Origin of the sequence: Vibrio harveyi NBRC 15634 = ATCC 14126 = KCTC 12724, from assembly GCF_001591145.1 — a bacterium.
In the GTDB taxonomy this organism is placed as follows: domain Bacteria; phylum Pseudomonadota; class Gammaproteobacteria; order Enterobacterales; family Vibrionaceae; genus Vibrio; species Vibrio harveyi.
The window spans coordinates 115,344-230,686 of sequence record NZ_BCUF01000001.1 but is presented as its reverse complement, the minus strand read 5'-3'; the positions used below and the strand labels follow the sequence as shown (position 1 = coordinate 230,686).

Annotated in this window: 98 protein-coding genes, 2 pseudogenes and 1 riboswitch (2 of these 101 cut by a window edge); of the genes and pseudogenes, 40 read left to right on the top strand and 60 right to left on the bottom strand. The window is 45.0% G+C overall.

The window, feature by feature from the left end; all coding sequences use genetic code 11:
- The 8 genes from VHA02S_RS00965 to bolA form a co-directional block, all read right to left on the bottom strand.
- Positions 1-407, bottom strand: partial view of an FAD:protein FMN transferase gene (locus VHA02S_RS00965; protein ID WP_017817737.1) — the start only. Its footprint begins 598 nt before the window's first position; only the first 407 of its 1,005 coding nucleotides appear in the window; the start codon lies at positions 405-407; its stop codon lies off the left edge, out of view.
- Between the two features lie 155 nt (positions 408-562).
- A complete protein-coding gene (gene nqrF, locus VHA02S_RS00960; RefSeq protein WP_009698660.1) occupies positions 563-1,786 on the bottom strand; it encodes an NADH:ubiquinone reductase (Na(+)-transporting) subunit F in 1,224 nt (407 codons plus the stop codon).
- 33 nt (positions 1,787-1,819) lie between these two features.
- Positions 1,820-2,416: an NADH:ubiquinone reductase (Na(+)-transporting) subunit E gene (nqrE, locus tag VHA02S_RS00955; protein WP_005436652.1), complete on the bottom strand. Its 597-nt coding sequence runs from the start codon at positions 2,414-2,416 to the stop codon at positions 1,820-1,822.
- A 7-nt stretch (positions 2,417-2,423) separates the two neighbouring features.
- Entirely contained in the window at positions 2,424-3,056 is a 633-nt protein-coding gene (locus tag VHA02S_RS00950; protein WP_005450954.1) for an NADH:ubiquinone reductase (Na(+)-transporting) subunit D, read from the bottom strand.
- The gene (locus tag VHA02S_RS00945) at positions 3,056-3,841 is read right to left on the bottom strand and encodes a Na(+)-translocating NADH-quinone reductase subunit C (RefSeq protein WP_005450952.1); all 786 of its coding nucleotides are present in this window, start codon (positions 3,839-3,841) and stop codon (positions 3,056-3,058) included. The genes VHA02S_RS00950 and VHA02S_RS00945 overlap by 1 nt, the downstream gene beginning before the upstream one ends.
- Entirely contained in the window at positions 3,831-5,072 is a 1,242-nt protein-coding gene (locus VHA02S_RS00940; protein ID WP_005427308.1) for an NADH:ubiquinone reductase (Na(+)-transporting) subunit B, read from the bottom strand. The genes VHA02S_RS00945 and VHA02S_RS00940 overlap by 11 nt, the downstream gene beginning before the upstream one ends.
- 3 nt (positions 5,073-5,075) lie before the next feature.
- Complete coding sequence (locus VHA02S_RS00935; RefSeq protein ID WP_038898375.1) at positions 5,076-6,416, bottom strand: Na(+)-translocating NADH-quinone reductase subunit A; 1,341 nt, start codon at positions 6,414-6,416, stop codon at positions 5,076-5,078.
- Between the two features lie 471 nt (positions 6,417-6,887).
- Positions 6,888-7,196 carry a transcriptional regulator BolA gene (gene bolA / locus VHA02S_RS00930; RefSeq protein ID WP_005436644.1) on the bottom strand — a complete coding sequence of 103 codons (309 nt, stop codon included), beginning with the start codon at positions 7,194-7,196 and terminating at the stop codon, positions 6,888-6,890.
- A 205-nt stretch (positions 7,197-7,401) separates the two neighbouring features.
- On the opposite strand from bolA, the gene VHA02S_RS00925 reads away from it, so the two are divergent.
- The 4 genes from VHA02S_RS00925 (at position 7,402) to VHA02S_RS00910 (ending at position 11,137) form a co-directional block, all read left to right on the top strand.
- The gene (locus tag VHA02S_RS00925; RefSeq protein WP_038898373.1) at positions 7,402-8,559 is read left to right on the top strand and encodes a methyltransferase; all 1,158 of its coding nucleotides are present in this window, start codon (positions 7,402-7,404) and stop codon (positions 8,557-8,559) included.
- A gap of 39 nt (positions 8,560-8,598) precedes the next feature.
- Positions 8,599-9,168 carry a YajG family lipoprotein gene (locus VHA02S_RS00920; RefSeq protein ID WP_009698663.1) on the top strand — a complete coding sequence of 190 codons (570 nt, stop codon included), beginning with the start codon at positions 8,599-8,601 and terminating at the stop codon, positions 9,166-9,168.
- Positions 9,168-9,713, top strand: coding sequence for a peptidylprolyl isomerase (locus VHA02S_RS00915; RefSeq protein WP_005450945.1), 546 nt, complete (start codon positions 9,168-9,170; stop codon positions 9,711-9,713). The genes VHA02S_RS00920 and VHA02S_RS00915 overlap by 1 nt, the downstream gene beginning before the upstream one ends.
- A 71-nt stretch (positions 9,714-9,784) precedes the next feature.
- Entirely contained in the window at positions 9,785-11,137 is a 1,353-nt protein-coding gene (locus VHA02S_RS00910; protein WP_009698664.1) for an AmpG family muropeptide MFS transporter, read from the top strand.
- Between the two features lie 58 nt (positions 11,138-11,195).
- Here VHA02S_RS00910 and VHA02S_RS00905 read toward each other — a convergent pair whose 3' ends face one another.
- Genes VHA02S_RS00905 through VHA02S_RS00890 form a run of 4 tightly spaced genes read right to left on the bottom strand, consistent with a single transcriptional unit; the run spans position 11,196 to position 14,415 of the window.
- Positions 11,196-11,858 (bottom strand): ChrR family anti-sigma-E factor, encoded by a 663-nt coding sequence (locus VHA02S_RS00905; protein WP_038898372.1) that lies wholly within the window; start codon positions 11,856-11,858, stop codon positions 11,196-11,198.
- On the bottom strand, positions 11,855-12,439 hold the full coding sequence (locus VHA02S_RS00900; protein ID WP_005450938.1) for an RNA polymerase sigma factor: 585 nt from the start codon (positions 12,437-12,439) through the stop codon (positions 11,855-11,857). Before VHA02S_RS00900 ends, VHA02S_RS00905 begins: the two co-directional genes overlap by 4 nt.
- A 45-nt stretch (positions 12,440-12,484) precedes the next feature.
- Entirely contained in the window at positions 12,485-13,822 is a 1,338-nt protein-coding gene (locus tag VHA02S_RS00895; RefSeq protein WP_038898371.1) for a DUF4397 domain-containing protein, read from the bottom strand.
- On the bottom strand, positions 13,819-14,415 hold the full coding sequence (locus VHA02S_RS00890; protein ID WP_005450933.1) for an LON peptidase substrate-binding domain-containing protein: 597 nt from the start codon (positions 14,413-14,415) through the stop codon (positions 13,819-13,821). The genes VHA02S_RS00895 and VHA02S_RS00890 overlap by 4 nt, the downstream gene beginning before the upstream one ends.
- A 323-nt stretch (positions 14,416-14,738) precedes the next feature.
- Between VHA02S_RS00890 and VHA02S_RS00885 the strand changes: the two genes are divergently transcribed.
- The 4 genes from VHA02S_RS00885 to csdA all read left to right on the top strand — a co-directional run bounded on the left by VHA02S_RS00885 (position 14,739) and on the right by csdA (position 18,344).
- Complete coding sequence (locus VHA02S_RS00885; protein WP_015297182.1) at positions 14,739-15,539, top strand: nucleoside-specific channel-forming Tsx family protein; 801 nt, start codon at positions 14,739-14,741, stop codon at positions 15,537-15,539.
- 107 nt (positions 15,540-15,646) lie between these two features.
- Positions 15,647-16,537, top strand: a complete 891-nt coding sequence (panE, locus tag VHA02S_RS00880) for a 2-dehydropantoate 2-reductase (protein ID WP_038898370.1) — start codon at positions 15,647-15,649, stop codon at positions 16,535-16,537.
- The gene (locus VHA02S_RS00875; RefSeq protein WP_038898369.1) at positions 16,534-17,133 is read left to right on the top strand and encodes a DJ-1 family glyoxalase III; all 600 of its coding nucleotides are present in this window, start codon (positions 16,534-16,536) and stop codon (positions 17,131-17,133) included. The genes panE and VHA02S_RS00875 overlap by 4 nt, the downstream gene beginning before the upstream one ends.
- Positions 17,133-18,344: a cysteine desulfurase CsdA gene (gene csdA, locus VHA02S_RS00870; protein ID WP_017189206.1), complete on the top strand. Its 1,212-nt coding sequence runs from the start codon at positions 17,133-17,135 to the stop codon at positions 18,342-18,344. Before VHA02S_RS00875 ends, csdA begins: the two co-directional genes overlap by 1 nt.
- Positions 18,345-18,445: 101 nt before the next feature.
- On the opposite strand, the gene csdE is transcribed toward csdA, so the two are convergent.
- From csdE to VHA02S_RS00850, 4 genes are all read right to left on the bottom strand, one after another.
- Complete coding sequence (gene csdE / locus VHA02S_RS00865) at positions 18,446-18,874, bottom strand: cysteine desulfurase sulfur acceptor subunit CsdE (protein WP_038864626.1); 429 nt, start codon at positions 18,872-18,874, stop codon at positions 18,446-18,448.
- 20 nt (positions 18,875-18,894) lie between these two features.
- Entirely contained in the window at positions 18,895-19,704 is an 810-nt protein-coding gene (gene tcdA / locus VHA02S_RS00860) for a tRNA cyclic N6-threonylcarbamoyladenosine(37) synthase TcdA (RefSeq protein WP_005427322.1), read from the bottom strand.
- Positions 19,705-19,806: 102 nt separating this feature from the next.
- Positions 19,807-20,913: a murein transglycosylase A gene (gene mltA / locus VHA02S_RS00855; RefSeq protein ID WP_038898368.1), complete on the bottom strand. Its 1,107-nt coding sequence runs from the start codon at positions 20,911-20,913 to the stop codon at positions 19,807-19,809.
- Between the two features lie 265 nt (positions 20,914-21,178).
- Positions 21,179-21,634, bottom strand: coding sequence for a DUF2850 domain-containing protein (locus tag VHA02S_RS00850; RefSeq protein WP_005450924.1), 456 nt, complete (start codon positions 21,632-21,634; stop codon positions 21,179-21,181).
- Positions 21,635-21,798: 164 nt separating this feature from the next.
- Here VHA02S_RS00850 and argA point away from each other — a divergent pair, with 164 nt between their 5' ends.
- Complete coding sequence (gene argA / locus VHA02S_RS00845) at positions 21,799-23,136, top strand: amino-acid N-acetyltransferase (protein WP_009698671.1); 1,338 nt, start codon at positions 21,799-21,801, stop codon at positions 23,134-23,136.
- A 252-nt stretch (positions 23,137-23,388) separates the two neighbouring features.
- A complete protein-coding gene (locus VHA02S_RS00840) occupies positions 23,389-23,574 on the top strand; it encodes a hypothetical protein (RefSeq protein ID WP_005450921.1) in 186 nt (61 codons plus the stop codon).
- A 33-nt stretch (positions 23,575-23,607) separates the two neighbouring features.
- Here the strand turns inward: VHA02S_RS00840 and recD are convergent, their stop codons facing one another.
- The 3 genes from recD to recC all read right to left on the bottom strand — a co-directional run bounded on the left by recD (position 23,608) and on the right by recC (position 33,512).
- Positions 23,608-25,785: an exodeoxyribonuclease V subunit alpha gene (recD, locus tag VHA02S_RS00835; RefSeq protein WP_038898367.1), complete on the bottom strand. Its 2,178-nt coding sequence runs from the start codon at positions 25,783-25,785 to the stop codon at positions 23,608-23,610.
- Positions 25,785-29,423 (bottom strand): exodeoxyribonuclease V subunit beta, encoded by a 3,639-nt coding sequence (gene recB / locus VHA02S_RS00830; protein ID WP_038898365.1) that lies wholly within the window; start codon positions 29,421-29,423, stop codon positions 25,785-25,787. The genes recD and recB overlap by 1 nt, the downstream gene beginning before the upstream one ends.
- 612 nt (positions 29,424-30,035) lie before the next feature.
- Entirely contained in the window at positions 30,036-33,512 is a 3,477-nt protein-coding gene (recC, locus tag VHA02S_RS00825; RefSeq protein WP_038898389.1) for an exodeoxyribonuclease V subunit gamma, read from the bottom strand.
- A gap of 359 nt (positions 33,513-33,871) precedes the next feature.
- On the opposite strand from recC, the gene VHA02S_RS00820 reads away from it, so the two are divergent.
- Complete coding sequence (locus VHA02S_RS00820; RefSeq protein ID WP_038898364.1) at positions 33,872-35,695, top strand: DUF3413 domain-containing protein; 1,824 nt, start codon at positions 33,872-33,874, stop codon at positions 35,693-35,695.
- 183 nt (positions 35,696-35,878) lie between these two features.
- Here the strand turns inward: VHA02S_RS00820 and VHA02S_RS00815 are convergent, their stop codons facing one another.
- Complete coding sequence (locus tag VHA02S_RS00815; protein WP_005450908.1) at positions 35,879-36,853, bottom strand: TDT family transporter; 975 nt, start codon at positions 36,851-36,853, stop codon at positions 35,879-35,881.
- Between the two features lie 112 nt (positions 36,854-36,965).
- Between VHA02S_RS00815 and VHA02S_RS00810 the strand changes: the two genes are divergently transcribed.
- From VHA02S_RS00810 to dapD, 5 genes are all read left to right on the top strand, one after another.
- A complete protein-coding gene (locus tag VHA02S_RS00810; protein ID WP_009699616.1) occupies positions 36,966-37,883 on the top strand; it encodes a LysR substrate-binding domain-containing protein in 918 nt (305 codons plus the stop codon).
- Between the two features lie 159 nt (positions 37,884-38,042).
- Positions 38,043-38,342: a YebG family protein gene (locus tag VHA02S_RS00805; protein WP_005380208.1), complete on the top strand. Its 300-nt coding sequence runs from the start codon at positions 38,043-38,045 to the stop codon at positions 38,340-38,342.
- A 155-nt stretch (positions 38,343-38,497) separates the two neighbouring features.
- Positions 38,498-38,573: riboswitch (Fluoride riboswitch) on the top strand.
- Positions 38,574-38,833: 260 nt separating this feature from the next.
- Positions 38,834-39,526, top strand: coding sequence for an iron-sulfur cluster assembly scaffold protein (locus VHA02S_RS00800; protein WP_038898388.1), 693 nt, complete (start codon positions 38,834-38,836; stop codon positions 39,524-39,526).
- 23 nt (positions 39,527-39,549) lie between these two features.
- Positions 39,550-40,533 (top strand): GGGtGRT protein, encoded by a 984-nt coding sequence (locus VHA02S_RS00795; RefSeq protein WP_038898363.1) that lies wholly within the window; start codon positions 39,550-39,552, stop codon positions 40,531-40,533.
- Between the two features lie 323 nt (positions 40,534-40,856).
- On the top strand, positions 40,857-41,888 hold the full coding sequence (dapD, locus tag VHA02S_RS00790; protein ID WP_005391708.1) for a 2,3,4,5-tetrahydropyridine-2,6-dicarboxylate N-succinyltransferase: 1,032 nt from the start codon (positions 40,857-40,859) through the stop codon (positions 41,886-41,888).
- A 394-nt stretch (positions 41,889-42,282) separates the two neighbouring features.
- On the opposite strand, the gene glpQ is transcribed toward dapD, so the two are convergent.
- Together glpQ and glpT are read right to left on the bottom strand one after the other, a co-directional pair.
- Positions 42,283-43,338 (bottom strand): glycerophosphodiester phosphodiesterase, encoded by a 1,056-nt coding sequence (glpQ, locus tag VHA02S_RS00785; RefSeq protein WP_038898362.1) that lies wholly within the window; start codon positions 43,336-43,338, stop codon positions 42,283-42,285.
- Between the two features lie 53 nt (positions 43,339-43,391).
- Positions 43,392-43,640 (bottom strand): annotated as a pseudogene (gene glpT, locus VHA02S_RS00780) (glycerol-3-phosphate transporter); the annotation flags it as partial.
- On the opposite strand from glpT, the pseudogene glpD reads away from it, so the two are divergent.
- Positions 43,615-45,021, top strand: a pseudogene (glpD, locus tag VHA02S_RS00775) (glycerol-3-phosphate dehydrogenase); the annotation flags it as partial. The pseudogenes glpT and glpD sit on opposite strands and share 26 nt — an antisense overlap.
- 175 nt (positions 45,022-45,196) lie before the next feature.
- Positions 45,197-46,309 (top strand): membrane-bound lytic murein transglycosylase MltC, encoded by a 1,113-nt coding sequence (gene mltC / locus VHA02S_RS00770; RefSeq protein WP_017189193.1) that lies wholly within the window; start codon positions 45,197-45,199, stop codon positions 46,307-46,309.
- Positions 46,310-46,627: 318 nt separating this feature from the next.
- Here the strand turns inward: mltC and VHA02S_RS00765 are convergent, their stop codons facing one another.
- Positions 46,628-47,812, bottom strand: coding sequence for an NnrS family protein (locus tag VHA02S_RS00765; RefSeq protein WP_038898360.1), 1,185 nt, complete (start codon positions 47,810-47,812; stop codon positions 46,628-46,630).
- A gap of 249 nt (positions 47,813-48,061) precedes the next feature.
- Here VHA02S_RS00765 and VHA02S_RS00760 point away from each other — a divergent pair, with 249 nt between their 5' ends.
- Positions 48,062-48,613: a gamma-glutamylcyclotransferase family protein gene (locus VHA02S_RS00760; RefSeq protein ID WP_038898359.1), complete on the top strand. Its 552-nt coding sequence runs from the start codon at positions 48,062-48,064 to the stop codon at positions 48,611-48,613.
- 38 nt (positions 48,614-48,651) lie between these two features.
- Here the strand turns inward: VHA02S_RS00760 and VHA02S_RS00755 are convergent, their stop codons facing one another.
- Positions 48,652-49,266 (bottom strand): outer membrane beta-barrel protein, encoded by a 615-nt coding sequence (locus VHA02S_RS00755; RefSeq protein WP_005450882.1) that lies wholly within the window; start codon positions 49,264-49,266, stop codon positions 48,652-48,654.
- Between the two features lie 143 nt (positions 49,267-49,409).
- A complete protein-coding gene (locus tag VHA02S_RS00750; RefSeq protein ID WP_009698684.1) occupies positions 49,410-49,742 on the bottom strand; it encodes a tRNA-binding protein in 333 nt (110 codons plus the stop codon).
- Between the two features lie 176 nt (positions 49,743-49,918).
- Between VHA02S_RS00750 and VHA02S_RS00745 the strand changes: the two genes are divergently transcribed.
- Positions 49,919-50,917, top strand: coding sequence for a substrate-binding domain-containing protein (locus tag VHA02S_RS00745; RefSeq protein WP_009698687.1), 999 nt, complete (start codon positions 49,919-49,921; stop codon positions 50,915-50,917).
- Between the two features lie 144 nt (positions 50,918-51,061).
- Here the strand turns inward: VHA02S_RS00745 and galM are convergent, their stop codons facing one another.
- The 4 genes from galM to galE all read right to left on the bottom strand — a co-directional run bounded on the left by galM (position 51,062) and on the right by galE (position 55,799).
- The gene (gene galM, locus VHA02S_RS00740; RefSeq protein ID WP_038898358.1) at positions 51,062-52,120 is read right to left on the bottom strand and encodes a galactose-1-epimerase; all 1,059 of its coding nucleotides are present in this window, start codon (positions 52,118-52,120) and stop codon (positions 51,062-51,064) included.
- Positions 52,121-52,149: 29 nt separating this feature from the next.
- Positions 52,150-53,310 (bottom strand): galactokinase, encoded by a 1,161-nt coding sequence (gene galK / locus VHA02S_RS00735; RefSeq protein ID WP_038898357.1) that lies wholly within the window; start codon positions 53,308-53,310, stop codon positions 52,150-52,152.
- Between the two features lie 266 nt (positions 53,311-53,576).
- Positions 53,577-54,629, bottom strand: coding sequence for a UDP-glucose--hexose-1-phosphate uridylyltransferase (locus VHA02S_RS00730; RefSeq protein WP_005449058.1), 1,053 nt, complete (start codon positions 54,627-54,629; stop codon positions 53,577-53,579).
- Between the two features lie 150 nt (positions 54,630-54,779).
- A complete protein-coding gene (gene galE / locus VHA02S_RS00725; protein ID WP_038898386.1) occupies positions 54,780-55,799 on the bottom strand; it encodes a UDP-glucose 4-epimerase GalE in 1,020 nt (339 codons plus the stop codon).
- A 456-nt stretch (positions 55,800-56,255) separates the two neighbouring features.
- Between galE and mrdA the strand changes: the two genes are divergently transcribed.
- The 6 genes from mrdA to VHA02S_RS00695 all read left to right on the top strand — a co-directional run bounded on the left by mrdA (position 56,256) and on the right by VHA02S_RS00695 (position 67,062).
- Positions 56,256-58,160, top strand: coding sequence for a penicillin-binding protein 2 (gene mrdA, locus VHA02S_RS00720; RefSeq protein ID WP_017817717.1), 1,905 nt, complete (start codon positions 56,256-56,258; stop codon positions 58,158-58,160).
- A gap of 370 nt (positions 58,161-58,530) precedes the next feature.
- The gene (locus VHA02S_RS00715; protein WP_038898356.1) at positions 58,531-60,423 is read left to right on the top strand and encodes an alpha-amylase family protein; all 1,893 of its coding nucleotides are present in this window, start codon (positions 58,531-58,533) and stop codon (positions 60,421-60,423) included.
- Between the two features lie 234 nt (positions 60,424-60,657).
- The gene (gene ebgR / locus VHA02S_RS00710; protein ID WP_005449063.1) at positions 60,658-61,644 is read left to right on the top strand and encodes a transcriptional regulator EbgR; all 987 of its coding nucleotides are present in this window, start codon (positions 60,658-60,660) and stop codon (positions 61,642-61,644) included.
- A 343-nt stretch (positions 61,645-61,987) separates the two neighbouring features.
- Complete coding sequence (gene ebgA, locus VHA02S_RS00705) at positions 61,988-65,086, top strand: beta-galactosidase subunit alpha (protein ID WP_038898355.1); 3,099 nt, start codon at positions 61,988-61,990, stop codon at positions 65,084-65,086.
- Positions 65,087-65,089: 3 nt separating this feature from the next.
- Positions 65,090-65,539, top strand: coding sequence for a beta-galactosidase subunit beta (locus VHA02S_RS00700; RefSeq protein ID WP_038898354.1), 450 nt, complete (start codon positions 65,090-65,092; stop codon positions 65,537-65,539).
- An 89-nt stretch (positions 65,540-65,628) separates the two neighbouring features.
- Positions 65,629-67,062, top strand: coding sequence for an amino acid permease (locus tag VHA02S_RS00695; protein WP_005449069.1), 1,434 nt, complete (start codon positions 65,629-65,631; stop codon positions 67,060-67,062).
- Positions 67,063-67,162: 100 nt separating this feature from the next.
- Here VHA02S_RS00695 and VHA02S_RS00690 read toward each other — a convergent pair whose 3' ends face one another.
- Entirely contained in the window at positions 67,163-68,089 is a 927-nt protein-coding gene (locus tag VHA02S_RS00690) for a LysR family transcriptional regulator (protein ID WP_005449072.1), read from the bottom strand.
- Between the two features lie 112 nt (positions 68,090-68,201).
- Between VHA02S_RS00690 and chrA the strand changes: the two genes are divergently transcribed.
- From chrA to VHA02S_RS00665, 5 genes are all read left to right on the top strand, one after another.
- Complete coding sequence (chrA, locus tag VHA02S_RS00685; protein ID WP_038898352.1) at positions 68,202-69,341, top strand: chromate efflux transporter; 1,140 nt, start codon at positions 68,202-68,204, stop codon at positions 69,339-69,341.
- Between the two features lie 209 nt (positions 69,342-69,550).
- Entirely contained in the window at positions 69,551-70,642 is a 1,092-nt protein-coding gene (locus VHA02S_RS00680; RefSeq protein WP_038898351.1) for a phosphatase PAP2 family protein, read from the top strand.
- A gap of 241 nt (positions 70,643-70,883) precedes the next feature.
- The gene (locus tag VHA02S_RS00675; RefSeq protein WP_033001634.1) at positions 70,884-71,339 is read left to right on the top strand and encodes a TadE family protein; all 456 of its coding nucleotides are present in this window, start codon (positions 70,884-70,886) and stop codon (positions 71,337-71,339) included.
- A gap of 49 nt (positions 71,340-71,388) precedes the next feature.
- Positions 71,389-71,934: a TadE/TadG family type IV pilus assembly protein gene (locus VHA02S_RS00670; RefSeq protein ID WP_038898350.1), complete on the top strand. Its 546-nt coding sequence runs from the start codon at positions 71,389-71,391 to the stop codon at positions 71,932-71,934.
- A gap of 10 nt (positions 71,935-71,944) precedes the next feature.
- Positions 71,945-73,333 carry a vWA domain-containing protein gene (locus tag VHA02S_RS00665; protein ID WP_050567805.1) on the top strand — a complete coding sequence of 463 codons (1,389 nt, stop codon included), beginning with the start codon at positions 71,945-71,947 and terminating at the stop codon, positions 73,331-73,333.
- Between the two features lie 160 nt (positions 73,334-73,493).
- Here the strand turns inward: VHA02S_RS00665 and VHA02S_RS00660 are convergent, their stop codons facing one another.
- The 11 genes from VHA02S_RS00660 to VHA02S_RS00610 form a co-directional block, all read right to left on the bottom strand.
- The gene (locus VHA02S_RS00660) at positions 73,494-74,507 is read right to left on the bottom strand and encodes a tetratricopeptide repeat protein (RefSeq protein ID WP_050567804.1); all 1,014 of its coding nucleotides are present in this window, start codon (positions 74,505-74,507) and stop codon (positions 73,494-73,496) included.
- Positions 74,504-75,478, bottom strand: a complete 975-nt coding sequence (locus VHA02S_RS00655; protein ID WP_029790394.1) for a type II secretion system F family protein — start codon at positions 75,476-75,478, stop codon at positions 74,504-74,506. Before VHA02S_RS00655 ends, VHA02S_RS00660 begins: the two co-directional genes overlap by 4 nt.
- A 3-nt stretch (positions 75,479-75,481) precedes the next feature.
- The gene (locus VHA02S_RS00650; RefSeq protein WP_029790393.1) at positions 75,482-76,444 is read right to left on the bottom strand and encodes a type II secretion system F family protein; all 963 of its coding nucleotides are present in this window, start codon (positions 76,442-76,444) and stop codon (positions 75,482-75,484) included.
- A gap of 12 nt (positions 76,445-76,456) precedes the next feature.
- A complete protein-coding gene (locus tag VHA02S_RS00645; protein WP_029790392.1) occupies positions 76,457-77,902 on the bottom strand; it encodes a TadA family conjugal transfer-associated ATPase in 1,446 nt (481 codons plus the stop codon).
- An 18-nt stretch (positions 77,903-77,920) separates the two neighbouring features.
- Entirely contained in the window at positions 77,921-79,138 is a 1,218-nt protein-coding gene (locus VHA02S_RS00640; protein ID WP_029790391.1) for a nucleotide-binding protein, read from the bottom strand.
- A gap of 96 nt (positions 79,139-79,234) precedes the next feature.
- A complete protein-coding gene (locus tag VHA02S_RS00635) occupies positions 79,235-79,504 on the bottom strand; it encodes a hypothetical protein (RefSeq protein ID WP_038898349.1) in 270 nt (89 codons plus the stop codon).
- Positions 79,494-80,948: a type II and III secretion system protein family protein gene (locus VHA02S_RS00630; protein ID WP_029790389.1), complete on the bottom strand. Its 1,455-nt coding sequence runs from the start codon at positions 80,946-80,948 to the stop codon at positions 79,494-79,496. The genes VHA02S_RS00635 and VHA02S_RS00630 overlap by 11 nt, the downstream gene beginning before the upstream one ends.
- Positions 80,949-80,955: 7 nt before the next feature.
- On the bottom strand, positions 80,956-81,702 hold the full coding sequence (gene cpaB / locus VHA02S_RS00625) for a Flp pilus assembly protein CpaB (protein WP_029790388.1): 747 nt from the start codon (positions 81,700-81,702) through the stop codon (positions 80,956-80,958).
- A gap of 15 nt (positions 81,703-81,717) precedes the next feature.
- Complete coding sequence (locus tag VHA02S_RS00620; protein ID WP_038898348.1) at positions 81,718-83,043, bottom strand: DUF8689 domain-containing protein; 1,326 nt, start codon at positions 83,041-83,043, stop codon at positions 81,718-81,720.
- Positions 83,044-83,086: 43 nt separating this feature from the next.
- Positions 83,087-83,629: an A24 family peptidase gene (locus VHA02S_RS00615; protein WP_038898347.1), complete on the bottom strand. Its 543-nt coding sequence runs from the start codon at positions 83,627-83,629 to the stop codon at positions 83,087-83,089.
- 204 nt (positions 83,630-83,833) lie between these two features.
- Positions 83,834-84,022 (bottom strand): Flp family type IVb pilin, encoded by a 189-nt coding sequence (locus tag VHA02S_RS00610; RefSeq protein ID WP_038898346.1) that lies wholly within the window; start codon positions 84,020-84,022, stop codon positions 83,834-83,836.
- Positions 84,023-84,336: 314 nt separating this feature from the next.
- Between VHA02S_RS00610 and VHA02S_RS00605 the strand changes: the two genes are divergently transcribed.
- Both VHA02S_RS00605 and VHA02S_RS00600 read left to right on the top strand, forming a co-directional pair.
- Positions 84,337-85,062, top strand: a complete 726-nt coding sequence (locus VHA02S_RS00605; RefSeq protein ID WP_038898345.1) for a helix-turn-helix domain-containing protein — start codon at positions 84,337-84,339, stop codon at positions 85,060-85,062.
- 153 nt (positions 85,063-85,215) lie between these two features.
- A complete protein-coding gene (locus VHA02S_RS00600) occupies positions 85,216-86,907 on the top strand; it encodes an AMP-binding protein (RefSeq protein ID WP_005449101.1) in 1,692 nt (563 codons plus the stop codon).
- A gap of 74 nt (positions 86,908-86,981) precedes the next feature.
- On the opposite strand, the gene VHA02S_RS00595 is transcribed toward VHA02S_RS00600, so the two are convergent.
- Complete coding sequence (locus VHA02S_RS00595) at positions 86,982-87,191, bottom strand: DUF1127 domain-containing protein (protein WP_009698710.1); 210 nt, start codon at positions 87,189-87,191, stop codon at positions 86,982-86,984.
- Between the two features lie 99 nt (positions 87,192-87,290).
- Between VHA02S_RS00595 and VHA02S_RS00590 the strand changes: the two genes are divergently transcribed.
- Entirely contained in the window at positions 87,291-88,220 is a 930-nt protein-coding gene (locus VHA02S_RS00590; protein ID WP_038898344.1) for a LysR substrate-binding domain-containing protein, read from the top strand.
- A gap of 120 nt (positions 88,221-88,340) precedes the next feature.
- Here the strand turns inward: VHA02S_RS00590 and fusA are convergent, their stop codons facing one another.
- Complete coding sequence (fusA, locus tag VHA02S_RS00585; protein ID WP_005449112.1) at positions 88,341-90,431, bottom strand: elongation factor G; 2,091 nt, start codon at positions 90,429-90,431, stop codon at positions 88,341-88,343.
- Between the two features lie 217 nt (positions 90,432-90,648).
- Positions 90,649-92,028, bottom strand: coding sequence for a DNA repair protein RadA (radA, locus tag VHA02S_RS00580; RefSeq protein ID WP_005439523.1), 1,380 nt, complete (start codon positions 92,026-92,028; stop codon positions 90,649-90,651).
- Between the two features lie 151 nt (positions 92,029-92,179).
- Here radA and VHA02S_RS00575 point away from each other — a divergent pair, with 151 nt between their 5' ends.
- Complete coding sequence (locus VHA02S_RS00575) at positions 92,180-94,528, top strand: PilZ domain-containing protein (RefSeq protein WP_005449113.1); 2,349 nt, start codon at positions 92,180-92,182, stop codon at positions 94,526-94,528.
- Positions 94,529-94,585: 57 nt separating this feature from the next.
- On the opposite strand, the gene serB is transcribed toward VHA02S_RS00575, so the two are convergent.
- Positions 94,586-95,566, bottom strand: a complete 981-nt coding sequence (gene serB / locus VHA02S_RS00570; RefSeq protein ID WP_038898342.1) for a phosphoserine phosphatase — start codon at positions 95,564-95,566, stop codon at positions 94,586-94,588.
- A gap of 91 nt (positions 95,567-95,657) precedes the next feature.
- Between serB and VHA02S_RS00565 the strand changes: the two genes are divergently transcribed.
- Complete coding sequence (locus VHA02S_RS00565; protein WP_009698713.1) at positions 95,658-96,263, top strand: YtjB family periplasmic protein; 606 nt, start codon at positions 95,658-95,660, stop codon at positions 96,261-96,263.
- A 90-nt stretch (positions 96,264-96,353) separates the two neighbouring features.
- Here the strand turns inward: VHA02S_RS00565 and deoD are convergent, their stop codons facing one another.
- From deoD to VHA02S_RS00515, 11 genes are all read right to left on the bottom strand, one after another.
- Complete coding sequence (gene deoD / locus VHA02S_RS00560; RefSeq protein WP_005449118.1) at positions 96,354-97,073, bottom strand: purine-nucleoside phosphorylase; 720 nt, start codon at positions 97,071-97,073, stop codon at positions 96,354-96,356.
- Positions 97,074-97,219: 146 nt separating this feature from the next.
- Positions 97,220-98,440, bottom strand: a complete 1,221-nt coding sequence (locus tag VHA02S_RS00555) for a phosphopentomutase (RefSeq protein ID WP_038898341.1) — start codon at positions 98,438-98,440, stop codon at positions 97,220-97,222.
- Between the two features lie 68 nt (positions 98,441-98,508).
- Entirely contained in the window at positions 98,509-99,837 is a 1,329-nt protein-coding gene (deoA, locus tag VHA02S_RS00550) for a thymidine phosphorylase (protein ID WP_005449121.1), read from the bottom strand.
- 98 nt (positions 99,838-99,935) lie between these two features.
- Positions 99,936-100,712 (bottom strand): deoxyribose-phosphate aldolase, encoded by a 777-nt coding sequence (gene deoC, locus VHA02S_RS00545; protein ID WP_005449122.1) that lies wholly within the window; start codon positions 100,710-100,712, stop codon positions 99,936-99,938.
- A 580-nt stretch (positions 100,713-101,292) separates the two neighbouring features.
- Positions 101,293-102,576, bottom strand: a complete 1,284-nt coding sequence (locus VHA02S_RS00540) for a NupC/NupG family nucleoside CNT transporter (protein ID WP_005449124.1) — start codon at positions 102,574-102,576, stop codon at positions 101,293-101,295.
- Between the two features lie 204 nt (positions 102,577-102,780).
- Positions 102,781-103,554: a TatD family hydrolase gene (locus VHA02S_RS00535; protein ID WP_038898005.1), complete on the bottom strand. Its 774-nt coding sequence runs from the start codon at positions 103,552-103,554 to the stop codon at positions 102,781-102,783.
- Positions 103,541-103,708, bottom strand: coding sequence for a DUF5363 family protein (locus VHA02S_RS26045; protein ID WP_160167726.1), 168 nt, complete (start codon positions 103,706-103,708; stop codon positions 103,541-103,543). The genes VHA02S_RS00535 and VHA02S_RS26045 overlap by 14 nt, the downstream gene beginning before the upstream one ends.
- 123 nt (positions 103,709-103,831) lie before the next feature.
- Positions 103,832-105,421, bottom strand: a complete 1,590-nt coding sequence (gene prfC / locus VHA02S_RS00530) for a peptide chain release factor 3 (protein WP_005449129.1) — start codon at positions 105,419-105,421, stop codon at positions 103,832-103,834.
- A gap of 132 nt (positions 105,422-105,553) precedes the next feature.
- On the bottom strand, positions 105,554-106,621 hold the full coding sequence (locus tag VHA02S_RS00525) for a GGDEF domain-containing protein (RefSeq protein ID WP_009698716.1): 1,068 nt from the start codon (positions 106,619-106,621) through the stop codon (positions 105,554-105,556).
- Positions 106,622-106,829: 208 nt separating this feature from the next.
- Positions 106,830-107,288, bottom strand: a complete 459-nt coding sequence (rimI, locus tag VHA02S_RS00520) for a ribosomal protein S18-alanine N-acetyltransferase (RefSeq protein ID WP_038898004.1) — start codon at positions 107,286-107,288, stop codon at positions 106,830-106,832.
- Between the two features lie 12 nt (positions 107,289-107,300).
- Positions 107,301-107,699, bottom strand: coding sequence for a DNA polymerase III subunit psi (locus tag VHA02S_RS00515; RefSeq protein ID WP_005449132.1), 399 nt, complete (start codon positions 107,697-107,699; stop codon positions 107,301-107,303).
- 63 nt (positions 107,700-107,762) lie between these two features.
- Between VHA02S_RS00515 and VHA02S_RS00510 the strand changes: the two genes are divergently transcribed.
- Positions 107,763-108,215, top strand: a complete 453-nt coding sequence (locus tag VHA02S_RS00510) for a DUF2541 family protein (protein WP_038898003.1) — start codon at positions 107,763-107,765, stop codon at positions 108,213-108,215.
- A gap of 87 nt (positions 108,216-108,302) precedes the next feature.
- On the opposite strand, the gene VHA02S_RS00505 is transcribed toward VHA02S_RS00510, so the two are convergent.
- Positions 108,303-108,806, bottom strand: coding sequence for a GNAT family N-acetyltransferase (locus VHA02S_RS00505; RefSeq protein WP_038898002.1), 504 nt, complete (start codon positions 108,804-108,806; stop codon positions 108,303-108,305).
- Positions 108,790-109,317, bottom strand: a complete 528-nt coding sequence (ubiT, locus tag VHA02S_RS00500) for a ubiquinone anaerobic biosynthesis accessory factor UbiT (protein WP_005431915.1) — start codon at positions 109,315-109,317, stop codon at positions 108,790-108,792. Before ubiT ends, VHA02S_RS00505 begins: the two co-directional genes overlap by 17 nt.
- Positions 109,318-109,583: 266 nt before the next feature.
- Here ubiT and VHA02S_RS00495 point away from each other — a divergent pair, with 266 nt between their 5' ends.
- The 3 genes from VHA02S_RS00495 to VHA02S_RS00485 all read left to right on the top strand — a co-directional run bounded on the left by VHA02S_RS00495 (position 109,584) and on the right by VHA02S_RS00485 (position 113,685).
- Positions 109,584-111,623, top strand: a complete 2,040-nt coding sequence (locus VHA02S_RS00495) for a sensor domain-containing protein (protein WP_005449136.1) — start codon at positions 109,584-109,586, stop codon at positions 111,621-111,623.
- Positions 111,624-111,772: 149 nt separating this feature from the next.
- Positions 111,773-112,786, top strand: a complete 1,014-nt coding sequence (gene ubiU, locus VHA02S_RS00490; protein WP_005431919.1) for a ubiquinone anaerobic biosynthesis protein UbiU — start codon at positions 111,773-111,775, stop codon at positions 112,784-112,786.
- A gap of 20 nt (positions 112,787-112,806) precedes the next feature.
- Entirely contained in the window at positions 112,807-113,685 is an 879-nt protein-coding gene (locus tag VHA02S_RS00485; protein ID WP_005449138.1) for a U32 family peptidase, read from the top strand.
- Between the two features lie 70 nt (positions 113,686-113,755).
- Here the strand turns inward: VHA02S_RS00485 and vmrA are convergent, their stop codons facing one another.
- Entirely contained in the window at positions 113,756-115,102 is a 1,347-nt protein-coding gene (gene vmrA / locus VHA02S_RS00480) for a sodium-coupled multidrug efflux MATE transporter VmrA (protein ID WP_009698720.1), read from the bottom strand.
- 57 nt (positions 115,103-115,159) lie between these two features.
- Positions 115,160-115,343, bottom strand: partial view of a MarR family winged helix-turn-helix transcriptional regulator gene (locus VHA02S_RS00475; protein WP_038898001.1) — the 3' end only. 230 nt of this gene lie beyond the right edge of the window; 184 of the gene's 414 nt are visible here — the last part of the coding sequence; the start codon falls outside the window, past its right edge; it ends in the stop codon at positions 115,160-115,162.

Genomic DNA, 115,343 nt, shown 5'->3' with positions numbered 1-115,343 from the left:
TCTGTTGGAACCACATCCGGGCGCGCTTCTGGACCAAAGCCCCATAGGTTCACTAGTGGACCTACGGTTACGTCTAGTGCTCCTAGAGTAAGACCGTTCAAGCGAATCGCTTCTTTCACTACCGTTGCTGTTTGTGGCGATACTTCAAATGGCTCGCTAGTTTTATGTTGATTAAAACGGCTAAGCTCTGAATCTTCACGGTAAGTCGACATTTGATCGTTCACTTCTTCTAGTAATCGATCGATTTCAGTCTGAAGCGCTTCTGGTGAAGGTAAACCATCTTGCTCGATGTATTTAATGTTGTAAGTAGTCCCCATCGTTGGACCACTTAAATGAATTTGATCCGCAGGCTGCTCACAGCCAGCCAAAACCAATAGAGAAGCGAATGCAACAAGCCACTTTTTCACTTGTTTACTCCTATTATCGTTAAATTGATATGGAAAATGGGTTCTCTTGAGATAAACCGATTTCCTATATCAACTGTTGAATATCATTTTGTTTTTTACAAAAAATAATGGCTAGCCCTTATAGAGCTAGCCATAGATTCAATCACTTGGGAGGATTAACCACCGAAGTCATCTAGAAGGATGTTCTCATCCTCTACACCTAGATCTTTTAGCATACCAATTACAGCAGCGTTCATCATAGGTGGACCACACATGTAGTATTCACAGTCTTCTGGCGCTTCATGATCACGTAGGTAGTTCTCGTAAAGAACATTGTGAATGAAGCCAGTGTAACCATCCCAGTTATCTTCTGGCATAGGGTCAGACAGTGCACAGTGCCATACGAAGTTATCGTTCTCAGCCGCTAGGCCATCGAAGTCTTCTACGTAGAACATCTCACGCTTAGAACGTGCACCGTACCAGAATGACATCTTACGCTTAGAGTGCAGACGTTTTAGCTGGTCGAAGATATGAGAACGCATTGGAGCCATACCTGCACCACCACCAACGAATACCATTTCAGCATCAGTGTCTTTCGCGAAGAACTCACCGAATGGACCTGAAATCGTACACTTGTCGCCTTCTTTTAGAGACCAGATGAACGATGACATGATACCAGGTGGTACATCAGGATTATTAGGCGGCGGCGTAGCGATACGCACGTTCAGCATAATAATACCTTCTTCTTCTGGGTAGTTAGCCATTGAGTAAGCACGGATCGTTTCTTCGTTTACCTTAGACTCGTAACGGAACAAGTTAAATTTGTCCCAATCTTCACGGTACTCTTCAGGTACATCGAAGTCAGCATACTTAACGTGGTGAGCTGGTGCTTCAATCTGGATGTAACCACCAGCACGGAAAGGTACTGATTCGCCATCTGGAATTTGTAGCTTAAGCTCTTTGATGAATGTCGCTTTGTTATCGTTAGAGATAACTGTACATTCCCACTTCTTAACGCCGAAGATCTCTTCAGGAAGCTCGATATCCATGTCAGTTTTCATTGCAACCTGACACGCTAGACGCTCACCTTCACGTGCTTCACCTTTAGTAATATGGTCAAGCTCGGTAGGTAGGATGTCACCACCACCTGATTTAACTTTTACGCGACACTGACCACAAGAGCCACCGCCACCACAAGCAGAAGATACGAATACGCCAGCACCAGCTAACGCAGATAGTAGCTTACCACCTGGTTGTGTAACGATCGCCAGTGAAGGGTCATCGTTCACAGAAATTGTAATGTCACCTGTTGGTACAAGCTTAGACTTAGCGAAAAGAATCACTAGTACTAGCGCAAGTACGATCAGAGTAAACATCACTACACCAAGAATAATGTCCATTGACTATTCCTTAATTGTTGCGGTTTACCCGACTTACAGTTGAACACCAGAGAAAGACATAAAGCCTAACGCCATAAGACCTACAGTGATAAACGTGATGCCTAGACCACGTAGACCTGGAGGTACATCTGAGTACTTCATCTTCTCACGGATACCTGCAAGAGCGACGATCGCTAGCATCCAGCCCACACCAGAGCCGAAACCGTAAACAACAGATTCAGCAAAGTTGTAGTCACGTTGTACCATGAAAGATACACCACCGAAGATCGCACAGTTTACTGTGATCAGCGGTAGGAAGATGCCTAGCGCGTTGTACAAAGGTGGGAAGAAACGGTCAAGAACCATCTCTAGGATCTGTACAAGTGCTGCGATTACACCGATGAAGGTGATGAAGTTTAGGAAGCTAAGGTCTACGCCCTCAACTAACGCGTTCTCTTTCAGAACTAGGTTGTAAACTAGGTTGTTCACAGGAACCGCGATAGTTAGTACTACCACTACTGCAACACCTAGACCGAAAGAGGTCTTAACTTTCTTAGATACGGCAAGGAAAGTACACATACCTAGGAAGAAAGACAGTGCCATGTTTTCGATGAAAATCGATTTAACTAGCAGACTGATGTAATGTTCCATGACGCCCTTACTCCTTCGCTTCTACTTGTTCTGGTTTCAGAATACGGATTACCCAGATTAGGAAGCCGATTAGGAAGAATGCAGATGGTGCTAGTAGCATCAGACCGTTTGGCTGGTACCAACCACCGTTGCTCACTAGAGGTAGAACTTCCATGCCGAATAGCTTGCCTGAACCGAATAGTTCACGGAAGAAACCTACGGTGATAAGAACGAAGCCGTAACCTAGACCGTTACCGATACCATCAATTAGCGATGGGATTGGCGCAGATTTCATTGCGAATGCTTCAGCACGACCCATTACGATACAGTTCGTGATGATAAGACCTACGAATACAGATAGCTGTTTAGAGATATCGTATAGGTAAGCTTTAAGCACTTGGTCTACCACGATTACTAGCGATGCGATGATTGCCATCTGAACGATGATACGCACACTGTTAGGAATGTGGTTACGGATCAGAGAAACAGAGAAGTTAGACAATGCAGTTACGAAAGTTACCGCTAGTGTCATTACAAATGCTGTTTCTAGTTTAGTTGTTACTGCAAGAGCAGAACATACACCAAGAACCTGCAGCGCGATCGGGTTGTTGTCCAACACCGGCGCCATAATGCTCTTTTTAATGTTTTGTGCGCTAGACATTAGTTCAGACCTCCGTCACGAACTTTTGCTAGGAAAGGACCAAAGCCCATGTCACCTAACCAGAAGTCAAATGTACCTTGAACACCGTTACCAGTTAGTGTCGCACCAGATAGGCCATCAACGCCGTGTTCAGAACCTTCTGGAGCACCACCTTTAACAATCTTGATTGCTGGTTTGTGGTTCTCGTCGAATAGTTTCTTACCAACGAATTGAGCACGCCATGCTGGGTTTTCTACTTCACCACCAAGTCCAGGAGTTTCACCTTGCTCGTAGTAAGTAATACCAGACACAGTGTTACCGTCAGTTTCAACCGCAACGAATGCGTACATCATAGACCATAGACCGTTACCGTGAACTGGAATGATAACTTTAGAAATGTCATCACCACTTTTCACTAGGTAAACGATACCTGTGTTAGCACGACGTAGGATCTTAGCTTTGTCTTCATCAGCCGTTAGCTTGATAGACTCAGCAGGATCTTTAGCTGCTTTACGTTGGTCGTAGTTAGCTGCTGTAGAGCCGTCTTCAGCTTTCTCTACAAAATCACCAGTTTTGAAGTCAACTAGACGAGGTTCGATGTACTCAGCAAATAGCTCAGGAACTTTCTTACCTTCAGCGTCGATACCCGCAACTTCGATGATCTTAGATTGCTTATCTAGTACAGCGTTAGCTTTTTGCTGGTCACGCAGACCCACTGCTGCTGTTGATACGATGATTGAACAAACAAGGCTCAACCCGACAACAACACCCAGCGTCTTTTTAATGCTGTCGTTATTACTTGCCATAGCGTGCTAGTCTCCGCTTGATGTTCTTCTCGATAACTACATGGTCGAACAGAGGTGCGAACAGGTTCGCGAATAGAATCGCCAGCATCATACCCTCTGGGTAAGCCGGGTTAACTACACGGATCATCACACACATTGCACCGATTAGGATGCCGTACCACCATTTACCGCCATTGGTAAATGAAGCTGATACTGGGTCAGTTGCCATGAAGAACATACCGAATGCAAAACCACCTAGAACTAGGTGCCAGTGCCATGGCATGTTGAACATTGGGTTGGTGTCAGAACCGATCACATTGAATAGTGTCGATACTGCGATCATACCGATCATTACACCTGCGATGATGCGCCATGAAGCGATTCGCATGTAAACGATCATCGCTGCACCGATCATTAGAGCAAGCGTTGATACTTCACCAATTGAGCCTGGGATGTTACCGATGAATGCATCCATCCAAGTGATAGGAGCGCCAGTGATGTTGTTGATCAATGCGCCGCTACCGCCGTGAGCCCATTGGCTAAGAGCAGTTGCACCAGAGAAGCCGTCAGCCGCAGTCCATACTACGTCACCCGAGATTTGCGCTGGGTAAGCGAAGAATAGGAAAGCACGACCTGCAAGAGCAGGGTTCAGGAAGTTACGACCTGTACCACCGAAGATCTCTTTAGCAACAACAACACCAAATGTGATACCTAGTGCCGCTTGCCATAAAGGTAGCGTTGGTGGAACGATAAGTGCGAACAGGATAGAAGTTACAAAGAAACCTTCGTTAACTTCGTGCTTACGCACCATACAGAAAAGCACTTCCCAGAAACCACCAACAATAAATACTGTTGCGTAGATTGGTAGGAAGTAAGTCGCACCTAATAGCATCTTACTGCCAACGCCAGCTTCCGCACCGATGGTGCCACCAAGCATTTCTGTTAGCCAGTAGTGCCAGTTACCTGCGATAACTGTCGCTAGTTGGTCACCAGCGTACATGTGGTTAAGTGCTGCGATAGCTTGGCCACCCGCATTGTACATACCCCAGAACATTGCTGGGAATACTGCGAACCAAACCATGATCATGATACGTTTTAAGTCAACGCTATCACGAACGTGCGAGCTACGTTTTGTTACTAGACCTGGCGTGTAGAATAGTGTTGCTGCTGCTTCGTACAGTGCAAACCACTTTTCGTGCTTACCGCCTGGTTCAAAATGATGCTCGATATCCTCAATGAATTTCTTAAGCATGGATTACCCTTCCTTCACGATGGTATCTAGGCATTCACGAAGTAACAGACCGTACTCGTATTTACCAGGACATACAAAGGTACACAATGCTAGATCTTCTTCATCCAGTTCAAGCGCACCAAGTGCTTGAGCACTATCAGTATCGCCTGCACATAGATCACGAAGTAGCAGTGTCGGTTCCATATCAAGCGGCATTACGCGCTCGTAGTTGCCGATTGGAACCATTGCACGGTCACTACCGTTAGTCGTTGTTGTCATGTTGAACAACTGACCTTTGAAGATGTGACCAAGGAAAGATTTCGTGATTGAGAACTTGTTTTTACCAGGTACAGCCCAGCCAAACAGTTCTTTGTCACGACCTTCGCGTAACACAGAAACTTGTTGGTGGTAACGACCTAGGTAGGCATGTGGACCAGACGCTTGAGTACCAGAAAGTACCGAGCCTGAAATCACACGAACTTCACCAGGCATCAACTCGCTGTCAGTTAGGTCTTCAAGAGAAGCACCAACAACTGTACGAAGAAGACGTGGGTTGTTCACAACAGGACCAGCTAGAGACACAACACGATCAGTGTAAAGCTCACCCGTTAGGAAAAGCTGACCGAACGCGATAACGTCTTGGTAGTTGATGCTCCATGCCACATTTTCTGCATTCACTGGGTATAGGAAATGCATGTGGGTGCCAGCAAGACCTGCTGGGTGAGGGCCATCGAAGACGTGTTCTTCTACGTTTGACTGAGAAGAGCGTGGCAAGCTAGTGCCAGACTTACATACGTAAACCTTGCCTTCTGTCAGGGCTGAAAGAATGTCTAGACCGGCAACGAATGCTTCTTGTTGTTCATTGATGATCAACTCAGGCTGTGCTGCTAGTGGATTAGTATCCATTGCAGTTACGAAAATAGCCTTAGTAGCAGACTCGATTGCTGGAACCTTGCTAAACGGACGAGTACGTAAAGCGGTCCAAAGACCAGATTCAACCAATTGAGTCTTGATCACTTCGCGATCTAGACTTGCTAGTTGAGCTGCTTCGAACTTATCAAATGTAACCTGCTCTTCGCCTGCTACTTCAATCACTACTGATTGAAGTACACGCTTAGCGCCACGGTTAATTTCGATCACTTTACCGGCTGCTGGAGCAGTGAACTTCACGCCAGGGTTCTTTTTGTCTTCAAAAAGAACTTGCGCTTTTTTCACTTCATCGCCAACGCGGACATGCATGGTAGGACGCATGCCAACGTACTCTTCGCCAAGCAAGGCGACTTTTTTGATGGTCTTACCATCATTAATCACCTGGGATGGAGCTCCTGCGATAGGAAGATCCAAGCCCTTCTTTATTGTAATCATACGCACTTGCACTACTTTTATCGGGAAAAAGATTCTTTTGATTGCGTAACTTTTAGACACGACATCAGTGTCCGGTTTTGATGTTGTTTAAAACATCAAAATCGCAACATCCTATTAATTATCTCGTCACAAATATTAGGCGAGATTTATCAGGTGCCGTAGTCTAGCATTTTTTAGGAACTTGATGCCATGACCAATCTTAGGAAAGGAGGGTTTATTTCGGTAGAACAAGGTCTAAAAGGTTAAAGAATAGTCATAAGTTTGACCGAACGCACAAATGCCAATTCCCATATATTTGATATGGAATAAAAACATTCACGCTTTGAAACATGCATTAATTTTCATTCATTTGTTGAAACACTGTTAACACTTTTTATAACCTTTATTTGTGCCACATTTTTGTCCCGAAAAGATGTAAAACAAAAAAAGATGACCGAAACCATCTTTTTAAATCAGTGTTTTAATCGCGCTCTAGCGACCGCCACCCATACACATAGGACTATCTGGTGCCCCATCTTGTTCAAGCTTCCACTCTTCGTTGGTGTAAGTGTGGATTGCTAATGCATGAATGTGATTATCGAGCTCATCAGCCAATACAGTATGTACCTGACGGTGACGTCCAATAAGGCGCTGACCCGCAAATGCATCACTCACCACAATCACTTTGAAGTGACTTTCAGAACCCGGCGGAACGTTATGCATATAGCTCTCATTGATCACTTTCAAATAATTAGGTTGCAGCTCACTGTGCAGTTTCTTTTCTATGATTTCTTGGATCATATTCAGTCCTCATTGATGCCAATTCGGTAAGTATATACTCTAGTTTACTAAATGAAATCAACGAAACGCCCCGCTGCGAGTTCTTCAACGCCAGGTAGTTCGCTAAAAGCCTGTGAAAATCAGTAAATTTGACAGCTTTTTGTATCTTGAATCTTCATCATTTGCGACAATAATCACTAATTTCCGAATCTACTTACGTTTAGTTATGAAAACCGAATTGAATCTTCATGATCGTAGCCTGACCCTACATCGTTTCCCAATGCGCTCTAATGAGACTCTTCAAGCATGGGACGCAGGTGATGAATACCTCATCAATCACGTGGAAGAACTTGCACTGCCTGACAATCAAAATATCGTGGTTATTAACGATAACTTTGGTGCGTTGGCTTGCTGGTTTTCAGACAAACACAATGTCACTTTAGTCAGTGATTCTTTTATCTCCCACAAGGGAGCACAACAAAACCTAGAGCAAAATGGTGGCAACAAGGTCGCATTTCTCACCACCATGGATGAGATTCCTGCGAATGCAGACTTGGTTTTGTTACAGCTACCTAAAAGCAACCGACATCTTGTTTGGCTGTTGAGTCAATTGCGTAAAACGTTGCCCGCGACCTGCCCTATTATTGCGGTCAATAAAGCGAAAGAGATCCATACTTCGACACTGAAATTATTCGAAAAATACTTAGGCGAGACAAAAACCTCTCTAGCATGGAAAAAACACCGTCTAGTCTTCTCACACGCAAATGCGCAACCTGTTGTGGAAGTAGACCCAATGACAGTATGGGGAGTTGACGGCGAAAACATCGAACTCAAAAACCTGCCAAATGTTTACTCTGGTGAAAGCCTGGATTTGGGGGCACGCTTTATGCTTCAACACCTCCCTCAAGATTCGGAGCTAAAACACGTCATCGATCTTGGTTGTGGTAATGGTGTTCTATCCGTAAAGATGGGGCAATTGAATCCCCAAGCACGCCTGACTTGTGTCGATGAGAGCTTTATGGCTGTCGAGTCTGCGAAACAAAACTTATTGGCGAATTTAGGAGAAGAGCGTGATATTCAGTGCATTGCCAACAACTGTTTGGATGGATTTAAATCAAGCAGTACTTGTATGGTGATGTGTAACCCGCCTTTCCACCAGCAGCAAGCGATTACTGATCACATTGCATGGCAAATGTTCTGCGATGCCAAACAAATACTGAACCAAGATGGCAAACTATTGGTCATAGGAAACCGTCACCTTGGTTACGATGCGAAGCTAAAACGTCTATTTGGCGACAAAAATGTGAAATTAGTCGCTTCTAACAATAAGTTCGTGATTTTACAGGCAACGAAAAATCCTGCTAAATTAGGCGCAAAGCAATAAAGTCCTGACTTTAGCAAAATGTTTAAAAGGAATAATAAGATGAAAAAACTGGTACTCGCGGCTTCGGTTGCTTTGCTTGCTGCATGTTCAGCGCCACAACAACCTCAACTGAATCTGATGCCTGAAACGACATTAAGCACAAACCCTATCGTACAAGGTAAGAGCTATAGCCTAACCAGTAAAGATGTACGCGCAGCACAATACGTTGCACTTGTTGACAACGGTCGTTCAAACATTTTGCCTCTTCATGCAAAGCAAAACCTACGCATTTCTCTTGAAGAAGCGCTAGAGAAGCAGTTCTCTTCTCAGGGCTTCCACTCTGATCTAAACAGTGACAATTCGATTGAGCTGCAAGTTCAAGAAGCGTTGGTGAACGTGAAGCATTCAGTGATGGAAAATCATATGGATGCAAAAGTGGTACTAGAGATCACGGCGGAAACTCCGCAAGGCAAGCTTGTTAAGACCTATACTGGTACAGCTAAACGTTCGGGAACATTAAGCGCTTCAGATTCAGATATTGAGCAAACATTAAATGATGTTGTTGCTTTAACATTGAAAGAAATCGCGAATGACCCTGAGCTTCGTCAATACATGCAGGAGCGATTCTAATGCTACGCAAAGTTATTCTTTCTCTCGCGCTATTGAGCTGCAGTGTTTTCGCCGGTCCGAAAGTTGCGTTTGAAACAACACTGGGTAACTTCACCGTTGAGTTAAATGAGGAAAAAGCGCCAATTACTGTCGCTAATTTCCTTAAATATGTCGAAGACGGTAGCTACGAGGGCACCATTTTCCATCGAGTGATCCCTGGCTTTATGGCACAAGGCGGCGGCTTCAACCAAGATATGCAAATGGTGAAGACATACGCACCAATTAAAAACGAAGGTAACAATGGTTTAAACAATGACCGTGCTACTATCGCGATGGCTCGTACCAACGCTCCAGACTCTGCTACTCGCCAGTTTTTCATTAACCTAGTAGATAACGACTTCTTGAACTATGGCGCTCGCCCACCGGGTTACGCTGTGTTTGGCGAAGTCACTGAAGGCTTTGACGTCATTCAAAAGATGGCACAACAGCCAACCAAATCTGTCGGTCGCATGCGCGATGTCCCTGATACGCAAATCGTCATCACCAAAGCAACACTGCTCAAATAGCCAAACTCATAAGCCCTTTGAATATTCGAAGGGCTTTCTCTTTTAGTGGCTCAATTTTAACGGATTGATTTATGTCTTCATTGCCTTCCATCACTTGGTTGGAAACGGTAAAAAGTTACCTTGATAAACGCCTGCTTTGGGTTTTCATGTTGGGTTGCTCCAGTGGCTTCCCATGGGTACTTATTGGTTCAAATATGTCGGGTTGGCTGAAAGATGCAGGTCTCACTCTGTCTGCTATTGGCTACTTCGGCAGTGTATTTGCGGTGTACGCAATCAACTTTATGTGGGCTCCTTTGGTCGATCGCGTCAAGCTGCCTGTATTACATCGCTTGCTAGGGCAGCGTCGTAGCTGGATCTTTCTATGCCAAAGTGTCGTGCTGGTCGCGACTCTATTTATTGCAGGTGTAAATCCAGCGGAAAACCTAGTTTTCACCTCACTGCTCGCATTGTGTATTGCCACCGCGTCAGCAACACAAGACATTGCGATTGATGCATTCCGTATTGATAGCTTTCCAAAATCAGAAGATTCGAAATTACCGCAAGCCTCCGCAATGGCAGTAATTGGTTGGTGGACTGGCTACTCTTTACCTGGTTACTTGGCATTCATCAATGCAGACAGTGTCGGTTGGAATGGCGTGTATTACGGCATGGCTTTTATTGTCATCATTTTGATGCTCTTCACTTTGCTGGTAGGTGAACCGAAAACACAGCGTGAACAACTTCAATCGGAAGCAGAGCAGCGCCATAAAGAAGTAGTTGGCTCTAAATTAGTCGCTTGGTTTACCGTTACCGTTGTAGAACCTTTCTTAGATTTCTTCAATCGAAATGGTGTTCGTGTTGCCATCACGCTTTTATTGTTTGTTTTCCTATTCAAGATTGGGGAAGCATTCTTAGGTCGTATGTCCATCGCTTTCTATAAAGAGATAGGTTTTAGCAACGAGCAAATCGGTTACTACTCGAAACTCATTGGCTGGGGCGCGACCATGCTGTTCACCTTTGTCGGCAGTATGTTCAACGTTAAGTTTGGTATTGTACGTGGCTTGATGATTGGTGGTATTGCAATGGCAGCAAGCAACCTGATGTTTGCTTGGATCGCGAAAGTCGGACCAAATGAACACTTGTTCTTGGCGACGATCATTGTTGATAACTTCACGACGGCATTCTCGACAGTGGCGTTTGTATCATTCTTGACGATATTGACCGGTCAAGCTTTCTCAGCGACTCAATACGCATTGTTGGCGTCGCTAGGTAACTTTGGGCGAACAACATTGGCGTCATTCAGTGGCGAACTGGTCGATTATCTGAATGATTGGACCACATTCTTCGTTATTACTGCCGTAATGGTTGTGCCAAGCTTGATCATGCTCTATTCATTGCGACACTACTTTACTGAGTTGCTGGAAAAGGCAAGACAAAGAAATTAAAGAAAAGATGATGAAGAAAGCCACCGAGATAAGGTGGCTTTTTGTTTGAGTTCCTAGCTTATGGATACATGCCTTTACCAAACAGATTGAAGATTCTCGCGACACCCTGTGTGAATATCATTGGCTCGGTCAGTACCGTTAAACATAAGCAGTCTTCACCAGGCTTAGTAAAAGGGCTATGTTTTACTGACGCATCTCTTACCAGCATATCTCCCACTTCGTAGTGACCATCTTCATCACTGAATCCACCATGGAGTACAAGTGTCGATTCTTGTCCTTTGTGCGTGTGCTGTGGAATACGAACATCTTCACTTATATACATAAGGTTAACGCGCGCATCTTCCCCTAAATCCAATTGAGCGCTATACACTTTTCCACCGTAACTCTTCCACTCCCCCACTAAATCTGAAAAGCGACTGAGCGTTTTCGGAAGCTTGAAATCTTTACCCGCAACTGCCACCTTCGCTACATCTTTAATAATAATGCTATCTGGTTTGGGTTCTGCCGTAATAATGTCGTTAAACATACTGTCAAACTCTGCATCGTATTCTGGTGAAATGTCACCAACGACAACATTCGCCTGTGCAGCTTCTAACTGATTTACATACGCTCGGCATTTGGAACAGTTTTCTAGATGTGTGGCAACCACCAGACCAGAAACTGCATCAATACTTCCGGAAGCGTAAGCTTCTAACAAGTTGTTATCTGGATGTTTGTTCATAATTGCTCCGTATGCATTGAATGCCTCAACTTCTCTACCGCGAGTCTCAATCGTGATTTCACGGTCCCCAAAGGTATGTCGAACAACTCAGCGACTTGTTGGTGTGGCAACTCTTCGAGGTATACTGCCTGCAAAACGTCTCTTTGATTCTTCGGCAGGATGTCTAAAAACTTCACCACCTGATCTTTGAGCATGTCTTGCTCTGGCGAATAATGGTCCACCAAATCAGGCGGATAATAATCTGATGGCCAAATGTCGTCAGAATGGATGTGTAGGTCCTTACCCTTTTGCTTTCTTAGTAAATCAAAACAAAGGTTACGGATAATGGTGTAAATCCATGTCGACAAAGCACTCTTGGTACCATCGTATAAATGAGCCTTTTGCCATACCGTTGCCATGGTTTCTTGCACCATCTCCATCGCAACTTGCTCGTTACCGACATGTTTGTAGGCGAACTGCTTAAGCTTTGGTGCATAGAAACGAAATACGAAAGCAAAAGCGTCTTTATCACGCGCTTTCACTTTATTCATGTATTCATTCCATTCGCTTCGCCCCAATTTTTGTGGGCTTTCACTCATCATAATCAGCCTTAATTGTTGGGAGGAGTTGCCCCCTCCCATCCTATGTTACTTGGTAATGTCACCAACAAGCAGACCAAAACCACCATTGTCATCAATTGCAATCGCCTGATATACCATGCCATTTTCTAGTGTAGGCAAAGGCGCAGGACCAATGACCGGAGTTTTATCACCTGGCGCTGTTACGGTTACAAAGTAATCGCCAGCAGTGACGTAAACATTTTGAGCACTATCTTTATACGCAAAGTTAGCTAATGCTGGATCACTTTGAGAAATATCTTGCGACGGTGTTAGATAAACATCCACACTTGCGGCTGCTGGATTTGCTGCTGCGTGAGTGACATTCAGTACCGCGCTTGTCGCAATCGATCTTCTGTTGTCCGATACCACAAGAGGCTCTACCGCAAGTGGTACCGCTGTACCCACAGCGTAAACACTGTAAGACATGCCACTATCCAAAGTTACATCAGCATCGATAATAGGGTCAGCTAGCCCCGCATCAACTGTTGCATTGTAGGTACCTGCATCAACCGAAAGGTAATTAGAGATATCTTTAAACATCACGTCGTTAAGTACGACATTGCCATCCAGCGCGACGTCCACATTTGGTGCACCATCGACAAGATGCCCTACTCTCAACTCAGATTTACTGCCTGTATTTAAAATAATAGACGACCCCATACCATCTAGCACTAGTAGCTTGACTGGTGAGCCCGAGATCGTACCGCCGGTTTTAATGGCAGCAATAGTCAAATCTGCGTTTGCAGGGAGCGGTATGGTACCGGAGTCAAAAGCAACGTTACCACCTGCAACAAGACGAACTTGGTAATCACCTGCAGCAATATTGAGGACGTCTGTCGAGTCTTTATACCCAAGAGTGGTAATAGGCGAAGAAGAAGCAAGGTCTGCGCCCGGGGCTGTTACATACAAGTCAACATCACCTACACCAGCAGCCGCATGCACAACTTGTACATCCAAACTGTTTTCATCAGCCATCGACATTGCGCTTCTTGTCACAATCAATGGCTCCACTGGATTAGCCGACCCCATTGCAGCATCACCAACAACAAATGCGGTGTATTTAAGGTCTGAGTCTAAATCCAACGACGTCTTATCAACCACGGTTGCAACTTCACCACCTGGCAGTTGTACGTCAACTTGAACCGAGTTTGTACCCTCGCGCAGTTTTACGTAGCCTGAACCCACACCGTAATCTACCCCAGTTAACGCTGCTTGGTCGTTAATCCAAACATTTGCTAAAGGGGCATCTGCCGAAGCGTGTACCGCTTGTAAATTCGAATATTCAATCGAGTCGCTGTCTGAACCACACGCAGCAATCCCTAGCACAGCAACCAAAGTTACTGCGGTTTTAGTTAGTCCTTTCATATCCTAGTCTCTCTTTTCGGTGGGGCGTCTATGGCTTGATTGAGAAATTCCAATGCTGGCAGGCAATCTTTTGCACCAACCAGCTTCTCAAACAACGCACTGTCGAGCGGCAGTAATTCAAGCCAACGTTGGGTGACCCACGAAGCATCATCATAAAAACGATGCTGGTAGAGCCTGCCCACCTGAGGAAACTGTTCGTATATATGATCGAGCTGCTTGCTCAAATAAAGAAAGTTGGGAGTGGGCGTTGGTTCGCACCAATTTTCAATCCACTCAACCTCAGCATGACGAAGACCATCTGAATCTGCTCGTACGCGCGTGACAGTAAAACGCTTTTCACCAACAACGGTGATACCAAGAAGCCCATCACTCAGTGTTTCGAAATCAACGATGGTGACCAAAGTACCAATAGACGACACATTCCCTACTGCTTTTGGATCCTCTCCACTACCAACAAGGCAAACGCCGAACCCGACATTTTGAACGCTGCATTCTTTCACCATGCGTTGATACCGTGGCTCAAAAATGCGCAAATTCATTTTTCCTTCTGGCAGTACAACCGAGGTTAAAGGGAATAACATGACTTCTTTCATTAAATCGTCCTCTTTGATTCCCAAACTCATACGAACGGTGTATTGGAGAGATCACTAACGATTTATGTTGGTTAATCGACTGGCTTAAAAAGTCATAAAAACGTTTACGCAAACGACATGCGTCACATATTTATTGCAAAATGATGCAACAAACGAAAAGTTCCGTGAAATAAACTTATTTCGTGACGAGCCTCACTAAAAACCTTCATTTTTGCATCCTTTATCACTTTCATTTGGGATTTTTATCGCTATTATTCCCGCCAATTGGAAAGCGCAGCAAAGATTGCGTGTTCTGAATCATTACAAACATAGAGAGTCCCCTTATGCGTAAATCACTTTTAGCTCTTAGCCTTCTAGCGGCTACTTCAGCTCCTGTAATGGCTGCTGACTACTCAGACGGCGACATCCACAAGAACGATTACAAGTGGATGCAATTCAACCTAATGGGTGCATTTGACGAACTTCCAGGTGAGTCTTCACACGACTACCTAGAAATGGAATTTGGCGGTCGCTCTGGTATCTTCGACCTATACGGTTACGTTGACGTATTCAACCTAGCGTCAGACAAAGGCAGCGACAAAGTTGGAGATCCTAAGATCTTCATGAAGTTTGCTCCACGTATGTCTATCGACGGTCTAACTGGTAAAGACTTGTCTTTCGGTCCAGTTCAAGAACTTTACGTTGCAACACTATTTGAGTGGGATGGTACTGATTACAAAACTAACCCATTCTCAGTAAACAACCAAAAAGTTGGTATCGGTTCTGACGTAATGGTTCCATGGTTTGGTAAAGTAGGTGTTAACCTATACGGTACTTACCAAGGTAACCAAAAAGATTGGAACGGTTTCCAAATCTCGACTAACTGGTTCAAACCATTCTACTTCTTCGAGAACGGTTCTTTCATTTCTTACCAAGGTTACATCGATTACCAATTTGGTATGAAAGAGAAATACTCAAGTGCTAGCAACGGTGGCGCAATGTTCAACGGTATCTACTGGCACTCTGACCGCTTCGCAGTGGGTTACGGTCTAAAAGGCTACAAAGACGTTTACGGTATCAAAGACTCTGACGCACTTAAGTCAACTGGCTTTGGTCACTACGTAGCTGTAACTTACAAGTTCTAATAGAACCCATAAGTTCCCCAAAAATGGCGCCTTCTGGCGCCATTTTTATTTGCTTTCCTTTTTTCCCTCATTATCCTTGCAGCAAACCTTTTTAATGAGAGCGTTTGGTGAATATTCTTATCCTTGGACCTGGAGCCATTGGCTCACTCTGGGCGACCAAATTCCAACTTGCCGGACACAACGTCTCCTTGTGGGGAAGAACCTCAGATAGTAAGCAACTGCTTCAACTTGATGACTCTCCTGCAATTAATTTTGCTAATCAACACCTTCCTTCTGTACAAGCCGCAGACCTGATTGTTGTGACAGTAAAAGCATGGCAAGTAGACGAAGCGATAACCCCTCTTTTGCCGTATATCAACACTGATACCATTGTAATGCTGATGCACAATGGCATGGGAACAGCACCACTTTTGGAAACAAAGCTCACTGATAACCCTATCGTGATTGCAACCACCACACACGGTGCCTATAAACCAAGCAAAGCACAGGTTCTTCATACTGGTCACGGTCACACCCAATTAGGTGGTTTTAATACCAAAGGCAATCAATGCGAATTTCTTGCGCAAGTGATGAACCACGCTTTACCAGAAGTCAGTTGGAACCCAAACATCAATGCTGCGCTATGGACCAAGCTTGCGATCAATTGTGCAATCAACCCCCTGACAGCCATCCATCAATGCAAAAATGGTGATCTTGCTGCTCCTGAGTTTGCAGTGACATTAAAAAGCATCACTTATGAGTTGGTAGCAGTCATGAACAAAGAAGAGATAAAGATCGATTTTGACTCTTTACATGCCACAATTATGCAGGTGGTTAACGCTACAGCTGCAAACTACTCTTCTATGAGACAAGATGTCTTTCACCAACGTCGTACCGAGATAGACTTTATTACTGGTTATTTGCTGCAAGCTGCCGAAAAACACCAAATTAGTACGCCAGAGAACGCAAAACTCTATCAACACATCAAACAGATTGAACAAAGCTGGACAGAACAATGAACAAAAAGATCTTAGTACCTATCGCTCCGGGCACAGAGGAAATGGAAGCGGTAACCGTTATCGATATGATGGTTCGTGCTGGTTATGACGTGACGGTAGCAAGCGCAGACTTCGATGGTGCTCTTATAATGAAAGCCTCTCGCGGTGTAACACTGACAGCGGATTGTAAATTGGTTGATATTGCTGACGATGAGTTTGATGCAATTGTTCTGTCTGGTGGTGTTGGCGGCGCAGAAACCTTCCGTGATAGCACCATCATGATTGAGATTCTGAAACAGCATATGTACGAAGGAAAACTGGTTGCCGCGATTTGTGCAGCGCCAGCTTTGGTTCTGCAACATCATAACCTTTACCCTGAAGCCCTGATGACATGTCATCCAAGCTTCCAATCTCATATTCCTAAAAACAAATGGCGAGCTAAACGTGTCACCATGGATGTGAATCACAACCTACTGACAAGTCAGGGACCAGGAACTGCACTTGAGTTCGCGATGGAAATCATTATCAAACTTTCCGGTAAAGAACATGGATGGATGGTTGCTGAGCCGTTAGTCACTATCCCAACACTGCATTATCACGAACTCGGTGACGAATAATGTTTGACGTAAACGCTGTACGCGAACAGTTCCCAGCCCTAAATCAAGACGTCAACCAATCGCCTTTGGTTTACCTTGATAGCGCAGCAACAACACAAAAGCCACAGTGCGTGATCGATGTGATTAGCCGTTACTACAGTGCACAAAATGCTAACGTGCACCGCGGCAGTCACAGCTTAACAGCCAACGCGACCAGTCAATTTGAAGCGGCTCGTGAAACCGTTGCGAAGTTCATAGGAGCAAGCAGTTCAAAAGAAATCATTTGGACTAGAGGCGCAACCGAAGCACTAAACCTAATCGCACAAACTTATGCTCGCAGCACACTCCAAGCCGGTGATGAAATCCTGATCAGTGAAATGGAACACCACGCGAACATCGTGCCTTGGCAAATTGTCGCGGAACAAACGGGCGCGAAAATCGTTAAAGTTCCGATGACCTCCGATTGCCAATTCGATATCAATGCGTTTGAAGCACTATTGTCGGAGCGCTGTAAAATCGTGGCGTGTGCACAAATCACCAATGTCACTGGCTCTCGTCAACCTATCGAGAAAATCATCGCAACGGCACATGCAGCAGGTGCGGTTGTTGTTGTTGATGGTGCTCAAGGTATCGTTCATGAACCGTTGAACTTGGCAGAGCTTGATGTTGATTTTTATGTCTTCTCCGGTCACAAACTGTATGCACCCGCTGGGATTGGCGTACTGTATGGCAAACTTGAACTTTTAGAAGCAATGCCACCATGGCATGGCGGCGGCAAAATGGTCGAAAGAGTCTCGTTTGAGAAAACCACCTTCTCTGCCTTGCCGGGTAAGTTTGAGGCAGGCACACCAAACGTCGCCGGCGCGATTGCTCTAGCGAAAGCCATCGATTGGTACCAAAGCTTCGACCAAGCCGCAGTAGAGGCACATCTGCATTCTCTGCAGGACAAAGCTTACCAAGCACTAAGCCAGTTGGACGACATTCAAATCCTCGGTTACCAACCGAGCGCTTCAGTACTTACCTTTGTGATGGATGGCGTTCACCACCAAGACATTGCCACGCTGCTTGATCAACAAGGTATCGCTGTTCGTGCCGGGCATCACTGTGCGCACCCTCTGATGGATGCGCTCAACGTTAAAGGCACGGTGCGCGTTTCTTTTGGTATCTACAATACGTTAGAAGATGTTGAAAAGCTGATTGCAGCAGTCGAGAAAGCGGTCGATATGCTTTAACAGTAAAAATACCACTGTAGATTTATAGAAAAAGGGTTGAAACCGTTTGGCTTCAACCCTTTTCTTTATTCTGTTCTTTGTGCGGTTTTAACTAACCCCAACTACTGAGCCTGTGTTTTGATCTGCTCAACAATCGCTTTCAAACCATTACCACGCGATGGGCTTAGGTGAGCAATTAAACCGAGTTTTTCAAAGTAAGCATCAATATCAAACGCTTGGATTTGCTCTGCCGTTTTGCCATCGTAAGCCGCCATCACCAAGGCAATCAGACCACGAACGATACGCGCATCAGAATCAGCGCAGAAGTGCCATACGCCTTCTTGCTCTTTGCTCACCAACCACACTAGGCTTTCACAACCAGATACCGTAACTTGCTCTGATTTAAGCTCTTCAGGCATTTGAGGCAACTTTTTACCCCATTGAATTACCTGACGGTAACGGTCTTCCCAACCTTTAAATTGCTGCATGGTTGCAGCGATGTCTTCACTGGTAATGTCAGTGCCAAACGGTGAAACAGGAAAATCAGTCATGATGCGCTCTCTTCTCTGAATTACTTCTTATGCTTTTGGATCAGCTTTTCAACGATACGAGATACCGCAACAAAACCAAACGTTGCTGTTACAACCGTCGCTGCGCCAAAACCACTGGCACAGTCCATACGTTTTGGACCTTCTGCTGTCGATTTCACGCCGCATACTGAACCATCGGCTTGTGGGTACTTCAATTGCTCGGTAGAGAACACACAATCGATACCAAACTTACGTGCTGGATTTTTCGGGAAGTTATGATGACGACGCAATGTGTCTTTGATCTTCTTAGCCAGTGGATCTTGGATTGTCTTGGTCAGATCTGCCACCATGATTTGGGTTGGATCGATTTGACCACCAGCACCGCCGGTTGTGATCACTTTAATCTTGTTACTACGGCAGTAAGCCAATAGCGACGCTTTTGCTTTTACACTATCGATCGCATCCAACACGTAATCGAACTCTTTGCTCAAGTACTCGTGCTGGTTATCTGGCGTGATGAAATCGTCAATCAGATTGACCTTACACTCAGGGTTAATCAGCTTAACGCGCTCTGCCATTACTTCAATTTTGCTTTGACCAACCGTGCCAGTCATCGCATGAATTTGACGGTTAATGTTAGTCACACACACGTCATCCATATCGATAAGCGTCAACTCACCAATACCAGTACGTGCCAGCGCTTCTACCGCCCATGAACCAACACCGCCAATACCAATCACACACACGTGTGCAGCACGAAGAATTTCTACTTCGCTGTTGCCGTAGAGACGACGAGTGCCACCAAAACGTTGGTTGTAGCTGTCAGATGCCGGAGTATCGAGTTCACGCATATTGAAGTTCCAGATGATCGATAGAAAAACAAAGAGTGCGATTTATACGCACTCTTTGAAGAAATGTCTAGATGATGAGAGGTGATTCCTCTCACTAGGCGCTTATTGTAACTTCTCTGGTGGTAAAGCCCAAGGCGCTTGCGTTGGTGTGTTTTCCAAACCCAACTTCCATACTCGGCCAAAGTGCTTGTAATGACCCGCTTCGGTACCTGCACGTGGTCCCATACCATGGTACAAGTCGAGATGGTTTTGTTTTACCGCTCCGCCAGTGTCCAGCACAATGAGAAGGCGGAGTTGGTGCGCACCACTCCATGTACCGTCTTTATTAAGTAACGGTACTTCTGCCAAAATTGGCGTACCCATAGGAAGAATCGAGCGATCGCCCGCCACCGATGCCATTGGTAATAGAGGGATACCTGCAGAACCCGTTACCGGCGCATCCGCTTGTGGCGCGAAGAAGACATAAGATGGATTTTGCTCAAGCAACTCACGAACCGTTGCTTCATCGTTTGCCATTACCCACTCTTTGATTGCTTTTAATGACATCTTTTCACGTGGTACTTCTCCACGTTCAATCAAAATTCGACCAATGCTCACATAGGCTTTGTTGTTCTTGCCTGCATAAGCAAAATATTCCAACGTGTCATCATCTTCAAAATGAACAAAACCGCTGCCCTGCACTTCCATCATAAATGGGTCGATCATATTTGGCGCGTAACCCAACTCAAGCCCTTGCCCTTCTAGTGCGCCATTGTAGATTTCGGCACGAGTCGGACAATCTGAGCTACACGTCGGCTTGCCATACACTGGGTATTTAAACGTTTCATTTGGCTCATGGCGTAATTCCATCACCGGAGAGAAATATCCAGTAAACAACACGTTACCCTTTTTATCCCCACCACCAAGCTGCGCAGCCTGAATGCCATATGCACTCAAAGCTGTCGTATCGCCACTTTGCAATGCCCACTCGCTCAATTTTTCATACAACGGTTGGTACATTTTTGCCATTGAAGGAGAGTTAATCACCACCTGCTCTGCTTGCTTATTGAATTCAGTAAAGTCTTGCGGTTTGTTTGATTCCACCACATCCGTTTTATTTAGGATGTTTGGAAACTCGCCATCTAAATATTGTTGAGCGCGATCGTTTTGATCGGCGGCACAACCAAATAGCAAAGCTAAAGAGACGATAGGAAGGAGTTTTTTAAGCACGTGTTTTTTCCATAAAAGAAGATAGCAAAAGGATGGCAAACAAATGCACACGACGCAATTGAAAAGCTGCGACAAAGTGTATCAGCGCTAAGGCAAATGCTCTGTTTGCTGTCAATTTATCCATTTAAACTGGGTTGAGAATAATAACAGCAATGGAATCAAACGATTGTCCGGAAAATGTTTGTGAAAAGTCGCAAGAACATAAAGATGTGACAAAACGCGACGCCCTGCCATCATGCAACGAATCGCGCTTTAAAAGAGTGGGTTATCGAACCGCTAAGTTAGAGTGTCCTTCTAAATGAAAAACGGGCAGATAATGGGCATTCGCATCTAATTTCATCTCGGCATAGTGCTGCCCGACAAACTCAAAAGTGCGAACAGTTGAACCCACTTTATAAGACAAGCTATCACCATCAAACTCAAAGTCAGTAGCGACCGTGGAGCCACGAACCATCACCCCTCGTTCACTCAGGATGAACTCTTCGCGGGCATAAGGTGCAACATCTTGCTCCACCCACTTGCCATAAACGGTAGATTTAGGAATCGGCGGATTTACATAGCGCGTAATTAAGTCGCCGTACATCAAAAGAACGGCAATCGTCCCAACAAGCGCAGTTAACATCAGAGAACGTTCTGTCCACTTGCGTAATGTCGATTTGGTTGATGAATTTTGCTCGGTTTGAGCAGTGATCGCAGCATTCTTATTTACAACTGAAGACATGAGGCTCACGTAATTAAACTAGACCGGAGCATTGTACCCTCTTCGCCCAAACAGAACCAAGTATCATACTCTCGATGTTTGGACTCTATTCCAAAAAATTGCCTTGCCAACAATTGAATAAAAAGACAATATTAGAGCATAAATAAACACAAGGAATGGCTGTAGTGAAAATTCGTAGTACTGCTCTGGTTAAAGGATTCCGTCAATCCACGCCCTATGTAAACGCACACCGTGGAAAAACCATGGTGCTGATGTTAGGCGGCGAAGCGGTTGCTGATAAGAACTTTGGTAACATTATCAATGACATTGCATTAATGCACAGCCTTGGCATCAAAGTCGTCATCGTCTATGGCGCTAGACCACAGATCAATCAACTGCTGGAAAAACAAGACCTTACTACGCCATATCATAAGAATATCAGGATCACCGACGAAGCCGCACTTTCGGTAGTTATGCAAGCAGCGGGACAACTTCAGCTAGCCATTACCGCACGCTTATCTATGAGCCTTAACAACACACCAATGGCAGGCACGCAACTTAACGTTGTAAGCGGTAACTTTGTCATCGCTCAACCTCTTGGTGTTGATGATGGCGTCGACTATTGCCATAGCGGTCGCATCCGTCGAATCGATACCGATGCTATTCACCGTACACTCGATCAAGGTTCGATTGTGTTGCTCGGTCCTATTGCCAGCTCAGTAACTGGTGAATGTTTTAATCTGCTTTCTGAGGAAGTGGCGACTCAACTTGCGATCAAGTTGGGAGCAGATAAACTGATTGGGTTCTGTTCAGAACAAGGGGTCATTGATGACAATGGCAATGCGGTGGCGGAATTATTCCCTATCGAAGCCGAACATGTCATTAAAAAGCTCACTGAAAATACATCCCCAGACAGCGATTACCACTCTGGAACTCTGCGTTTTCTTAACGGTTCGATTGCAGCTTGCCGAGCTGGAGTACCTCGAAGCCACCTTATTAGTTACAAGGTGGATGGCGCACTTATCCAAGAATTGTTCTCTTTTGACGGTATCGGTACACAAGTCGTCATGGCAAGTGCAGAGCAAGTGCGCGGAGCCAATATTGATGATATCGGTGGTATCTTAGAATTGATTCGACCTTTGGAAGAACAAGGCGTGTTGGTGAGACGTTCCCGAGAACAATTGGAGCAAGAAATTGGTAAATTTACTATTATCGAAAAAGACGGTCTGATTATCGGATGCGCCGCCTTGTATCCCTATGTCGAAGAACGCAAAGCAGAAATGGCGTGTGTCGCCATCCATCAAGACTATCGCGATGGCAATCGAGGGTTGTTATTGCTGAATTATATGAAGCATCGCTCTAAGTCTGACGACATCAACCAAATCTTCGTACTCACTACGCACAGCTTACATTGGTTCAGAGAACAAGGCTTTTATGAAGTAGGCGTCGATTACTTACCAGGAGCAAAGCAAGGTTTGTATAACTTCCAGCGCAAGTCAAAAATCTTAGCTTTAGATCTGTAGAAACAACGAGCAAGGGCACGAAAACTACATATCTTATTATGCAAAGCATTACATTGACACTGGTCGCAATTTAACCTTTTCAATATACATACTGTTGGTTATACTCTGTTCAATGTTTGATTGAGTTTTAATCAATCAACAGTATGGATCTAGGTGAACGTTCTTCACCCTAAAGTGCTGAGAGCTTTGACAACTCAGCACAATACATCAAGGACAGCTGTTACTCTTAAAATGAATAAGATGAGCACTGTTATGAGAACCATTATTTGCAATTCGCTTCAAAGCTTTTGGGATATGGCAGACAACCAGTTTTTGGAAGGGCTTGATGTCCATTGCGTGTTCCCCGTCAATGATGCCATCAGAGATTTTATCTTGGCTTATCAGCAGCAGTACAAAATTCGCAGCGTGTCATTTACCAATGCGTTTACACAAAATTAAAAAAGACCGAGCATCGTGCTCGGTCTTTTTGTTTTAACTAGATAAACGAGATACTAACCCACTCGATCGGGTAGTTTTCACCTTAATACCACGCTTGAGGACATTCATCTCAGCGTACATCGCAAGGCGTTTCTTCGCGCGAGTAATTCCTGTGTAGATCAGCTCGCGAGTGAGGATTGGACTGAAATCTGGCGGCAAAATCATTAGCGTGTACTCAAACTCACTGCCCTGTGATTTATGAATGGTCATCGCATATGCGGTTTCGTGCTCAGGGACTCGGCTTGGCAGCACCGACTTCACGCTACCATCCGGCAATTCGAAGAACACTTTAAGACGCGATTCACCTTCGCTGTCATCTCGCATACAAATGCCGATGTCACCGTTATACAACCCTAAACCATGATCGTTACGCGTGACCATTACTGGTCTACCGTGATACCAAAGTTCATCTTGGGTTTGAATCAACTTACGTGCTGCTAGTGCTTTTTCAATGCGTTGATTTAAACCCGTCACACCAAAGTCACCTTCACGAACGGCACACAATAATCGGCATTGATTAAAGGTATCCAACACGGCTTTGGCTTTGTGGGTCAGTGTCTCTGGTTCCCCAGTCTTCTGGTCAATCTCTTGCTGTCCGATGCGTTTTAAATAACGACCATATTCGGCAACCAAAGTCTGCATCATCTGATTGTAGTTTTGGCTGCTCAGTGCGAAATGCTCGATATCAGCAAAATCACGATTCCAAACGTCGTCTACTTTTGCGGCTGAGCCAGCATTGACCGCTTTCGCTAGCTGACCGATACCAGAACGAGCATCGAATCGGTAACTCTTTTGCAGCATGCACAAACTATCGGCAATCGAAGCATTACAGTTGGTGCTGTACGCCAAGGTGTCAAAGCCTGTTAACTTCGCGACTGCAGACGCCTGCTCTTTTCCGAAGCCAAATGCGTGGAACGAACAGATATCACCTAGCACCGCACCTGCCTCTACCGATGCCAACTGGTCTTTATCTCCCAGTAGAATCAAACGTGCATGCTTTGGCAGCGCATCGACAACTTTGTACATCATCGGCAAATCAACCATGGAGGCTTCATCCACCACTAAAATATCGAGGTGCAGCGGATTTTGTTTGTTGTGACGAAACTCTGCACTGTTCGGGATCGCGCCCAACAGGCGATGCAAAGTGCTCGATTCGGTTGGAATTTTCGCTTTAAGCTCAGGCTCCACTGGCAACTCTTGAATCGCTTTACCAATAGATTCCGTCAAACGCGCTGCCGCTTTACCTGTTGGCGCCACCAGCTTGATGGTGAGGTTTTTCTCTTGTCCTGCTTGCTCAATCAATGCGGCAAGCAGTTTGGTTACCGTAGTAGTTTTACCCGTACCCGGACCACCGGAAATCACCGCAAAACGACGCGTCAGTGCTACCGCTGCCGCGACCTTCTGCCAGTTGACACAAGCTGATAACGGTACCAGCTTGTCCAGCACTTGCAGATCGTGAACTTGTTTCGCTTGGCAGACTGCCGCATCAATGGCTGACCAATCGAGACTGTCTACAGTGACCACATCCAAATGGTCACAGACTAGCTGCTGGCGTAACACTTGGTTGCTGGTTCCTGCCTCTGCCGCTTTGGCTAATGCATTGAACAAAAAGTGATACTGACGAGCAAATAAATGATGCAGCAACTCAGACAAACGCGTGAACTCTTGAGGCTGAAGGTTTACAGCCGCACTGAGTTGATTGAGCTTGTCTGCCAACGTCACTTCATAGTGCCAATAGCGATGTAAGTAGAGCCGTTCGCCATCAAACATCATTGGCAAGGCTTCACCTTGTGCACCGACCAAGGCTGACGCTTGCAAAATCTCAACCCAATTAACGCCTTGCAGCTGAGTATTAAGCGCTAACGCAGATTCTCCAAACAGACCAAGCTTACTGGCAAGGTCCGCTGGTTGCCCTTGGCTATCAAACAGAGGCAAACAGATGTGTCCTTTCCCTAACTCACTGCTGACCACGCCAGCAATAAATGCCAGTTTTTGGCTGTTCGCTTGTTGCTCAACTTGCGAATAGATAAAGCGCGCGAACTGGAAATCCAATTGGCGAATCGCCCCTTTATTTGCTAGCGATTCTAACGTTGCCAATAGATCTGGCGTTGCCGCTAGATCTCGTGTTGCCACAGGGCTGCTTTGCTCAGAAAGAAGATCATTGGTTTTCATCAAATTAACTCCATCTGACCCGATTCGCTGGATCGTGTATCAGGTGCTTGACCATCAATCAAATGATCCATTTCTTGTAAAAATTCGAAAGTTGGCTTGGCAGAAAAAATACCGTGATCACTTTGCCCATCCATACCACGCAAGAACAGGTAATAAACGCCGCCAAAGTGCTGTTCATAATCATAATTTGGCAATCTGCTACGCAAGAAACGATGCAGCGCCAAGGCGTAGATTTGGTATTGCAGATCGTAGCGATGATCCGCCATCGCCGACTTCAACGCATCGCCATGATAATGGAACACATCATCGCCTAAGTGGTTCGATTTCCAGTCGAGGACGTAGTATTTACCTTGGTGCTCAAACACCAAGTCAATAAAGCCTTTCAACATGCCTTGCACGGTTTGGAAACCCAGATCGCCCGCTTTGGCAGACAGCGGATCATGACGTTGAATCACACGATTCAATGCTGGTGCAGATAGCACTTCAATCGGCAGTAAGAATTCCATCTCAACCAAACGTTGCGCCGGACCTTTCTGATTGAGTAGCAGTGCTTTGCTATCCAAAGGCGTTGCCAGCACGGTATCAATCAACTGTTGCAGGATTGGCAACCATTCTTCATCAAGCTGTTCGCTTTCCATCAAGCCAAGGATGATTTGGGTGTTCTCTTCCGTTGTCGCTGGTTGAGTAAACTCAATTTCCTCAAATAAGCTGTGCAGGAAAGTACCCGGACGTGCACCACGCGGGAAGTTGAAGATAGAGCGTTCTGGCTCAACCAATTCCGCTTCATCTTGCTCTTCTGAAGAGTCGATATCAAAGCCCGTGATTTCAATCGTCGCGTCATGTTCAGCATGATGAGAACCTTGCTTAACCAAGCCCGAGTAACTGGTGATGCGCCAGTTTCTATCAATCGGGTTTTGCAGCTCTTTGGCAGTCAACGCTTCTAACTCGGTTTGCTCCGCAACATACATCTCATCGTGCTGCTTTGGAGGCTCACAAATCACGACGTTATCGAGATTCTCTTGCTGCTTCTTCAGTCCTACAAACAGGTCGTTGATGCCACCCTCTTGACCATTTTGCACCAAGTAACCAATCGCACTGTGATGCACACCGGTTGGCTCTTTGGTTGAGCGACCATTGCGCAGCGGCGAAGCACCAATAAAGCAGGCATACACGGCTCGCGTTAGCGCTACGTATATAAGACGCAAGTCTTCAGCAAGGCGCTCTTTATCTGCTTGTTTTAACGACGCATCATTGCCAGTGATATCGAGTACGGTGCGATCGTTCTCTGCGTCGTAGTATTTGGCTTCACTTGCTTCTCGGTAACCAAACACAAATGGCAAGAAGACCAAGTCATATTCCAGACCTTTAGATTTGTGAATGGTGACGATTTGCACCAAGTTACGCTCTGATTCCAGACGCTGAATTTGGTCATCACTGCCACCTAGCCCATGTTCTGCATCGCTGATGGATTGCGCTAACCAACGCAGCAAACCATGGTCGCTGTCTAATTCGTTGCTCGCTTGCTGCAATAGTTCACCAATGTGCATCAGATCGGTAAGTACTCGCTCACCGTTCTCACTTTGCGAGCTCGCCCCTTCTTCTAGCAAACGCTCAGCAATATGACGCTTACTGATCACTGCTCGCAGCATAGGAAGCACACCACGTTGCACCCAAAGCTTACGGTATTCTTTGAACTCGTTAACCGCGTTTTCCCACACGGTTTCATCGTTGTTGAGGGCGTCTAAGCTGGCTGCATCTAGAGCAAATAATTCTGATGCTAGGCTGGCACGCAATGCTCTGTCATTTTCTGGCGTTAACACCGCTTGCAGCAAACGCTGTAAGTCTTGTGCGACGGAACTGGTAAACACGCTATCGCGGTTAGAAAGATACACGCTGGCAATGCCTTGGTCTGCTAACGCCTGTTTGACCATGCGACCTTCGCTACCCGTTCGTACCAGCACCGCAATGTCGCCCGCTTTGACTGGTTTCTGCTTTTCGCCATTAACCAGACAGGCTTGACCTTGTTGCGCTGCGGTCAAAATGGTTTGAATTTGGCTTGCTGTCGCCTCTGCCATAGCGGTGAGGTATTCACCTTTTGGCAGAGGTTTATCTTCCGCTTCTTGCAGCCAATAAGTCAGTGCAGGCTGTTTTTGACCACCCATGGTCCAAACGCGTTTGTCGGCACTTGGGCTGTAATCCACAGAATGGAATGGAATGTCAGAGTCATAAATAAACGGGCTATCTGGCAGAGCAAAAATCTGGTTCACAGCCAATACCATATCGGCACTTGAGCGCCAGTTGGTACCAAGCGTGTAGTGAGCACTAACTTGGTTACGAGCCTTAATGTAAGTGAAGATATCCGCCCCACGAAAGCCGTAAATCGCCTGCTTCGGGTCACCGATCATAAACAAACCGCACTCAGGATTATCCAAATAAATGCGGCTAAAAATACTGTATTGCAGTGGGTCGGTATCTTGGAATTCATCGATCATCGCAACCGGATAAAGCGTGCGAATGCGCTCTGTCAGTAGTGCGGTTTCATCGGTATCAATCGAGGCAGAAAGCTGAGTCAGCAAGTCATCGAATGACAACCATTGCTTCTGATTTTTTGCTTTTGCCAGCATCACGCGACAATGCTCAATCGCATGAGCTAACAATGGCGCTTTTAAGCTGATTGGGTTGGCAAGGAAGGCTTCTATCGCCTCAAACACCGGGTGCTGTGGCGTAGTGCCTTTCGGGGTTTTCTCAAACAACACATTCTGGGCGAACTTCTCCAGCTTATCTGGATAGTCATAGCCCGTGGTTTCTGTCGAAGCCCATACGTTGACCGCTTCTAACCACGTCGGTAGAGACTTTTTGGTGTAGCTGCGTTTGTTGACGTCGGAATCAGAAATCAGTGCGAGGAAGTCCTCTTGGCTATCACGCCACTGGGCTTTCAAAGCATCAATTTGCTTTAAGTTTTGCTCATGCAAATCGGCAAGGCTACCTTGCATTGCAGGAACAGAGAGACTTAGCGGCGCACCCGTGAGGTAGTTGCTGATGTCATACAAAAGATCCGATGGCGAACCCCAGAGTTGGCGTACTTCTCCAGCCAAAGCGAATGGCAGAGGGTAGAAATTACGACGCCAGTAATCGGCAACCACTTGCGCTTTGAGATGGCTTTCGTCTGTCACAAACTCATTATTGAAACGACTACCAGATTCAAACGCGTTTTGCGTCAGCATGCGTTGGCAGAAACCGTGAATGGTGTAAACCGCGGCTTCATCCATTTGGCGCTCTGCTTGCAATAGGATCTCAGCGGCTTGCTTATGATCCTCGACTTCTTCCAGCAAAGGTTGAATCACAGGATCTGAGCTTTGTCCGCGAGCGAATGCGATCCTCGCGTCGTGAATACGCGCACGAATACGATCACGTAACTCTGCAGTTGCGGCTTCAGTAAAAGTCACTACCAGAATTTGATCCACAGTCAACGGCACGCGATGTTTGGTATCAGTCGTGCCATGCCCTAGTAGGAGTCGCAGATACAAACCCGCGATGGTAAAGGTTTTACCCGTACCCGCAGATGCTTCAATTAGCCTTGCACCATGCAGCGGAAAAGTCATGGTTTGCAGTGGAGTTGGAACTGACATTTGCGCCATAACGCTGAATCTCTCCAAGTATTCAACAAGGACATGTGGATCTTCAAAGGCGTTTCGCATCTAAAGATCAACAAACCCTATAATGTGATCTATCGTTAAAAATTTTATTAATGAGTCTAATAGGTTGGAATATTTAAACCTTTGTGGGATCTCACTCACGGTTATCATTACGGAGTACCGTTAGTATGCGCCTCACGAGATAAGCCAAGCCTTTCAGGCGGCTACACTCAAACGAATCATGGTCCCTCTGACCTTGTGGCCGTACAGCGAACGCCCTACAAAAAATAATGATTTTCTGGCGGCCACCCTACTCTCTTCTTTATCTAAATAATCCAACTTATTCTTATACCCAAGTGACTTCAAGATACAGGATTCAGAGCGTTGTCACTGATTCCCTGTTTATCGAAAATAAGCAAGGAAAACAACGCTGTGTAATAGATTGCTCTTTCCAAGTTGTTTGACGATGAAATTGCTTCAGTGACACGCTCCCGAAGGGCGAGTTGTCTTGGCTCGTATACTTCGTTGACGATTTTTAATTTAGAGCCACTAGATCTTCATCTAGTGGCCTCGCCTACAAGCCAAGTCAATCTCGCTGAACCAAGCATCTTGAGGTTACTTGGGTATACTTTCAGCATCCATCGCCGTCAATCTTGCGCCTTGAAGAACCAATGCGGTCAGCGTGCGAACTTCTGCTGCAAGCTCATCATTCCAAGCAGACCAAATACGCGAAATATACGCATTGTTTCCTTCGCCTGGGCTCATGTACCCATCATTGAATGCGTCCGCCATTTTCTTCAGCGATTTCTCTTCGTCATCAGCCCAGTGGCCACGACTAAAGCCCGCCTCGACACACGCCAGTGCTGTTTTCGGGAAATATGGCAATGGCTTAGTCATGCCTTCAAAAAACAGACGTACTAATTCAGCAAGAAATTGTTTCGCTTGCTCAGCGTCTGCCATTGCAGGGTAAACTAAATGTACCGCGCCTTCCTTACGGTCATAACCGATAACGTGGGTCTTTCTAGGCTGACCAGAGGCAGACATAGCAAGATGATCAATCCATGCAGCAAGATAATCCTGCGCACGAATTTTACCGCTTCGGTAGCGAATCAACCCAGACTGATAACACTGAGTTAGCCAACCGGTTAGACGGATGTTTTTTCCTTCACCAAGCACATCGAAGGTAAGGTCGATTTCTAAATCGTCTTGCGGCGCACCGGATAAAAACGCCAACTTATCCACCAACTCTTCCGCTTGCACGCGGTTGGTTTCAAACTCGATATCACCAAATGCGCCAACCGGTAATTTGCCCTGCGCGCGTTGCTCACTCATGAAGTGCTTGAGTACGTCTGCTTTTGCGGACGGCTGAGTAATGGCGGTTTCGAGCAAGGTTTCTAATAACTCATCGCGCATCTGATAGCTTTCTAAGCCACCTAAAACAAACGGCTCATCGTCTTCCATCACAGGTAACGGCGGCTCGAACATCACTTTCAAACGACGGTTAAAGAAATACTGCACAGGCAAACGCCAGAAGCGTTGTAATTCCACCAAATCCAATTCGATTGGGAAGGTTGCGCCAAGCAAGTAATCATCCAATGCGCGGTTAAACTCGCCACGCGCATGACCATGCGATTGATTGCTTTGGGTCAACGCAGCTGGAATCCACTCTTTGGCATAGCTTGAATGAGAACCTTGGAATGCGCTTGGGCTGAATGGCACCATGGCATGTACGTTCACTAACTCGTTGAGTAGTTTATCTCCGGAGTCATCGACAGGCTGGTCTTGATCGCCATCTAGGCAGTAGTTCTGATGGCAATATTCCATCAACTCCGACACCAGCACAGACGGCACGCGCTCAGTGTTGTCTTGGATAGAACGTCCAACGTAACTGATGTACAAACTTTGTTGCGCAGACAACATGGCTTCTAAGAATAGGTAACGGTCATCGTCTCGGCGTGAACGGTCGCCCGGTTTAGTGCGCCCTGTCATTAGGTCAAAACCTTCTGGTGGCATTGAGCGCGGGTAAACACCATCGTTCATACCCAGCAGACACACGGTTCTAAATGGGATCGAGCGCATCGGCATCAGCGTACAGAAGTTCACTTGTCCAGCAAGGAAGCGCTGGCTGACCCGCGTCCCTGACAGCTTGTTTTGTAGATACTGGCTAACAATAGATGGCGACAAGGCATCATCAAATGCCGCATCGGTTAGCTGTTCTTTCAGTTGGCTCAAGGTATCTCGAATCGACTTAAGTGCCATTTCCCCTTCTAGCTCAACAGAGAAGAAGTCATCCAACATTGCCACCAAAGTTTCACGCCATGCATCAATCGACTGAACATGGGAAAGTTTGCGGCGATATTGGCTAATTTGTTGAATAAAGTGGGCTAACTTACCAGCAAGTTCTGCGCCCATGCCTTGCACTTCATTGTATGGCGAGAGGCTACCCTCTTGCGCTTCAAACAAACCGGCAGATTCTGGCATCGCGTAGCCTAATAACATACGCTGAATACCAAATTGCCATGTATTTTGGCGTGTTTCTGGCAGTTCAAATTCGCTGCCCGTATGGCTATCTAGCCCCCAGCGAATGCCGGATTCTTCTACCCATTGTTTGGCTTGAAGGAAATCATCTTCGCTTAAGTCGAATCGCTTCAAAATCGCCGGCGTTTCTAACAACTCAAGTAATTCAGAAGCCAAACAACGTGTATTCGGTAAATTAACAAGTTGCATGAAAGCCGCCAAAATTGGGCTTTCTTGATCGGCCGTTCGGTCTGAAATCGAGTAAGGAATAAATCGCTCACCCGGCGCATTGCCGAACACCGCCTGAATCGCAGGGCTGTAGGCATTGATGTCTGCCACCATGACAATAATATCGCGCGGTTTCAGTGTCGGATCGGCATCGAACATCGCCAGAAGCTGGTCATGTAGCACTTCCACTTCTCGCATTGGGCTGTGGCAAGAGTGCAAGCTCAGAGATTTATCACCCAAACTCACCACTTGTTTGTGCTGACTGCTGTCGATTTGCTCGTCGTCTTGGTGCTCTTCTAAATTAAGAATGTCAGCTTGAAGTTGATGGAGCAGACTGTCGCGCTCAACATCAACAAAAGCTTCTATCTCATGGGATTCAAGCTGCGACAACAGATACATGTTATCGCGTCCAAGTTTGCCCATCGACGCCAACAAACTGTTACCCACCACATCGGTATGCAGCTCATCCACCACGTTTTCTTCTAGTGAACCTTTTAACTGCTCAGTCTCACCTTGCACTTCAGAATGGTCTTCTTGCCACACCACGTGCTGGCGATGCTTTGCGGCTAAGCGAGCTAGGAATTTACGGTCGCGTACCTCACCCCAGTAATAGCGACAAGGGTTGGTAAACATAAGATGCACATCAATGTGTTCACCAATGGCTTTGAGCGCATCCATGTAACGTGGCGGCAGTGAAGAGATACCAAACACAAACAGACGCTTCGGCAGATGATCAAAGTTACCGTTGAAGTTTTCGAGCGTATCAATGAAGTGTTCGTACAAATTGGCACGATGATAAGGCGATTGCCCAAGGGTAACCGTGTGGTCGTACAATGCCTGCCACAAAATCGGCTGCCATGGGTGTTCGTCTTCAAGTTCAGGTACCGTTTGTCCTGCTTCCCAGCTTGCAATCCATTCTGGGCGATACACCAAATAACCATCGAAAATATCGGCAATTTTCTCTGCCAATTGATACAGTTTGGAGTTGTCACTGTCGTCTTGAAGATAACGTGCCAAAGGTTCGAATGACGCTTCGTTCAACAAACCCGGAAGCAAGTGCATCAGCTTCCACGTCATGGCTTCTTTGTTGAAGGCACTGCGCTTTGGCACATCAGCCAATACTTGGGTAAACATTTCCCAGATAAAGGTCGCTGGCAGCGGAAACTCTAGGTTTGCCGCAACACCAAACTCTTTCGCCAATTCCATTTTTAACCACTGAGACATACCCGGGCTCTGCACCAGAATTTGCTCTTTTTCGAATGGGTTTTCTAATGGGTTGATGCGAATCAGTTCAACAAGAAGTGATTTGAGAACATCGACCTGATTGGAGTGATAGACAGTAAACAAAGTAAGTGCACCGAATGCCAATGGAAACTGCTAGCAAGCTTAGCACAGCCGCATTTATTCCTAGAGCGATCTCGATAGCTTAAATAACAAAAGGTTAGAGAACACTCAAACTGTGCTCAAATAACCAACAACCGACATTTGTAAGCAACGTCTTACACGCAAATACAAAGCGTGACATCAGTCACAAGTATTTCATGATAAAAAACACTGTTTTATAATCATCACAAATTTTTATAACAATACCCATCATATTGAATATTGGTTTGAAACCAACAATTGGAGGCGAAATTGCTCCTCTCTTCGGTGGATATCCACTCTAAGTTCAATTAAATGGGCGAGAAATACTGGAATATCAAAGTATGTTACGCAAACTTTCTTCTAATAGTGCTTGGCTGATGGCTTTTTTTGCCTGCTTTGCTCTTTATCTGTCGATCGCTTGTTACCCATTTTTGCTGTCAAATAGCCAAGCAGAACCGCTCACATTTCTGCAAAAGTACTACTTAATCGCGACACAACTAGGCTGGCTGGGATTGATTGCTATGCCAATGATGTTAGGTTGTTTATTGCTGTCCTTTCTGCCGACACGCATGTTCAAAGTCGTTGTGATCGCCATTGCAATCGCAATCTTGATCATGCTGAAAGTCGATATCCTCGTTTTCCAGCAATACAAACTGCACATCAATGGTCTATTGATCCGTATGTTCTTTGAAGGAGGTCGTGACGTATTTGAAATCTCTTGGATGAGCTGGTTGATCTTTGTTAGCGAAATTGCACTGCTTATCATTGGTCTCGCATGTACCGTTTGGCTTAGTCACAAACTTGTTCAGAGCCGGGGGAAGTTTATCCTGCTCAGCATTTGGTTTGCTTTGCTGCTAAGTAGCCAGATGATCCACGCTTATAAAAATGCGCTCTACGATGATGAAGTCAGCCAATTTTCAAATAACTGGCCACTGTATTATCCACTCACTGCACGCCAATTTATCTACCGTCACGGTTTAGTTGACCAAAGCATCGCATCTCAAAACCGAGTAGAACTCAAGAATATTGAAAGCAGTTCACTCAATTACCCATTGGCGCCTATTAAAGTCGAACGTAAAGATAAACAACCTAATGTCCTTTTCATACTGGTTGATGCGTGGCGCTACAGCGATGCAACACCTGACATCATGCCAAATGTCAGCAAGTTCACCGAAAAAACGGTCAACTTCTCTCAACACATGAGCGGTGGTAACTCTACTCAAGCGGGCATTTTCAGCCTGTTCTACAGCTTACCAGCAACGTATTGGAACAGCTTTTATGCGAGTCAGAAATCGCCTGTATTCATGGATACATTGCAAAACCAAGGCTATCGAATGGGCATTTTTGGCTCCGCACCATTAACCAGCCCACCTTTGTCTCGCACTGTCTTTAAGAAGGTGAAAGATCTTACGTTAAAGCAGACTGGCGAAACACAAATCGAACGAGATCAACAGATCACCGATGAGTTTATTCAGTTTCAAAAGCAGGATAGCGACAAACCATACTTTAGCTTCTTGTTTTATGACTCTGCCCACGGCACCAGTTTCCCAGAACCTGAATTTGCCAAATTCAAACCTTACTGGGAGCGCGTCGATCATATTCTGCTCGATAACGATTTTGACGCCTCGCTTTACCACAACCGCTATAAGAACTCGTTATATTTCATTGATAGTTTGATCGAAAAAGTTCTGAAAAACGTTGATCTGGAGAACACCATTATCGTGATTACCTCCGATCATGGGGAGGAATTTAACGATCATAAAATGAACTACTGGGGTCATACGGGTAACTACAGTGATACTCAAGTACACGTGCCGCTGTACGTTTATCTGCCAGATCATCAGCCGGAACAAATTAATTACCGCACAACGCACTTTGATATCGTGCCAACCCTAATGAACGAGCTATTCGACGTTAAAGGGGAAACCCAATCTTACAGTGTAGGACGAGACTTGTTTGACAATTGCGTTCCGCGAGATTGGTTCATCGCTGGAAGCTATTACAACTATGCGCTGGTAGGTAAAGAAACTATGTTAGTGGTAAACCCTGGTGGGCACTCTCAGCAACTCAATAACCAATTGAAAGTTGATAACGAACACCAAGTACCAGTGAACGCCATCCAACAATCGTTGGATGAAATGTCGCGCTTTTACAACAAGGGATAACCAGTCCCTAGTTTGATGAATTAGTATTGTGTCGAACTTTCCTGCCACCCTATTCGGGTGGCTTTTTTATCTACTCGTCAACATAGAATCTATTCGTCGACGTATAACCTAGTCTACCAATATAAAAAAAGCCTCTTGGCGAGAGAGACCAAAAGACTTTGCTTTACGAGTAAAACTTCAGCTTTATGCGTGATGTGTGGTCATCAAGCGTGGTTGAATGAGCAAGTTATTGATGTATTGCAAACCTACGTAAGTCACCACAATCGTTGCCACAATTAATTCGATGCCTGCTAGACCACGAACTTGTTGTACATAGTGCGCTGCTAGACCATTTGCTTCCATCCAATTTGCTGTTTTGAACAGAGCTGTCGCACCAATCACCATTGGGAAGGTAAACGCTGCATAGCCAGGGCTAAATGGCAGTCTTAGCAGTTTAAAGAAAGCTAAGTAGATGATGGCTGTCATCAATACCGCGATACCAAACAATAGAGCAATAATAACTGGTGAAGGCGTTGCTGTTACAGTTAGGTAACCGGCCAACGATAGGCTTGCTGGTGCCGCCATGATTGCCATTGTTGGTTTTGCTGCATCTGGAATTTCATGAGTGAACATGAAACGGTAGATCATCATTGGCAGCATCACAGCGTAAGCCACCATACCGAAGATCAATGCACCATGTGCAATTGGTGCAAGCACTGGGTTACCAGAGAAAGACACGTCTGCAACGATAATACCCACTGGCGGTACGAACCAGCTTGGCACCATGTGGTGTAGTTCGAAGTCTTTCGCGCGGTGGTACAAAAAGCTCACAAGGAACACGATATGTAAAGCTACCGCCACTAACCAAAGCACGTCACCTGCAACAGAGAAGAAATGCCCTAGTGAGTTTGAAACCACCATAGTTCCCATTGCGAAAGTTGGAACGACACTACCCACCACAGGGTGCGCAAGATCTTGTCTTAACAAGTGATTGTGAAAAAGAAATTTAACCGCCAAGATTGCTAGCAATACACTTGCAATACCTGCGCTAATCCACTGTCCATAGCCATGTAATTCGGCGAAGTTTTCCCAACTCCAACCCAAGCTCGCAATACCAAGAGCCAGACCCGCCATTGGGGTTGGTGCTCCCATTACTTTTGCTTTTGTTCTTTGAATCATTACGACCTCAAAATCTAGGCTAACTTTCTATGGGGTGTATATTACTCTTGCACTTCGTTCCAATATATCTAATTATTTAAAACTAACGTTCAGATTTACTTAACGGAATATCATGCCTAGTCATATCTCTCTTAAACAACTGAAAGTTTTTACTACGATCACTCAGCACAAAACGCTGACAGCGGCTTCAGAAAGCCTGTTTCTTTCGAAAGCAGCGGTAAGTATGGCGCTGTCTGAGTTAGAGAAACAAATCGGACATCACCTATTTGACCGGGTGAACAACCGCTTAATTCTCAACCAAGAAGGACAAAAACTTTTGCCCCTCGCGGATGAACTCCTCAACCGAGCTCGGGATATTGAGAGTGTGTTCGATGGCGACCAAACCTTATCGGGGCTGCTACGCATCGGTGCCAGTGACACCATCGGCAACCAAGTTGCGCCTTACCTGTTAAGTGATTTTCGTAATGAAACGAATCACCAATCACAGAGTTTGTTCATCTCCAACTCTGCCCAGATTTGTGACATGTTGATCGCTTACGAACTCGACATCGCGCTCATTGAGGGCAAGACCATACACCCAGAGCTAGAATCAACGCAATTCAGCGAAGATGAAATGTGTGTGATTTGTCCACCTGATTACCCTAACTATGACGAAGGACCTATCAGCCTAAATGAACTCGAAGACACCGAGTGGATTCTGCGTGAAGCTGGTTCTGGTTCTCGAGAGTTTTTTATGCGCGTTATCGCTCCGCGTTTAGAGCATTGGCATGAGGCTTTTCAGCTCAACACCACTGAAGCGCTGATCAATTCGGTATCTGCTGGGCTTGGTTTAGGTTGTTTGTCGCGCTTATCCGCAGAACCTGCAATTCGCGATGGTCGAGTGAAGATGCTCAACATGCCTTTGGATATGAAGCGCCGTTTCTGGCTTTTGATCCACAAAGAGAAGTATCAAAACCCACTTCTGCGCACGTTTATTGAATTTTGCCAAAATTGGGAACGCCCAGAGAACCCGCACCTTAAAGATGACTAGTTCGAGGTGGATAGTTCAAGGTAGAGAATCCAAGGTAGATAGCTCAAATGCTGGTCAGTTAGTTGTACCCGGCTCTCATTCTGAGGCTTGTCGCTAGACTTAATTGGTCAAAAACTGTATAAAAAGCCAGTATAAATTCATCAAGTTAGAGGACCAACCATGGCTGTAATCGTCAAGTACGTGGTAGAACGCAATGGAGAAGAGAAAATGACTTTTACCTCTAAAGCGGAAGCTGACGCATACGACAAAATGCTGGATATGGCGGACGAGTTATTCTCACTGCTAGGTAAAAGTGAACTTCTAGAAGACGAAGGTAAGCAAGAAGATCTTGCAATGTTCCTTGCGCAAAACAAAGAAGAAGTACTTTACGCTTTGGGTGCAAAACGTAAGCCTGCGCCAAAAAAAGCAAAGAAGCTTGAAGCTGTTGAAGAAGATAGCGAACAAGAAGACGCTGCGTAAGCCTCTCATTTGTTTAACAAAACGTCGCACCATGCGGCGTTTTTTTATGCCTTCCGTTTGTCGCCATATATCTCTGAGAATATAAAGAACCGATTTAATATCCCAAATTGCTCTAAATTTCATGTTGCAGATTAGTGTGACTTAGATCTAATCTAAATGGGCACGGTGATGGGGTACCACCGGAATCGAAAGATTCAAACCGCTTTTAAAGCTGATGACTCCTACAGAAACGAGAACAGGTAAGCCCTGTTGGAAGTACTTTTGCCTCTAGTGTAAAAGTAAGAGTTCTGTAGTGAGCAATTCAACTCTTCTCCAACCCCGCTCCTGTTTTCTCAAAAATTAAAAAGATATCCAAAATAGTTGTTAACTCAACAAGGCGACAAACGCGTAAGCCTCCTGAACATAGTTTTTCTATTTGATGGAGCGAATAAGAGCAGTCAACGCCGTTGAGTCTGACCAATATGCTGGATATCGTACACTGGGAAAACATTATGCAATACTCACACGAAATCCAATCAATGTGCCCGATTCAACGCGGCGATCTTCATGCTTCTGCACCGATCCCTGTTGAAGGCGCAATGATCAATCCAAAAGACGTTATCGCGATTTCCGGTCTTAGCCACGGCGTTGGTGCTTGTTCTCCTCAACAAGGTGCAGCAAAACTGACCCTTAACGTCAAAAACGGCATCATCGAAGAAGCTTTGATCGAAACGATCGGCTGTTCAGGCATGACTCAATCTGCAGCGATGGCCGCAGAAATCCTAACCGGTAAAACCATTCTTGAAGCACTCAACACTGACTTAGTGTGTGATGCTATCAACGTCGCGATGCGCGAAATCTTCCTTCAATTTGTTTACGGTCGTACTCAATCTGCTTTCTCTGAAGGCGGCTTGGAAATTGGCGCGGCACTGGAAGATCTTGGTCAAACTCAACGCAGTCAAGTGGGTACCAGCTACTCAACCAAAGCAAAAGGCGTGCGTTACATGGAGTTGGCTGAAGGGTACGTAACAAAACTCGCGCTAGACGAAAACAAAGAAGTGATTGGTTACCAATATCTCAACCTAGGCAAGATGATGAAAGCCATCAACGAAGGCGTATCTGCTGCAGAAGCCGCAGACAAAGCAACGGGGACTTACGGTCGTTTTGACGAAGCCGTAACGACTATTAACCCACGCCAACAATAATTGCCACCAAGAGGAAAGAGATTATGAACACTCCAATTACTGAATCTGTACGTCGCACATTAGACGAAATGCAACTTTCTTCTCTGGAAGCGGCTTACCAATACTGTATGGATCGTGGTATCGACCCTAAAGCACTAGTGATGGACACTCAACCTATCGCGTTTGAAAGCGCGGCAGATGCCTACACACTGGGCACCGCTTTGGCGATTTTCCGCGGAGCAAAAACAGCAGAAGAAGCGGCAAACATCATCGGTGAAGGTCTTCAGGCGTGCACTAAACCCGGCAGCGTGGCAGAGCAACGCCAAGTGGGTATCGGTCACGGTGCATTGGCGGCTCGTCTATTGAATGAAGACAGTGGCTGTTTCGCTTTCCTTGCCGGTCACGAGTCATTCGCAGCGGCAGAAGGCGCAATCAAAATCGCATTGAACGTGAACAAATCACGCAAAAATCCGTTGAAAGTGATCCTGAATGGTTTAGGTAAAGACGCCGCTTACCTAATCTCACGCATCAATGGTTTCACTTACGTACGCACTCAATACAACTACCAAACTGGTGAGTTAGTGGAAGTAGAACGTCGCCGTTTCTCCCAAGGTCCACGTGGTGAGATCCTTTGCTACGGTGCAGACGATGTACGTGAAGGCGTGGCTATCATGCATAAAGAACAAGTGGATGTGAGCATCACTGGTAACTCAACCAACCCGACTCGCTTCCAACACCCAGTAGCAGGCATCTACAAAGCAGAACGTAACCGTGAAGGCATGCCTTACTTCTCTGTGGCATCAGGCGGTGGTACTGGTCGTACTCTACACCCAGATAACGTGGCGGCAGGTCCTGCCTCTTACGGTATGACCGATACCATGGGTCGCATGCACGCCGATGCACAATTCGCAGGTAGCTCTTCAGTACCTGCACACGTAGCGATGATGGGCTTCATCGGTATGGGCAACAATCCAATGGTAGGTGCAACTGTTGCACTTGCCGTAGCCGTCGGTGAACTTAGCCTTTAAGCCGATTTAATCGCTTTCTATCCAAAGCGATTAAATCCAACAAACCCAGTGTAGGGGGAGTGACTTCGGTCCTCCCCTTATTTTTTGCTGCGCCCCTTTTCCAACTTCACTTTGTCTTTACCCCAAATCGGTCTGAGAAGGCTTTTGCGACACATTTCTCATCAGACAAACATATCTCTAAAAAGACAAAAGGTATCCATCTACAGACTTTCTCCATTTCCCCTCTTTAAACTCCCCAACACTCTCTTTATGATGACTGACAACTTAATTATTTCTTGTCAGTGAACAGACGAGACACAAGACTCAACACATGGAGATCAACTATGGCTTTCTTCTCTCTAGCCTTTGGTACGGCAACTAAAAATCGCGACGGCAAAATCATCGAAGCGTTTTTCCCAAACCCAGTTCTTAACCCAAGCGAAGCGCTTGTTAACGCACTAGCAGCAGTAGCAGGTTACGAGCAAGGCAACCAAGCTATCGAGATCTCTGCAGCACAAAGCGCAGAACTGGCAGCAGCATTTGAAGCAAACGGCGATGCGGCAAACGCTTCTTTCGCAGCAAAAGCAGCAGAATCAGCACAACCACTTGTACTGGTTATCCTTGCAACTGACGAGCAGCCACAAAGCGTTGCTGAAGGTTTCCTAAAACTTCAACTTATCTCTAACCGCCTAGTTCAACCACACGGTACGGTACTAGACGGTATCTTCGGTCTACTACACAACATCGCATGGACTAATGAAGGTCCAATCGACCTACCTGAACTGGCAGAGCGTCAAATCGAAGCTCGCCTAGCGGGTCGTGCACTAAGCGTAGATTGCGTAGACAAGTTCCCTAAAATGGTGGACTACGTGGTACCAACTGGTGTTCGTATCGCTGACACTTCTCGCGTACGTCTTGGCGCACACGTTGGCGAAGGCACAACGGTAATGCACGAAGGCTTCATCAACTTCAACGCGGGTACAACTGGCGTGAGCATGGTTGAAGGTCGTATCTCTGCTGGCGTAGTGGTTGGTAACGGTTCTGACATCGGCGGTGGCGCATCTATCATGGGTACGCTATCTGGCGGCGGTAAAGTTGTAGTTTCTATCGGTGAAAACTCTCTACTAGGCGCAAACGCAGGTCTTGGTTTCCCAATGGGTGACCGTTGTACTATCGAATCAGGTCTATACGTAACCGCTGGCTCTAAAGTGCGCATGCTAGATTCTGCAGGTCAAGAAGTAGAAGTAGTAAAAGCACGCGATCTTGCTGGTGTTTCTGACCTACTATTCCGTCGTAACTCTGTAACAGGTCAAATCGAGTGTCTTGCAAACAAGAGCGCGGTTGAACTGAACAGCGAACTGCATAAAAACAACTAATAAGAATACCCAAATAACCTCGAGATGCTTGATTCAGCGAGGCTGACTTGGCTTGCAGGCGCAGCAACGAGTTGAAGATCTAGTCAATCTAAATCAAAGCTCGTTAACAAAGCACGAAAGCCAAGACAACTCGCCCTTTGGGAGCGTGTCACTATTACGATTCCCACGTCAAATAACTTGAAAATAGCGAGCTATTTCACTTCGTCATTTTATCAGTGACGACACTCTGAACTGAGCATCTTGAAGTCATTTAGGTATTGCAGTAATTAGCCCTACGAAAAATCCCCCAGCAGGAAACTGTTGGGGGATTTTTATTGCCTGAGAGAGGGCACATTGTTACGACATGGCGTGTGACGTAATACTGAGAACTTCAAATACTCAGCTTTTTTGAATTTTACTTGTTCAGAAAGTTGACTGCTTTATCAGGGAAGTCAGTAAACAAACCATCCACTTTCACCTGATTGTAGAAGATGTCCATCATGCCATCGAAGCTGTCGGTGTAAGCAGGAATACGCCCTGGATCCGCGCGGAAAGTATAAGGATGCACTTGCAAACCCGCGTCTTTTGCCGCTTTCATCAAAGGTTTGATGATGATGTTATCCTTGGTTGATTTGTCATCCACCAACATTGGTTTCCAAGGACCGATCCCTTCCGCGTATTCCGCGACCTTCTTCATACCATTGGCTTCAAACATCCAGTCATAACTGTATGGTGTTGCTTTTTCGCCTTTGTACTCCATGGTCTCGTTCCAATCGGTGTAAGCCATGAGCTGAACGAGCTTTAAATCCATGTCCATTGCGGGCATGAGTTCACTGTTGATGCGCTGAAGCTCATTCGCATCAAAACACTGAAGGTATACTTTGTCGTCTTGCGAATCGTAACCGTACTGTTTTAAAACGTTAAGCACCGCTTTTGAGATGTCTTTGCCTTCATGACGATGGAACCACGGCGCTTTGATTTCCGGGTAAATACCGATGTCATAACCCAGCGTTTTGTTTAAGCCTTGGATCAGCTCAATCTCTTCAGCAAAAGTAGGTACGGTGAAGTCTGATTTCCACATTGGGAATCGTGTCGGATAGCCAGCAACCTTGTTACCTTTATCATCAATGTTAAAGCCTTCAGTGACTCGCAATGATTTGATTTCTGCCAAAGTGAAATCAATTGCATAGTAACGACCATCTTTACGAGCACGATCCGGGAATCGCTCAGCTACATCGGTCACGCGATCGAGGTAATGATCATGCAATACAACGAGTTGATCGTCTTTGGTCATCACCACATCTTGTTCGATGTAGTCTGGTTTCATCGCGTACGCCAACGCTTTTGCTTCTAAAGTATGTTCTGGTAGATAACCCGATGCGCCACGGTGCGCGATAACAAGCGGTTGTGCAATTGCTCCAGCTGAGATGCTCAGAGCGAGAACCGTCATGCAAACTGACGTTGTTTTCATTGTTCTTTCCTTAGCTTATTGAAGGGGCAGTATTCCACCGCCCCTTTAATGTTTTATGACGCCAATGCTTCTTTCTCACGCGCTTTTTGTTCATGGTGAGCACGCTCGCCAAGAAATGCGTAAGTTAGACAAACGATAGAGGTGATACATGAACCGATTAGGATGATAAAGCCGCCATCCCAGCCGAAGTGGTCTACTGTATAGCCAAGAATCGCGTTTGCCGCTACCGCACCGCCCAAGTAACCAAATAAGCCAGTTAGACCTGCAGCCGTACCTGCCGCTTCTTCTGCAAGTTCAAAACTGATCCACGGCGGATTACGTTACCTTGAACACTATGAATTTCGTTTAGTTTCGGAAGCGCTCGCTGAACGTGAAGTGATCTTACGTAAAGCACCACATGTGGCTCTACCAATGCGCTTCCGTTTACCTCATCGCCCATTTTTACGCCCAGCTTGGATGATCCGCTGTGGTTTGTTCCTTTACGATAACTTGGGTAAACGAACCACACTGCCAGGCAGCAAAACTGTCAACCTAGCAAAATCAGGTCTTTTGAAACCTGAAATGAAAACCGGTTTCGAATACTCAGATTGTTGGGTAGACGATGCGCGCTTAGTCTTACTTAACGTTCTGGCTGCAAAAGAGAATAACGCAGAAGTTCGCAACTACTGCCGCGTAGAAAAAGCACACCGTGAAGGCGGCATTTGGCATGTCACTATTCATGACGTCACCACAGACCAACGTTTCGAACGTAAAGCGAAAGCTCTGGTTAACGCTGCTGGTCCATGGGTGAAACAGTTCTTTGATGAAGGATTAGAGCAAACCTCCCCTCGCAACATTCGTTTGATCAAAGGCTCGCACATCGTTGTTCCTCGTATCCACAACGAGCCGCAAGCCTACATCCTACAAAACAAAGATAACCGCATCGTATTTATGATCCCTTACTTAGATAAGTTCTCGATCATTGGTACCACAGATGTGGAATACAAAGGCGATCCGCGTGAAGTCGCGATCTCCGAAGATGAAGTCGATTACTTGATCGATATCGTTAACCAACACTTTGTCCACCAGCTAAGCCGCGAAGATGTGGTATGGACTTACAGTGGTGTACGCCCACTGTGTGATGATGAGTCTGACTCACCGCAAGCGATCACACGTGACTACACACTAGAGTTGGATGCTGAATACGACCACGCACCTTTACTTTCAGTGTTCGGCGGCAAGCTCACGACATACCGTAAGCTTGGCGAAGCGGCAATGAAGAAACTTGCACCTTACCTACCTGAAATGGGTAAAGACTGGACGGCAAACCAAACCCTTCCTGGTGGTAACTTCAGTTGCAGCCGTGAGCAACTTGCGAAGATGATTCATGCGAAATACTCGTGGGCATCAGAAGCAATGTTGCTGCGCTACGTGACTCAGTTTGGTACACAAACTTGGGATCTGATGGAAGGCACTAACAGCGTAGAAGATCTTGGTCACTGCTTCTCAGAGCAAGCAAGTGGCGTATATCAACGTGAAATCGATTACTTGATGAATCACGAAATGGCGCTAACCGATGAAGACATCTTATGGCGTCGTACAAAACTTGGCTTATACATGAACGAAGAGGAGAAAATCGCACTGGCAGAATATCTAAAAGAGAAGCTGCAACAAAAGGTCGTTAGCCTCTCACAAGTAAGTTAAATTGGACTCTCCTAATACAAAGCCTGCACCCCGCAGGCTTTTTTTTGGAGCTAAATTCTAATATCAACACCTTCTATCGAAAGCACAAAAAGTTTTAATTTCAGACAATTAACACTCTTACTTATTATTTTCTTCAGTCGGCAATTGCCCTCACCTCTAATTAAATCGGTATCCGATGAAGAAATCGCTATTCCTGAGCTTACTTCTCCTCAGTGGTTGCTCTGTTGCTCCTGAAGAAACACCACCTTGCGCATGTGATGACTACGTACCTCCCTATGTAAAGCCGCCAAGTGCATCTAACCAAGAGAATATCCAACAGTTACTGGCTTACATTGCGCAAAAAGCCAAAGATCGCTGGGGTGAAGATGAGTTCGTCGAAGCGGGAAAACACCGCTACGTGAAATACCTTGATGGTTATAACACCCGCGCTCATATCGACTTCGAAGCGGGAAAAATCTACGTTTCGACAATTTCCCAATACCAGCCAACGGAAAAGCTACAAAAAGCGATTGTACAGACACTACTCATGCCTGCCGATCCAGCACATGCGGAGTTGTTTAGTGACAAGGAAGCGGTATTACGTGGTAAGCCTTTTTTATTGGGGCAAGTTCTCGATCACGATGGAAAACCGATTGAATGGGAATGGCGCGCCAATCGTTACGCAGACTACCTACTCGACAACAAACTGCAAAAGAAAGCCATCAAACACGGCAGTGCTTACTATGTCGAAATCAACATGGTGAAAGATCATCTAGAACAACGCGAATACCAGTACGCTGGCTTGATACGTGACGCTGCAAAACGATATGGTTTATCAGAAGATCTGATTTTCGCCGTGATCAAAACCGAAAGTAGTTTTAACCCTTATGCGGTTTCTCATGCTGGCGCTTACGGCTTGATGCAAGTGATCCCAAAAACAGCGGGTGCGGATGTGTTTAATTTAGTAAAAAACAAACCAGGTATTCCTACCAAAGAATACTTATTCGATCCTGCCAATAACATTGATACTGGTGCAGCGTATTTCTATATATTGAAAAACCGCTATCTACGAGACGTGAAACATCCAACCTCGAAGCACTTTAGTATGATTTCCGCCTACAACGGCGGCACTGGTGGTGTGCTTTCGACGTTTGATAGCGACCGTAAGCGTGCAATGAATGAACTTAACAGCCTCAACCCAACTCAAGTTTATGATGCATTAACCACTCAACACCCAAAAGGGGAAGCGAGACGCTATCTACAGAAAGTTCTTTATTTCCAGAAAGACTTCAGCCAAGGGAATATCTAATTTTACCTAGCCACAAAACGAAAAACGCCGCTTAGTTCCACGGAGGTATAGAACTAAGCGGCCATGTAATTACACGAAAGACACCTATGGGTCTAAAACGTCAATTGGCTAGTTAATCACTCATATTCATACGAGCAATAACAGATACAGAGTATCGAACTCCGCCTTTTCTGGCACGAGCAAAACTCAGATTAGAATTCAACGTTTTTCACATTCTTAATAATTTCCTTACTATTAATAGGTTATTTGCTGAAGCAACATCAAACAAAAAAGGCTTAGCATCTCGCCAAGCCCTTCTTCACTTTCATTTTTCTTCGATTATCCCGGATGACCATCCACACGCGGAGTTATCAACATCACACCAAAACGCCACACAAACATACCAAATGCAAGAATCCATAATGCTGCGCTGATATCAATCCAAAAGAACATCTGTGAAGGAGCAAATATCACACCTAAGCTTCTCGCTAACGCCGCAGCAATCACCGCCGCAAACGCGATACTCATGTTCGGACCTTTGTAAATCATACGTCCAGTGTGCCCCATGGTGACACGAGTAATCATTGCTAGGATTAAGCCACCTAGCGCACCAATCGCAAACAAATGAATCAAGTTGTGGTTGGCAAACGCGTTATCCCAGCTGCCACGTAGGATAAGACTTAAAGGCAGACACAAATAAGCCGCATGTAAAGACCAAACAAGTGGCTCGCTCAGAGTCAACCAAGGTTTCCAGCGTAAGAATCGAACCCATTGGGTGATACCAGCAAATAACATCAGCGGCTTCCCAAGTTCAGCAAACGTCACAGGGAAGAAACTCAGTACAAACAACATGACCAAAGGTAGGTTGGCGAGCCAATCTAGCCACATCAGCGGTTGAGCTTTTTCAAAGTTGAAACGACGTGCAGTAAAGAAAGGGATTACTCGCCCACCCATGACAGAAAGCAGTAAAGTGAACCACCACAGCATTGCTTGCCACACAGCAGAAGAGGTAAATGGAGGCATACCTTTGACCGTGGCATAACTGGCAAAGTTCGCAAAGATTGCAAGTAAGAATAACGGAACAAAAAATAGGTTACGCCACCCTTTAGCACGATAAACTCGTATGCCGACCTCATACGCTACAAACAGTAAAAACAGCGCTTCAACACTGCTGGTTAACCAAAGTGGTGCAGGGGTCCAAAGTAGAACTCGAGGAGCAAGCCATAACAAAAACAAGGCTAGCAAGGTGTAGTGCTTCGTCCCATTGATCCCCGTCCAGTTTTGTACCGCGGTCAGAACGAACCCCACCACAATCGCCATAGAGAAACCAAACAGCATTTCATGTACATGCCACCACAAAGCCGGAACACTCAACGCGCTAGGCTGCCCTGTTTGAAACATCCATACCCACAACGCAATCGCGATGATGGCGTAAATAGAGCCAAACAGGAAAAACGGTCTAAACCCAAGTCGCAGCCATGCGGGGATTTTTTCTTCCACTTTTTTATCGGTGATATTCAGCATTGTGGTGCCCTTACGTACCAATTCGTACTGTCGAAAAACTTAACGTCAGCGATCTTAACACAAACATGCATAAAAAATACATGTTATAAGATCAGACTATCCTTTAGAGGTAAAACATTGCGCCTGACGCCGTGGAGGCATTTCCTCCCAAGAACGTAAAAATGCTGGGCTCAGTAAGAATGACTTAGATATCATATTTAGGTATAACGGATAGAACGGAATTCGTCGAAGTAAAAGGGAACAATCACGATGTATATATTTGGCTACGGCAGCTTAATCAATTCGGCCTCACGTGAGCTTACAGGGCAAACGGGTGAAGCAATTCCCGTTATTGCCCATGGGTTAGTGCGCTATTGGGGCAAAGTCGACGACAGCTATATCTTGTCACCGCTGGTTGTGAATGAAGGCGAAGGGCAAGTGAACGGTGTGCTGCTCGAAGTAGACCACCAAGCGCTGACTGAATTTGACCGCCGCGAACGTGGCTATCATCGTATTCAAATTCGTCCTGAACAAATCGAAACTGAAATCAGCTTTAATCCAGATCATGAGATTTGGGTTTACGTGAAAAGCGATCCCCTTCCACCCTGCACGCTCAGCCCAATCATGCAAAGTTATGTAGATACTGTTTTAGCAGGATGCTTGGAAGTCTCTCACGCGTTTGCTGAACACTTTGTTCGTCATACTATAGGTTGGCAACACGCCAAAGAGAATGACCGCCACCAGCCCAAGTACGGCAACCTTGCGGGTGTGCAAGATCATCATTATGAATTAATAGATAACCTGATCAAAAAGGGAGCCTAGTGGCTCCCTTCCATTATTCATATTCGACAAATATCTGATTAGAATTTGTAGTCTAGACCTACGTAAAAGCCATCAAAATCAAAATCTAAATCGCCGCCATTTTCAACATCAATCGTGACCGAAGACGCACGGTAACCACCAGAAACAATCAGACCAGAAGCAAATTCATAACCTGCTTCAGCACCGTAGTTGAAACCAATATCGCTACCATCTGTTGATATTGAGCTAGAAGATGCAGTTGGAACATCCAACTTCAGGTCAACACCCATCACGCCCAAGCCAGCCACAGCGCCTAAGTAGAAACCTGTGCCTGTGAAGTAGTATTTAGGTTTCGCATTAAGATTCGCAGCGTAACCCTCAACTTCAATGCTCGCATTGTGCGCAGTGCCAAACTGATCGATGAAGTATCCGTTCTCTTTAAAGCTGCCAAAGTGAATAAACTCACCCTCAAAAGCTAATACAAACTGCTGAGAGAGCGCCATCTCTTTACCAACAGCGATACCAAAGCCTGTTGAAGACGATGAATCAATGTTCAACTCTGTATCGATCTCAGTGTTATGAATATCCGCACCAATATACCAACCACTATTTGCTTGAACCGACGCTGAAGCAACCACTGCACCTAAAGCCAATAAAGGCAAAACCTTTTTCATTATAATTTCCTATATTTTCATACTGTTAAACAGTTTTAAATCAAGAAAATTATAAATAAAGGTGAATATGAATCAACTCACTCATTTATAAAATGAGACACAAACCATAAGCATTTGTTATATAAATAAATTTAACTTACAGCTTAAACAATTCGCACGCCTGATGGCATTGCGCGTTCCGGTGTCAGTAATACGCTTTCCGACTCATCATCAGTTTCAGCGCACAGCAGCATACACTCAGAGGTTTCACCACGCATCTTAGCTTTTGCTAGATTACACAGCACTACCACTTGTTTACCCATTAACTCTTCTTCTGTGTAGTACGGTACAAGGCTCGTGACCGTTTGCAGGGTTTTCTCACCGACATCGATCTGCACAATGTACAGCTTATCTGCATTCTCGTGGCGCGCCACCTCGATGATTTTTCCAGTGCGAATTTCTAACTTTGCAAAGTCTGAGTAAGCGATCGTTTCCATTAATTAAAACCCAAGTAAATTTTACTAAAAAGATAACGTTTACACTATCAGTAAGATTAATAATTACAAGAGGTAAAGATCGCACTTTAGAAAGCAACCACCTGTTAAAATTGCACTTATTACACAATGGGTGTTTAATACTCCGGTTAACGTTTTTAGCCAACGAAAGGTTCCTCATGGCAACAATCAAGGATGTCGCGAAAGAAGCGGGGGTGTCAGTCGCTACCGTTTCTCGTGTGATCAACAAATCACCCAAGGCAAGCCAAACTTCTATCGATGCAGTGACTAAAGCGATGAGCAAACTTGGCTATCGCCCTAACGCGGCAGCACGAGCACTAGTCAGTCAAAGTACCAATACGATGGGCGTGCTGGTGAGTGATGTCTCTGACCCCTTCTTTGGCACCATGGTCAAATCGGTTGATAACGTCGCAAGAGAAAATGGTAAACACATTCTGATTGGCAATGGTTATCACAATCCAGAAGATGAACGACAAGCGTTAGAGTTGCTGATTAATAGCCGCTGTGAGGCGATTGTGATCCACTCTAAAGGCTTATCAGATGAAGAATTGATTGGCTATGCCAAAGAAGTAAAAGGGATGGTATTGATCAACCGCCACATTCCTGAGTTAGCAGAGCGTTGTATCTCTCTCGATAACCGTAAAGGTGCGTACCTCGCGACAGAATATTTACTTCGTCATGGGCATACCAAGATAGCTTGTATCGCTTCTTCACATGACATTGAAGATACCGATGAGCGCTTGCAAGGTTACCAAGCGGCGCTGAAAGACCACAAGATTGAACTGTCGAAAAGTTACGTTGAATATGGTGAACCAAACAGTGATGGTGGTGAAATAGCAATGACCAACTTACTGACGAAATCACTCGAAATCACCGGTGTCGTGGCTTACAACGATTACATGGCAGCCGGGGCACTTGCCGTATTAGATCAAAACGGAATCAGCGTACCAGAGAAAGTCTCTATGGTCGGTTTTGACGATGGTTTAATTGCTCGCTTCGTCAATCCAAGTTTGACGACAATTCGTTACCCAATCGAAATGATGGCAGAACGCGCTGCTCGACTAGCGTTGGCATTATCACGAGATGAACAAGTGGAAGAAGACACGATCATCTTCAGCCCAACCTTAGTTCGTCGCAACTCGGTTGACCGCCTCTAACTCTGCACCCAATCTAAAATACGAAATAAAAAAGCTCTGCTACAGAAGTACCAGAGCTTTTTTGTTTTTAGTTCAACTAAGCTTTTGACCTACTGTAGGCAAAAAGCTCATAGCAACCCAAAAGGCTAAAAATCAATACCTTAACTAAAAAGCAAACTGAAACGTGGTACTGAATCGATACGCTTGCTCAGGTTCAAGAATACAACTTGGTTGCCCCCACTCAGCATGGTTCGGTGAATCTGGCAAAAACTGAGTTTCTAACGCCAAGCCCGCGTAGTCTTGGTATTCCCCACCGCGACGGTTTGGTGCACCCGCTAACCAGTTACCCGTATACAATTGCATGGCAGGCTTATTGGTCACGACAGACATATGCACTTTTCCATCCGGAGAAACCACCCGCGCAACGGGTTTTGAAACGTCGCGATGAGCATCAAATAGATAGCTGTGATCATAACCTTTCGCTGCAATCTGCTGCTCATCTTGTAAGAAATGCTCCGATACTGGCTTTTCATTTCTAAAATCAAAGCCTGTTCCTTTCACATCTTGCAATGTCCCCAAAGGAATACCGACCTCGTTAGTTGGTAGATATTGATCTGCTGCGATGGTTAAACGGTGAGAACGGCAATCCAAATCGGCTTCCGCACCAAGCAAATTAAAGTAAGCGTGGTTCGTTAAGTTCACTGGTGTTGCTTTGTCTGTCTTTGCGAAATACACAATGCTCACTTGGTTGTCATCAGTCAGGGTATACGTCACATGGACTTCGAGGTTCCCCGGAAAACCTTGATCACCATCTTCAGACAACAAAGAAAACGTCACTTGCTGTTCGGACTGAGACTCAATGTTCCAGCGACGCTTATCAAACCCTTCCTCACCACCGTGTAAGCAGTTTCCCGCTTGGTTAGTGGAGACTTGAAATGCTTCGCCATTAACCTCAAAAAGCCCATTGGCGATGCGGTTTGCGTAGCGACCAACAGTGACACCCATATAACACTGTTGATGCATGAAACTCCCCATCGTCCCCACTCCGAGAAGCACTTCGCGCAACTCCCCATTCGCCAAAGGTAAACGACAACTCAGCCATGTCGCGCCAATATCCATAAAGGAAACGCTCATGCCTGTGTTATTTTTCAGTTCGACCACCCTAGCAGGCTCACCATCAAAAGCAGCCTGCTGTGTCATCGTGATGGTTAATGGCTCGGTCATATCTCGCTCCTACTAAAGCTGCGGTGCGCTTAAAGCACTTCGACTAAGCTAGCGCCATTTTTCGCTTGGCACACGTAGATAGATTCTTTCAACCCCGTTGCTGCTTGGTATTTAGCTTCAACGGTTGCTTTCACGTCATCCACTAATGCAGGCGGTACAAGAGCGACAATACAACCGCCAAAGCCGCCGCCAGTCATGCGCACACCGCCTTGCTCACCGATGACCTCTTTCACCATCTCCACCAAAGTATCGATTTCTTTTACTGTGATTTCGAAATCATCACGCATTGAAGCATGAGACTCTGCCATCAACTCACCCATGCGCTTCATGTCGTGTGCGCGAAGAGCTTGTGCGGCTTCGACCGTGCGATCGTTTTCTGTGATCACGTGGCGAGCACGTTTTGCCACCATTTCATCCAGCTCAGACACTTTCTCATTAAACTGCTCAATGCTCACATCACGGAGTGCTTTTACGCCGAAGATGCGCGCCGCTTCTTCACATTGCTCACGACGAGTGTTGTATTCGCTGTCTACCAAGCCACGTTTTTTGTTCGAGTTGATGATCACCACTGCCATGTCTTCTGGCATCGATACTGCTTCGGTTTCTAGGCTACGGCAGTCCAATAACATCGCGTGATTTTCACGACCTTCTGCCGAAATCATTTGGTCCATGATGCCGCAGTTACAGCCGACAAATTCGTTCTCTGCTTGCTGACCGTTCAGTGCAATTTCCGCTTGGCTGATTTCTAGATTGAACAGCACTTTAAACGTTTGACCAATCACCACTTCCAATGCTGCCGATGAGCTCAAGCCCGCACCTTGAGGCACATTGCCGCTCACTGAGATATCCGCACCAGAAAATTGGTAACCGCGTGCGAGAAGATACTTCACCACACCGCGAATGTAGTTGGCCCACATTTTGTCTTGTTGGAAAGTAATCTCTTGAGTGATATCGAACTCATCAACTGCGTTGCCGTAGTCCACAGATACCACGCGCACTAGGTTGTCTTCACGTTTTGCTGCTGCCACAACCGTTTGGTAGTTGATCGCACATGGCAATACAAAACCATCGTTATAATCAGTGTGTTCACCAATCAGGTTGACACGACCAGGTGCTTGAATAATGTGGCTTGGAGCGTAACCCAGCACTTGTTCAAAAGAGGTTTTAACGTTTTGGATTAAATCAGACATAGTAAAATCTCAGCATAAAATTTTTGTGTGAATTCTCGACAGCTTTCATATCTCGCAATCAGAAACGACATATTTGATTGTCTAACATTTGTCATTCCGGGCGAGCCCTAGCGAGCATCCGGAGGAATCTACGTTCAGCGCACTCTGATGGTAGATTCCGTATCACGCTCGTTCCTCGCTGTACGGAATGACATCTTTCGTATTTATCTTTAAGGTCAGTTGACCTTTCGAACAAAATTTAACCGCGAAAGTTCAACAGACCCTAGTTACTGTTCTTTGTAATGCACATCGCTTAGGTCACGTAGGCGCTGTGCTGCTTGCTCTGCGGTTAAGTCGCGTTGGTTTTCTGCCAACATTTCATAACCCACCATGAACTTACGCACTGTTGCGCTACGCAGTAGCGGCGGGTAGAACAAGGCATGCAGTTGCCAATGATCGATATCAGTACCTTCTTCAAAGAATGGCGCGTAATGCCAACCCATTGAGTAAGGGAAAGAACATTGGAATAGGTTGTCGTAACGGCTGGTTAGCTTTTTGATTGCAACCGCAAGGTCATCACGTTGCTCATCGGTTAGCTCACTCATTCGACGAATGTGCGTTTTAGGAAGTAGCATGGTTTCGAATGGCCACGCAGCCCAGTAAGGGACAACAGCAATCCAGTGCTCAGTCTCAACCACAGTACGTGAGCCATCTTTGAGTTCAGCTTGCACGTAATCCACCAGCAAGTTACTGCCATGTTCTTGGTAGTACGCTTTTAAGTTGTGCTCTTTACGCTCAATTTCATTTGGTAAGAAGCTATTCGCCCAGATTTGACCGTGTGGATGAGGTTGAGAACATCCCATCGCTTCGCCTTTGTTCTCAAATGCTTGCACCCACACGTAGTCTTTGCCAAGCTCTTCGATTTGCTCATTCCAGGTGTCAATCACGCCACGAATTTTGTCGACTGGTAGTTCCGGTAGCGTTTTGCTGTGATCGGGAGAGAAGCAAATCACTCGGCTCAACCCGCGCACGCCTTGAGTCTTGAACAAAGGGCTGTCTGACTCAGGTGCATCTGGAGAATCCACCATCAACGCAGCAAAGTCATTCTTAAATACGTAAGTGCCTTGGTAATCTGGGTTTACATCTCCAGAAATGCGCTCGTTCGTTGGACATAGGAAACACTTCTCATCGTAACTAGGCAGTTGATCGATAGACGGTTTCTCATCGGCACCACTCCAAGGGCGTTTTGCACGATGCGGTGACACTAAAATCCACTGACCCGTTAGTGGGTTGTAGCGACGATGTGGGTGATCCACTGGGTTAAATTCAACATTCGACATCTTACTTACTCAACTTTTAAAATTTCTTTCATCTGCATTCCCCAATGAAATTGGAGTTGCAGCTAGGCGGTAAGCTTTCCAATATCCATGAGCATAGGTTTTCTATGTGATTGGAATTGGAAAGTGCAGGCGACAGCGCTGCAGCATCAATTACGCAGGGGAATAGCCTTGCGGGTTATTTGACTGCCATTTCCACGTGTCCGCCGTCATTTCAGTAACGCTGCGAGTCGCTTTCCAGCCAAGATCTCGCTCTGCTTTTTCAGTACTTGCCCAACATTCTGCAATGTCACCAGAACGGCGAGGACACAGCTCGTAAGGCACTGGCTTACCGCAAGCCAACGCGAACGCTTCCACCATATCAAGCACGCTAGAGCCTTTTCCCGTACCTAAGTTGTAAATGTGCAAACCAGCTTTATCACCGAGCGATTTCAGCGCTGCGATATGACCGTCCGCTAAGTCCATCACGTGGATGTAATCACGAACGCCCGTGCCATCTGGTGTTGGGTAGTCATTGCCGAATACCGACAGTTTTTCACGGCGACCGACTGCGACTTGTGCAATGAACGGCATGAGGTTGTTTGGAATACCTTGAGGGTCCTCACCCATGGTGCCGGATGGATGTGCACCCACTGGGTTGAAATAGCGCAGTAAAGTAATGCTCCAATCGTTTTCTGCGTTGAACAGATCACTTAAGCACTCTTCCACCATGTACTTGCTACGACCGTATGGGTTGGTGGTTGCGCCCGTTGGCGAGTCTTCTGTAATAGGTACAATGTCAGGGTCGCCGTACACCGTCGCGGATGAACTGAAGACAATGCTTTTCACCCCAGCTTTGCGCATACTGCGTGCCAAAACGAGCGAGCCATTCACGTTGTTATCGTAGTACTCCAACGGCTTCGCAACGGATTCTCCAACGGCTTTTAGACCAGCGAAGTGAATCACGGCTTGGATATCATGCTCAGCAAAAACCGAGTCTAAAAAGGCTTCATCACGAATATCACCTTGATGGAAGACGGGTTGTTTACCTGTCAGCGCTTCAATACGACTAAGCACTTCTACTTTGGCGTTACACAAGTTATCGACAATGATTGGCTCCATACCTGCTTCAATCATCTGTACGCATGTGTGGCTACCGATGTACCCCATACCGCCTGTGATAAGAACTTTCACTTTTGCTTCCCCATTGTTGCTGCTCATGCTTGGTAACGATTTGAGCCTATTAACCAAGCAAATTCGCTGATCGCTTAACTGGTTAAAAGTCTACCAACCAAAACCGATCCAGATCCGTGATCAAACTCAAACTTGTGTAAACGTTTCCACAAAAATTACACAACACATAAACTTAATAAGATTAAAGCAAATTTATTCATTTAAGGAATCAAAACGAAAAAATCCTAGACAAGATGTATAAACGTTTACATCTTCACAGCAACATTAAAAGGTGACGCGCAACGCAAGAAAGATCAGGCTTCGCTTTAGATCCCTGACATTGCTCTTACAAAACAAGGAGCAAAGCTCGTTACAGTAGCCCCGCCCCAAATGTAACCATTTGTAACAAGACTAAAATCCATGTCTTTTCTTTTATTGGGGCACATTGAGCACAAAGACCAAACCTAAAGGGTATCCATGCTACGCAAGCGAAACGAATTCCGAGACCACAATCAGGAAGTAAGATTGTTTAAAAACCGCGCCATCGTTGCTTTTATCGGCATGGTTATTTTGTTGGGAGGACTGGTTGCTAACCTTTATAACTTGCAGGTTAATCACTTCAAAGATTACCAAACTCGCTCGAACGACAACCGAATCAAAATCCTGCCAATAGCCCCTACCCGTGGTCTTATATATGACCGAAATGGCGTTTTGTTGGCTGAGAACCGCCCTGTTTATAACTTAGATATGATCCCAGAACAGGCGGGCGATCCAGATGCATTAATTGAAAAACTGCGTCACTATATTGATATCACCCCAGATCAAGTCGAATCCTTTAAAAAGCGTTACAAGCACACTCGCCGCTTTCGTTCTGTCACGATCATGAACGAACTGAATGACAAGCAAGTGGCACGCTTTTCTGTTCATCAGCACGAGTTTAACGGCGTCTTTGTTACCGCAGATCTCAAACGTTACTACCCTTACGGCGAAGAACTGACCCATGTTTTGGGTTACGTTTCTCACATCAACGATCGAGACTTGCGTCGATTGGATGAAGAAGGCAAAGCACAGAATTATCAGGCAACGCAAAACATCGGCAAGTTAGGTGTTGAACGTTATTACGAAGACATCCTCCACGGCACCAAAGGCTACGAGGAAGTAGAGGTAAACAGTCGCGGTCGCGTGATTCGTACGATCAAATATGTGCCGCCAGTTCCCGGAAAAGACATCGTATTGAATCTGGATATTGAGCTACAAGAGTATGTCTACAAACAACTCAACCATCGCCAAGGCAGCGCAGTCGTGCTCGATCCACGCGACAATAGCGTATTAGCCATGGCATCAAGTCCGAGTTATGACCCAAACCCTTTTGTTAACGGCATATCTAGCAAAGCCTACCGTGCCTTACTCAATGATCCAGCTCACCCACTTGTGAACCGTACAACGCTTGGCGTTTACCCTCCTGCTTCTACGGTAAAACCTTTTATGGCTGTCGCTGGGCTTGAAGAACACGTCATCACACCAAGTACCGTGCGCAACGATCACGGCCTCTGGCGTATTCCTGGCTCTAAACCAAATTCAAAAGCATGGCGAGATTGGAAACGTTGGGGTCACGGCAACGTGGATGTCACCAAGGCAATTGAGGAATCAGTTGATTCCTTCTTTTATCAGACCGCATTTGACCTTGGGATTGACCGCATTTCGAAATGGATGAATAAGTTTGGCTTTGGCTTGCCAACGGGTATCGATATTTACGAAGAAAGCAGCGCAAACATGCCAACACGAGAATGGAAAATCGCACGTCATCGCACCCCTTGGTATCAAGGTGATACGGTGCCTATCGGTATTGGGCAAGGTTATTGGACAGCAACACCAATGCAGATAGCCAAAGCAACATCATTCCTCATTAATCATGGCGAAATGAAAGCGCCACACCTTCTCAAAGCCGTGATTGAACATGGGGAAGACTTCGAAAACCAAGTCGATGTTAAACCAAAAGCGCTGCCTTCTATCGAAGGAGTACCAGAGAAGTTCTGGGATATTCCAATCAACGCCATGCGCTTGGTAAATAATGGGGCTCATGGTTCTGGTCGCCGTGCATTTAGAGGCGCAGAGTACAGCAGTGGCGGTAAGTCAGGTACTGCGCAGGTATTTGGTCTGCGCAAAGACGAAGTCTACAACTCCAAAAAACTCGCAAACCACCTACTCGACCACGCATTGTTTACCGCGTTTGCACCATACGATAAACCCAAATATGTGGCTACCGTGGTTATCGAGCACGGTAATGGTGGCTCTAAAGTGGGCGCGCCGTTCATTCGAAATGTGTTTGATCACTTGCTTGTCCATCACGACAAAGACGACAGCAATAAGGTGAAGTCTTAAATACGCCAGAACAACACCTAATAAACAAAGCCTGAGTGGATGTCCTAGCCACTTGGGCTTTTGTTTGTTTTCCAGCACAACCCCACCCACCCAAATTCTATAAAATACAAAAAATGTGAGATAAATCAGAAGCGAATAACAACGAGAAGAACATCACTATCAATAACCACCCTTTCGTTTGCTAAAACGAAATCATCAATAGTTCACCCCTCATCACTAAGAAAATAAAGTTTTTGGATTTCACTCTTTTTAAATCGAAAGACAATTTGCGCAAATTGGAAAAGCAGAAGATTTGTGACAGCAAGCTCAACGAAAACAGGGATGGTGATTTCAAATGTAAGAGCAATAAATAATCAGTAAGGGAAAATCGATGAACTACAAGACTTTGAAAGCTAGTGGGTTGGCGGTTATAGTCTCGGCAGCTTACATAGGGAATGCGTACTCAATGGAAATAGCCAATGATGCAATGGCAATAACATTTGATAATAACTCAGGTGTCGTGTCATTGATCAACAATAATACGGATGAACAAATCACCCCAACTGAACTTTTCTTCATTACTCTACCGAATGAAACAACACTTCATACCAAAGATTTTAAGTTGGAAAAGTACAAGAAAGATGGTGACAGCATCAATCTCACTTTTGTTCGCAATGATTTTGAAGTGGATGTCACTTTGAACGTAATCAAACAACGATATGTGAGTGTTGATTACAAAATCAAAGCTGTTGGTAACGATCGCAAGATCAAAAAAATCACTTTCTTACCAACCAAAAAACAAACGCAAGCGCCTTATGTTGACGGTAGCATTAACAGTTCACCAATTATCGCGGATACGTTCTTCATGCTGCCGCGTAAACCGATTGTAAATACCTATGCTTACGAAACGAAAACCAACCTCAATATTGATATTGTCACTCCAATAAGCACAAACGCCCCATTAAAATATACAACTTATATCGGTACGTTTAGCGAAGTCAGTCAATTAAGACGCGACTTCAACAAGTTCATTGAAGCAATGCGACCACGTCCCTACAAACCATATTTACATTACAATTCATGGATGGATATTGGCTTTTTCACTCCTTATACAGAAAGTGACATTAAAGGACGAATGAAAGAGATTTATCATGAGTTGGTGGAAAAACGCGGCGTAGTTCTTGATGGGTTCTTACTTGATGACGGCTGGGATGACTTAACAGGAAACTGGGATTTTGGCTCAGCATTTGCTGATGGGTTTGGGAGCGTAAAAGAGCTAGCCGATTCAATGAATACTAGTGTGGGTTTGTGGCTTTCCCCTTGGGGAGGCTATAACAAGCCACGTGACATTCGCGTTTCACATGCAAAAGAAAATGGTTTCGAAACGGTGGATGGTAAGTTTGCTCTCTCAGGCCCGGTGTACTTCAAAAACTTCAATGACAAAATCACCAATCTGATTAAAAACGAGCATATTTCGTCGTTTAAACTTGATGGAATGGGCAACGCAACATCTCACTTAAAAGGCAGTCAATTTGCTTCCGATTTTGATGCGTCAGTTCAGTTGATCGAGAACATGCACAAGGCCAACGATAAGGTATTTATCAACCTAACGACCGGGACCAACGCAAGCCCATCATGGTTATTCTTCGCTGACTCAATTTGGCGCCAAGGTGATGATATCAACCTTTATGGTGATGGCTCTCCAACACAACAGTGGGTCACTTACCGAGACGCTGAAACATATCGTTCGATTGTCCGTAAAGGTCCATTATTCCCGATGAGTTCGATAATGCTTCACGGTATTGTCAGCGCCAAAAACGCTTATTATGGACTTGAGAAAGTACAATCCGATCAAGATTTTGCCGATCAAGTATGGTCATATTTTGCAACTGGCACACAACTACAAGAAATGTATATTACGCCAGATATGCTCAATTCAACTAAATGGGACACTCTTGCAAAAGCAGCTAAATGGGCAAGAGAGAACGCCGGTGTTTTAGTGGATTCACATTGGATTGGTGGCAATCCAACTAACTTAGCGGTGTATGGTTTTGCGTCATGGAATGAAAACAAAGCCGTAATTTCGTTGCGTAACCCATCGGATAAACCACAAAAATATTACTTGGATCTCAATCGTGATTTTGAATTGCCTACAGGCGCAAATGGGCAGTTCAAGCTAAAAATGGCTTACGGTGAAAACAACACAATTCCATCTCACTACACCGACCCAGTAGTTATAACCCTGCAGCCACTACAAACTTTAGTCATCAACGCGAATAAATAACCAGTAACCAAAGAAAAGGCACTGTTATGGTGCCTTTGTTCGCTTTTTCTCAGACCTTAATACCATCAAATACGATAGAGCGACGAGTGCTTAACGTATTCTTCCGGCAGATAACTTCACTTCCCCGATCGCACAGTTTTACTAAAAGTTTGTGCATCCATAAGTAGCTGTTTACAATGGTGGGATTATTGCTTTTCTCACTGGGACAGTGAGCTTTGCCTACGGGAAGTGCACATGGCAACACTAAAAGATATCGCTACTGAAGCTGGCGTCTCACTCGCGACCGTATCGCGCGTGTTAAATGATGATCCGACTTTGAGCGTAAAAGAAGAAACCAAACACCGCATCTTAGAAATCGCAGAAAAGCTGGAATACCGCACCAGCAGTTCCAAAAAAGCCACCAAAGAGGCAAGACAAAAACACCACTTCTTAGCCTTGTATAACTACAAGCAAGAAGCCGAGGTGAATGACCCTTATTACTTGTCGATTCGTCACGGGATTGAAACCCAGTGTGACAAATTGGGCATTACGCTAACCAATTGCTACGACAGCATCATCGATGTAGAAACGCAAAAGATCACCGGAATCCTTCTGGTCGGTAAAACTGACAGCGCCGTGATTCGTAAATTGCCTAAACGTCTTACTGACAGCATTTGCTACATCGACTTCTCTGACAGCGATAGCACATACGACTGTGTTGATATCGATCTTGCGCGAATCAGTAAACAAGTGGTCGACTTCTTTGTTGAACAAGGCTACGAACGGATTGGTTTTATTGGTGGTCAAGATGAACCAAACACTGCAGACATTCGTGAAAATGCATTTGTAGAATACGGCAGCTTAAAAGGCGTGGTGTCAGAAGACGATATTTATCGCGGCGACTTCTCTAGCTTATCTGGTTACGATTTAGCAAAAGCCATGTTAGCAAAAGGCGATTTTCCTAAAGCGCTCTTTATCGCTTCAGACTCAATTGCAATTGGTGTTTTACGCGCGATTCATGAATTCGGTTTGAACATTCCACAAGACATTGCCCTAATCAGCGTCAATGACATTCCAACCGCCCGATTTACCTTCCCACCACTCTCAACTGTGCGCATTCATTCTGAGATGATGGGTATTCAAGGGGTAAATTTATTAGTAGAAAAATACCGCGACGGTCGCGCACTGCCTCTACAAGTGCATGTGCCGAGCAAATTAAAACTCCGCGGCACCACTCAGTAATTCCCTTCACATCATCAAATTTATAAAGCACTGAATATTCAGTGCTTTTTTATTATCCCCTCTTTAAATCTAGCTATTTTTTATCCACTTTACCTAAGAAATCGGCTTGGGATGCCATTCCTTTATCCTGATCACATCTTGTTCAATGATCGTCCAATAAAACGTGACCAAGTTAAAGTTAAACGTTTTCACTAATTTATTTTAGTAAAACTTTTACTAATATCTTTTCCCAGATAATTCATCACTCTTTTTCAAATGACATCGGCTGCATTTCTTTTGGATAGCTTCAAGCATTGGACTCCTCCTTTGCCTGCTACCAAACTAAGCCGAGGGGAGAACAAACGTGAACAATTGGGAAAACTTCCTTCACCTGCATGAGAATCGTATGGCACCACGTGCTTACTTCTTCTCTTACGATTCAATTAAAAACGCACAAACATTCCAACGAGAACTGAGCAGCCGCTTCAAACTGCTAAATGGTCAATGGACATTCAACTACTTCACCAATCCTCTCTTGGTGCCAGAAGAGTTTTACTCGCAAAAAATGGAAGAATGGGGACAAATTACCGTTCCAAACATGTGGCAAATGGAAGGTCATGGCGACCTTCAATACACAGATGAAGGCTTCCCATTCCCTATCGATGTGCCTTTTGTTCCGACAGATAACCCGACAGGTGCTTACCAACGCACGTTCACTCTGGGTGAAAACTGGAACGACAAACAAACCATCATCAAATTTGATGGCGTTGAAACCTACTTCGAAGTTTACGTAAACGGTCATTACGTTGGCTTTAGCAAAGGCAGTCGATTGACCGCAGAGTTCGACATCTCTTCTTATGTACAACAAGGTGAAAACTTACTGTCTGTACGTGTGATGCAGTGGGCAGATTCGACTTACATTGAAGACCAAGACATGTGGTGGACGGCGGGTATATTCCGCGATGTGTACCTTGTCGGAAAAGAGCACGTTCACGTCCAAGATCTGACTGTTCGTACTGATTTCGCCGACGATTACCAAAGTGCCACCTTAAGCTGCCAAGTTGAACTAGAAAACCTATCGACTACGGTTGCGTCTGGTTACACGCTGGAATATGCCCTTCAAGATAAAAGCACTGTGGTTGCAAGCGGTCAATGTGATTCACTGACTATCCAAGACAACAGCCAAACAAGCTTTGCCATTGATGTGGTGAACCCAACCCATTGGACAGCGGAAAATCCATACCTTTACCAACTGTTCATTACGCTAAAAGACGCACAAGGCAATGTTGTCGAAGTGATTCCGCAACGTGTTGGCTTCCGAGACATTAAAGTGCGTGACGGTCAGTTCTACATCAACAACCAATACGTGATGCTGCACGGTGTAAACCGTCATGATAATGACCACCTAAAAGGTCGCGCTGTTGGCATGGATCGCATCGAGAAAGACCTGATCTTGATGAAACAACACAACATCAACTCAGTTCGCACCGCGCACTACCCTAACGACCCACGCTTCTACGAGCTGTGTGACATTTACGGCTTGTTCGTAATGGCAGAAACCGACGTAGAAACCCACGGCTTCGCTAACGTTGGCGATCTCAGCCGCATCACCAATGACCCTGCATGGGAAAGTGTGTTTGTCGATCGCGCAGAGCGCCATGTTCATGCTCAAAAGAACCACCCTTCGATCATCATGTGGTCACTGGGCAATGAGTCTGGTTACGGCTGCAATATCCGCGCTATGTACAGCGCAACTAAGGCGATTGATGACACTCGCTTAGTGCACTACGAAGAGGACCGCGATGCAGAAGTGGTTGACGTCATTTCAACCATGTACTCACGTGCTCAGCTCATGAACCACTTTGGTGAACACCCGCACGACAAGCCTCGCATCATCTGCGAATACGCACACGCGATGGGTAACGGACCTGGCGGTCTGACGGAATACCAAAACGTGTTCTACAAGCATGACCACATTCAAGGTCACTACGTTTGGGAATGGTGTGACCATGGCGTATTAGCGCACGATGAAAATGGTCAAGAGTTCTACAAGTACGGCGGCGACTACGGCGATTATCCAAACAACTACAACTTCTGTATGGATGGTTTGATTTACCCAGATCAAACGCCGGGACCAGGCTTAAAAGAATACAAACAAGTTATCGCACCAGTGAAAATTCACGCGGTGGAAGGCACAAAAGACCGCTTTACCCTAGAGAACAAATTGTGGTTCACCAACCTGAATGATTACACCATCACTGCGGATATCCGAGCGGAAGGTGAAACGCTGCGCAGTGTGCAGTTTAAGGTCGAAGAGCTTGCAGCGAACAGCGCACGTGAAATCACGATTAATTTGCCTGAACTGGACGAGCGTGAAGCCTTTATTAACTTCACCGTGCGTAAAGACAGTCGAACTCTGTACAGCGAAGCAAACCACGACATCGCGACCTACCAGTTCCAGCTAAAAGAAAACACAGCAAGTGAAGCCGAGTTTGTGAACCACAATGCGCAAGCGTTAGTAACAACAGAAAGCCGCTTGGAACACGTGATTGAAGGTCACAACTTCACGCTGATTTTCTCTAAAGTCAACGGCAAGCTGACCTCTTGGCGCGTCAATGGTGAAGAGCTGATTCAATCTGAGCCTAGACTGAACTTCTTCAAGCCAATGATTGATAACCACAAACAAGAGTACGAAGGTTTGTGGCACCCAGCACACTTGCAAATCATGCAAGAGCACTTCCGCACGCTGCAAGTCGAAGCAACCGATGATTCGGTTTCGCTCACGACCACCAGCATCATTGCACCGCCGGTGTTCGATTTTGGCATGCGCTGTACCTACCGCTACCAAATCAACGCACAAGGGCATTTGAACGTGGAACTGAGTGGCGAGCGCTACGGCGATTACTCGCATGTTATCCCTGTGATTGGTTTGGATTTGGGCATCAACGGCAGCTTTGACCAAGTCAGTTACTACGGTCGCGGTCCTGAAGAAAACTACCAAGACAGCCGCCAAGCCAACTTGATTGATGTTTACCACAGCACGGTAGCCGACATGTTTGAGAACTACCCGTTCCCACAAAACAACGGTAACCGCCAACACGTTCGTTGGGCATCACTAACGAATCGTCACGGCACGGGTTTGTTGGTGAAGCCACAACAAGAAATCAACTTCAGCGCGTGGTTCTACACCAACCAAAACCTGCACGAAGCGCAACACACCATTGAGCTAGAAAAGAGCGGCTACATCACGCTCAACCTTGACCATCAAGTGATGGGGCTGGGCTCAAACTCGTGGGGAAGCGAAGTGCTCGACTCATACCGCGTGTACATGGATGAATTCCGTTATGGCTTAACGCTGATGCCGCTTCAAGTTGGCGATTGCAGTGCACAAGCCATGGCAAACCATGATTTCGACAATGCATTCTTCACTCAATCCAATACTCAAACAGCAAACGAGGCGTAATCCATGATCGTGTTAGACAACTTAGACCAATTCAAAGTCGTGTACCGCAATGGGCGTAAATGGCAGCGCTGTGTCGAGGCAATTGAGAACACCGTAAACCTTAAAGATGGCGTGATGTATTCCATCGGAGACTCCTTGGTTTACATGATTCAAGACGGCACAAAACAAACTGAAATGTTTGAAGGCAACCGCCGCTACTTCGACGTGCATTACTACCTTGAAGGTCGCGAAACGGTGGAGTTCGCTGACAAGAAAAACCTACAACCTGAGCAAGCTTACCAAGATGAAACTGACCGCGAGTTCTTTTCTGGTCAAGGGGGTACTCGTGAGCTTTGTGAGGGGCAAGTAGCGATTTTCGATAACACCAAAGCCTACCGCTTCCACGGTGATAACCGCGTTAGAAAGGTCGTGCTGAAAGTCACTATCGAAGATGGCTACTTCTTAAATAAATAACAAAAGCAAAGAACAAGAGAAGGGCTGCGCTCACAGCAATACAAGCCCTTCCTCCCTACAATTCCAACGTGATTCATCGGAGATAGAAAATGTCTGAATCCAAACGTAATACGATAGGCAAATTCGGGTTGTTGTCCCTTACCTTTGCCGCGGTCTTTAGCTTCAACAACGTAATTAATAACAACATTGAGATCGGTCTTGCTTCAGCGCCAATGTTCTTCTTGGCAACCATTTTTTACTTTATTCCTTTCTGTTTGATCATCGCAGAGTTTGTATCGTTAAACAAAGACTCGGAAGCCGGTGTGTATGCATGGGTAAAAAGCTCACTTGGCGGACGTTGGGCGTTTATCTCTGCCTACACCTACTGGTTTGTTAACCTATTTTTCTTCACGTCATTGCTACCACGCGTTATTGCTTATGCGTCATACGCGTTCCTTGGCTATGAATACATTCTGACCCCACTCACCACAACAGCACTGAGTATGATTCTGTTTGCGTTCGCGACTTACGTATCAACCAACGGCGCGAAGATGTTGGGTCCAATTACCTCAGTCACTTCTTCTTTGATGCTGCTACTGACTATGTCGTACATCCTGCTTGCTGGCGCTGCGTTAGTCGGTGGCGTTCAACCTGCTGACCCAATCACAGTAGAAGCCATGGTGCCAGACTTTAGCTGGGCATTCCTCGGCATTACCACTTGGATCTTTATGGCAGCAGGCGGTGCTGAATCGGTGGCGGTTTACGTAAACGACGTGAAAGGCGGCTCAAAGTCTTTTGTTAAAGTGATCATCGTTGCAGGTATCTTCATCGGCGTACTTTACTGTGTCGCTTCAGTGCTGATTAACGTGTTCGTACCTAGCGAAACACTTAAATACACGGGTGGTTCAGTACAAGTATTTGAAGGTTTAGCGGCGCACTTCGGCTTGCCTGAAATATTGATGAACCGCTTTGTAGGCTTAGTGTCGTTTACCGCGATGTTCGGCTCTCTGCTAATGTGGACTGCGACACCAGTAAAAATCTTCTTCTCTGAAATTCCAGAAGGTATCTTTGGTAAGAAAACCGTAGAGCTAAATGAAAACGGCGTGCCTGCTCGTGCGGCTTGGTATCAATTCCTTATCGTTATTCCACTGATGATCATCCCGACTTTGGGCTCGAACACAGCGCAAGATCTGATGAACACGGTCATCAACATGACGGCTGCGGCTTCAATGTTGCCACCACTGTTTATCATGTTGGCTTACCTAAACCTGCGCCTAAAACTGGACCATCTAGAGCGTGATTTCAAAATGGGCTCTCGTATGACAGGTATTGCTGCAGTTTCTGTACTTATCGTTATCTTTACTGTGGGCTTCCTAGCGTCAACCTTCCCAACTGGCGCAGACATCATGACGATTATTTTCTACAACGTTGGTGGCATTGTGATTTTCCTTGGTTTTGCTTGGTGGAAGTACAGCCAATACGAAAAATCACTCGACCAAGAAGAGCGCGCCAAAGAAGCAGCGCCAGCAACTCAAGCAATGTAAGCCTTACACATAACGCTTGATAGCACCTGACCACATTCGTCAGACCAAGGGCACCCATCGGTGCCCTTTTTTATACCCAAGTAACCTCGAGATGCTAGGTTCAGCGAGAGTGCGTTGAAGTAACGATATCTGCCACCAGCTGACGTAGCCACATCCCTTTGTCTTCATTGTTACGACTGGTGTGCCACAGCATAGCAATATCAAAATCGGCAACCGCAATCGGCGGCTGCACAGACACTAAGCCATCTGAAAACCCTTCTGCTGATGCCATTTTTTCCGGCACAATGGCAATCAAATTACGTTGTTTAAGCAGATTACGGATCGTCAAGAAGTTACGTGAAGCTACTGTTACCTTGCGGCTTAAACCATGTTCCGCGAGTTTTTTGTCTACCTGGGTACTTAAACTGCCATCCGGGCTCACCAAGGCTTGCTCAATATTGGCAAATGCTTCAATCGATAATTCAGTCTCACCGTTTAAAACCTGCTTATCGCATAGGCACACATGCTTTTCAGTGTAGAGATATTGGCTATCAAAGTTGTCATCGAGTACGGGCATGCTACCAAGAATGACATCAAGCTTGTCGTGTTCAGTAATGGCGACATAGTTGCTACGGTTAACATTGATAAAGCTGATTTGCGCTTCTGGCGCGCGCTTGCGGATTTCATCATAAAGCAGAGGGGCGAAGATGAATTCAGCGTAATCGGTAAGACCAATACGACACACGCCAGTGTAGTTTTCTGGCTGAAACTCGGACTTCGTCAGCAAGTCTTTGGCAATGGAATCCAATAGATTATGCACTGTTGGCGCGATATGATGTGCGTGCTCAGTCGGATCCATTTTATGTCCTTTACGCTCAAACAGAGGGTCATCAAACAGCACACGCAAACGCGATAAGCTGTGGCTCATGGCGGACTGACTGACAAAACTCTTCTCGGCAGCCAAACTCACACTGCGATAGCGATACAGATAAGAGAAGGTCACCAACAGATTCAAATCGATGTTACGCCACTGAATATCATCTTTCACAAAGCACCCAATCCCATTTCATTCATAGATGAAATTAAAACTATTAATTTGAGTCATCTTAGTACATTTCATACAGTAACTGGAGTGTTATTGGAGATTTAACAGGCTCAATATGTTTACCATTTTTAAAACCTTTTTTTGGCTCGGTTGGATCAGTTTCGGTGGTCCTGCTGCACACATCGGTTACTTCCGCCAAACGTTCGTAGAAAAGCTCAAGTGGATTGATGATAGCGAATACGCACAAATCGTGGCGTTGAGCCAATTTTTACCGGGACCGGGGTCAAGCCAAGTTGGCTTTGCATTAGGTTACAAACGCGGAGGTCTGGGCGGCGCTTGTATGGCGTTTCTTGGATTCACGCTGCCTTCGGTGATCATCATGTTGGCACTTGCAATGGTGAGCAGCCAAATCACGGATACGGCACTGTTCCAAAACATCGTACACGGCTTGAAGTTACTGGCTGTTGTGGTGGTCGCCGATGCGACATGGGGAATGTACAAAAATTTCTGCCAAAGCAAACTAACAGCGGGATTGTGTGTAGCAACCGCAATAGCGCTATTAGTTGCACCTAGCATCATGACACAAATGTTGGTCTTAGTAGTGGCAGGTTTGATTGGTACTCAATACCTAAAGAAAGAATCGACCACACCAGCAGAGCCGTTCAAACCAACTATCGCTCCACTCGCTCTGTTTGCCGTACTTCTTGTTGGCTTGCCTTTGGTGGCTCACGCTCTACCGATGCTGGGGTTATTTAGCGACTTCTTCCAAGCCGGCAGTTTAGTGTTTGGTGGTGGTCACGTGGTTCTTCCATTGCTGCAAAATATTGTTGGCGATCAGCTCAGCCAAGATGCCTTCCTAACGGGCTACGCAGCAGCGCAAGCTGTACCTGGACCGATGTTTACCTTCGCAACTTACATTGGCTATGAGCTATCGGATACACCAATTCTAGGGGCGCTAGTTGCAACACTGGGTGTCTTTCTTCCGGGCTTTTTGCTGTTACTTGGCGTGCTGAAAAACTGGCAAGCTCTAGCTGGCAAACCTGCGGTATCTGGCGCAATTAATGGCGTGAATGCCTCAGTAGTTGGTTTACTCTTAGCGGCACTTTACCAACCAGTATTCACTAGCGCTGTGATTGCTCCGATTGATATCGCATTAGTCATTGCCGGTTTCTACCTCCATAAAAAGCTCAATCTATCTGTACTTTGGATGATCGTATTCTTTGTCGCAGCAGGCATTGTGACCGGCATGATGTAGAGAGTGGCACAGAGCACTGCATGCGCAGTGCTTTTTCATCCCTACTCTGGCATTACCGCATTAACATAACCTATTAATTTTATTTAAAAACTTCCATTTTCATTACTATTTAAATTTTCCTCATCAAACTTTAATCTTCATTAATCAAATTACCACCTCTAACTACGACTATACTCAATAGCAACGTTTTCATACTAGGTTAATAATATATGGAAAATGAGTGTGTAAAGTCTGAGGTTAATTTATCTACAAAATTACATCGTTTCTTGAAAGAGATTCAATCTGATCTTAAAGATGACAAGCTCATCTATTACTTTATTATTATCTCCTCAGTCATTACCTATATTATTTCTTTTTTTTCTCCAGGTGGAATAACATTTTCTTTTTTTACCTATTTGGGAATATTGGGTATTTCCATGTTTGTTTTTTTAAATGCATGGGGAATATATTATTACTTCTATCTTTTATTCAAGCTAGAGCCTCACCCGTTAAAGGCATTTTTTTACAAAGCTAAAAGTTCGTTAACACCAATAAATAGACCATTATATATACTTTTCTTGATCATTGCTGTTCATGTAACTTTCTCTTCTTTCACTTATTTGAAGTCTATTATCCCTTTTCTGCATGCTTTCAAATATGATGAACTCTTTGCAGATATAGATCGTTTATTACATTTTGGCATAGACCCTTGGATCATAACGCATACTATATTTAGTAGTCCGTGGATGAGTCTAATTATTAATATTTTTTATAACCTTTGGTTTTTCTACTTTCTTGGTGTTCTTATTTATTTTATCTGTTCTCAGTCAAACCCTAAGATTAGGCTCCAGTTCATTCTTTCTTTTTTGTCTTGCTGGATGATATTTGGCGCTTTATTAGCGACCTTACTTTCCTCTGCTGGTCCATGCTTCTATGAAGCATTACTAGATGATGCACGATATGGTTTATTGATGGATAGGTTACACTCTCAAAATGATTATATATTGAAATACATCGACATGCCCCTGTGGGCTCTAGGAACTCAAGATTCGCTTTGGAATGATTATGTAAACAATGAAAGTGGTGTAGGTTCTGGAATATCTGCAATGCCAAGTATGCATGTCTCTATTGCAACGGTTTCCGCCCTAGCACTATATCAGGTAAAAAAAACAGTCGGACTATTTGCTTGGATATTCACTGCTATTATTCAAATCGGGTCTATACACCTTGCATGGCATTATGCTATCGATGGTTATGTAAGTATTATCATAACCATATTACTTTGGAAATTAGTCGGAAGATATTTAAAAATTACTAAATAACCCATGTAAAAATACAACAATTCTCACTTTTGATACTGAGACCATTAATAAATAAACCATTGATTAAACTACTTATTCAAATTCGAAAAGTCATTAATCTACTGCTATACCTAAGTATGGGACAAATATTATTATCGCGTTAGAACTATCTATTTGATTTTAGGTGATTTTGATTCACCTTTCGCCAAAATTTTACATCTGGCGCTGTAATACCGGAAAGTTAAGGGTAAGGGGCACAGTTATGGTGGTAAGAAAGATACGCCAGATCGGCACCGCTTTAATTGAATTCACGATAGTAGCCTTCTTTTACATGATCATTTTCTTCACTATTGTCGATTTCGGAGTGTTTGGTTACGTCAAATTGACAATGCAACATGCAGTTAGAGAAGGTGCTCGGTATGCGATCACTGGGCGGACTGACTTAGATCCGAATAATAGTAGCGACCGTAGCGCAGCCGTTATTGCAAAAATTGATAATGCATCCGACGGTCTTTTATCCCGAGTCACCAACACCAGCAACATTCGCGTCGAAGACATCGATGGAAACAGTGTTGCTGGATTTGGACAACCAAGACAGCTCATTTCCATTCATCTGGATTGTGAGTGGCCAAGCTTCAGCCCTTTCATTCGACCATTTGTCCAAAATGGTCATTACAAGTTTACCGTAAGTTCAGCAATGAAAAACGAGGCATTCTAGCACGCCTTTTCTGCTAAACAGCAGTTCTAGAATGAACAAGGATAAGAACATGTTCAAAGCACGACGAATACAAGCCAAAGGATTCGCATCGATAGAAATGGTCATCATTGCACCTTTGATGCTCATTGTTGCGATGGGTATATTTGAGTTAACTCAGCTACTTCAAGCCAACAGTATTGTGGTTAATGTAAGCCGAGAAGGAGCAAGTCTGATCTCCCGTAGCAGTACGGAAACCCCACAAGAGGTAATGGATGTTGTTGCCTCAACGTCCTCACCGATAGATCTCTCCACTAAAGGAGCAATCTACATCAGCCTTGTTGTTGGGAGACAAAACCAATCTCCCTACCTCTCACGACAAATTCGTTGGAATCAATCTGGTCTTACAATCGCCAGCCAAGTATGGTCAAGTTGCGGCTCATGGCAGAGTAACGGTGAGTGCAACCTTGGAAGTCCAAAACCAGCATTATCAAATTTTCCGATAGCACTAGACGATAGTGAGATTGTTTATGTCGTTGAAGTTTTTTACGACTACGACCCCGTTTCTACATTTGTTTTTGACAGCAGCTTCACCATAGGTGAAGTCACTTATTTGTGAGGTAGTCGCTATGATGAATGTCACAAAAAACCACCGCAAGTCTAAAGGGCTAGTAATTTGGCTAACCGTCATCGCCCTTCCTTTCTTTTTAATGATTACCGGTCTAGCACTAGATTCTGGTCGAGCCTATTTAGTAAAAGCCAAACTCTTCGCCGCTTTAGATGCGGCCGGTATTGCTGCAGCTCGAGCGGTGGCAAATGGGGAATCTGCCGCGAGAGCAGCGGCAAACAAATATTTCTCTGCCAACATTCCAACCAACTACCTCGACAGCAATCCATCATTAGGTCAGATTAATTTTTCCACAGATGCATTTGGCAATGTTTCTATCAATCTGAACGCGTCGGCTAGCCTAGTGAATCCATTCTTGAGTGTGTTTGGTTATAGCAATTGGGACGTGAGTGCTGAGGCTCAAACCATTCGCAGACCGGTTGATTTAGTCTTGGTTGTAGACAACACAACCTCACTACGTTCTGGTTCGATAGGCGATGTAACTCAAGATGTGATTGATCGGTCTAAATCGTTCGTGAAAAACTTCAATGAGAACTTCGACCGAGTCTCTATTGTGAAATACGCATATGGAGCAGAGACACCCGTTAATTTCAGAAGCTCGAGAGGGCATTCGCGACAATCGCTAATCGATGCAATAGATAACTTTACGTTTGGCTCTTTTTTTTCACCACAATATACGAATGCCTCTGAAGGTCTGTATCGCGCTCTTGATGGGATACGCAATGTTTCCAACCCTGCCAACTTAAAGGTGATAGTGTTCTTTACTGATGGGGCACCAAACACGTTCTCAAGCCGTTTCCGGTTTGTGGGTGAAACGGGCTGGCATAGAGGCTCTATTCGCTCGGGGGATAGTACGTCAAACGGGACCCCTAGAGGACTTTGGCGACATAACCGAGTGAATACGACGGCATCTAACGGTGATTATCATGGCTCGAATATTGACGATAAATTAAGACGCTTCCCCGACTACTATAATACCCATAGCGTTAATGCCTCGGAGTTCAGAGTACTTAACCCAACTCACCCTGTACGTCCTGTCGCTCAGTACAATCCAAATTCTCATACTGCGGCTCAACTTTATCAGCGGGTCAATCGTATTTCCCGCAACTTAGTCGAAGATATGGCGGAAAAAGCCAGACAGGAAGACATCTACGTGTTTACCCTAGGTCTAGGTTCGTCTCTCACCAGTTTTTCTGGTCCCGATATGGAGAAAGGGGAAGACCTATTGTTACGTATGGCAAATGATCCGAGTATGCTCAGCCGCCCAAGCCTTTCTAGCGACTTTAAGCCAACACAACTGCAAGGTGTGTACTGTCACGCGGTTGATGAGGAAGCATTAGGTCCTTGCTTCGACCAGATGCTGGATGTCATTATTCGCCTAACACTGTAGAGTCTTACAACCCGAGCGCGGATGAATGTATAGGTAACTGCCGTTCTAACTGACTTTGCACAAATAGCTTCTAGCTTCTAGGAAGCATAAAAAAACAACTCACCATTGAGTTGTTTTTTATGTTCATAATCCAAAAGTAGGATAAATCAAAAATAGCAACTTACCACGCCGCTGGTTTATCTTTCTTTCTCACTTCAGTTAATGCTCGAGCAAGGTTTTCGTTCGCTACTTTGTAATAGGATGGTTTCTTGTCAATCGCTTGCTGAAGGTACGGAATGGCTTCATCAGGTTTACCTTGAAGCATTAAGAAATAACCGACATTATTGAGTGCTTCAGCATCTGACATTTGACGCTTGAAAAGGCTCAATGCACGCTGGCTTTCTCCCCTTGCAAGATAAATCAATGCCAGATTATTAATTGCTCGCTCATTGTCTGGGTCATATTGAAGAGCCGTAGCGGTCACACGTTTTGCACTTGCATAATCACCACTCATGTAACGTGAATAGCCCATATTAACTAACCCTTTAATTGAGGTTGGATTAGCTTCTAAACATTTCTTGAAAAACTCTTGCGCAATATCGTGCTTTCTTTTGACATCAGAAAAGACCCCTAGCCCCATATAAGCAACAGCAGGCGAGCTACTATCAATGGCAAGCGACCGTATCGTCTCAATGCTATTGGAATCACTCACAGTGGTGCTAGAGTTCAATCGTTTTTGGTCTTGATTTATCGCTTGGACAAAATACTTCTTCGCATCGTTCATTCTTCCTTGCTTCGAATACAGCAGCCCCAACTCTGCCATGGCAGCTGCATTTTCAGGATTGTTTTCAATTGACGCGAGAAACGCCTTTTCTGCCAGTTGATCATTTTGACGCGCTACGTGTATTTGCCCTATCGTCATGAGTGTTTTGTCATGGTACTGCTTTTCTGGATAACTCAACGACCGAATGTATTCGTACAGTGCAAGGTCTAAATTCTGCTCTCGTAGTGCAACATCACCTCGCATAATAGCCTCTTTCTCGGTTGATGGCGGCGCATCACTGGACAAGCTATCTATTGGCTTGCCCGAATACAGCGCAGCATTGAAATCATCGTTTGGCTCTGGTGAGCTCGTACATCCGACGGTCGCTAACGATATGCACAGAGTTAGGGTCGTAAGTTTTAGGTTATTCATAGACTTGCTCCTGGTGCAGACAGTGCATCAAGGACAATCAAGATGCCTGGTCCTAGTGCAACAATGAAAAAACATGGCCAAATAAACAGCAACATTGGGAACAGCATTTTTGTAGGAATCTTAGCGGCAATTTCTTCTGCTGCTTGTTGTCGTTTATCTCTAAAATCGTCGGTATAGGAACGTAAGGTCTCCCCCAAACTACCACCGATTTTAGCCGCGTGGGTTAACACAGAGACCAAACCAGACAGCTCCACCAGCCCAGTTCTAGAAACTAACTGAGCGAGGGCATCTGGCATCGTGACCCCTGCTTGTATTTTGGTACACACGGTATCGAGCTCATCTGCAAATTCCGGATGAGAAACGTACAACTCCCTTGTTACCCTGTTTAATGCTGCGTTAAAACCCAAACCTGATTCTGTACATACAACCAACAGGTCTAAAGCATCTGGTACACCATTGCGTATTTTTCTCTGACGCTCCTTTTTCATATGCTCTAACAATATGTTCGGTAAGAAAACGCCAATAAACACAGCGGTAATAATGAACAAGTTCTGAAACGAACCACCAATATCTAAATAGTAAATGCCAAACGCAATGATCAAACCAAGCAAAGCAGAAAGCCCTTTCAGTGCGTAAAACACTGACAAAGCGCTCTTATTATGAAATCCAGCATGCATCAGTTTCTGTATGTAGGTTTCTTTCTCCTTTTCACTACCCTGAGCAATGTAAGGGCTGAGTGAATCTAACGTGTGAGCAAACTTAGCCGCTGTTGTGTCTTTGCCAGTATTGCCTGAAGTATTAATATCTCGAACACGCTTATCTAACGGAGAACGAAGACCAAAAACAATAAAACCTACAGTGAACGTAAACGCCATTGTGGTTAACAGAACAAGCCCATAAAACAGATATTGAGCATTAGTATCGAAGTTCAATATCATATTTTGCCAATATGTTAGGTTCAAATATTCCATAATTTATATCTCGATACTGACAATTTTCTTTATCCAAACCGCACCAATTGCAAGTAGGATCACGCCGATGCTGATCATGTTTAAACCCCGAGGATCGGCATACAAAGGTTCGATATATTCTGGGTTAAAAATCTTCAGGCCTAAGAACAAGATAAAGGGAGATAAGGTGAGTATCCATGCGGATAAACGACTCTCTGCAGACAAGGTTTTTATTTTTCGTTCTAGCTTAAATCTTGCTCGTAGCACTTGAGATACATTTTGCAGGTTCTCTGTTAGATTCCCCCCAGTCTCTTTTTGCAATAACACGGCACTAGAAAAAGCCAGCATGGAGATCGTTGGCACTCGTTCCGCCATCTGTAAAATCGCTAAACGCAGGTCATAACCAAAATTAAGCAAGTTGTACGTGTTTTGAAATTCGATACTGATAGGTGGTGACATCTCTTCTCCAACTTCTCGAAATGCTTTAACGAGAGGCTGTCCACCTTGTAACGAACGGCGAATAATATCCAAAGCTTCCGGTAACTGCTCTTCAAAAAGGGCTAATCGCTTTTCAACTCTTCTTTGTACGTAAAAGTAAGCACCAGACATAGATAGGAAGAAAAGCGCAACGCAGATATACCATTCCTGTTTGAGCATGATGCCAACAAGGGAAAAGGCGAAGCCCACTAATACAACGGTCATCAAAAAACTTGCGACGCCAACCTTCAAACCTGCTAGTTCAATGACTCTTCTTATATCGGCGAAGAAGGAAAAACGAACTAAGAATTGATCCGTTGGGGAGAGCTCTTTTCGGTAGTGTTCTTTAAGTAAAGATAAACTTTGTTCATCTACATTTCGGTTCTGCTTGAGCCGGTTAGACAGCTCTCGGTGCTTACTTTTCTTACCTACAACAGGAAGCAGTAATGCTTGAGAAATCAGTAATACCGCAGCAAAGAGCAAGATGAGTGAAATCGTAACTTCATCCATGATGGATCTCCTCTAGCTATGCTCATCGGTAAAGAGTTCAAACGGTAAGTTAAACCCTCTTTTTGCTAGAGCATCATGTGCTTGTGGAACCACTCCTGTGGCAACGAAGTGTCCAAGCACATTACCTTCACTATCAAGCCCCTGACGCTCAAACTTAAAGATTTCTGACATGGTGATCACTTCTCCTTCCATGCCGTTGATCTCTTGCACACTCACCATGCGACGTCGACCATCTTCTTGTCTTTCCATTTGAATGACCAAGTGAATCGCGGAGGCAATCTGCGAGCGGATATTCTTTGTCGAGATATTCCAACCAGCCATTGAGAACATATTCTCAATTCGACTTAATGCATCTCTTGGTGAGTTAGCATGTATGGTCGTCAGTGAGCCGTCATGACCTGTATTCATTGCAGCTAACATATCCACGGCTTCACTACCACGAACCTCACCAACTACAATTCTATCTGGGCGCATACGCAGGGAGTTTTTCACTAGCTCACGCTGCCCTATCTCGCCTTTTCCTTCTAGGTTTGCAGGTCGAGTTTCTAGACGAATAACATGAGGTTGTTGAAGTTGAAGCTCGGCGGAATCTTCAATTGTGATGATACGTTCATCTCTTGGGATGTAACCAGATAGGATGTTTAAGGTTGTGGTTTTACCTGAACCTGTACCACCAGAAATAAGAATGTTCAGTTCGCCTTCTACCGCTGCCTCAACAAATGTCGCCATTTGCGGTGAGAGCGTGCCAAAGTCTAAAAAGTTCGACATTTTGAGTCGTTCAACGGCAAAGCGTCGAATAGACACGGAGGGACCATCAAGCGCCAAAGGAGGGATAATGGCATTGACGCGAGAGCCATCAAGTAGGCGCGCATCAACCATAGGGGAAGATTCATCGATTCGGCGCCCTACTTGGCTCACAATCCTATCAATGATGTTCCGCAGATGGCGATCATCAAGAAATGTGTAGGGGGTCTTCTCAAGTTTACCCCTACGCTCTACAAAAACATTCTTGGCTCCATTAACCAAAATATCAGAAACCGTGTCATCACTGAGTAGAGGCTCCAAAGGGCCTAAGCCAAATACTTCGTCTTCAATTTGTTTTATAACTCGCTTTCGCCCTTCAGCGCTGAGCGCTTGTGAAGGATCATCATTCATCATTTGAAGAATGGCTTCATGCAAATCTTTCTTCGCCTGTTCCTGACCTAAATTCGAGAGCAATCCCAAGTCCAATGTTTCTAACAGTTGTTTGTGGTAATAGTGCTTAACCGCTAGCTCTTGTTCCAAGGCTCGTTTTGCCTCTTCAATGGCTTGTTCTTTAGCTTGCTGGGCTTCAAGCTTCTTATCAACACTCGCAGTCTCCTGAGAAGGTTCAACCCCTTCTAGTGCTTTCGTTTTGTCGTCCTCTAAATTCGCTTTATGCTCGAAGTCAGGGTTTAAATTTTTACGTTTAAAGAACATCGTTATCTCCCAAGTTCCCTATGAAAACAGCTTGCTAAACCAGCCTTTTTCCACTTTTTCAGGGGGTACGATTTTGTGAGAAAAGTCGATAATGGAGCGGGTAATAAAGCTTCTTTTTTTAGTACTCACAAATGGCTTACCTAAATTGGCGCTGTCGATTGCCACTTTAAAATCATTTGGTACCAGATGAAGCTGCTGCCCTTTGAGTGCATGTTCGATGTCTCCGATCTTGATGCTTTGTCTTTTTTCATATCGATTGACGATCACTTCGATGATCTCTTTTTGCAATCCATACTCAAAAGCGAGGGAGTTCAGTAATCTTGCACTGTTTCTTACCGACACTAAATTTTGCTGAGCAACCAAAAAAACGCGCGTCGCAGGAGCAATGGTCGATGCAAACACATGGTCAACTCCTCGCGACAGATCAATAATGGTGTAAGGATAAAAACGCCTTAATATCGGTAATAACCGACCTATTCTTTTTGCCTGCTCAAAATCATCAGCTAAATTTTCATGCTTAAAGCTGAGTATATGTAAGCCAGATTCATGTTTATGAACGAGAGAACCGAGAGACACCTCATCGAGGTCTTTCGATATCGCGATGGCATCCGAAATGCTGTAGGCAGGCTGAACATTTAAATAGTCAGGAATGACACCAAACTGCAGATCGATATCGAGCAGCAAAACTTTATTTTGGTGGTAACTGGCAAGTTCAATTGCAGAATTAAGCGCCAGCGTTGTCGCCCCCATACCACCTTTCGAATTGATAAAAAGAAACAACTCCCCAAAAGACAAGCTGTCCAATTTCTGGGTTGCCGTTTTCTCTAGCATCGGCATCATGCCAGAGATGGTAATCTCCCGAGACAGAAAATCACTTGCGCCGATACGCAGAGCAGTTCTGAGCATCTCGCTATCACCTTCATCACCAAAAACGATTAATGATGATTCGTGCTCGCCCCAAGAGAAGTTGTATTGCTGCATCTCTTGCATCTTTTGCGCCCAACCATCACCAGCTTCGACGAAGATAAGATCTGGTGCAGCAAGGTTGTGTAAAAAGGTTTCGCTAACGTTATTCAAAGAGCAAAAGTCGAGATGTAAGTTACGGCATTTAGCGAGTTCAGACTTCATATGAAGATGAAATGCTTCACTCGAATACACTACCCACACTTTCAAATTTGTCTTCAATCTATTGATTGTTGGCTCACTTTCCGGCTGCATAAAAACGGTTTCACCCATAACTCACCCTTCCATACTGGTGCGTATGCTTCATAAAAAATCACGACGTCTTTGCTTGTTCTTTTTATTCGATTAGTACGCTCTACCGTCACTCGTTTAATTAAACTCCTCAAGCACTTTGCTTGAGCGTGTAGATAGATCATCCGTATCCTTGCCAACATATTGGTCGTAAGACTGCTGCATCTTTTCACCAACACCTTCAGGTACGAGCCCCATGTTTTCTTGCGTCGCTGAAGGGTTATAAGTTTGCAATGTTCTTAGATTGGTTACCGACTCTCCGAGAGGTTCGTTATGGCTGCATCCTGATAAAACTAATATCGCAGAGACAAACACTGGCGCAATCCATCTTGTTGTTTTATAAGTCATGTCCAAATACCCCCTCACTGCCGCCATCAACTTGAATGACCACGCTATCCTCTTCTTGACGCTGAATAGACTCTGATTGTGGTAAGTCTAGATAAGCCCCTCGTCCTAATAAGTAGTACTCGAAGTCATTCGGAGTAACGAATGCATCGGTTGGTAAAGTGACACGCTCTCTATCTATAGGAGTGGCAAGGCGAGGTGTAACAAGGATCACGAGTTCAGTTTCACCAGAGACAAACTCTTGACTGTTAAACAATTGACCCAGTACCGGAATGTCTCCAAATCCCGGCATCTTATTACTGATATCTCGAGCGTTTTCACTTAATAGACCCGCAATCCCAATAGTTTGTCCGTCGGCAAGCTCAAGTGTCGATGATGCACTACGTCGGGTAATTGGAGGGATAAAATAGGTCGCGTTGGTTTCAGTAGGATCAATAGTCAATGAACTGCCGTTTGCAATCTCACTGACATCAACAGCCATGTTTAAATTGATTTTTTTGTCGCTAAGAACGGTAGGAATGAACTTCAAACCAACACCGTATTCTTTGTACTCAATGACGATACCGTCATCGTCAGGAACAGGAATTGGGAACTCCCCACCAGCGAGAAACTCGGCTTTGGAACCACTCAGTGCAGTGAGGTTAGGTTCTGCCAATACTTTCGCCACACCGTTTTGTTTTGCTATATCTAGTGCAAAAGAAAACAAGGTATTTCCATCAATAAACGAGCCTAACAGCCCATAATCGCTCGCAACGGGAATATCAAAGATAGGCGTTCCATTGAATACACCACCAGGTCCGGCAGTCGCTCCCCAAGAGAAATTAGAGCCCGATGTCTGGAAGAAATGGAAGTTAGCATCAAATTTCTTTACTAAGCTTCTTTGAACTTCGGCAACAGTAACCTCTAGCATCACTTGCTGCGCACCACCAATCGCCATCAGGTTGATAACACCAGTATCTTCTACAACTTCATTCGATGAGCCTTTTTCCTTATCAACGGATCGCCCACCCGAATAACTTTCAGCAATCCTCATCGCGGTGTTCATTCTGGCTTGATTACTGACTAAGCCACTTAAAACAACGCGATTTTGAGCGCTATGGACTTCGATTTTTTCATCAGGAAGAAACTCGTAAAGTTTGGCTTTTAAACTGTTTAAATCATGAGTTACTTCAACATTAATGGATTCAATCAATTGTCCTCTGGAATCCCACGCCATAAGATTTGTAGCGCCAAGTTTTTTACCAATCAAAAACACTTCGTTCGAGCGAAGCATGACGATATCAAGTACCTCAGGATCGCCCAAAGATACTTTTCTTGCCTTACCAGACAGGACAACATGTGTGGATTTGTGATGAGGTACAACGACGGTTTTTCCTGTCGGTGCAGCTCCATATGCCCCAAATGAGAAACAACATAAGGCAATCAAATACGTTATTATTTTGTTCATATTAACCTCAATTGCTCACTCTAATATTAGACGTTTCCGTACCTCTAATGATGGTTACGCTCGGTTTTGGAACATAACGGCGCACTTTCTTGTCCACAGCATGTGGATTTCTCAACGCCAATTGCAGTCCACCTTTTGATTGAGCCGTCATCAGTTTTTCAGCCTCTTTTGGGCTAACTTCTAGCGTGACAGCACGAACAATGACTGGAGAGTTTTCTTCTGAACGAGAAGTTTGGTCTACCGCAAGCACCCTAATGTTCTTAAGCACTGTAGACGTGTTAACAATATTTTTTTGGTACTGGATCGTATTTAAAATATCGACCTTATTCCCAGGCAATAGAAAACCGGCAACACCAATAACATCATCTACCCTGATAGTAACTGCTCGTTTGTCTTCTGGGATTAGCGAAGCCAATGTGACGCCCTCTCCGGGCAATGTGAACCTGAGACGGTGAACCACCTCATCTTCGTAAATCGTATTCGCAACAACTTGTCCTACTAGCTCACTTTTATCTGTGTAGTTGTTTTCGTTTATCCAATCTTTTTCCATCAGTTTTAGAGTTAAGTCTTTGTCTTGGACGACAGTACCTGCGGGAATTTCAGTCGCCGCCACGACAACAGGATGACGCTCAATTTCTTCAATCTGAACGGTTGGCTTTTGATTTGCTTCAAGCCACTGTTTAGCAAAAAAGACCGCCCCCAACCCAAATATCACTGACAAAATAAGTAGTAAAAACACCTGTTTACTTCCCATTTTCCTTGTCCTCTATTAATCCTCGGTAAAATACACCTTCCACGCCCTCTTCAATATTTCTGACGTTATAATTGGTGAATATTCCTCAAATTTGATCATATCTTGGCTGATTCCCACCAGGTCTTTCGGTAAACAGGGATAAAACGCAACCTTATTTTTTTGATGTAGATTTAGTACCGTATCTAAAGCATCACTCTCTAATCCTAATGCTTTCTGTTTTGCTGTTTTCAACCACAACTCTTGATATTCATCTTTAAGAATAGGATCGAATTTAATTTTGTACCCAAGCCTTCTTAGAAAGGCAGGGTCGCTTATTTTCTCTGGCGTAAAGTTAGTAGAAAATGCCAGATTTAAAATAAATGGCGCAGTAATTTGTTGACCGTTTGGCAATGAAAATTGGTCGAAAAAATATTCCATTGGCACAATCCAACGATTAAGTAGAGCATCCACTGGAACAGGCTGTCGTCCTAGGTCATCAATCACCAAAATACCGTTATTCGCCATCATCTGCAGTGGCGCCAACCAAACTCTGTTGTGCTCTGAATGGTTCACTTCCAACATATCCAGAGTAAGTTCGCCTCCGACTTGAATATTTGGACGTTCACACAACACCCAGCGATTGTCATATTGCTTTTTATATAGAAATTCTGCTTCTTCGAAATGCCCTTCAACTTTGACATGATGCTGAGGCGAGAACACTTTGATCACATTACCTAAAGCATATACCGCAAAAGGAATATAGACTGAGGTATTTAATGCATTGATAATCTTAGAAGCGACAAACGTTTTACCCGTACCAGCTTCTCCATATAGCAACATTGCACGACCAGAGTTAATAGCGGGTCCCAGCAAAGGCACTAAACGGTCTGCACCATATACATCACTGAGTGCGCTCTCTACCGCTTGCCTAGAGATCGCTTTCGATCGTAAGTCTTGCGCCTCGACGATTTCACAATAGTGCACAAGAGATACTGGCACAGGTCCAAGATAAGGGTCTTTCACAAAAGCAATTTCTGCTGCCTTTCGTCCTTTCTCAGACAACGAATAACGAATGTGATTGTGAGAAATGCTGGCTTGAAAGCCATGTTCACTAGGTTGAAAAACTTCGATCTCTGAGCGAGCTCTCAACGTTGCAAGAACCGTTTCAACAACGCCTATGACAACCCCTAATAGCTTAGACAATTCAAGCAAATCAGATTTGGGATAGGCTGCCAAATGTTTTAATACCAGATTTTCTACAACGGCCTCAGGCACGCCTAAAGCGTCACACGAGGTTGGTACAGGAATAGGGTCAATGTGAGGGGTCAAGTCTCCAGAATGCAGTTTTTTTCGAATATCCATGGAGATCCCTCGAATAAAATAGATTAATCCAGACTGTTAATCTTTAATGAAAGTAACTAAACATAGCGAGTCCAATAACCACTGATGGAGCAAAAGGCATTGTTAAATTATTCTTGTATCTCACGTGGGTATGAAGGTTAGTAGATCCTTTCTCTTTTTGACTTTCTATTCCTCTCAGTATCCATCGATTAAAAAAGTAGTTTTTTGCCAAAAAACTCACTTGCTCTCCGCTTTGAGAAATACTGTAGAAAAGATATAACGATCCGACTATCCCACCAGCAACAACAATATAAACACTGGATTCAACAAGATTACCCCAACCAACATATGCACCAACAACAAATAAAAGTTTTACGTCGCCCGCAGACATCGCTCTGAGAAAAAATAAAATTAACCCAAAAACAAAAAGGGCAATCGCACCATACATTGAATACAATATTTCATTGTAATCAATTGGTGGAATCAAGAGTTTAACAACAAGAAATAGAAGCAAAAGAATGAGTAGGTTATTATGTATTCTATGCCATCGTATATCATTGATAGCAATCATAATCATAACAACCCAAAAAGGAGCATAAATATCCATACTTTTGCTCTATCCCCTCTTTATATCATTGATATTATTGAGCCGACTGTATTAGCTAAATCCACCCACAAGCTTGCGAAAGCAACACTTAAGAAGAAAACTAATAAAGCTGCCCCAATTATATATTCAACAACAGTCAAACCTTTCTGTTTATAGTAGTGTGAATTAGCCACAACTAGTTTCTTGGTCAATAGTTTAATATTTCTACGGAGCTGAGCTCGAAGAGATAGCACTTACAATATTGCCAAGCTTGGTGCTCAATGTACTACTAATGCCCCCGAAAATAGTCGATAAACCGAATACAAGCATCGCCGCGCCGATTACGTATTCGATAACAGTTAAACCTTCTTCATCTTTCAAAAAAGCTTTGCAGCTATCTACAAATTTGCTCATGACAATCACTCCCTTGTCTTAACTTGATAAACAGGTCAATTACCTGTCCTTTAAAACTTAGAGGGCGATTTTCATTGTGGGTAGGACTTTTTTGCCAAGCACTAGCACTTTCTTGCTAGAGACGCCTACAAAGTGCATGTGTAGCAAATTTGAGACAAACCAAGCAAGATATGTGACACCTTTCACACTTGAAGTCTATTTATATAAGCCTAAGCTTAATAAACGAAAGGTTGAGTTTTTTGATCTCAGGAATAGAGATCTAATTTTAGTTTTACGGCTCAAATTGTATAAAGTTCACAATTCATGGAATCATTATGGAAGAACAGGTTAAGGCATACTGGCTCGGTAAAACTGTTGAATCTCTCCCGGGCACTTTTCGCTCAGAGCTTCTAACCTTTTTCTCTGTTATCGAAAGTTATAACGACATTTCAATCCTAAGCGACAAAGAGTTCACCCACTTCTTTTACTATGCTGAGCCAAAGCATGAGCATTTACATAAGAGCATAATTACTCTTTGCGAGAACCTTGATAAAAAGTTACTCGTGATCCACGACAAGACCAATCCCATCACTCTCCCACCTGAACACATTACAGCTGAGTACTATCACGTTGAATCAAATAATGCTTCAGAATGGTTGTCACAGACAAAGCTCAGATACTTTTCCACCACCATGTCTAGTGAAGCAGTACTTTCAGGTGATTTAGTATTAAAGAAAAATGGCAAGCCTAACTTTTCTGATGTAGTTAGCTATATCGCGAACAATGCACACAAAGATCTAAGAGAGGAAGAAGCCGCAGCACTTTGCCATTATTCCCCGAATTACTTTTCTAAACTCTTTCACCGAAAAGTTGGAATGTGCTTTCGCGATTACATCACGGAAAAGCGCATCTCTCTTGCCAAGAAAATGCTTACAGAAGAAGACTCAATGAAAATTGCCTATATTGCGTATCAATGCGGCTACCGTGACGTCTCGTATTTTTCTCGCATCTTCAAAAAGAAAACCGGACTTTCACCCGCAAGCTATCGGCAACAGTTTTAAAGAATGACGACTTGGGCAACTTTGCCTTCTCTAACGTAACCTTTCCCACAGATTTCATCAAAATGCATTCCCGTATAATGATTTAACATGCTAAAGTTAACAATGTTTTAACAACTATAAATACAAACGAGAGAAGACATGGAGTCATCTACAATGAATCAGCCTAACCTAGAACAGACCGCTGGTTGCGCTCTCCCGCCGCCAAATGAAATGATCCTTAAATGGGCAGAGGAACGCCCAAATGAGGTTTACTTAAAACAAATCATTAATCGACAGTTTGTTGAATTTACTTATGCCGAGGTCGCCGATAAGGCGCTTAAACTGGTTACCGCTCTGCGCAACTTGGGTGTTCAACCCGGTGAAAAAGTCGCATTGGTTTCGAAGAACTGTGCCGAATGGTTTATCTGCGATTTAGCCATGATGCTTGGCGACTACGTGAGTGTGCCAATTTTCCCGACAGCTGGCGCTGACACCATTGAGTACTGTGTTACCCACAGCGAAAGTAAAGCACTGATTGGCGGTAAGTTAGATGATCCAGCGGCAACGCAACAAGTGATCGATTCAATGCCAGATTTAATTAGCATTGCACTTCCTTACGATACTGCGCCGAAATGCCAATATCAGTTTACTGAGATTATTGCCGACGTAGAGCCAAGCGCAGAGCGTCCACAACACCATGATGACAAGCTTATGTCTCTCGTGTACACCTCAGGTACGTCAGGGCTGCCGAAAGGGGCAATGCTGACATACGGCGCGTTCAGTTGGTCCGTTCAACAACTGATCAATCACATTGGCATCCAAGAAAACGATCGATTGTTCTCTTATTTACCACTCGCTCATATCACAGAACGAGTTTACATCTTCGGTTCATCAATTATGGGTGGCGTAACAACGGCTTTCCCTGAGTCACTCGATACTTTCATTGAAGATGTCAAAATGCATCGCCCGACACTCTTCATCTCTGTACCGCGATTGTGGACACTGTTCCAGCAACGTATTCAAGACAAACTTCCTCAGAAAAAGCTCAATATTCTGCTGAAGATCCCATTCGTTAATTCACTGATTAAGAAGAAATTGGCTGATGGTCTCGGCTTGGATCAAGCCCGCGTCCTTGGTTGTGGTTCTGCCCCAGTGTCGCCAGCACTGCTTGAGTGGTACCGCAGTGTTGGTCTAAACATCACTGAAGCTTGGGGGATGACAGAGTCTTTCGCCTACAGCACACTAAACTACCCATTCCGCGCCGATAAGATTGGCTCTGTGGGCAATGCCGGACCAGGTATTGAACTTAAGATCGCTGACGATGATGAGATCATGGTTCGCGGCAAAGGGCTGTTCTCTGGCTACTACAAAAATGACATCGCGACACAAGAGTCGTTTGACTCAGAAGGATGGCTTCATACTGGTGACATCGGTTCAATAGATGCGGATGGTTACCTCACCATTCAAGGTCGTAAAAAAGACACCTTCAAAACTGCCAAAGGTAAGTTTGTTGCTCCGGTTCCTATCGAGAAGAAACTGTTTGAGTATAGCCGCGTCGAAATGATGTGTTTGATCGGCTTAGGCTTGCCAGCACCCATTTTATTAGTTGTGCCACATGACTTCCCGAACTTTGATAAAGAACGTTACGCCCGCACCACACGCAAGGTTGTCGCTCGCATGAACCAAGAACTTGAATCGCACGAGCAAATCAAAGGGGTATTGATGATCCAAGACCCGTGGAGTATTGAAAACGGCATTCTAACACCGACCTTGAAGATCAAACGCCACGTTCTTGAGCAGAAATATCATGAAATCGGACACAACTGGCCAAAAGGCGAACTGGTTGTATGGGAAGAAGATTTATAATCTCTTACTCACACTCCGAGAACCAACAATTCAAACGCTCCCATAAAGGGAGCGTTTTTCATTTTCGACGATGATCAATCACGCCAAAATGGTTTCTGAATTTCCTTTTGGACTTCAGTTTCGTTGTAGCCGATATCATCCAAAAGGTGGTGAGGTAACTCAGACAAATGACGGCGTGTACGGTAGTTTTTTCTCCATACGGCTAATTTAGAAAAGATATACTGAACTAAGCTCTTGCGTGGCTTCGATGCTAAGTGACCACAGGTTTGCGTTGCATTGTTCATATACCCTCCTTGATTCATTCACATTGACCACTTAATAATCAGTGACTACCCTGTTATTCTCAAACGATAGAATCTGACATTGAGTTAAGGAAAACTAATGTGAAAGAACGCATGCCTCCGCTACAAGGGCTGTATTATTTCTACATCGCGGCAAAGGAAGGCAGTTTTAAAGCGGCTGCCAAATACTTATTTGTCACACCAGCAGCGATTAGCCAACAGATACGTCAATTGGAAGAATTTCTGGGTACCGACTTGTTTGTGCGCCAACATCGAAAGATACTGCTCACCGCAGAAGGCGACTTGCTGTTTGCCCAAGCCGAACGAGGTTTCAATCACCTCCAACAGGGTGTGCGATTAATTAACCAAGATCCCAACCCAAATCATCTCTCCATCTCAACACTGCCTTCTTTTGCTCATCATTGGTTAGTACCAAGGATTGCTGCATTTCGACAACGACATCCAGATATCTCGCTACTCATGGAGCCAACAAATGAACTGGTTTCATTTCAAGATAGCCAGATAGATCTCTGTGTCCGTTATGGTCATGGAGACTACCCGAATCTCGAATCACAATGGCTGATGGATGAAGTCTTCTACCCTGCCTGTCATCCCATCTACCAAAAAGAGCATGGTATCTGCAGCGTCCAAGATTTAAATAAAGCAGAGTTGATCGAAGATTTATGGCCGGACTTAGACTGGAATATGTGGCTCAACACATTAGGTCATAAAGCGGCAAAACCAACGCTCAAGTACAGTGGCTCGCATTTGGTTTTAGAAGGTGCTCTTTCGTTGCAAGGCGTAGCGTTGGTCAAGCACAGCTTGGCTTATCGATACATCCAAGAAGGGAAACTGGTAAGAATCGGTGACATAGGCATTCAGCCTAAGTATGCCTATTACCTTTGCGCGCCGACAGGATATTTGAAGCGTCAAAAAACACAGTTATTTAGTCAATGGATAAAAGAAGAGATTGCTGAGTTTGAACGCAGTACCGTTCGAGACTTTGAAACGATTCAATTAAAAGAAGAATGAAGTAAGCAATAAATTTTGGAAAACACCAGCTCCGTTCAGATAGACAAGTAAACAGATGCTAGATAGTAAAAAGCCCCGCACTAGGCGGGGCTTTGATGTCTTACAGAGTTAACTTAAGAATTACTTCTTAGCGTTACGCTCTTTAACGTCAGCAATTACTTGCTCAGCAACGTTGTTTGGACATGGCGAGTAGTGTGAGAACTCCATAGAGAACTGACCACGGCCAGAAGTCATAGTACGTAGAGTACCGATGTAACCGAACATTTCTGATAGAGGTACATCACCCTTGATACGTACGCCAGTAGTACCAGCTTGTTGGTCTTTGATCATACCACGACGACGGTTAAGGTCACCGATTACGTCACCAACGTGATCTTCTGGAGTGAACACGTCAACTTTCATGATTGGCTCAAGAAGTTGCGCGCCAGCTTTAGGCATAGACTGACGGAATGCGCCTTTAGCAGCGATTTCGTAAGCGATAGCTGAAGAGTCAACTGCGTGGAAGCCACCGTCGAATAGTTCAACTTCTACGTCTAGAGTTGGGAAGCCAGCTAGAACACCGTGTTCCATCATGCTAGCGAAGCCTTTCTCTACTGCAGGCCAGAATTCTTTAGGTACGTTACCACCAACAACTGTTGATTTGAACGTGAAGCCTGAACCAGTTTCGCCTGGTTTGATACGGTAGTCGATCTTACCGAACTGACCAGAACCACCAGACTGCTTCTTGTGCGTGTAGCTGTCTTCGATTGCTTGAGTGATTGTTTCACGGTAAGCAACTTGAGGAGCACCTACTTCTAGCTCAACGCCGTAAGTACGTTTTAGGATATCTACTTTGATATCTAGGTGAAGTTCACCCATACCACGTAGGATAGTTTCGCCAGATTCTTCATCAGTCTCTACTTGGAATGATGGATCTTCTGCAACCATCTTACCGATCGCGATACCCATCTTCTCGCTGCCGCCTTTATCTTTAGGCTTAACTGCGATAGAGATTACTGGATCTGGGAAGATCATTGGTTCTAGAGTACATTCGTGCTTAGGATCACATAGAGTGTGACCAGTTTGAACGTTCTTCATACCAACTACAGCGATGATGTCACCAGCTTGAGCTGAATCGATTTCGTTACGCTCGTCTGCGTGCATCTCAACCATACGGCCGATACGCTCAGTTTTACCAGTTGCAGAGTTAAGGATTGTGTCACCCTTCTTCATGCGGCCTGAGTAAACGCGGATAAACGTTAGAGCACCGAAGCGGTCGTCCATGATCTTGAACGCAAGCGCTTTTAGTGGCTCGTCTGCAGATACTTTTGCTACTTCGCCAGTTGGCTCACCAGTTTCTGAATCTGTTAGAGGCTGTGGATCAACTTCTGTTGGTGATGGTAGGTAATCTACTACCGCGTCAAGAATAAGTTGGATACCTTTGTTCTTGTACGCTGAACCACAGTAAGTTGGGAAGAATGCTAGGTCACGTGTACCTTTACGGATACAACGTTTGATGTCTTCTAGAGATGGCTCTTCGCCTTCTTCTAGGTAAGCCATCATTAGATCTTCGTCTTGCTCTAGAGCAGTTTCGATTAGCATTTCACGGTATTCAGCCGCTTTCTCAACTAGATCAGCAGGGATGTCTTGAACTTCGTAGTTCTCTGGCTGGCCAGACTCGTCCCATACGTAAGCTTGTTGGCTTAGTACGTCAACAACACCTACGAAATCTTCTTCGATACCGATAGGTAGAGTCATTACTAGTGGAGTAGCACCTAGAACGTTTTGTACTTGGTCAACAACTTTGTAGAAGTCTGCGCCCATACGGTCTAGTTTGTTAACGAAGATCAGACGAGATACGTGTGATTCGTCAGCGTAACGCCAGTTAGTTTCTGACTGAGGCTCAACACCACCAGAACCACAGAATACACCGATACCACCGTCAAGTACTTTTAGAGAACGGTAAACTTCGATAGTGAAGTCAACGTGTCCAGGAGTATCGATGATGTTTAGACGGTGATCGTTCCAGAAACAAGTTGTTGCTGCAGACTGGATTGTGATACCACGCTCAGCTTCCTGCTCCATGAAGTCAGTAGTAGTTGAACCGTCGTGAGTGTCACCGATCTTATGGATCTTACCAGTTAGCTTTAGGATACGCTCTGTAGAGGTAGTTTTACCCGCGTCTACGTGAGCAAAAATACCAATGTTTCTGTATTTTGATAAATCAGTCATTGTCTTACTCTGTTAATAAGGTATAAAGTGCGCGCAGAGTATATCACATTCTGTCAATACTGATACCCTTGCGTGCGGATGGAAGAAAAAAAATTTTAACGTCGATTTTCCGTCCTCAAATAATAGTCAAACTTCGCAATATGTGTGCTTAATTCGACAATAATGAGGACAGATTCAACATTATTGTTACCCCTAGAATTGGGGCACAAGATAGCGTTTACAACTCATCAAATGCTTCGATAGCTTCCGATAGTTTTTTCACGCCGTGGATTTGCATACCAGGAATACCGCCCTTGGGCATATTCGCTGCAGGAACGATTGCTTTCTTAAAGCCGTGCTTAAACGCTTCATTCAAACGCTCTTGCCCACTTGGCACAGGTCGAATCTCACCCGCCAAGCCCACTTCCCCAAACACCACCACATCTTTTGGTAGTGGACGGTCGCGGAAACTCGATAAAAGCGCCATAACTAACGCAAGGTCAGCACTGGTCTCTGTGACTTTGACGCCACCAACGACATTCACAAATACATCTTGGTCTGCCATTTGTAGACCACCATGCTTATGCAGTACCGCTAGTAATAAAGAGAGACGGTTTTGTTCTAAGCCAACCGCGACACGACGTGGGTTTGCCAGTTGTGAATAGTCTACTAGCGCTTGAATCTCTACTAGTAGAGGGCGCGTACCTTCCCAAACAACCATCACGGAGGAACCCGACGTCTCCTCTTCACCACGAGAAAGGAAGATCGCCGATGGGTTGTTCACTTCTTTTAACCCTTGCCCTGTCATGGCAAAAACACCGAGCTCGTTCACTGCACCAAAACGGTTTTTGTGACTACGAAGCGTACGGAAACGGCTATCAGTCCCACCATCTAGCAACACGGAGCAGTCAATAATGTGCTCAAGTACTTTAGGTCCCGCAAGGGTACCATCTTTTGTTACGTGACCAACAATAAAGACAGCAACATTGTTTTGCTTTGCGTAACGCGTCAAGGCGGTTGCCGATTCACGTACTTGAGCGACACTCCCCGGTGAGGATTGAACATCAGAAACGTGCATAACCTGTATCGAGTCGATAACCATAATGCGTGGTTGCTCTTTCTCTGCAATTTGACAGATCTTATCGACATTCGTTTCTGACAGCATCTTTAAATGCTCTTTTGGCAAACCAAGACGGGAAGCACGCATCGCAACTTGCTGAAGTGATTCCTCACCCGTTACGTACAGCGTAGGCATTTGCGCCGACAACAAACACATGGTTTGTAGAAGTAACGTTGACTTACCTGCCCCTGGGTTACCACCAATCAAAATCGCCGCACCAGGAACCACACCACCGCCAAGTACACGATCGAGTTCTTTAAACCCGCTGGTGAAACGCGGCACTTCTTGCAGATCAATCTCGGAAAGCGTCTGAACTTTTGATTCCGTCGCTGAGCCTGCATAACCAGATAAGCGTTCATTGCGCGCTACCGTTGGCGATGCAGCAATACGAACTTCAGTAATCGTGTTCCATGCACCACACGCATTACACTGCCCCTGCCAACGTGGGAAATCTGCGCCACAATCATTACAAACATACGCTCGTTTTGCTTTCGCCATGATGCCTCGATCTTTTCAACACTCGGTTTTTTCAACAAATGTGACCAAGCACTGCCATGTCTGACCTTATTGGACATGAACTCTTGATATACTCAAGTTTTGCTTTGCTTAGCCGATATAATTCGAATAACGACATACTTTAACAGAAATAATGCAGCAATCTGAAATTCTCTCGCTCGCAGAACGACTCATCCCAGTTTATGGCTCTGATGACTTTGACTTCGTCCTTGGTCAATTGACCGAGGGGGAACCGCCATCGGCCAAAATTCTTGTAAAGATGGAACTCAACCGTGTCATGGCACCTTGCAAGAAAAGCATTGATTTGCGAGGTCGAGTGAAAGGTGAATGTCGTGAATACTTATTAGATGGCATCCCTCATTGGTTGGATGACGTCGCTTTCAACGCTTACCACAAAAACTTAAAAAAATTCGGTGCTTACACTGAAGGCATGTGGGAAGCCTTGGTCAATACACGTAACAACTTTCGTGTAATGAGTAAAAACAACGGTAAGAATGAAGAACAATCGCTGACCGACCCTAAAAGTCCATTCCTTGCCGAACCGGTTCATCTTGGTTACGACTTAAAGCGCCAAGAAAAGCGCTTAAAAGTACAGTCTCAGGTAGAAATCATTCGCTCAAAAAGTCAAGTGATCCACGGTCTGAGTATTGACCTTTCTAGCTCTGGAGCAAAATTCAAAGTCCCAAGTGCATTCAAATACAGCTTGGGCGAAGTCATTCAAGTTACCTTTACCGAGTTTGCCAGCAAATCTCAGGTTGCCGGCGTTGAAAAGCCAATCACTTATCGTGTGCTCGCAGTGGATGATTGCTACGAGAACGATGCTGTTCGTTATCTAAGAACCATTCGCTTGACCGAGACCAATGTCGTTGCTCGCTTGATTGATGAAGCTCTCAACAGCGCTGCAAAACGTGCTCGTCATGATAACCAAGATAAAATCATTCGCGCTCGCACGCGTGGTTACGAACATATAGCCCTGAAGCACACCAGCAACCTCCCTCTGTTTTTTGAAGGCAGCGAACTCAAGCTCGCAATGCTGACACCAAATAACCAAAAGATGTGGCAATACTGGCATGATGAGCGTAACCAGCAAGTATTTGGTTCGTTGTTCAATCCGAAAAGGATGGCTTCGTTAATTGCGCCAGGGGTCAAAGGGGCTACCAACGTGCTCTATTCCTTTACTCATGAGCATGACAACAAAACGTACTTCTATTCAATGCTGCGCCCAGAAGCGACCAGAGAGCAGCGTCAATTATTCTGGCACCTGGGAGCCAAACGCGCCAGTTGGCGTGCTTTCCGCATTTCGATTTTTGAACTGTCTCAACAAGAAAAAGAAGACCTTGCTGCGTTTTCTTCTGAGTTAGCCGAAAGTTCGCAAAAACTGACCCACGTAGGCATTTTGCAAGAAATTGCCGATGAGAAGTCTGGACAGGATTATTTGCTTACTGAAAAACCTCGCGTGCCCGCGAATACACTTAATGCTTTTCGCCATCCACGTAAGATCATCGGCAATCCAAAAGGTATTTACTTTGACGCTCAATCTCGTCGAAAAGAGCCCCGTTATCGCTTCAAAACCCCTTTAGTGCTTAATACCGGAAGTGCGAAAGCTGCAGGCTTTACCATGGATATCTCTAAGCGAGGCTTGGGCTTACGCTTGGATGAGCCGACGGAATTACGTTCAGGGCAAGAAGTACGCATCAACTTCCGAGAGCTACAGTTATACGATAAGAAATTGCCTCTTTCAGAAGTCCCTTATCGGATTATTCGGGTGAGTCCCGATGGTCGTAGCGTGCAACTGGTCATAGATGAAGACAGCAAAACCATGCGTGTTATTGCTTTCTTCAATAGCATTATCGAGCACAACCAAGACAAACTCATCCCACAAAAAGAGATGCTGCCAAGTAACGCATTGTTGGAAAGGCTGCACAGTGTCCTACTCTCACGTATTTTGAGTACGCCAATCTTTATTAGTAAAAGCGCAGCCTCTTCGGTGAAAACTCCCGTTATTGGTGTCAACTTCCCATTAGCGAAGCACATCGAGTTATATGCACGCCTTGGTCACAATCAGCAGTTCTCTCTCGAACCATTATTTAAGGGACGATCTAGCACTCTGATCGCCGAACCAATTAAACGTATTGATGGCGCTCAGGCGAGACATCAAGATGTTTACATCAGCGTGGCGAAAGTTGGTAGCAAAATCACTGGGCTAGAGTCGAAGCTGCAACAAGATTTTACCAGTGTCAAAGAACGTATTCAGTTCATAAAGAAAGCCCGCATGATGGGTGAGTTTTACGCAACCCGTATTTCTACCGCGCCAATCTTTGATCCGATGACTTCTTTGCTGCGCCAAGATTTGAGTGATTTAACCCAATTTGGGGTTCATCAAGCCAGTAAACTAGAAAAAGAGCTGACCGCACTAGTTGGCTACAGCGAATTTGAAGACATTACTGAAGAAGTGATCGTGCGATTAGAACTGACTGAATAACAAAACACCGCCAAACTGGCGGTGTTTTTCTATCGTGTTTCGTCGTGAAAACCCAGATTATGGTTTCGCTTTCCAACTGATTTTCTGCTGCTTAACTAAAGCACCAGAAAGAATACACAGCACACCACCTAGACCTACGAATCGAACGGCAGTTTGCGCTTGCTCTTCAACTTTAGGTTTAGCGTGATAAGCCACACCCAGCCCTGCAGCAGACATCATCACCAGATCATTTGCACCGTCACCGACTGCGACGGTATTGTGTTGCTCAATCTCGTACTCTTCTGCAAGCTCTACCAAAATGTCAGCTTTGGTTTGGGCAGATACAACATCGCCAAGCACTTCACCCGTCAATTTGCCATCAACAATTTCTAGTTGGTTGGATTGCGCAAAATCCAATCCCACTTTGTCTTTAATAAAGTCGGAGAAGTACGTGAATCCACCAGAGGCAATCGCAGTCTTCCAACCCAATGCATTGAAGGTTGTAATCAACGCTTCGAAGTCTGGCATGAATGGCAGTTGGCTTCGTACCTGCTCAAGAATGGCTTCATCAGCCCCTTTCAGCTTACCAACGCGCTGACGTAAACTTTGTTCAAAGTCCAGCTCACCTTGCATGGCTCGTTCGGTGACTTCGGCGACTTCTTCGCCTACACCGGCAAGTTTAGCAATCTCGTCGATACACTCGATTTGAATCGCAGTTGAATCCATATCAAACACAACCAAACCCGGCGCAGAAAGATCCGGTACTTCATTTAAAGAAGCGTAATCCAGATTTAAGCTTTTCAGAATGGTTTCATGCTCTGGCGTAAGGTTACCCGCCATCAATGCCACTTCATACTGACCTACCTTCCAAGTATCTAAAATTGGGTTGTAGAAGCCGGTAAAAAAATCGATGTCTTCAAAATTGCGAGGCTCAAGGTGCTCACCAAATACAATCCAGTTAGCCTTGGCTTTATCGAGCTGAGTAGCAAAGCGAGTTTCGGGTAGTCGTTTTAAAAGAGTCGTATGCCTTCTGATAGGCAAGCTTTTTGACGCGTCCATGTATATAATCCCTTGTGACTTTGCTAAAACGTTACCTCAACAAGCTAAAAAGGCAAGTCTTTGTTTTGTTTTGAATGGACGAGTAAAGAGCATGAGTGAATCCTTATTCTCAGTAAGGAATGCCCTACGAATTCTGGCGCTGATACTGCTGTGTGTGATGCTATTTGTCACCATCAAAAACAGTGTCGTCATCAGTAAGGGTAATGAGAAGATACAAGCGCAGCAGCTTGAAACCCTGACCAAAGTTTTGATTTCACAGGCGTCGTTATCTGCCAGTGAAATGATCATAAATAAAGACCAAGAACGTCTGCTTAAACTGACGAATCAGTTAGCACAAGACCGTCTGGTATTCGATGCGACCATCTATGACGCGCAAGGTGTGCGTCTTGCATCCAGCAAAGAAGCGCTGTCTGTACGAGAGGTACTTGGATTAGATACGCCACTTGCGACAGCATCGATTGGACGTCAGCAGCTCGTTGAACCGGTACTGGCAGATGGTGCAGTGATTGGCTTTGTACGAGTGACTTTTGAAACCGGTCGTGTAACGGCAATCTCTGATCATCACTACCGTAAAAGTGATCGTTACATGTACATGATGGTACTGATGAGCTTTGCATGTGGCATGCTGTTCATCATGATTTTACGCAGACAGCCGATCCGCCGTAAAAAAGGTGAAAACCTATTGCTAACCAAGTAGTTCAAAAACCAATTTATCAAAATAAAACAGCCCGCATGATGCGGGCTGTTTTTTATGCTGATAAGCAAAAGAATAGAAGGCTGTTCGCCCTTACTCTTCATCACCTAGCAATACTGAATCAAGTGCGATTAGCATCATGTCGTTGAACGTAGTTTGACGTTCGTCTGATGTGGTTTGCTCGCCAGTTTTGATGTGGTCAGAAACAGTACAGATAGTCAGGGCTTTCGCGCCGTACTCAGCAGCAACGCCGTAGATACCAGCCGCTTCCATTTCAACACCTACGATACCGTACTTGTCCATTACGTCGAACATTTCTGGATCTGGCGTGTAGAACAGTTCTGCTGAGAACAGGTTACCTACTTTTACGTCTACGCCGCGAGCTTTCGCTGCTTCTTCTGCTGCGCGAACCATTTTGTAGTCAGCAATAGCGGCAAAGTCATGACCTTTAAAGCGGATGCGGTTAACTTTAGAATCAGTACAAGCGCCCATGCCGATAACAACATCACGTACTTTGATATCTTCGTTCACTGCGCCACAGCTACCTACACGAATCACTTTCTTCACACCGAAGTCTTTGATTAGCTCAGTCACGTAGATTGAACATGATGGAATACCCATACCGTGACCCATTACTGAGATCTTACGACCTTTGTAAGTGCCGGTGTAACCGAACATATTACGAACGTCACATACTTGAACTACATCTTCAAGGAAAGTCTCTGCAATGTATTTAGCACGTAGCGGGTCACCCGGCATTAGAACGACGTCTGCGAATGCACCCATTTCTGCGTTGATATGTGGAGTTGCCATGTTTCTTTTCCTTAACCTGTCTCTAGCGATCCGCACTGCTACTGGCGGTTTTGGCTAGAATATTCTCATTTCCGACAAGCAACATTTTCATGCTGCCAACATAAAACTAGGAGCAATCAAGCTCCTAGTTTTCAAAACCTACCTAATTATAGGAAGTTCTTACCGTAATCCATTGGTGATGTACCGAAGTAACTTGCCAATGTTTGACCGATATCTGCAAAGCTATCACGACGACCTAGTGAGCCCGCTGGTACTTTCTTACCATAAACAATTACTGGAATGTGCTCACGAGTATGGTCAGTACCAGGCCATGTTGGATCACAACCGTGGTCTGCCGTTAGGATAAGAACATCGTCTTCTTCCATTAGCTCTAGCACTTCGTTGATGCGACCATCGAAATACTCAAGTGCCGCAGCATAACCCGCTACGTCACGACGGTGACCGTACGCTGAGTCGAAGTCTACAAAGTTAGTGAATACGATACTGTTGTCACCCGCTTCTTTGATTTGCTCTAGTGTTGCTTCGAACAGTGCAGGGATACCTGTCGCTTTCACTTTCTTAGTGATGCCGCAGTTCGCGTAAATATCAGCGATCTTACCGATAGAAACCACATCACCTTGCTTCTCATCAACTAGCTTCTGAAGAACAGTTGCTGATGGTGGCTCAACAGAAAGGTCACGACGGTTACCTGTACGTTCAAATTGACCTTTACCAGGACCAATGAAAGGACGCGCAATAACACGACCGATGTTGTAATCTTCTAGCTCTTCACGTGCAATTTGGCAAAGCTCTAGTAGACGGTCTAGACCGAAAGTCTCTTCGTGACATGCGATTTGGAATACAGAGTCAGCAGACGTGTAAAAAATTGGCTGACCTGTCTTCATGTGCTCTTCACCAAGGTCATCCAATACTTGAGTACCTGATGCATGGCAGTTACCTAGGAAGTCGTCTAAACCCGCACGCTCAAGGATGCGGTCAGTCAGCTCTTTCGGGAAGCTGTTCGCTTTATCAGTGAAGTAGCCCCAATCAAACAGAACAGGCACACCAGCGATTTCCCAGTGACCAGATGGAGTATCTTTACCTGAAGAAAGCTCTGCTGCGTGACCGTACGCACCAATGATTTCTGCATCTGCGTCTAGGCCAGGTGCGAAGCGACCTGTTGACTCTTTATGTGCCATTGCCAAACCTAACTTAGATAGGTTTGGAAGACGAAGTGCACCTTTACGTTGATCGTTATCTGCTAAGCCTTGCTCACACTGGTCTGCAATATGACCTAATGTGTCTGAACCTACATCACCAAATTGTTCTGCATCTGCAGCTGCGCCGATGCCGAATGAGTCTAGTACTAAAATAAATGCTCTTTTCATTGCTCGTTCCTTAGGCCCACTCGGCTTCTTATTATGGTTGAGTAGGCCTTGTGTAATTACTTATTCGATTAAAGATCTTCTGCACGGATTTGACGGTAAACCTCTGGAGTTGGTGTGTACTCACCACCTACAGTGATTGCACTGCGAAGTGCTTTAGCGGCTTCTTCCCATTGCTCTTCAGTACGAGCATGAATAACCGCAAGAGGTTTATCGCTATCTGCTACTTCACCTAGACGGATGAAGTTATCGAAACCAACTGCATAGTCGATTTCATCTGTCGCAACGCGACGACCGCCGCCCATTGAAACAACAGCCATGCCGATAGCACGAGTGTCCATCGCAGATACAACGCCAGTTTCTGTTGCGTATACAGGTTTAATAATTTCTGCTTTTTCTAGGTAGTTATCGTAGTTTTCTACGAAGTCCGCAGGACCACCTAGACCAGCAACCATCTTACCGAAGCACTCAGCAGCTTTGCCGTTGTCTAGCGCTTCCATCAGTTTTGCACGTGCGTCTTCTGTGTTCTCAGCAAGTTTGCCAAGTACCAGCATTTCTGCACATGACGCCATTGTTACTTCAAGTAGACGTGGGTTACGGTATTCACCTGTTAGGAAGCGAACCGCTTCACGTACTTCCACTGCGTTACCCGCAGAAGACGCCAAGACTTGGTTCATGTCCGTTAGGATAGCGGTTGTCTTAGTGCCTGCACCGTTTGCTACCGCAACGATTGATTTTGCTAGCTCTTCAGACGCTTCATAAGTTGGCATGAATGCACCAGAGCCAACTTTTACGTCCATCACTAGAGATTCAAGACCAGCAGCAAGCTTCTTCGATAAAATCGACGCCGTGATTAGTGAAATGTTGTCTACAGTAGCCGTGATATCGCGAGTCGCGTAAACACGCTTATCCGCAGGAGCAAGATCACCCGTTTGACCGATGATAGCCACACCAGCATCTTTGGTCACTTGACCGAAAACATCGTTTGTTGGCGTGATGTTGTAGCCAGGGATAGACTCAAGCTTATCCAGCGTACCGCCAGTATGACCAAGACCACGACCAGAGATCATTGGTACGAAACCACCACATGCAGCCACCATTGGACCAAGCATTAGAGAAGTTACGTCACCCACACCACCGGTAGAGTGCTTATCGACAATTGGACCACCAAAGTTCATGTGGCTCCAATCGATAACCATACCTGAATCACGCATTGCACACGTTAGTGCGATACGTTCTGGCATCGTCATTTCATTGAAGAAGATTGTCATAGCAAATGCAGCGATCTGACCTTCAGATACACTGTTGTTCGCTACGCCTTGAATGAAGAAGTTGATTTCGTCGGCTGTTAGAACTTCGCCGTCACGTTTTTTACGGATAATTTCTTGTGGTAAATACATTAGTGCCTCCCAAGCTCATTTTGAGCCATGGTATAAGTAGGATAGAAGAGGTTTGGTAGCACCAAAGTTGGTGCTACCGTTCAGACGTATTGTTGGAATTAGTACGCTGTTGGATCAGCGACTTCGTCCGATACTTCTAATGTATTTAGTAGGTTTGTAAGCAGGCTAGACGCACCGAAACGGTAATGACGAGCATCAACCCAGTTATCACCTAGGATTTCGTCAGCCATTGCTAGGTATGCCGCTGCATCTTCAGCAGTACGCACACCACCTGCTGGTTTGAAACCAACAGTTTCTGCAACACCCATGTCACGAATAACTTCAAGCATCATGCGAGCGTATTCAGGCGTTGCGTTTACTGGCACTTTACCAGTTGAAGTTTTAATGAAGTCAGCACCTGCTTCAATACAGATTTGAGATGCTTTCTTGATTAGCGCTTCTTCTTTAAGTTCACCAGTTTCGATGATCACTTTAAGAAGGATGTCACCACAAGCTTCTTTACATTGCTTAACTAGCTCGAAGCCCACTTTCTCATCACCCGCCATTAGAGCGCGGTATGGGAAAACTACGTCAACTTCGTCTGCACCGTAAGCGACAGCCGCTTTTGTTTCAGCAACAGCGATTTCAATATCGTCGTTACCGTGTGGGAAGTTCGTTACTGTTGCGATACGAACTTCTGGCGTGCCTTGCTCACGAAGTGTCTTCTTAGCAATAGGAATAAAGCGAGGGTAAATACAAATTGCAGCTGTGTTGCCTACTGCAGATTTCGCGTCATGACATAGTGAGATCACTTTTGCATCAGTGTCATCATCATTTAGCGTAGTAAGGTCCATAAGTTTCAGTGCACGTAGCGCTGCTGCTTTTAAATCGCTCATTTCTATCTCCGATCAATATTCAAAAAATTCACTACTCAGCCTCACATCACTTCTCTAACTATAATCAACAAGTCGAGACAGTGTGAGAAATTGGCTAAACAGTCTATTTATGAACGGACTTGGTTCCCTGAAGACTCGGCATATACTGCGAAAAAGTCATATGCCAATTGCTATCCTTGTCACCGCACAGTACCAGTTTGGCCTATGGCACAACAATCTATGATTGCGGTGTCTTTAATATCACATCAAACAATAAAACGCTTGTTTGATTTGATATTGAGGGCAATTCATTTGCCCATCGAGTATGTAATATTCACTCTATGATTAAGTGGTTATCATAACCACGATCTCGTGATTACTACATTATAGATATTCACCGCAAAACTGTAGCACCAAATAGAGCGCAAACGGTTTGTATCTCAAAATTTTCCAGCCCCTATTCCACCGACTGCGTAAGCCACTCACGTAGATCTACGTGCGGTTAAGTTTTCAGGTCCAAAAAACGAAAAATGCCCCGCAGCAATCTCTTGCTACAGGGCATGGTTTAAAACGGCGTCTATATATTAAGAACCGATTCTAATTAAAATGCTGCAAGGCTAAGGCAGAAGCCTGCGATAGTCGCTGCCATTAGGTTAGACAACGTACCAGCAAGAACTGCTTTAATACCCATGCGAGCGATATCTGAACGACGGTTTGGTGCAAGGCTACCTAGACCACCAAGTAGGATCGCGATAGAAGAAAGGTTCGCGAAGCCACATAGTGCGAATGAGATGATAGCTGTAGTCTTCTCAGACATTACTTCACCAGTTGCCGCAACTACTTGAGCGCTGTCACCTAGGTAAGGTGTGAAGTTCAAGTAAGCAACGAATTCGTTAATAACTAGTTTCTGACCGATGAATGAACCAGCAACAACTGCTTCGTCCCAAGGAACACCGATTAGGAATGCTAGTGGAGAGAACGCGTAACCTAGGATTAGTTCTAGAGTCAGTTCAGGCATACCGAACCAACCGCCGATGCCACCTAGCATACCGTTAACAAGCGCAATCAGACCTACGAACGCGATTAGCATTGCACCAACGTTTAGTGCTAGTTGTAGACCAGAAGCCGCACCGCCCGCTGCTGCGTCGATTACGTTAGCTGGTTTGTCGTCGCCACCGTCCATTGCTTCTTCGATGTCTTCGTGAGGCTGATCAGTCTCTGGGTGAAGAATCTTAGCGAATAGTAGACCACCTGGTGCTGCCATGAATGATGCTGCTACTAGGTACTCTAGAGGTACACCCATTGAAGCGTAACCTGCTAGTACACCACCAGCTACAGATGCTAGACCACCACACATTACCGCAAATAGCTCAGATTGAGTCATTTTTGGAACGAAAGGACGAACAACAAGAGGTGCTTCAGTTTGACCTACGAAAATGTTAGCTGCTGCAGACATTGATTCCGCACGAGAAGTGCCAAGCGCTTTTTGTAGTGCACCACCAAGAATCTTGATAACCCACTGCATTACGCCAATGTAGTAAAGAACTGAAATCAGTGCTGAGAAGAAGATCAGTGTAGGAAGAACGCGGAATGCGAAGATGAAGCCGCCGCCGCCGAATACTTCGAACATCTTGTCAGAAACAAGACCACCGAATAGGAATGATGAACCGTTGTTACCGTAGTTGATAACGTTAGAAACACCAGTAGAGAAACCGTTTAGTAGATCACGGCCCCAAGGTACGTAAAGAACGAATGCACCTAGGATGAATTGGATAGCAAATGCGCCACCCACAGTTCTTAGATTGATAGCTTTACGGTTATTGGAAAATGCAAATGCGATAGCAAGAAGCACTACCATACCGACTAGGCTCATAAACAGGCTCATAGTTTATGACTTCCTTATAAGTTATTTGTTGGCGTGTTACAAAATGGAGCTATAAAGCGGGGGCAATTATACTCATGCAGAATCAATTAAAGTAATGCCACCCTCACACTTTCTTATAAGATTCATCATTGATTCACTCTCGTTTGTGAGTCAACTCACAATAAGCAGGAAAACGTTTTCGCTTTTAAACAGCTTCTTTAGATTTTATTCACATATAAAGAAAGCAGAATTGCTATTTTCCCACAGCTTAGAAGCAATCGATTGCTTGCTTTTTCTATGTAAAGAAGCCAATTCATTGAGAACATGAATAAGTTGTAAGGGATGATTCGGCTCACCCTGATAACCAAGTATAGGCATATCTGGGGCATCCGTTTCTAAGACGAGATGTTCAAGGGGTAATCTTTGAATTGCGTCGCGAGTTTTGTTAGCTCTCGGATACGTAATAGTGCCTCCGACGCCAATCGAAAATCCTAATCGAACCCATTCCATCGCCTGTTGGTAGCTGCCTGAGAACGCATGCAACACCCCACCTTTTGGTAAATGTGCCGCTTTGACCATTTGAATAAGTCGATTGTGCGCTTTGCGGCTGTGCAGGATCACCGGTAAATCAAACCGCTTTGCTAGCTCAAATTGCAACTCAAGCGCGCGCTCTTGTCGCTCAACCGGCACTTCGATGGCGAAATCCAAACCGCACTCTCCTATTGCAACGCATTGCCGGTTGGACGAAGAAAGCAATGATTCCAACTCTGGAGCAAATTGCTCAAACTCTTGTTGGAGAAAATAGGGATGAAAACCCAGCGCATAATAGAGATGAGAATATTGATTGGCGAGGTCTTGAATGCGAGTCCAATTACTTGGCCCGACAGACGGAATAAGGATGCGCTCTACTCCTTGCTCACGCGCAAGCTCAACTTGATATGCAAAGTCATCTTGGAAGACATCGAAGTCAAAGTGGCAATGAGTATCAAATAGTTTCATTACTTGGCTTCTCTTGATCTTCTTTCTTTGTTGAAGATGGCTCATTAGCTGGGTCTTGTTTGTACGGCACGCAACTGCGCTTTTGATCGGGTGTTAGTCCCATCTCTTTGCACCAATCATCGTAGCGTTTAAGTCCTTTTTTAAACCAGTTCATTACACACCCTTTTTTAGCTCATAGAGTTCTTTCCAAACCAAATAAAAAAAACCGCCGTTAACTAAGTGTATAGCTAACGGCGGCTTATAATCTAGTACGCGATATAAAGCGAGTTAGATTCGATTAGTGCTCACGTGTCGCACGGAAATCGATATCAGGGAAACGCTCTTGCGCTAGGTTTAGGTTAACCATGGTCGGTGCAATGTAAGTTAGGTTATCGCCACCGTCCAATGCTAGGTTCGTTTGGTTCTTACGCTGGAACTCATCCAGTTTCTTCGCATCGCCACACTCAACCCAACGAGCAGTTGCCACGTTCACGCCTTCATAGATCGCTTCAACGTTGTATTCTGACTTCAAACGAGCTACAACCACGTCAAACTGAAGTACACCAACCGCACCTACGATAAGGTCGTTGTTTTGCAATGGACGGAATACCTGTACCGCACCTTCTTCAGACAGCTGAACCAGACCTTTTAGTAGCTGCTTCTGCTTCAATGGATCTTTTAGACGAATACGACGGAACAATTCCGGAGCAAAGTTTGGAATACCAGAAAACTTCAGCGCTTCACCTTGAGTGAAAGTGTCACCAATTTGGATAGTGCCGTGGTTGTGTAGACCAATGATGTCACCCGCGTAAGCGTGCTCTGCACGAGAACGGTCACCCGCCATAAAGGTTACCGCATCTGAAATACTCACTTGCTTGCCAAGACGAACGTGGTTCATCTTCATGCCTTGCGTGTAAGTGCCCGATACGATACGCATGAAGGCAATACGGTCACGGTGTTTTGGATCCATGTTTGCTTGGATCTTAAATACGAAACCAGAGAACTTGTCTTCTGTTGCTTCAACATCACGCTCAACTGCTTGACGCGTTTTCGGTGCAGGAGCCCACTCCGTCAGACCATCTAGCATGTGGTCAACACCAAAGTTACCCAGTGCCGTACCAAAGTAAACTGGCGTTAGTTCACCCGTTAGGAATAACTCTAAGTCAAACTCAGGGCATGCGCCCATGACAAGTTCAAGCTCTTCACGAACGCTTTCTGCTAGGCTTTCACCTACTTTTTCGTCTAGCTCTGGATTGTCTAGACCTTTGATGATGCGAACTTCTTGGATCTCATGACCATGACCTGATTCGTACAGAATCGTTTCGTCACGGTGAATGTGGTAAACACCTTTAAACTCTTTACCACAGCCGATTGGCCATGTGATTGGCGCACACATCATGCCCAATTCGTTTTCTACTTCATCCAATACTTCCATTGGATCACGAACGTCGCGGTCAAGTTTGTTCATGAAGGTTACGATTGGCGTGTCACGTAGACGTGTAACTTCCATTAGTTTACGAGTACGGTCCTCAACACCTTTCGCTGCATCGATAACCATCAGACATGAGTCAACTGCCGTTAGAGTACGGTAAGTATCTTCCGAGAAGTCTTCGTGTCCAGGAGTATCAAGTAGGTTTACCAGACAATCGTTGTAAGGGAACTGCATTACAGAAGTAGTAACCGAGATACCACGTTCCTTTTCCATTTCCATCCAGTCTGATTTTGCGTGCTGTGCGTTACCACGACCTTTAACCGTACCTGCTTTTTGGATCGCGTTTCCGAATAACAGTACTTTTTCAGTAATGGTGGTTTTACCCGCATCCGGGTGAGAAATAATAGCGAACGTTCTACGCTTAGAAACTTCGCCTAGAAAAGGTGTATTTGACATGAAACTGGTCTTCTTTGATGTCTGATGACTTGCTCGAAATTCAAACAAGCTTTATTCGATTCAATATTGCGCGGTATTCTCGCTTATTATTGCTTTAGGGGCAACTTTCCTCGTGAGTTTGTCCTCGCGAGTTTATAGATAACTACGTTGCTGAGCTTCGTCCTGCCAGTCGAGCAATTCGACTTCAGCAGCAATGGTAGAAGCCACTACAATTTGGTCCCGCCCATTTTGCTTTGCATCGTACAAAGCAATGTCAGCACGCTTTAGCCAAAGATCTGGTGTGTCATCATCAAGCAAGCACTCAGAAATGCCCACACTCAAAGACACTTTTGCATGGCGAGGATAATGTTTGGCGCGCACCTTATCGCTGATGCTACTCATCATAAATTGCGCGGTTTGATCGGAAAGTCCTTCAAACAAGATCAAGAACTCATCTCCCCCCAATCGAAACAGCAAATCGTACTCTCTTGAATAGTCATTGAGCGTTGTAACGATCTGACTGATCACCTCATCCCCAACATCATGACCGTACAAATCATTTACCTGTTTAAAATGGTCAATATCAATGACTGCTATTGAAGAGGTGGTACCGCTTCTTTTTTCATCTAAGGCTCGTAGAAGAAAAGCTTCTAACTGCCCTCGATTAAGAGCACCTGTCATCGAGTCTCTAGTAGAAAGAAACTTCAACCTATCCTGCAACTCAACAATTTTATGCACTGCCACATGCGCAACTATGGCGCAGCAAATTACCGCAACAACAAAACGTAAAGTGATGCTCCATTCAAGTTGATACCAAGCAGAGAATGTACAGCCAGCTATGATCCACCCATTGGTAACCAACGCATCTTTACTCGGGATGATAAATACCAAAGCCACAATGACCGGAAATACCCAATACGTCGCGATGATGCCAAAGATATGCACACTTAAAACCACTGATAACCAAAGCAAAAACAGTGGAATACGATATCCAATTTTACTTTCACCAAGGATAAACAATGCAGCAAACTCAATAATGAAACTCAGTTGGAAAGCCAGTAAAACACACCCAAGGAATGTCTCCCCAATCAGGAGATTTTTAATACCAAGTGGCACAAATGTCGCCAAGGTCACCAACATTAAGACTGTTAGAACAGTTCCCCTACTCTGCTCATCAAACAACTGAGCAACAGGAGTATCGAATTTTTGCGGATACGGCATCGTAAATTCTTCCTCCCGACAAGATCTTGTTTCATATAATTTATAAACTTATAACCTACATGGTAATAAAGCGAACAAAAATAAGCTTGGCAAATCGGTTAAAAGGATGAAGTAAAATGCTAGAAAGTAAAAAGCCTCGGGAATTCCGAGGCTTATTAATGTGACGATGAACTTAAGGTATGTGCAATTTATTTACTATCCACAGACCTTACTCATGAAAAAACAGGTAGCTCATGATGATGGCATCTTCTTTCCCATTACCCGTTTTAGCTGGGTAATAGTTATAACGACGATCCACTTCATTAAAACCCGCTTGCTCATAAATATGGATTGCCGGGTGGTTGCTTTCACGTACCTCCAACCAAGCGCTTTCTGCTTTGGCTTGCTCGCAGTATTCGATAAACGCATCCAGTAATTTTTGCCCAAGCCCTTTGCCTTGATGAGATGGCGCTATGGCAATATTCAATAACGTCACTTCCCCAACAATATTCTGCCCATAGAAGTAACCCACCACCTGAGTACCTTCCAGCATCACATGATGACAAGCACCGCGACTGGATAAATCACGAACCAAAGATTCTGCCCAAGGGTGAGAATGCGCTTGCTGTTCGATTTGCCAAACTTGGTCAAGGTGCTCCGCACCCATCAGCGTAATTTCAATTGTCACGCGTTAGCTCCGTTAAGAGTACGAACAGATTTGTTGCCACAATGCACGGCGTTGTTCGTTGTTGCCATCAATATCTTGTAATAGCGGTGAAGTCAGTTGCTTGGCATTGATGCTGGCATCTGCCTCACAGCCTGCGAACCACACCCACTCTAGTTGATGCTCCCCCAGCATGGATAAGCGTTCAGGCTCTAGGTGCAGCGCGTCGTCAAGCGTGAGCTTAATGCTTTTTAAAACACGCTCAAACATCAAAGCTGTCTCGTTTTCTGGACACGTTGGCGATACCAATAGGAGTTTACAAGAACTTTGCAAATCCAATAATGGCGATTGATAGCCTTCCAGCCTTTCTGGGTGACTCAGCTCCCAAGTGCTGATCCCCATTTCATGTAAATATTGTTTCTCGTTAATTGACATCTTTTGTCACCTATTTGAACGAGGCAATCCTATCAAAATTTCGCATTTAAAGTCAGAGGTGTTATGAAGCTTTTCCAATCAATCGCTATTACGTTACTTATCGCCACCACCAGCTTTACCGCATTCGCTAAGGATAGCAACGATGGTTGGGAGCTGATCGCAGAGAAAATCGTGAACTTCCAAACAGAAACCGACACAGTAGAGCCAAACGGTCTGTTTCAAAACCGTAAATTCAGCAAGATCAAAATTAAGTGCACTCAAGGCACCATGAGTATTAAGAACATGAAAGTGACCATGACCGATGGCAGCGAGAAAAAACTCAAAACCATGGTTGGCACTCTGACCAAAGGCATGTCGACGCGCGCTTGGACACTGCCGGGTTCTGAAGATGCGAAATTCAAACGTTTAGAGATGGAATACAAAAGCTGGGGTAACATGACATTGAATGCTGCTGGCATGAGTAAAAAGGCAAAAATCGAAGTTTGGGGTAAAAAACGCGTCCAAGAACAGGATTAATCCACCTTTCCTCTTTTGCCAGTCAAAAAATCGGCTCAAAAACAAAGCCCGCTTTTTTCAGCGGGCTTTGTCATTCAATATTGGCAATTATAGCTCAGAGAATTCTGGAGAATAATCGATGCGACCAGAGCGTCCGTCACACTGACCTTCGACCAATTCTGCTACACGGAACGCACCTTGCGGTACTTCCCACGCACAGTCGAAGCCCATCTCTTCGCTGGCTGTAAAGCCTTGGCGCGCATAGTAATCCGGCTCACCCAATACCACACACACTGGGTAACCAAAATCACGCAGTGAATCAAAGCCTTCTTTGATTAACTCAGCGGCAATGCCTTGGCGGCGGTAATCTTCATGTACAGCCAAAGGCGCAAGACCTTGCCATGACAAATCTTCACCATTCAACGTCACAGGGCTAAACAACGCGTGACCAACCACTTCACCTTCATCGGTACATGCCACCAAAGACAGAGTGAGCTTACCGTTTTCACGTAAACGCATCACTAGGTTGGCTTCCGCATCCGTTGGGAAAGCGTGTTTTAATAAGCGGTCAATGGTGAGAATGTCCGCAGGGGCTTCAGTTCGAATAAGCATTCGCTACTCCGGTTTCTTGTGCAGGCGCTTGAACCCCTTTCTGAACAAAGTCAGCCAATTGGTTCAGTGCTACTTGCATCGCTTTTGGTAACTGCTCTAAGTCGACACTGTCCATCAGGTTTTTCACTTCTAAGCCAAGCTCAGTGTCGCCCTCGATAGAAAGACGACGTTGGAAGAACAGCGTATCAGGGTCTTCTTTGCGACCAGCAATAAGTACTAGGTCGTTAAGGTTACCACTAAAGCTTACATCTTCCTGAACCGGTTTCTCTGCTACCACTAATTTTTCATCTTGGTAGCTGATGTACCATGCTAAGTTCAAGTCTTTAATCGCAACTTTTAACCACTTGTCTTCAAGGAACTCAAAATCGCCATCTTCTAGGGCTTCTTTGAACACCATTTTCAAACCTTCCAATAAGGCTTTTTTCTGAACAGTTTGTGGCAATAACTGGACTGGAGATCGCAAAATTGATGCTGCGTTCTTTACTAGTTGACTGCGAATCTTGTTTAACACGCTAATTATCCGTTACTTTGTCATAAGGTTGTCTATCTTACGCAATAGAGTAATACCAGTACCTGTTATGTATCAATAAATCTGTTTGTTTTAGAAATAGGCAGTTTTACTCACCCAAGCGTCGTTTTTTTGACCTTACGTGTATTATTGACGCGAAGACGTGGATAAACGCTTTAATAACGGTATGTTCAAAGTTATAGTTATCAAAATAGCGTTTTTATTACACGGACGAATAATCAGGCTCATTGGAGATCGGTAACACCTTAATGCCTTCCCAGCAATTACAACATTGGTTTGCAACGCTTACCTCAAATAGCCCATTCTTTTTTGCCATTCTTGATAAGAAACACAATTATCGAATGGTAAGTGATCGCTATTGTGACATTGCAGGCTTAGGACACGACGACATCGTTGGTCTGAACGACAGCCAAGTACTGGGAGAGCAGTTCTATAAGAAGCTCGCGCCCTACTACCAACGCGCGTTCAAAGGCGATCATGTTGAAGCGGAAATCACGCTTGACGAAACGGACCTTGAAACCAGCCTTCACTTTAGCCTTTCTCCAGTTCATGAAGAAAATGAAATCCGCTTCGTGGTCTTCCACGCCATCGATACGTCTGAGAAACAAATTCTGGTTCGTTCTTTAGAAGAGTCAGAAAGTAAGTTCGCCAAATTAACCCAATTACTGCCTGACGGGTTGTTATTGGTAGAAGATGACATCATCATCTCTGCCAACCCAGCCTCCGCACGTTTACTCGGGTTGAACTCGCCTCATGAGCTACTTGGTGAAGAGCTGACTCGCTTGTTTATCGATGAAAACAGCAAAAAAGTCTTCACCCATCGCATCAGCACATTACTTTCTGAAAAACCTTTTGTGTGTCTGACCAGCGCCCGCTGTGGCTTCGAACGGAAAGTTCAGTTGCATGCTGATACCACGGCAATTCTTGGGAGTGAATCTCAAATCATTTTGATCCAAGATGCCGATGACGCGCCCAAGCTGCTCTCTTCTAATTCCAATGAAGACGCACACATCGATTCACTGACCAAGCTGTATAACCGCTTTGGCTTTACGAAACGATTAGAGCAACTTATTAAGAGCCAGACACCGTTGCTGGTTTTCTACCTCGACATCGATAACTTTAAGAACATTAACGACTCACTTGGTCACCACATCGGTGACAAAGTGATTCAAGAAGTCTCCGCCCGCTTAAAACGATCTTTACCTAATCAAGCCATCATTGGGCACTTGGGCGGCGATGAGTTTGGTATCATTCTGCCTGAGCCAGAAAACACTCGCATGGCGGAGATTCTCTCTGAGCGCATTATTTCTCTGATTAACCAACCTTTCGATCTCCATCACTTCAGTAAACGCCTTGCATGCTCTATCGGTAGTGTGCGTTACCCAGAAGATGGGCAAGATGCACGCATTCTGCTGCAAAATGCTGACACTGCAATGTATGAAGCGAAAGATCGCGGTCGGAACCGTCTGATTAAATTCAACGATCAGATGAACAAAGAAGCGCGCATGCGTTTATGGCTAGAAATTGAACTGCAGAAAGCCTTGCAGCAAAACGGGTTGGAAGTCTGGTACCAGCCGAAGGTTAACGCGCGTGACTTCAGCATTAACGGCGCCGAAGCGCTTGTACGTTGGAAGCACCCAGTCGAAGGCTACATCAGCCCGGGCGCATTTATCCCTGTCGCCGAGCGTGCAGGCTTAATTGAACACCTTGGTCGCGTGGTCATGCGCGATGTGTTTAACACAGTAAAACGCTGGAAACTGCAAGGCATTCTACCGGGACGCGTGGCGATCAACCTCTCTCCAGAGCAGTTCGGTAATCCACAACTGATCGACTATATGGAGAAGTTACTGCGCACTACTGAACTTGACCCAAGCTGCATTACCTTTGAGCTCACCGAAAGTGCGGTAATGAGCGATAGCGAACACACTTTGCAAATGCTTAATGCGATCAAGAAGCTTGGTTTCGCGCTGTCTATCGATGATTTCGGTACTGGTTACTCTTCCCTTTCCTACTTAGCACGCTTCCCTATCGATGAATTAAAAATCGACCGTGCGTTTATCAACGACATCGATACACTACCGAAACAGGTGACGGTGATTGAGAACATCATCAATCTTGGTAAATCATTAGATTTGACCGTTGTTGCCGAAGGTGTAGAAACCCACCAGCAAGCAACACTGCTATCGAACCTACAATGTAACTCGATTCAGGGCTTCCATTTCTACCGTCCTCAACCTAAACACGAAGTGGAAGAGTTGTTTGCGCAAAACCGCCGTCATAAGAACTGATCTCAACTGCAACAAAATCTGAGTGTTACCCCTTACTCTCAAGGGGTAAATCTCAACTTTATTGAGCTAAACCTAACTTAGGTCAATTTCGCTATTCATAATTCTTCATAAAATGCGGGCACCTTTTTATTCTCTATGATTGTGAGCATATGGAACTCTTGTGTCCTGCGGGTAACCTGCCTGCGTTAAAAACTGCGATTGATTGCGGTGCAGATGCCGTATACATCGGCTTTAAAGACGATACCAACGCGCGTCACTTTGCTGGTCTGAACTTCAACGGCAAGAAGCTAGAAAAAGCGGTGCAATACGTTCATGACCGCAACAAAAAGATCCACGTTGCACTCAACACCTTTGCCCATCCAAATGGTTTCGAACGTTGGACAAATGCGGTCGACAATGCCGCAGCATTGGGTGTGGACGCGCTTATCGTGGCTGACATTGCGGTACTTGAGTACGCTGCTCGCAAATACCCAGAACTCGAACTGCACCTTTCTGTGCAAGCATCAGCGACCAACGTTGCAGCGGTAGATTTCTACAAGCAAAACTTCAACGTAAAACGTGTTGTACTGCCTCGCGTATTGTCTATCCATCAGGTAAAACAGCTTTCTCGCAACATCACCAGCGATGTCGAGCTGGAAGTCTTTGCTTTTGGTAGCCTATGCATCATGTCAGAAGGTCGTTGCTACCTGTCTTCATACATGACTGGCGAATCACCAAACACCGTTGGTGCGTGCTCTCCGGCGAAATACGTTCGCTGGCAAGAAACAGAAAACGGTCTAGAGTCTCGTCTTAACGATATTCTGATCGATCGCTACAGCGCAGGTGAAAACGCAGGCTACCCAACTTTGTGTAAAGGCCGTTTTGAAGCTGAAATTGAAGGCGAGAAAAAACGCTACCATGCACTGGAAGAGCCAACCAGTTTGAACACCCTTTCTATGTTGCCTGAGCTGTTTGCGGCAAATGTGGCTTCCGTAAAAATTGAAGGTCGCCAACGTAGCCCTGCTTACGTAGAACAAGTAACGCGCACGTGGCGTGCAGCGATTGATCGTTACCAAGCAAATCCAGAGGCTTACCAAGTTGAAGCGGCTTGGGATGCAGCGTTGGCAAACGTGTCTGAAGGTACGCAAACCACTCTTGGTGCTTACCACCGTAAATGGCAGTAGAGGTTAAGATGGATAACTCAATGAAATACGCGCTTGGTCCACTGTTGTACTTCTGGCCAAAGCAAGACGTTGAAGCGTTTTATGAACAAGCAAAATCAAGCTCTGCGGACATCATCTACCTTGGTGAAACCGTATGTTCGAAACGTCGTGAAATGAAGCCTGCACATTGGTTCGATATCGCGAAAGAACTCTCTGCATCTGGCAAACAAGTCGTGCTATCAACGATGGCACTATTAGAAGCGCCAAGTGAAGTGAACATCATGAAGAAGTACATCGACAACGGTGACTTCGCGATTGAAGCCAACGACGTGTCCGCGGTTCAACTGGCTTCTGAGCATAAAGTGCCTTTCGTCGTTGGCCCTGCGGTTAATACTTACAACGCTCACACGCTTAACTTGTTCCTAAAACAAGGTATGATCCGCTGGTGCATGCCAGTAGAACTATCGCGCGAATGGCTCAGCAACACTCTGGTTCAATGTGATGAACTTGGTATTCGTAATAAGTTTGAAGTAGAAGTCTTCAGCCATGGTTATCTGCCTCTGGCTTACTCGGCGCGCTGCTTTACAGCTCGTGCAGAAAACAAAGCCAAAGATGACTGCGAAACCTGCTGTATTAAGTACCCAACGGGCATTAAAGTAAGCAGCCAAGAAGGTCAGGAAGTATTTAACCTAAACGGCATCCAAACTCAGTCTGGTTACTGCTACAACCTGATCAACGATCTGCCAAGCATGGAAGGTCTGGTTGACGTGGTACGTTTGAGCCCACTTGGTCTTAGCACCTTCTCTGAACTGGATCAGTTCCGTTCCAATGAGAAAGGTACTAACCCAGGCAAGATCCAAGACCGCCAATGTAACGGTTATTGGCATCAGCTTGCGGGTCTGGAAGTGAAGAACATCTAACTCTTTCTCACGGGCTTCAAAGCAATAAAAAAGCGAGGTTATAACCTCGCTTTTTTATTTTTATTCGTCGTTAAGACGCTTGAATACTTGGCTCTACAGAGCTCTCGTTCATTAGCTTCTTTATATCGCGCCACAGCATTGTCATCACCACTAAGCTCAAAGCTATGTTAGACAATGGGAACGCAATCCAGATACCAGTAACACCGAATAGCTTTGGCATAATGAATAAGAACGGCAATTGAATCACCATATTACCAATGGTCACGAACATCGCTTTGCTGCCTTTGTTCACCGATTGGTAGTACGCTGCGGCAACCACCAAGAAGCCATCTAAGAACAGCGCAAACATATGGAGACGAATCCCCACTACCGTCGCATCAATAAGATGTTGGTCGGCGTTGTTAAACACGGACACAAACTCGTATGGGAAAATGTTCATCAGAATAACAAACGCAACCCCACCTAGCACCGAAGTCCCCATTGCAACCTTCAACAGCTTACGAATATTGTCTTGATTACGCGCACCATGGTTGTAGCTCACTAGAGGTTGCATACCATTGGCAATGCCTTCCGCAATCAAATAGTAAACCGTCACTATGTAGCCCAAGATAGCGTAAGCGCCAATAAGCAATGCACTGCCGTATTGGGCAAATAGCGCATTGTGCAGTGCCACCATCATTGAGCCATAGGCATACATAAAGAAGCTCGATGTGCCGATCATGACAATCTTAGGGATGACATCAAACTGCATTTTCAGATCGCCAGTCGACAGGCGCATCTTCGCTCTTGCAGTAAAGAAGTAACCAACACCAAGAATCGTCACCACCATCTGCGCTAACGCAGTTGCGATTGCCGCTCCTTTAAGCTCCCAGCCAAGCCAAGCGATAAAGATATAATCGAGCACGATATTGATGACAGCACCAATCACCATCAAAATGGTGGCTAAGTTCGGGCTATCGTCATTGCGCAGCAAGAACGGCACCGCAATTGACCCAAGCGAGAACACACACGCGACGCTTAAGATGTGCAGATACTGCAAACCAAGCTCATAAACACGACCTTCCGCGCCTTGCCAGCGAATAAAATCATCGGCGAAGAAGAACAATGTTGTTGCAACAACTGGCATCAAAGCAACTAAAAGCAATAAACCAGTAGAAAGGATGCGTTTCGCGCCCTCACGGTCTTTTTCCCCCTGCTTGATAGAGGCTAGAGCGCCCGTACCCACGCCCACCATCATACCGATACCGAGTATCGAGCCAATGATCGGCCACGCAACGTTGATCCCCGCTAATCCATCAGCACCTACATAACGACCAATAAAGATACCATCAACGACTTGGTATAAACCGTTGACCAGCATGGCTGCGACGGTCGGAATTGTGTATTTCCAAAACTGTTTATAAATAGAGTTTTGCATGACTACCACCAATAGTTAGCAAGGCTAACTAAATAGATAAAAGAATAAAAAATAGGTTTAGTTTCCGAGCGCTTTATCTAATAGCACTTTCAATTGCTGTGCTTCTTTCGCATCCAACTTACACATAAGCTGCTGTGAAATGTCTTTATATACCACCTGTTCCAATGACATTTCTTCGATCACTTCTTCTGTTAGCAGCACGCGCTTAGAACGAGCATCTTCATTACAAGCAATACGCTTC

Coding starts and splice junctions, on each gene's coding strand:
- nqrF (WP_009698660.1), bottom strand. CDS start 1,786: ATGGACATTATTCTTGGTGTAGTGATGTTTACTCTGATCGTACTTGCG.
- nqrE (WP_005436652.1), bottom strand. CDS start 2,416: ATGGAACATTACATCAGTCTGCTAGTTAAATCGATTTTCATCGAAAAC.
- VHA02S_RS00950 (WP_005450954.1), bottom strand. CDS start 3,056: ATGTCTAGCGCACAAAACATTAAAAAGAGCATTATGGCGCCGGTGTTG.
- VHA02S_RS00945 (WP_005450952.1), bottom strand. CDS start 3,841: ATGGCAAGTAATAACGACAGCATTAAAAAGACGCTGGGTGTTGTTGTC.
- VHA02S_RS00940 (WP_005427308.1), bottom strand. CDS start 5,072: ATGCTTAAGAAATTCATTGAGGATATCGAGCATCATTTTGAACCAGGC.
- VHA02S_RS00935 (WP_038898375.1), bottom strand. CDS start 6,416: ATGATTACAATAAAGAAGGGCTTGGATCTTCCTATCGCAGGAGCTCCA.
- bolA (WP_005436644.1), bottom strand. CDS start 7,196: ATGATCCAAGAAATCATAGAAAAGAAACTGCACAGTGAGCTGCAACCT.
- VHA02S_RS00925 (WP_038898373.1), top strand. CDS start 7,402: ATGAAAACCGAATTGAATCTTCATGATCGTAGCCTGACCCTACATCGT.
- VHA02S_RS00920 (WP_009698663.1), top strand. CDS start 8,599: ATGAAAAAACTGGTACTCGCGGCTTCGGTTGCTTTGCTTGCTGCATGT.
- VHA02S_RS00915 (WP_005450945.1), top strand. CDS start 9,168: ATGCTACGCAAAGTTATTCTTTCTCTCGCGCTATTGAGCTGCAGTGTT.
- VHA02S_RS00910 (WP_009698664.1), top strand. CDS start 9,785: ATGTCTTCATTGCCTTCCATCACTTGGTTGGAAACGGTAAAAAGTTAC.
- VHA02S_RS00905 (WP_038898372.1), bottom strand. CDS start 11,858: ATGAACAAACATCCAGATAACAACTTGTTAGAAGCTTACGCTTCCGGA.
- VHA02S_RS00900 (WP_005450938.1), bottom strand. CDS start 12,439: ATGATGAGTGAAAGCCCACAAAAATTGGGGCGAAGCGAATGGAATGAA.
- VHA02S_RS00895 (WP_038898371.1), bottom strand. CDS start 13,822: ATGAAAGGACTAACTAAAACCGCAGTAACTTTGGTTGCTGTGCTAGGG.
- VHA02S_RS00890 (WP_005450933.1), bottom strand. CDS start 14,415: ATGAAAGAAGTCATGTTATTCCCTTTAACCTCGGTTGTACTGCCAGAA.
- VHA02S_RS00885 (WP_015297182.1), top strand. CDS start 14,739: ATGCGTAAATCACTTTTAGCTCTTAGCCTTCTAGCGGCTACTTCAGCT.
- VHA02S_RS00875 (WP_038898369.1), top strand. CDS start 16,534: ATGAACAAAAAGATCTTAGTACCTATCGCTCCGGGCACAGAGGAAATG.
- csdA (WP_017189206.1), top strand. CDS start 17,133: ATGTTTGACGTAAACGCTGTACGCGAACAGTTCCCAGCCCTAAATCAA.
- csdE (WP_038864626.1), bottom strand. CDS start 18,874: ATGACTGATTTTCCTGTTTCACCGTTTGGCACTGACATTACCAGTGAA.
- tcdA (WP_005427322.1), bottom strand. CDS start 19,704: ATGCGTGAACTCGATACTCCGGCATCTGACAGCTACAACCAACGTTTT.
- VHA02S_RS00850 (WP_005450924.1), bottom strand. CDS start 21,634: ATGTCTTCAGTTGTAAATAAGAATGCTGCGATCACTGCTCAAACCGAG.
- VHA02S_RS00840 (WP_005450921.1), top strand. CDS start 23,389: ATGAGAACCATTATTTGCAATTCGCTTCAAAGCTTTTGGGATATGGCA.
- recD (WP_038898367.1), bottom strand. CDS start 25,785: ATGAAAACCAATGATCTTCTTTCTGAGCAAAGCAGCCCTGTGGCAACA.
- recB (WP_038898365.1), bottom strand. CDS start 29,423: ATGGCGCAAATGTCAGTTCCAACTCCACTGCAAACCATGACTTTTCCG.
- VHA02S_RS00820 (WP_038898364.1), top strand. CDS start 33,872: ATGTTACGCAAACTTTCTTCTAATAGTGCTTGGCTGATGGCTTTTTTT.
- VHA02S_RS00815 (WP_005450908.1), bottom strand. CDS start 36,853: ATGATTCAAAGAACAAAAGCAAAAGTAATGGGAGCACCAACCCCAATG.
- VHA02S_RS00810 (WP_009699616.1), top strand. CDS start 36,966: ATGCCTAGTCATATCTCTCTTAAACAACTGAAAGTTTTTACTACGATC.
- VHA02S_RS00805 (WP_005380208.1), top strand. CDS start 38,043: ATGGCTGTAATCGTCAAGTACGTGGTAGAACGCAATGGAGAAGAGAAA.
- VHA02S_RS00800 (WP_038898388.1), top strand. CDS start 38,834: ATGCAATACTCACACGAAATCCAATCAATGTGCCCGATTCAACGCGGC.
- VHA02S_RS00795 (WP_038898363.1), top strand. CDS start 39,550: ATGAACACTCCAATTACTGAATCTGTACGTCGCACATTAGACGAAATG.
- dapD (WP_005391708.1), top strand. CDS start 40,857: ATGGCTTTCTTCTCTCTAGCCTTTGGTACGGCAACTAAAAATCGCGAC.
- glpQ (WP_038898362.1), bottom strand. CDS start 43,338: ATGAAAACAACGTCAGTTTGCATGACGGTTCTCGCTCTGAGCATCTCA.
- mltC (WP_017189193.1), top strand. CDS start 45,197: ATGAAGAAATCGCTATTCCTGAGCTTACTTCTCCTCAGTGGTTGCTCT.
- VHA02S_RS00765 (WP_038898360.1), bottom strand. CDS start 47,812: ATGCTGAATATCACCGATAAAAAAGTGGAAGAAAAAATCCCCGCATGG.
- VHA02S_RS00760 (WP_038898359.1), top strand. CDS start 48,062: ATGTATATATTTGGCTACGGCAGCTTAATCAATTCGGCCTCACGTGAG.
- VHA02S_RS00755 (WP_005450882.1), bottom strand. CDS start 49,266: ATGAAAAAGGTTTTGCCTTTATTGGCTTTAGGTGCAGTGGTTGCTTCA.
- VHA02S_RS00750 (WP_009698684.1), bottom strand. CDS start 49,742: ATGGAAACGATCGCTTACTCAGACTTTGCAAAGTTAGAAATTCGCACT.
- VHA02S_RS00745 (WP_009698687.1), top strand. CDS start 49,919: ATGGCAACAATCAAGGATGTCGCGAAAGAAGCGGGGGTGTCAGTCGCT.
- galM (WP_038898358.1), bottom strand. CDS start 52,120: ATGACCGAGCCATTAACCATCACGATGACACAGCAGGCTGCTTTTGAT.
- galK (WP_038898357.1), bottom strand. CDS start 53,310: ATGTCTGATTTAATCCAAAACGTTAAAACCTCTTTTGAACAAGTGCTG.
- VHA02S_RS00730 (WP_005449058.1), bottom strand. CDS start 54,629: ATGTCGAATGTTGAATTTAACCCAGTGGATCACCCACATCGTCGCTAC.
- mrdA (WP_017817717.1), top strand. CDS start 56,256: ATGCTACGCAAGCGAAACGAATTCCGAGACCACAATCAGGAAGTAAGA.
- VHA02S_RS00715 (WP_038898356.1), top strand. CDS start 58,531: ATGAACTACAAGACTTTGAAAGCTAGTGGGTTGGCGGTTATAGTCTCG.
- ebgR (WP_005449063.1), top strand. CDS start 60,658: ATGGCAACACTAAAAGATATCGCTACTGAAGCTGGCGTCTCACTCGCG.
- VHA02S_RS00700 (WP_038898354.1), top strand. CDS start 65,090: ATGATCGTGTTAGACAACTTAGACCAATTCAAAGTCGTGTACCGCAAT.
- VHA02S_RS00695 (WP_005449069.1), top strand. CDS start 65,629: ATGTCTGAATCCAAACGTAATACGATAGGCAAATTCGGGTTGTTGTCC.
- chrA (WP_038898352.1), top strand. CDS start 68,202: ATGTTTACCATTTTTAAAACCTTTTTTTGGCTCGGTTGGATCAGTTTC.
- VHA02S_RS00680 (WP_038898351.1), top strand. CDS start 69,551: ATGGAAAATGAGTGTGTAAAGTCTGAGGTTAATTTATCTACAAAATTA.
- VHA02S_RS00675 (WP_033001634.1), top strand. CDS start 70,884: ATGGTGGTAAGAAAGATACGCCAGATCGGCACCGCTTTAATTGAATTC.
- VHA02S_RS00670 (WP_038898350.1), top strand. CDS start 71,389: ATGTTCAAAGCACGACGAATACAAGCCAAAGGATTCGCATCGATAGAA.
- VHA02S_RS00665 (WP_050567805.1), top strand. CDS start 71,945: ATGATGAATGTCACAAAAAACCACCGCAAGTCTAAAGGGCTAGTAATT.
- VHA02S_RS00660 (WP_050567804.1), bottom strand. CDS start 74,507: ATGAATAACCTAAAACTTACGACCCTAACTCTGTGCATATCGTTAGCG.
- VHA02S_RS00655 (WP_029790394.1), bottom strand. CDS start 75,478: ATGGAATATTTGAACCTAACATATTGGCAAAATATGATATTGAACTTC.
- VHA02S_RS00650 (WP_029790393.1), bottom strand. CDS start 76,444: ATGGATGAAGTTACGATTTCACTCATCTTGCTCTTTGCTGCGGTATTA.
- VHA02S_RS00645 (WP_029790392.1), bottom strand. CDS start 77,902: ATGTTCTTTAAACGTAAAAATTTAAACCCTGACTTCGAGCATAAAGCG.
- VHA02S_RS00640 (WP_029790391.1), bottom strand. CDS start 79,138: ATGGGTGAAACCGTTTTTATGCAGCCGGAAAGTGAGCCAACAATCAAT.
- VHA02S_RS00635 (WP_038898349.1), bottom strand. CDS start 79,504: ATGACTTATAAAACAACAAGATGGATTGCGCCAGTGTTTGTCTCTGCG.
- VHA02S_RS00630 (WP_029790389.1), bottom strand. CDS start 80,948: ATGAACAAAATAATAACGTATTTGATTGCCTTATGTTGTTTCTCATTT.
- cpaB (WP_029790388.1), bottom strand. CDS start 81,702: ATGGGAAGTAAACAGGTGTTTTTACTACTTATTTTGTCAGTGATATTT.
- VHA02S_RS00620 (WP_038898348.1), bottom strand. CDS start 83,043: ATGGATATTCGAAAAAAACTGCATTCTGGAGACTTGACCCCTCACATT.
- VHA02S_RS00615 (WP_038898347.1), bottom strand. CDS start 83,629: ATGGATATTTATGCTCCTTTTTGGGTTGTTATGATTATGATTGCTATC.
- VHA02S_RS00610 (WP_038898346.1), bottom strand. CDS start 84,022: ATGAGCAAATTTGTAGATAGCTGCAAAGCTTTTTTGAAAGATGAAGAA.
- VHA02S_RS00605 (WP_038898345.1), top strand. CDS start 84,337: ATGGAAGAACAGGTTAAGGCATACTGGCTCGGTAAAACTGTTGAATCT.
- VHA02S_RS00600 (WP_005449101.1), top strand. CDS start 85,216: ATGAATCAGCCTAACCTAGAACAGACCGCTGGTTGCGCTCTCCCGCCG.
- VHA02S_RS00595 (WP_009698710.1), bottom strand. CDS start 87,191: ATGAACAATGCAACGCAAACCTGTGGTCACTTAGCATCGAAGCCACGC.
- fusA (WP_005449112.1), bottom strand. CDS start 90,431: ATGACTGATTTATCAAAATACAGAAACATTGGTATTTTTGCTCACGTA.
- radA (WP_005439523.1), bottom strand. CDS start 92,028: ATGGCGAAAGCAAAACGAGCGTATGTTTGTAATGATTGTGGCGCAGAT.
- VHA02S_RS00575 (WP_005449113.1), top strand. CDS start 92,180: ATGCAGCAATCTGAAATTCTCTCGCTCGCAGAACGACTCATCCCAGTT.
- serB (WP_038898342.1), bottom strand. CDS start 95,566: ATGGACGCGTCAAAAAGCTTGCCTATCAGAAGGCATACGACTCTTTTA.
- VHA02S_RS00565 (WP_009698713.1), top strand. CDS start 95,658: ATGAGTGAATCCTTATTCTCAGTAAGGAATGCCCTACGAATTCTGGCG.
- deoD (WP_005449118.1), bottom strand. CDS start 97,073: ATGGCAACTCCACATATCAACGCAGAAATGGGTGCATTCGCAGACGTC.
- VHA02S_RS00555 (WP_038898341.1), bottom strand. CDS start 98,440: ATGAAAAGAGCATTTATTTTAGTACTAGACTCATTCGGCATCGGCGCA.
- deoA (WP_005449121.1), bottom strand. CDS start 99,837: ATGTATTTACCACAAGAAATTATCCGTAAAAAACGTGACGGCGAAGTT.
- deoC (WP_005449122.1), bottom strand. CDS start 100,712: ATGAGCGATTTAAAAGCAGCAGCGCTACGTGCACTGAAACTTATGGAC.
- VHA02S_RS00540 (WP_005449124.1), bottom strand. CDS start 102,576: ATGAGCCTGTTTATGAGCCTAGTCGGTATGGTAGTGCTTCTTGCTATC.
- VHA02S_RS00535 (WP_038898005.1), bottom strand. CDS start 103,554: ATGAAACTATTTGATACTCATTGCCACTTTGACTTCGATGTCTTCCAA.
- VHA02S_RS26045 (WP_160167726.1), bottom strand. CDS start 103,708: ATGAACTGGTTTAAAAAAGGACTTAAACGCTACGATGATTGGTGCAAA.
- prfC (WP_005449129.1), bottom strand. CDS start 105,421: ATGTCAAATACACCTTTTCTAGGCGAAGTTTCTAAGCGTAGAACGTTC.
- VHA02S_RS00525 (WP_009698716.1), bottom strand. CDS start 106,621: ATGCCGTATCCGCAAAAATTCGATACTCCTGTTGCTCAGTTGTTTGAT.
- VHA02S_RS00515 (WP_005449132.1), bottom strand. CDS start 107,699: ATGTCAATTAACGAGAAACAATATTTACATGAAATGGGGATCAGCACT.
- VHA02S_RS00510 (WP_038898003.1), top strand. CDS start 107,763: ATGAAGCTTTTCCAATCAATCGCTATTACGTTACTTATCGCCACCACC.
- VHA02S_RS00505 (WP_038898002.1), bottom strand. CDS start 108,806: ATGCTTATTCGAACTGAAGCCCCTGCGGACATTCTCACCATTGACCGC.
- VHA02S_RS00495 (WP_005449136.1), top strand. CDS start 109,584: ATGCCTTCCCAGCAATTACAACATTGGTTTGCAACGCTTACCTCAAAT.
- ubiU (WP_005431919.1), top strand. CDS start 111,773: ATGGAACTCTTGTGTCCTGCGGGTAACCTGCCTGCGTTAAAAACTGCG.
- VHA02S_RS00485 (WP_005449138.1), top strand. CDS start 112,807: ATGAAATACGCGCTTGGTCCACTGTTGTACTTCTGGCCAAAGCAAGAC.
- vmrA (WP_009698720.1), bottom strand. CDS start 115,102: ATGCAAAACTCTATTTATAAACAGTTTTGGAAATACACAATTCCGACC.